Genomic DNA, 115,343 nt, shown 5'->3' on the forward strand with positions numbered 1-115,343 from the left:
TGCGTTTCCGACTCTATCAGACCGTTTCCCGATCCGATTTCCTCGGTGCTTTCCAGGTTCCCGCTCTCGCGTTTCCCTTTCCGGCGGTTCCGACTCTATCAGATCCTTTCGGGCCTGATTCCCAGTCAGTGGGGCTTGTCTTCCCAGCCCTTGGGCCGTTCCGACATCCCAAACTTTAGCGGATCCTCTCGGCAGTTCCTAATCGGACCGCCGCGCCCCAATCGAATTGAATTCGGGCACACCGAATTCACCCGTTTGGGAGATCGTGCTGGTGGTTTGGGTGCCGCTACTGCGGCGGAGGTGCTACCGCAGAACCGTTACGGCCCGGTGGCAACTCGAAGAACCTTACGGATCCAGCAGGGTGATGTCAACCATCCCTGTCAAGATCTTTTATTCGAGGTCGCTGAGCCGGCCGCCCGCGTCCGGCTGGGCGTGCTCCACGCGTCGTAGAAGACGCGTCAGAACCTCACCGAGGACACCGCGCTCGTCGGCGGACAGGTCCTGGAGGAGGTCCTCCTCGAAGACCGTGGCGAGGCGCATGGCCTCCAGCCACTTCTCGCGCCCCTTTTCCGTGAGCTCCACGATCACGCGGACACGGTTCGACTCGTCGCGCTCCCGGGTGACCAGACCCTCCGCGACCATCCGGTCGATCCGGTGGGTCATCGCGGCCGGGGTCAGGCCGAGCCGCTTGGCGAGGTCGCTGGGACCCATCCGGTAGGGCTCGCCGGACAGGACGAGGGCCTTGAGGACCTCCCACTCGGCGTTGCTGATGCCGAGGGTGGCGGTCTGGCGGCCGTAGGCGACGTTCATACGGCGGTTGAGGCGGCCGAGCGCCGACACGATCTTCTCGACCTGGGGGTCGAGGTCCCGGAACTCGCGCTGGTAGGCGGCGATCTGTTCGTCGAGTGTCGGCTCGGTTGTCGGCGCAGTGACGCCGGGGGTGTCGCCCATGTCCGAAGTATCGCACGGGCTCGCTTGGCATTGAAGTCCTTCGAGCTGTACAGTTCAATATCTAACTTTAGCTTCGAAGTCTTCAGGGCTGCATCCATGCATGCCGAAGCTTCACTACCAAGGCAGGTGAAAGTGACCAGGGCGATGGGCGCAGCGATGCGCCGGATCCACGTGGGCAACGCACTCGGAGCGTTCGGGCTCGGCTTTACCGTCCCCTTCCTCTACGTCTATGTGGCGCAGGTACGGGGACTCGGCTCCATGACGGCGGGCCTCGTGCTCGCCGTCTTCGCCGTGGCCGCTCTCGTGGTGCTGCCGTTCGCCGGGCGGGCCATCGTCCTGCGCGGCCCGCTGCCGGTCCTGCTCACCGCCCTGGTCACCGCCGCCTTCGGGGCGCTGAGCCTGGGGCTCGCGAGCAACGCCACGGCCGTACTGCTGTCGGCGGCGGCGCTGGGTGCGGGACAAGCGGTCATGCAGCCGGCGCTGGCGACGATGATCGTGGACTGCTCGACGGCGGACACACGGTCGCGCGCCTTCGCGACGCAGTTCTTCCTGCAGAATCTCGGGCTCGGCGTGGGTGGTCTGATCGGCGGCCACATCGTCGACACGACCCGCGCGAGTTCGTTCACGCTGCTGTTCGCGATCGAAGCGGCGATGTTCCTGGTGCTGGTCGTGATCATGGCGACCGTACGGGTGCCGCACGCGCCGCGGATCAAGGGGGACGCGCCGCAGGCCGAGGGCGGCAGCTGGAAGCGGCTGCTGGGCAACCGGGCCATGGTGCAGTTGTCCGTACTGGGCTTCGTGCTGTTCTTCGCCTGCTACGGGCAGTTCGAGTCGGGGCTGTCCGCGTACGGCGTCGAGGCGGCCGGGATCTCGACCTCCGCGCTCGGTACGGCGATGGCGGCGAACACGGCGATGATCGTGGTGGCGCAGTTCGCGGTGCTGAAGTTCGTCGAACGCCGGAAGCGGTCGCGGGTGATCGCGGCGGTGGGCCTCATCTGGGCCGTGGCGTGGCTGACCGCCGGGTACGCGGGGCTCGGACACGGCAGCCAGACGATGGCCACGGCGGCGTTCGTCTCGACGTACGCGCTGTTCGGACTCGGCGAGGCGATGCTGTCGCCGACGGTCGCCCCGCTGGTCGCGGATCTCGCGCCGACGGGACTGGCAGGCCAGTACAACTCCGCCTTCGCCCTGGTGAAGCAGCTCGCGCTGGCCGTCGGTCCGGCTGTGGGCGGTCCGATGGGGGCCTCGCTGCACGGTCCGTACGTCGTGACGTTCCTGCTCTTCTCCCTCGGTATCACGTTCCTGGCGCTGCGGCTCGGGCGGCAGCTGAGCCCCGTACAGAACCAGCCGTGGCTGGCGAAGAGTCGGGTGGTGGCTCAGGGCGGGGCGGCACCCGCGGAGCCGGTGCGGGCAAACGCCTGACGGAGGTCTGTACGACGTTCGCACGACGGCTGCCACCACGTTTCACCGTGGTGGCAGCCGTTTCCTGTATTTCGAGGGACCCACCTGGGGGCAGGGGTCAGCCGGCGGTGCGGGGGAGGGCGAACTCGCACCAGACCGCCTTGCCTCCCCCGGGTGTACGCCGCGATCCCCAACCGGAAGCGATCGTCGCGACGATCGCGATACCGCGCCCGGCCTCGTCGGCGGGCTCGGCGCGACGCCGCCGCGGCAGATGGTCGTCGCCGTCGGTGACCTCGATGATGAGGCGGCGGTCGGTGCGGCGCAGCCGGAGGCGCATCGGCGGGGTGCCGTGCTGGAGGGAGTTGGCGACCAGTTCGCTGGTCGCGAGGACGCCGAGGTCATGGAGGTCGGACGGGAAACGCCAACTCGTCAGCACGCCGGAGGCGAAGGCACGCGCGCGGGGAGCCGCTTCCACCCCGCCCAGCAGCTCCAGGGCCGCGTTGCGGAAGAGCTCGCCGTCGGGGCCTGTACGGGCGGGGTGCTGGAGGACGAGGACGGCCACGTCGTCGTCGTGGTCGGCGGTGACGCCCGCGGAGCGGACGAGGCGGTCGCAGACGACCTGGGGAGTGCCCGTCGCCCCCGCGAGGGCGCGCTCCAGGGACGCGATCCCCTCGTCGAGGTCCTCGTCGCGGCGCTCGACCAGGCCGTCGGTGTAGAGGACGGCCGTGGAGCCGGGTCCCAGCGGGACCGAGCCGGAGGCGTGCATCCAGCCGCCGGTGCCGAGCGGCGGCCCGGTGGGTTCGTCGGCGCGGATCACGGTGCCGTGCTCGTCGCGGACGAGGATCGGGAGGTGGCCCGCGGAGGCGTAGACGAGCCTCCCCTCGTTGGGGTCGTGGACGGCGTACGCGCAGGTGGCGATCTGGTTGGCGTCGATCTCCGTGGCGAGTCCGTCGAGGAGTTGCAGGACCTCGTGCGGGGGCAGGTCGAGGCGGGCGTACGCGCGTACGGCGGTGCGCAGTTGCCCCATGACGGCCGCGGCCCGCACTCCGCGGCCCATCACGTCGCCGATGACAAGTGCGGTGCGGCCGCCGCCGAGGGTGATCACGTCGTACCAGTCGCCGCCGACCGCGGCCTCGGTGCCGCCGGGCTGGTAGGTGGCGGCGACGCGCAGGTCGTCGGGTTCTTCCAGCTCCTGAGGGAGCAGGGAGCGCTGGAGGGTGACGGCGGTCTCCCGCTGGCGGCGCTCGCTGGCGCGCAGTCGCTCGGCGGCCTCGGCGTGGTCGGTGACGTCGGTGGCGAAGACGAGTACGCCGCCGTCCTGGCCGTCCGGGGTGGCGTCGACGGGCGTGCAGGTGAAGGTGTACGAGCGGCCGCCGGGTGCTTTGCGGGACTTGACCGTGCGCGGCTTGGCGCTGCGCAGCACCTGGTCGAGGAGCGGGAGCAGGCCGATCTCCGCGAGCTCGGGCAGCGCCTCGCGTGCGGGTTCGCCGACGGGTCGGGCGCCGAAGGCCGCCACATAGGCGTCGTTGACGTACGCCAGGCGGTGGTCGTGGCCGTGCACGAGGGCGACGAGGGCCGGGACGCGGTCGAGGACCTCGCGCACGGGCAGGTCGTCGACGGCGGGGACGGGTGGCGCGTCGTCGGTCAGCTGCTCGGCGCGGGCCGCGGGCACGGAGCCCTCGCCTCGGCGGTCCGGGGAGGCCGTGTGTTCGGTTCGCGCCGCGGCGCGGCGCTGCGTTCCGGGGAGCCGGGCGCTCCAGCGGGTGAAGTTCACCGAATCCTTGCCTCGTGATCGTCGTCTCCGGTCGGCTCCGGATCCGGCCGGGGGTCCGGCCCGGGGCCGGAGCCACTGGAGCGCTGCCTCCCTGATCGGAACCCGGGAAATGCGGCGCTGGGGAAGAAGCCTGTGGGTGCGAAGAGCGAACCGTCGGCCCGCCCAAGGTCGGGACCAGTCTGGCCGACCGGACCGACATCCGTCAGACGCCTGCCTGATCGGTGGAGTTCCTGGGTCCGGTCAGGACGACCCCTTCGGGTCGAGCTTCGGGTCGATGGGATGCTTTCCACCGGCCGCGAGTTCGAACTCCGCTCGAGGATGTTCGAGCGATCCGAGGGACACGATCTCCCTCTTGAAGAGCCCCGCCAAGGTCCATTCGGCGAGCACGCGGGCCTTGCGGTTGAAGGTCGGGACCCTGCTCAGGTGGTAGACGCGGTGCATGAACCAGGCAGGATAGCCCTTCAGCTTGCGCCCGTAGACGTGTGCGACCCCCTTGTGCAGCCCGAGGGACGCGACCGAGCCGACGTACTTGTGGGAGTACGTCTCCAGGGGCTCGTCGCGCAGGGAGTGCGCGATGTTGTCGCCGAGGACCCTGGCCTGGCGCACCGCGTGCTGGGCGTTGGGCGCGGTCTCCTTGCCGGGCTCCTCGGCGGTGACGTCGGGGACGGCGGCGGCGTCTCCGGCGGCCCACGCGTGGGGGGCGCCTTCGACGGTCAGCTCGGGGGTGCACTTGAGGCGGCCGCGCTCGTTGAGGGGGAGGTCGCTGGCGGCCAGGATCGGGTGCGGTTTCACGCCGGCGGTCCACACGACCGTGCGCGTGGGGAAGCGGGCGCCGTCGCTGAGGACGGCGATCCGGTCCGCGCAGGAGTCGAGGCGGGTCTCGAGGCGTACGTCGATGTTGCGGCGGCGCAGCTGGGTGACCGTGTACTTGCCCATCTCCTCGCCGACCTCGGGGAGGATGCGGTTCGAGGCCTCGACGAGGATCCACTTCATGTCGTCGGCGTTGACGTTGTGGTAGTAGCGGGCGGCGTAGCGGGCCATGTCCTCGAGTTCGCCGAGCGCCTCCACGCCCGCGTAACCGCCTCCCACGAAGACGAAGGTCAGGGCGGCGTCGCGGATCGCGGGGTCCCGGGTGGAGGAGGCGATGTCCATCTGCTCGATGACGTGGTTGCGCAGCCCGATGGCTTCCTCGATGGTCTTGAAGCCGATGGCGTAGTCGGCGAGTCCGGGGATCGGGAGGGCGCGTGAGACCGAGCCGGGGGCGAGGACGAGTTCGTCGTACGTGATCTGTTCCGTGCCCGCGCCCTCCTCGGCGGTGGCGAGCGTGCTGAGCGTCGCGGTGCGCTTGGCGTGGTCGATGCTGTGGGCCTCGCCGATCAGGATCCGGCACCCGTCGAGGACCCTGCGCAGCGGGACCACCACGTGGCGCGGCGAGATCAGGCCCGCGGCGGCTTCGGGAAGGAACGGCTGATAAGTCATATAGGGGTCGGGGGAGACGACGGTGATCTCGACCTCGCCCCGATTCAGTTCCGGCTTCAACTTTCGTTGGAGGCGCAGGGCGGTGTACATCCCGACGTAGCCGCCGCCGACGATGAGAATGCGCACAGGTTCCTTCACCATCCCATGACGCACCCCGCTCTTGAGTTTGTCCACAGGCTCGACAATTTGTGTGACCGACGGCCGGGGGCCCGAGGGGTTGGCCGGTTTGCCGGAGTGCGGGAAGAGTGCGCAGGTCAGCGGGGGTGATCGGGGGGTTCGGAGGGGGCGCAATCGGGAGGTATCCGACCCGTACTCCGATCGGGGGGCGCTCCGTGCGGAACCTGCCCCTTCTGAATTGACCCCCACTCAACTATGTTCGTGTGTCGACGGGGTGTAGGGGGATGCGCTCGACGAGTCCGCACGACGGGTTCGTGAATCAAGCTTGTTCCGCACGCTCCGGCTTCCAATGGCGGGGAGAGTCTCCGGGGGGAGACGTCATTACCGGGGGAACGCTTATGCACATTCAGGACTCTCATTGGTCTTCCGCGTCTGCCATCGCGTCCGGTGGCACGATCGGCGCGGCAACGGGCGGCAATGGCCGCGGTCCGGTGGACGGATCGCGGACGACGCCGCTACGGGTGGACGCACAGCGCAATCTGGAGCACGTACTGCGCGCGGCGCGCGAGGTCTTCGGCGAGCTGGGGTACGGCGCGCCGATGGAGGACGTGGCGCGGCGCGCCCGGGTCGGCGTCGGCACGGTGTACCGGCGCTTCCCGAGCAAGGACGTCCTGGTCCGTCGGATAGCCGAGGAGGAGACCTCCCGGCTGACCGACCAGGCGCGCGCGGCGCTCGGTCAGGAGGACGAGCCGTGGTCGGCGCTCTCGCGCTTCCTGCGTACGTCGGTGGCCTCGGGTGCCGGGCGGCTGCTGCCGCCGCAGGTGCTGCGGGTCGGCGTCGCGGAGGAGGGGCCCTCGGCGGACGAGGCGCGGGTGCCGCAGCAGCGGTCCCAGCTCGCCCACGAGCTCCGGCTCGTCGAGCAGCGGTCGTCGCCCGAGGAGGAGGCCATGGCCGCGGTGGCCGACGACGCCGGTGCGGCCGCGCTGCTCGACGTGGTGGGCCGGCTGGTGGATCGGGCGCGCGCGGCGGGCGAGCTGCGGGCGGACGTGACCGTGGCGGACGTACTGCTGGTCATAGCCACGGCGGCGCCCTCGCTGCCGGATGCCGCTCAGCAGGCCGCGGCCTCGGCCCGGCTGCTGGACATCCTGCTGGAGGGGCTGCGCTCGCGGCCGGCGTGACGGTGGCCGGGGTGACGGAGTCCGAGGGGACGGAGCTCGGGGTCCGTACATTCCGGCCATAACGCAACTGCCTTATGGGGAGCGTTTATTGACTATTCCCCAAACGAGTGACCACTAGTGCTGTCGTGTGGCAAGTCCCCACGGACGAGTGGTTGGTCCGTGCGGTGGGGTCCCGCCCCTGAAGCGTGTGGCACTCTGTCCCGGTATTCGGGTCCGAGTGTGCAGGCGGGGGCTTTCCGCGATGAGCGTTGACGGGCGGGACGAGTCACTCGGTGACGGTGGCGCGGAGGCCGGCGGGTCGCCCTCGCGGCAGGTCCCGAGCCAGGGCGGCCCGTCGGGCATCACCTCGGAACCCTCGGGTACGCCGGGTGTTTCAGGCGCTTCGGGTGGTTCAGGCGCTTCGGGCGCTCCAAGGGACCCCAGCGTTCCGGCGCAGCGCGACCGGTTCGACCGGCGTGACGGCGGGAACGCCCTGCCGCCCCCGATCGAGCTGCCGCCCTCCGACGCCGATCTGATCGGGCGGATGCGCGCGGGCGACGACACGGCGTACGAGGAGTTGTACCGCCGTCACGCGGAAGCCGTCCGTCGCTATGCCCGCACCTGCTGCCGGGACGCGCACACCGCGGACGACCTCACCGCCGAGGTGTTCGCCCGCATGCTCCAGGCGGTCCGGCGCGGCCACGGCCCCGAGCACGCCGTACGCGCGTATCTGCTCACCACGGTCCGCCGCGTCGCCGCGAGCTGGACGAAGTCCGCGAAACGGGAGCAACTGGTCGACGACTTCGCGGTGTTCGCCGCGCAGTCCTCCCGCACCTCCGCGGTGTCCGACGACGACACGCTGGACCTGGGCGCCGACGTACGGGCGATGCACGAGGCCGAGCAGTCCATGGCCATGCAGGCGTTCCGGTCGCTGCCGGAGCGCTGGCAGGCCGTGCTGTGGCACACGGAGGTCGAGGACGAGTCCCCGAGCGAGGTCGCCACGCTCTTCGGGCTCGACGCCAACGGCACCCGTGTCCTGGCCAGCCGCGCCCGCGAGGGCCTCAAACAGGCCTACCTCCAGGCACACGTCAGCATCACGCTCACCATGGACGAGGAGTGCGCGCGCTACGCCGACCGGCTCGGCGCCTACGCCCGCGGCGGCCTGCGCACCCGGGCCGAGCGCGGACTGCGCAAGCACCTGGAGGAATGCGCCAAGTGCCGGCTGGCCGCGGGCCAGATCAAGGAAGTCGCCAGCGGGATCCCCGCGGTCGTGCCGGTCGCAGTCATCGGTTGGTTCGGTGCCGCCGGGTACGCGAAGGCCGTCGCGCTCATCGCCGGTGGCGCCGGAGCGGGCGCGGCCGGGGCGGCGGGTGCCGCGGCGGCGAGCGGCGGCTCGGGCGGGGCGAGCGCCGGGGGCGGCGCGGCCGCCTCGGAGGGGCTCGGCGCGCCGGTCAAGGCCGGTATCGCGGCGGGAGTCGTCGCGGTGGCCGCGGCGGCGGTGGCACTCGCCCTCGTCGGCAACGGCAGCCCGGTCAAGAAGCCCGAGGCCAAGCCGCCGGGGACCTCGCCGGTGGTCGAAGCGCCGCAGCCGACGCCGACTCCGACTCCGACTCCGTCGAAGAAGCCCGCGCCACAGCCCCCGGTGGTGGCCCCCGCACCGACGCCCAGCCCGACCCCGACTCCCACTCCCCGGCCCACCTCGAAGCCCACGCCCACGCCCTCGCCGTCCCCCACCCCGACGCGGGCGAATCCGAAGCCCACCCCCACTCCGACCCCCACGCCCACCCCGCCGCCTCCTCCCGCACCGGTCGTCTACCAGTGGAACGAGTTGAAGTACGACGTCACCGGTGACCACACCAAGCCCGAGATGCGGCTCGGCGAGAGCAGTTGGATGTGGCAGCGGTGGGGGGTGTCGATCGCGGGTCAGCGATACACCCACGGCGTGACCGTGCACGGCGAGTCCTCGGTCACCATCGACCTCAACCGCAGTTGCTCGGCGTACGACGCGCTGATCGGCGTGGACGACCTGACGCCGGGCCTCGGCCAGGTGAGCTTCTCCGTGTACGCCGACGGAGCTCGCCTGTGGCAGTCGCCACTGGTCAAGGGCGGCGACCCCGCGATCCCCGTGCATGTGAACCTCACCGGCCTCAAAACGATTCGGCTGGCCGTCGAACCGCACACGAGATTCGACGCGGTGGCCCTGGCGGACTGGGCGGAGTCCACGTTCCAGTGCCGGTGAGGTGCGTCGAAGCGAGGTGCGACATTCCCTCGCCGCCTACGCGTACTCCTTACGCGTAATCCTTACTCGTATTCCTTCAGCGCCTCCGCGAGCTCCCGCAGGGCGTCGGCCTGGGTGAAGCCCGCGCCCGTCGTCCGCTCGGACTCATGACGGACGGGACCGAGAGCGGCACGCGCGGCGGTCTCCGTGCGCTCGGCGCCGGTGCGCTCCTGGGTGGGACGGGGAAGACCGCCGCGCCAGGAAGTACCGGCGGCGAGCAGACGGGCCGCTCGGGGATGGTCGCCGAGCTCGGACAGCAGGCCCGCCGCACTCTCGACGAAGCTCGCCGTCACCACGTCGGCGCACCGCCCCGTCACCGCCGTGGCCAACGCGTCGACCATCTTGCGCAGGCCGGGCTCCAGACCGGACTCGGCGGCCGTCACGAGCGCCTCGACCCAGTTCAGCGCCGCCATGAACTGCGGCGGCGGGGTGCCGCGGGCGGTCATCTCGCACGCCTGCTCCCACTGTTCGCGCGCGAAGGCGACCTCTCCGTCGTCCAGGGCCAGCTGGGCGCGGAGCAGACGGACGAAGGCGCCGGAGTCCGTGATGCTGTACCGCTCGGCCGCGGCGTTGGCCTCGTCCAGGGCGGTCAGCGCCTGCGAGCGCTCGCCCGCGCGGTAGGCGAGCTCGGCCAGCCGCGCCATGAGGAAGGGCGTCTCGGCGTACGCGCCGACCTCGAAGGCCAGCCGCAGTGCCTCCTCGTACTCGCCCTTGGCCTCGTCGTAGAGACCGCGCGCCATGGCCGCCTCCCCCGCGGCGCTGCACACCTGGGCGCGCACCCAGCGGTCGCCCACGCGCCGGCTGAGCACCCGCAGCTCCGCGAGGTCGTCGTCCACGCCCTGCATGCCACCCGGGGCGTCGACGACCATGTGCGTACGGAACATCAGGGTGACGCCGATCTCCCACTCTCCGCCGTACGCTCGGCAGTTGGCGAGCGCCGCGTCCATCGACGGACGCACGTCGTGCCAACCGCTCAGGAAGAAGGCGGTCAACGGCCAGACGATGCCCGGCATGGTCGCCGCGTCCGGACCGCCCTTCTCGAAGAAGTCCCGCACCCGCACGATGTACTCCGCAATCCACGGATACGCCCCTGCGTCCAACGGATCGGTCTCCACCAGCATGAACAGGTGCAGCATGCGCGCCCGCATCCGCATGCCGTGCAGCGGATGGGACTCCTCGTGGTCCGGGGCGGCGAGGAAGGCTGCCAGCGGATCGAAACGGTCCAGGTCGGCGAAGAGGACACCACCGCCGCCACCGTCACGCCCCTCGCACCCGTCGTCACCCTCCCCGCCGTACGACCGGTTCGCCTCGGACACGACGCCCCTCGCGTCGAGCGCCGCGCCCAGCCGCAGCAGGCGGTCCGTCCATTCCCCGCCTTCGCGGCGGAAGTTGCGCAGCCACCAGAACCAACCCATGGCGAGGACGATCGCGCCGGCGTCCTCCTCCGCACCGGCGACGATCGCGCGGTGCAGGGCCGCCCGGATGTTGTCGAGCTCTGTCTCCAGGCGGTGGATCCAGGGCAGCTGCGCGGCGGAGCGCAGCAGTGGCTCGGCCTTCTCGACGAGGTCACGCGCCCACGCGCGGTGGCGCCGCTCGGCGGCGGCACGCAGCTCGGGGACTTCGGCGGCGCGCTCGGTGGCGTACTCGTGGATCGTCTCCAGCATGCGGTACCGCATGCCGCCGCCGACACCGTCCTCGTCGTAAGGGGCGGCGGACGGGGTCGCGACGATCAATGACTTGTCGACGAGCGCCCCGACGAGTTCGGCCACGCCACCGGCGACCGGACCGGTGATGGCACCGGTGCAGACGGCTTCGGCGGCCGTGAGGTCCCAGCCGCCCGCGAAGACGGACGCCTCGCACAGCACGGCCCGCTCCCGTTCGTCGAGCAGGTCCCAGGACCAGTCGACGACGGCGCGCAGGGTCTGCTGGCGGGGCAGCACCGTGCGGCTTCCGGAGGTGAGCAGCCGGAAGCGGTCGTCGAGCCGGTCGGCGATCTGGCGGGGTGTCAGCAGCCGCAGGCGCGCGGCGGCCAGCTCGATGGCCAGGGGCAGGCCGTCGAGCCGTCGGCAGATCTCGTCCACCGCCTCGGAGTCGTGGAGCGCGGCGTCGGCGTCGGGACGTACGGCCGCAGCGCGCTCCATGAACAGCCGGCGCGCGGGGTCGGGCGGCAGGGGCTCGACCGGGCGCACCAGCTCGCCGGGGACGCCGAGGGGTTCACGGCTGGTGGCGAGGATGGTGAGCCCCGGGCAGCGGGTGAGCAGGGTCTCGGCGAGTTCGGCGACCGCGCCGATGACGTGCTCGCAGTTGTCAAGGATCAGGAGCTGGCTGCGCGGGGCGCAGTACTCGACGAGCAGGCCGAGCGGGTCGTCCTGGCCGACCATCGCCATCTCGTGGGTCATCAACACGGTCTCGCGCAGACCGAGGGCGCTGACCACCGCGCCCGGGACCGCCTCGGGCCGGTCGAGCGGGGCCAGCTCGACCAGCCAGGCCTGCGGAAGCCCGGCGGCGGCTTCCTCGGCGAGGCGGGTCTTTCCCGAACCGCCCGGTCCGGTCAGCGTGACCAGGCGTGCCCTCTGCACATCCGAACGGATCGCGTCGAGTTCGGGTTCCCGGCCGACGAAGGAGTTCAGGCGGGGGCGGAGGTTGCCGGTGCGTTCGGGGTCGAGGCGTGGGTCGGGGCGGAGGTGTCCGTCCTCGGTCGGGTGCGGGGTCGGTCTCTCTTCGAAGGAGCCGGTGTCAACGCGCCGACCACCGGACGCGGCCGCCTCCGCCCCGTCCCCGTCCCCGTCCCGCCGTACGCGATGGTCGACACGTACGGGTATGGGCCCCGGCGCGCCCGATCCCGCCGGGGTGAGCAACTCCGCGTGCAGTCTCCGCAGTTCCCCGCCGGGATCCGCACCCAGGCCCTCCTGGAGGGCGCGGCGCACCCCTTCGTACGCGGCCAGCGCGTCCGCGCCGCGGCCCGCGTCGCGCAGGGCGCGGATGAGCAGGGCGTGCAGGGCCTCGTCGTACGGGTGGGCGGTTGTCAGCTCCTTCAACTCCGGTACGACGTCGGGGGCGCGGCCCAGTCGCAGGTCCGCGTCGATGCGGGTGCGCGTCGCCTCCAGGCGGAGCGCGTCCGGGCGGGTGGCGGCGTCCCGGTCGGGGAGGTCCGCGAGGGCCGGGCCGTGCCACAGGGCGAGGGCGTCGCGCAGGGTGTGGGCGGCGGTGGACGCGTCGCCGCGGTCGAGGGCGGCCCTGCCCTCTCGTACCTGCCGCTCGAAGACGAACAGGTCCACGTCGTCCTTGGTCGCCCGCAACCGGTAGCCGCCCGTCTCCGAGGCGACCGCGTCCTTGCCGATCGCCCGGCGCAGGCGGCCGACCAGGGCCTGCAACGCCGCCGGGGCGTCCAGTGGGGGGTCGTCCGCCCATACCTCGTCGATGAGGGTCTGGGGGGTGGTCGTGCGGTCCGTTCGTCGGGCGAGCGCCGTGAGCAAGGCGCGTACCCGGGGGCCGCCCAGCGCGACCGGGGCCCCCTGATCATCCTCCGCCTGGGCGACCCCCAGGATTCTGTACCGCACCCGCCTATTCTCACCTCGCCCGGTGCGCAGGGCCGAGGCTTTCCCCGGCGGGCCTACGCCCAGGTTCTCCGCCCCCGCCGCCCCTACCCGTCCCATCCTCAACCTGGGGGCTCCGCCCCCAGACCCCCGGGTGGGTTCGTCGGCTGCGGGCCGGTGGGGGCCGATCGCGCAGTTCCCCGTGCCCCTGGGCCGGGGCTGCGCCCCCGGCCCCCTATCGGCCTGAACGGCCTCGTCCTCAAACGCCGGACAGGCTGAAAGAAGCGCGCCAGCGCCCCTTCAGGGGCGCGGGGGATGCGGGGCGAAGCCCCGGCCAAGGGGCACGGGGAACTGCGCCGAACAACCCCCACCGGCCCGCAGCCAAACGAATCCGGGCGGGCGCCGGATGCGAGGGCGAAGCCCCGCCTTGGGGGCGCAGGGAACTGCGCGATCGACCCCACCGACCCCCATCGGCCCCCACCGCCCCCCACCGGCCCGCAGCCGCCCACGCGCCGAAGGGGCCGGGCCGGTGCGTCGCAAGCCCGTCGCTTACGTTCGGGTCTGGAAGCGGCTCCCTGTAGGGCAAGGCCTGATCCGGCGGCGACGGGCTCGACGTACCGGCACGGCCCCGACCCAACGACGGCCCAGCGACGAGCCAGGGGCGACCCGGCCGCGAGCCCCGCCCCCCCCCGACCGCTAGCCCCGCCCCCCGGCCCCCGCCCCCAACGCCCGCCCCTGTGGCACGATCCCCGCGGGTACGGCCCGTTGGCGGGCCGGTGTGCCCGTCCAGCATGTGCCGCGGCGGGCCAGCAGACGGCGCAGCCACAGTTCCAGGGAGACCAGATCCGCCAGCCCGTCCAGCGGCAGCGGCTCCCCCGCCGCGGCCGCCCGCAGGGCCTTGCGGACGACCCGTGCCTCCACGAGCCCCGCCTGCGCCAGCAGAGGAGTGTCGAACAAAGCGATCAGGGAATCCGCGGCCACCCGCAACCCCGTCCGCGCTGCCGCCGCCGAGGACGCGTGCGACGGCGCGCCCCAGCCTGGCGGCAGATCGGCCACCCCGGCGCCCTCCAGGACGGTCCGCAGGATCGCGGCGCGCGCCCCGGGCTGGACCCGCAGCGCCTCCGGCAACTCCCGGCACGCGCGGACGACCTGGTTGTCCAGGAACGGCGCGTGCAGCCGCTGGAAGCGGATCTCGGCGGCCTGCTCCAGGACGCGAAGATCGGCGGCGTGGCGCGCGAGCGCCGCCCGGGCGCGGAAGTCACCGGGCCGCTGCCCGGGACCGACCACCCCCGTCCGACCTGCGGCTCCTTGTAGGCGAACCGATACTTCAGCCAGCGCCTCACCGGTCAGCCAACGCGCCGCGGGACCAGGCCTGGCCCAGGTGAGCGCAGCCAGTGACGCACCCACCGCTCCTCCCGGTTCGTCGAAGCGCCGGTGCAGCAGCCGGTCGGCGAGGACGTCGACGCCGGTCCGGTACGGCGTACGGGCGAGCTTGCGCGCGGCGCCGTACACGCGCGCGGGAACCATGACGGAACCGTCCGCCTTCGCCAACGCGGCGACGGGCCGGACCAGATGGCGTCTCTTGCGGTCCATCAGCAGGTCGGCCAGCCGCGCGGGGTGCGCGTCCAGGACCTGCCGGGCGCCGTATCCCGTGAAGTGGTCCGCGCTGCCGGAGGACAGCCGCGCACGGTGCCGCGCCGCCGTCACCAGCGACGGCCCCGGCTCGTCCGTCAGCGGCCCCTCCAGGTCGGCGTACGGAAGCGTCTCTTCGCCCCCGGCGACGACCACATGGTGCAGCCGGGGGTTCGCGGCGAGCGTCCCGGCCCGCTCCACCTCGGCCTCCCGTCCGCGGACGGCGAGGTCGTTGAAGGTGACGGCGAGGAGCCGCTCACCGGCGCCCGTGCCGTGCCCGAGGACCGTGCCGGGCGCCCCCGGCAGCCCCGCCGCGAGCAGGGCCAATGTCCCGGAGGCGGGCCCTCCGGAGAGATCGGCCCCGATTCCCGGTACGGGCATCCCGCGCGCCGCGCGCCGCTCCGCGGGGCCCATCCCGGGCACGGGCCCGGGGTCGATGTCGGTCCCGGGTACGTGCCGGGGAGCGGCGAGGCGCGCGCGTACCGCCTCCACGAGGGCGTCCCGGACGCCGTCCACCGCGCTGTCGGGGTCCGCGGTGGGCGCGGCGACGGCGAGGGAGGCGACGGGCTCGTAGCCGGCGACCTCGCGGGCACCCGCGCGCAGGATCAGCGCGTGTCCCGGCGGAATGCGTCGTACGCCGTCGTACGGGGTCGAGTCGTGGACCGCGGCCGGTACGTCGGGGGCGGCGAGCAGGGCCGCCAGGTGCCCGAAGTCGAGGTTGGCCTCGATGAGGTCGGCCAGCGGCAGGGCGGCGGTCGCGTAGGCCGTACCGCCCGCCCAGGGAGTGTGGAAGACGGGCCGCGCGCCCGCGAGGTCGCCCGCGACGGTGGTGCGACGGCCGACCTGGACGACGGCGGTGTAACTGCCGGACCATGCGGTGAGGTGGCGCAGTGCGCCGCCGCGCGCGGCGAAGAGGCCGACCTTGAGTTCTTCGTCGCTCGCCCCGCAGGTGCCGAGGACGGCGATCCTGTTCTGCGCGTCGGCCTTGATGACGCGGACCTCGTCAGGGCGCCAGTCGCCGACCGCCCAGAGCGGATCGGGGTCGCCCCACAGGAGTTGGGAGCCCACCGGGTGCACGGTCTCGCCGTCGCTTCCGGTGGCGCCCGCCAAGCCGATCTCGGGCGCTCTGGCGGCGGTACTGCTCCACCCCACCAACCACCGCATCGACGCCTCCACAGGCTGTGGACAACCAGTGCACCGTACGAACTCGGCTCCATGCTGCCACGAAGACCGCGAACGGGAGGGCCCCTGCGGCGGCTTGCGCCCCCTGGAATGCGCCCCCGCGAATACGTTCGCGCCGTTGGGAGGCCGCTGCAAAGCCGATCCGAAGCAGATGCGAACACCCGCCCGAAGCAAGGCGATCACAAGAGATTCACTGGGAACGACGAGTGGGCGGGGGTGGATCGGCGACGCGAATGCGCCCCCGATACGCTCCCCGAAAGCACCTCATGCGCCCTCAAGTGGCGTGGTAGGAGGGCTATTTGCCCGCACAGGCCACCGTCGATTTTCGGCCAAATCGGCTGCGGGCGGACAGGCGCGCACACGCTCCGTACAGGACCTGCACACCGCTTGGACAACGCACAGTCCGGGAGGCGGAGTTCGCCTCCCGGACCGGTCCGCCGCCCGCGGGGATGTAGGCGGCGGTGTCCCCCAGCCCACTGGATCCAGTACAGCGGGCCGACCCACGCGTGATCCATGGAAGCGCTCCCCCGGTGGCCGGAGAAGAGCGCACGGACGGGCGCACAGCCACACAGCGGGAGCACGATGCAACCGTCCGTACTTCCGTACGGACCACAATCTCGCCATCCGGAACAACGCCCCTTAACGCTTGGGATGCGGCGAACTACGCTGGGTTTACGAATGCCGCATGGTTATGCCAGCGCGGCAGCCGTCTGTGTCGAGGGGTGGCGCATGTCCAGGGAGCAACGCGGGCCGAACGAAAAACTCGGCGCCGTTCTCGCCCTCGCGGGAATCAGCAACGCAGGACTCGCGCGGCGCGTCAACGATCTTGGCGCTCAACGCGGGTTGACTCTTCGCTACGACAAGACGTCGGTGGCGCGCTGGGTGTCGAAGGGAATGGTGCCGCAGGGTGCGGCGCCGCATCTCATCGCGGCCGCCATCGGTCAGAAGCTCGGCCGCCCGGTGCCGCTCCACGAGATCGGTCTGGCGGACGCGGACCCCGCGCCCGAAGTGGGCCTCGCCTTCCCCCGTGACGTCGGGCAGGCGGTGCGGTCGGCCACCGAGCTGTACCGTCTCGACCTCGCCGGCCGCCGGGCCGGCAGCGGCGGCATCTGGCAGTCCCTGGCGGGATCCTTCGCAGTGAGCGCTTACGCGACTCCCGCCTCACGGTGGCTGATAACCCCGGCCGACAGTTCGGTGGCGCGGGACGTGAACCCTTCCGAGGGCTCCGGAGCACCACTGAAAGTCGGCCACAGCGATGTGCAGAAGCTCCGCGAGGCAGCAGAGGACGCCAGGCGCTGGGACTCCAAGTACGGAGGTGGCGACTGGCGTTCGTCGATGGTGCCGGAATGTCTGCGGGTCGAGGCGGCACCGCTGCTGCTCGGCGCCTACTCCGACGAAGTGGGCAGAGCCCTGTTCGGGGCGAGTGCCGAGCTGACCCGCCTGGCGGGCTGGATGGCCTTCGACACGGGCCAGCAGGAAGCCGCCCAGCGCTACTACATCCAGGCCCTGCGTCTGGCCCGAGCCGCCGCCGACGTCCCCCTGGGGGGCTACGTACTGGCCTCCATGTCCCTCCAGGCGACCTACCGCGGCTTCGGCGACGAGGGCGTCGACCTCGCCCAGGCCGCTCTGGAGCGCAACCGGGGGCTCGCCACCGCCCGCACCATGAGCTTCTTCCGCCTCGTCGAGGCACGCGCCCACGCGCGCGCGGGTGACGCCCAGGCGGCCGGCGGGGCCCTGAAGGCGGCCGAGGGCTGGCTGGAGCGGGCCCGGGACGGCGACCACGACCCGAGCTGGCTCGGCTTCTACTCGTACGACCGTTTCGCGGCCGACGCGGCCGAGTGCTACCGCGACCTGAAGGCGCCGCGCCAGGTGCGCCGCTTCACCGAGCAGGCGCTGTCGAAGCCGACGGAGGAGTTCGTACGCTCCCACGGCCTGCGACTGGTGGTGTCGGCGGTCGCCGAGCTCGAGTCGGGCAATCTCGACGCGGCATGCGAGCAGGGCGTACGGGCGGTGGAGGTCGCCGGGCGGATTTCCTCCGCGCGCACGACGGAGTATGTGAAGGACCTTCTGCACCGTCTGGAGCCCTACGGCGACGAACCGCGTGTGGTGGAGCTGAGGGAGCGCGCACGGCCGCTGCTGATGGCTCCCGCGTAGGCGCTCCGCTGGGAAGGCCGTGGCCGGCTGCGGGCCGTGTGTGGCTGAGCGCGCAGTTCCCCGCGCCCCGACGGGAGCGCGGACGGCGCTGCTTCCGGCGCTTCGCGGGTTTGAGGGCGTTGTCAGTGGCGCAGTGCACTCTTGAAGCCGGGAGGTGGAACAGGTGCGGGTCGCTTACGACTGCGATGTGCTGGTGATCGGCGGCGGGATCGTCGGCCTGGCGACGGCGTATGCGATCACGCGCGCCGCGCCGGGCACACGGGTGACGGTGCTGGAGAAGGAGCGGGGCCCGGCCCGTCATCAGACGGGGCGCAACAGCGGGGTGATCCACAGCGGGATCTACTACCGGCCCGGCTCCCTGAAGGCCCGGTACGCCGTGCGGGGCGCCGCCGAGATGGTGAAGTTCTGCGCGGAGTACGACATCGCGCACGCCGTCACCGGAAAGCTGATCGTCGCCACGGAGAAGGCGGAGCTCCCCCGTCTGCACGGGCTCGTGCAGCGCGGCCGGGAGAACGGGATTCCGGTGCGGGAGCTGGGCCCCGCCCAGATAGCGGAGTACGAGCCGCAGGTGCGCGGGCTCGCCGCGATCCACGTCGGCACGACGGGGGTGTGCGACTTCGTCGCCGTGGCCCAGCAGCTCGCCGAGTCCTCCGGGGCGGAGATCCGGTACGGGGCGCGGGTCGTCCGCATCGACCGCCGGCCCGCACTCGGTGTCGCCGTCCGTACGGCGGACGGGGCGATCGTGCGCGGACGGGTGCTGGTCAACTGCGCCGGGCTGCACTGCGACGAGATCGCGCGCCTGGCCGGGGACGAACCCGGCATGCGGATCATCCCCTTCCGCGGCGAGTACTACTCCCTGGCTCGTCCCGAGCTGGTCCACGGCCTGGTCTACCCGGTCCCCGATCCCGCCTTCCCCTTCCTCGGTGTGCATCTCACCCGGGGGATCGACGGAGACGTCCACATCGGACCCAACGCGGTGCCCGCGCTCGCCCGGGAGGGGTACGGGTGGGGGGTCGTCCGGCCCCGCGAGGTGGGTACGGCCGTGGCGTGGCCCGGTTCCTGGCGGATGGCGCGGCGGCACTGGCGGTACGGGGCGGGGGAGCTGCGGCGGTCGGTGTCCAAGGCGGCGTTCACCGGCGCGGTGCGGCGGCTGCTGCCGGCGGTGACGCCGGACGACCTGATCCCGGCCTCGTCCGGTGTCCGGGCCCAGGCCGTCCTGAGGGACGGCACCCTGGTGGACGACTTCCTCATCAAGGAGGGCCCGCGGACCGTACACGTCCTGAACGCACCCTCGCCCGCCGCCACGGCGTCGCTCCCTATCGGGCGTGAGGTCGCGCGCAGGGCGCTGGGGGTGCTGGCGGGGACGTGACGGGGTGACGGGCCGGCGTGTTCTTTGTCTGCGGGCCGGTGGGGGCCGATCGCGCAGTTCCCCGCGCCCCCGAAAGCCTCGGCCGTCCGGCGTTCGGAAGTCCGGGGCGGAGCCTCTGGGACGGGTAGGGGCGGCAGGCTGCTCCCGGGGGCGCCGTAAAATCGGCTTCACTGTGTCTGACTCCATTGACTCCCCCGAAGAGCCCCGGCCCAGCTCCGTCGCCGGAGGTGAGCCCCATCGGCGTGCCCGGGCCAAGGGGGAGCCGCGGTTCCCCGATGGTCCGAAGGCCGACCCCGCCGGATCGCACTTCGAGCGGCGCATCCGGAGCTTCCAGCCGCGGCGCAGCCGGGTCACCACGGGCCAGGCGGACGCGCTGCAGCGGCTGTGGCCCAAGTGGGGGCTCGACATCGACGGGCAGCGCGTGATCGATCTCTCCGAGTTGTTCGGGGGCGAGCGGCCCGTCGTGCTGGAGATCGGGTTCGGGATGGGTGAGGCCACCGCGCGGATGGCGGCGGAGGACCCGAAGACGGGGATCCTGGCCGTCGACGTGCACACGCCGGGGCAGGGCAACCTGCTCAATCTCGCGGACCAGAACGGGCTCACCAATGTCCGCGTCGGCAACGGCGACGCGATCATTCTGCTCAGGGAGATGCTCATGCCGGATTCCCTGAGCGGGCTGCGCGTGTACTTTCCCGATCCCTGGCCCAAGAAGCGGCACCACAAGCGGCGGCTGATCCAGCCGGAGTTCCTCAGCCTCGCCGCGACCCGCCTCAGGCCCGGCGCCCTCGTGCACTGCGCGACCGACTGGGAGCCGTACGCCGAGCAGATGCTGGAAGTGCTGAGCGCACACCCGGACTTCGAGAACACCCAGCCGGACGGCGGTTACGCGCCTCGTCCGGACTTCCGGCCGCTGACCCGTTTCGAGGGTCAGGGACTGGAGAAGGGTCATGTGGTGAACGACCTCCTGTTCCGGCGCGTACAGCACCGAGACCAGGACACATCCGGCGACTGAAGACCCGCGGACGAACACCACCAGGCGCCGTCGCGGGCAGCGCCCCTCCCTCGTTAGGGTCAATGCCGTGGCCACCTTTCCCCCGTACCCGACGTATCCCGGCGGTCCCACCGGTGGGCCGGCCGACGGTGCGCTGCGGCACGCGCACTGGTGGCAGCGGAAGTGGGTGCGCTACGGCGCGCTGATCACCCTGCTCGCGCTCTCCGGCCTCGTCATCCTGGCCCTGGTCCGCCAACAGACCGGCACCGAGGGTTTCCTGGTCGGGCTCGGCCTCGCCGTGCTGCCCGTGCCGCTCCTCGTCGCCGCGTTCCGCTGGCTGGACCGGGTGGAACCCGGGCCCTGGCGCAACCTGCTCTTCGCCTTCGCGTGGGGCGCCTGCGCGGCGGCGCTGATAGCGATCGTCGCCAACAGTTTCGCGACCAAATGGATAGCGACCGCCACCGCCGACCCGACCAGCGCCGACACCCTCGGCGCGACCGTCATAGCGCCGATCGTGGAGGAGTCCGCGAAAGCCGCCGCTGTGCTCCTGGTGTTCCTCTTCCGCCGCCGGGACTTCACGGGGATCGTCGACGGGGTCGTCATAGCCGGAGTCACCGCAACCGGCTTCGCCTTCACCGAGAACATCCTCTATCTCGGCACCGCCTTCGGCACGGACCAGCTCAACGGTGACCGCGGTCTGACCTCCGTCACCGCCGCGACCTTCTTCGTCCGCGTCGTGATGTCGCCCTTCGCGCACCCCCTGTTCACCGTGCTCACCGGCATCGGCTTCGGCATCGCGGCGCTGTCCGCCGAGCGCCAGCACGTGCGCCGCGTCCTGCTGCCCCTGACCGGACTGCTGCTCGCGATGGGCATGCACTCCACGTGGAACGGCTCGTCGGACTTCGGGGAGTACGGCTTCTACGCGGTGTACGGGGCGTTCATGGTGCCCGCGTTCGGTCTGCTCACCTTCCTCGTCATCTGGACCCGGCAGCGGGAGCTGAAGACCGTACGGACCGAACTTCCGGCGTACGCGGCGGCCGGGTGGCTCACCCCGCCCGAGCCGTACGTGCTCGGCTCGATGCGGGCGCGGCGGCTGGCCCGCGAGTACGCCGCCCACCACTTCGGCAAGGCGGCGGCGCGCTCGGTCGCGCAGTACGAGGCCTACGCGACCTCGTTGGCGTTTCTGCGGCACCGGGGGCGCAGTGGCCGCGCCAACGCCGACTTCGTCGTACGGGAGCGGGAGTTGCTGCACGAGCTGTGGCGCCGCCGGGAGGTCGCCCGCCCGTCCCTCGCGTACGCGGCCCACACGGCGGCCCCGGCCGTACCCGTGCCGCCTCAGGTACCGCCGCCGTGGCCCGGGTACGGCTACGCGCCGGTGCCCGGCCAGGCGAACCCCACCGGTGCGCCCCCCTACCCCACGTACCCCGCACCGGCGACGCCGTACCCCGCGTACAACCCCTACCAGTCGTAGGCCTCAGGCGGACGCTTCCGTCAGCCTGGCCAGTTCCGCGTCCGTCAGGGTCAGGTCCGCGACCGCCAGCAGCGCCGGCAGCTGCTCGACCGTCCGGGCGGAGGCGATGGGCGCCGCGACCGTCGGCCGGGCGGCGAGCCAGGCGAGGGCGACCGTGGCGACCTCGGCGTCATGGGCCCCGGCGACCTCGTCGAGGGCGGCCAGGACGCGGATGCCGCGCTCGGTGCCGAGATGCTTGCCGGCGCCCTCGGCCCGCGCCGAGTCGACCGTCGTACCCGGGCGGTACTTGCCGGTGAGGAAGCCGGAGGCGAGCGCGAAGTAGGGGACGGCGGCCAGGCCGGTCCGGGAGGCGACCTCCTGGAGCGGGCCCTCGTAGGTGTCGCGCGAGACGAGGTTGTAGTGCGGCTGGAGGGCGACGTAACGCGCGAGGCCCTCGCGGTCGGAGAACTCCACGGACTCCGCGAGCCGCTCGGCGGAGATGTTGGAGGCGGCGATCTCCCGGACCTTGCCGGCCCGGACCAGTTCGTCCAGCGCGCCGATGATCTCCTCGACCGGCACCGAGGTGTCGTCGAAGTGGGTGTAGTAGAGGTCGATGTAGTCCGTGCCGAGGCGGCGCAGCGAGGCGTCGGCGGCGGCCCTGATGTTCGTCGCGGACAGGCCCTTGTACTCGGGGTGGGTGCTGACCTTGGTGGCGAGGACCACGTCGGAGCGGTTGCCGCGCGCGGCGAACCACTTGCCGATGATCGTCTCCGACTCACCGCCTGTGTGGCCGGCGATCCACGCGGAGTAGCCGTCGGCGGTGTCGACGAAGTTGCCGCCCCCGGCCGTGTACGCGTCGAGCACGGCGAAGGACTGCGCCTCGTCGGCTGTCCAGCCGAAGACGTTGCCGCCGAGGGAGAGCGGGAAGACCTCGAGGTCGGAGGAGCCGAGTTTGCGGAGAGAAGTCATGCTTTATTTCAACAGCCGTACCGGACTGCCGTATTCCGCACACGGCCCCCGGGAACGATCAGGGGTTGAGGCCCTTGCTCTGCAGCCACGCCATCGGGTCGATCGCGCTGCCGCCGCCCGGGTGAACCTCCAGGTGCAGATGCGGCCCGGTCACGTTGCCGGTCGCGCCCACACGCCCGATGACGTCGCCGGTGGCCACCTTCTGCCCGACGCTGACGCTGATGGACGACTGGTGGCAGAACCACAGCTCCGTGCCGTCGTCGAGGGTGAGGATGGTGCGGTAGCCGTACGAGCCGGCCCAGCCCGCCTCCGTGATCGTGCCGCTGTGGATGGCCTTGATCAGCGTGCCGGTGGGGGCCGCGAAGTCGAGGCCGGTGTGGTACCCGGAGGACCACATGGAACCGGCGTCGCCGAAGCGGGAGGTCAGGGTGTACGAGGAGGTGGGCAGCGAGTAGCTCTTGGCGAGCTCGGCGAGGCGCGCGGCCTCGGCCTTCTGCTTGGCGTCCTCGTCCGCCTTCTTCTTCGCGGCGGCGACCTTGGCCTCGGCGTCGTCCTTCTGCTTGGCGGCCAGGGCGACCGCCTTCTTCGCCGCGGCGGACTCGGCGGCGGCCTGGGCCGCCTTGTCGACCTGGTCCTGCTGCGACTCGGCCTGCAGGATGATGCGGGCGCGCAGTGCCTCGCCCGCGTCCTTGTTGCCCTGCGCGGCGTCGGCGCTGGTCACGCCGGCGCTGGTGAGCGGGGTGGCGGAGCCCTTCGGCGTGCTGGAACCGCCGTCGGATATCAGCGCCTTGGCGGACTGGGTGACCGAGGAGAGGTCGGGCAGCGAGATGGACACCGGCGGCTTGCCGGGCGCCGCGGTGGCCATGCCGCCCGCACCGACGGCGGCGATGACGCCGACGCCCAGGACCGTGGAGCTGCGGGCGAGTCCCCCGCCGCGCTGCTTGGAGACGCGGTGCCGGCCGCGGAGGGGGCGGATGGAATCCTCGGTGGGGTTCCACTCCTCCCAGGGGCCCTCGTCCTTGCCGTAGGCGTAGCCAAAAGTCTGGGTGTCGTTCGGCGGGAACGAAGTGGGCTGGGCGGGCCGGTTGGACGCCACGTGGGCGTGCTCCTTTCCTTCCTTCTCGCCTACCGGGTTAGCTGACGGGTTCGGAGCAGGAAGGTCTCCTACGCGCGTCAACCCACGGTGTCTCCACCGCGAAAGACGCTCGATTCACCCCAAGTTGGTGGTTCCCCGGTTCCCTTGCGGGATTCGGCGCGTGCGCACGGAGCCGACTCTTGTGACGGCTGGGACGACCGCGCTGCGTTATCGAACGTTAATAGACACGGGTACCGGATTCCAAGCTGTTCGTACTGATCATTAACCACTTTTGGCCAGGACTTACCGGCCATGAGCGGCGGAAATCGGGCGAGTTGACCGCACCCTCCTACCCGGCAGTTATTTGACGGTGCGTCAGTTGTTATGCGGAGGGACATCGACCGATCACCCCTCGTGACAACGATCAAGAACGCCCCTTCCCGTGACTACGGCCGCCGTACGGCGAGCAGTGCCATGTCGTCCGTCAGTGCGCCGCCCGTGTGCCGCCGGACCTCCTCCGAGAGCGTGGCCAGCAGGACGTCGGGGCCGGGGAAGGTCCGTCCGGCCAGACGCGCGGCCGGATCGTAGAAGCGCCCCTGCGCGTCGCGGGCCTCGGACAGTCCGTCCGTGTGGAAGAGGAGCGTGGCCCCGTGCGGGAAGCGCGCCTCCTGCGCACGGTCCGGCCAGCTGCCCAACTCGCCCATGCCGAGCGGCAGTGCGGGGTTCGCGGCGGCGAGCGTGACCAGCGTTCCGTCCGCGTGCAGGAGCAGCGGCGGCGGGTGGCCACGGTTGACGATCCGTACGAGGCCGCCCTCGTGCGTGATCTCCGCGAGGACGGCGGTGGTGAACCCCTCGAAGGCGTCGAGGCCCTTGCGCCGGGTGCCCTCGCGGACCAGCGCCCGCTCCAGCCGCTGCGCGACCGCCTCCGGCGTGGCCTCCTGCTCGGCCGCCTCCCGGAACGCCCCGATGAGCACCGCGACGGCGGCCACCGCTTCCATGCCCTTCCCGCGTACGTCGCCCACCGCCAGCCGTACACCGTGCGGGGAGTCCTGCACCGCGTACAGGTCGCCGCCGATGAACGCGCCCGCCTGCGCGGCCTCGTAGCGCGCCGCGACGTCGAGGCCGCCGATCCGCCGGTCGGGTTCCGGCAGGACGGCACGCTGGGCCGCCTCGGCGATCTGGTGGGCCGAGGCCAGTCGTTCGTCGGTGCGACGGACGAGGATGTTGATGAGCACGGCCAGCACGCCGACGGTCGCCACGGTGGCGACCTGCGTGAGCGCGTCCACCTTGAAGACGATGCCGAGCCGGATGTGGATCGTGAGCACCGCGACGAGCGCCGCGATGCCGGTGAGCACGGTGCCGCGCAGCGAGAAGAGCGGGGCGGCCACGAGCGGCGCGGCCGTGAAGAGGGGGCCCGCGGTGAAGGCCATCGGGGTGAAGTAGTCGTAGAACGCGCCGACCAGGATGAGCAGCGCGGGCAGCACCCGGGCGAGGTTTCGCGCGCAGGAGATCCGGCTCCGGTCCGCCTCGGCCGGGCGGGGCACCGGCTCGTCCCCCAGCCCCGGATCGGGCACGGGGACCCCGGGCGATCGCCCACCGGACCGGTCGTTCGGCTCGTCGTTCGGCTCCTCGGCCCGCTGCGCGCCTCCTCGCTGCTGCCCCACCCGTCCAGGCTTCCCGGCGCGGGGGCGGGGGGCGAGTGGTGAGGGGCCGACCGGGGGATGCGTCAGTCCGAGCCCGACCACCGGACGCCGCCGGCTCCGCCGCGCCCGTGGTGGTGCCCGGCCGGGGCGACGACGGTCCCGCCGTCCGGCACGAAGTCATGACCGCCGTGGCAGACCCCGAGGAACAGCGCGCACGCGGCGAGCAGCAGCGCGAGCGCCGGCGCGCGCCGGACCAGCCACCGAGGACAACTCATAGTGAGCGGAAGACTACAGAAAGTCGGGTCGGCAGGGAAAATCGGGGCGGGACGGCAAACAGGAAAGCCGGGCGGCGGGAAGCCCGGGACGGCAAGAAACCCGGGACGGCAAACGGGAAAAACCAAGGGCCGGAACTCGTTTCCGAGTTCCGGCCCTTGGCCTTCAGTAGCGGGGACAGGATTTGAACCTGCGACCTCTGGGTTATGAGCCCAGCGAGCTACCGAGCTGCTCCACCCCGCGTCGTTGAAATTAGTGTACGCCATCCGCGGGGCCCGATTCACCAGGCTTTTCGCGGACGACCGCGGGGCCGCCCCTACCCGGCCGCGAGAAGGTGCCGATTGGGCGCCACGGCCCGCTCCTCGAACTCCGGCAGTACGACGACATCCGCCCCCGCGGCCACGAGCAGACCGTTCCCGTCGGCCCCCGTCACGAACGTGTCGGGCTCGCGCCACGCGGTGACCACCCGCCGTACCCCCGCGTCGAGGATCAGCCGCGCACAGGGCGCGGGCCGGGACGCCCGCCGCGCGCACGGCTCCAGGCTGCTGTACACGGTGGCGGAGCGAAGGCGCGGATCCGCGGCATCGATCTTCGCGAGCGCCGCCTCCTCGGCGTGCACGACGGGGTCGTCGCCCTCCCGTGAGTGCCCGCGCGCCAGCTCGGTGCCGTCGGCCGCCACCACCACCGCCCCCACACTGAACGCCGTCTCCGAGGGCGGGCACAGCGCCGCCAGCTCGCAGGCGACGCCCAGCCAGTGCCGGTCCGCGGCGGAGGCGAGAGCGCCCGCCCCGGGTGCGGTGGGGACGTAGCGGATGAGGACGACGTCCCCGACCGGCCGTGTCTCCACCAGCCGCATCCGGCCCGGCGGATATCCCCCGGGTCCGAACAGCCGTGGCGCGTCCGGCTCCCCCACGAAGAGCGGCGCGACGGCGAGCTGCAGCTCGTCCGCCAGCCCCTGTGCCATCAGCTGGGTGTGCACGCGCCCCCCGCCCTCGACCATGAGCCGCCGCACCCCGCGTACGTCGTGGAGGTGTTCGAGCACGACGCGCCAGTCCAGCTCGGCGCCGATCGGGACCACGTCGACGTCCAGTCCGCGCAGGGCGTCGGTGGCGCGTTCGGCGCCCTTGTCCGTCGTGTAGACGACCTTCTCGCCGCCCGTGCGCCAGAACTGGGCGTCCGGGTCGAGGTCGCCGGAGCCGCTGACGGTGACTTTCAGCGGGTACTCCGGGCGTCCGGCGGCGGTCCGCGCCGCCCTGCGCTCGGCGGAGTTGACCAGCAGCCGGGGGTTGTCCGCGCGGATGGTGCCGGCGCCGATCAGGATCGCGTCGCTGGACGCCCGCACCTCGTCGACCCGGTCGAAGTCGGCCGGGCCCGAGAGCAGCAGGCGTTCGGGGCCGGTGTCGTCCAGGAAGCCGTCGAGGGAGACGGCGGCGGACAGCAGGACATAGGGATGGGGCATGGGGCGCACCCTCCAGCTCCGAGCGCAGGGCTCCTAGTGGTTCAAGTTTTAAACAATACCTAGACTGGCGGCATGACGACCCGCTGGCTCTCCCCCGCCGAGCAACGCGCCTGGCGCGCGTACAACGCCGCCACCTCGCTCCTGGAGGACACGATCGACCGGCAGCTCCAGGCCGAGACGGGCATGCCCCACCTTTACTACTCCATCCTGGCCATGCTGTCCGAGGCACCGGACCGGCGGCTGCGGATGACCGACCTCGCCGAGATCCTGAAGATCACCCGCAGTCGGCTGACGTACGGCGTCACCCGGCTGGCCAACGACGGCCTGGTGCGCCGGGAGGGCTGCCACAGCGACAAGCGCACCCAGGTCGCGGTCCTCACCGACGAGGGCATGGCCGTTCTGGAGCGGGCGGCGCCGGGTCACGCGGAGCAGGTCATGAGGGCGGTCTTCGACCAGCTGACCCCGGAGCAGGTGGGACAACTGGAGGAGATCTGCGGGGCCATCACCCGCGGCATCCAGGGGGAGAACCCCGGGGCCTGCGGGGAAGATCTGCCGTGGCGGCGGCGTTCTTCGTGAGTCGGCGACGACGTTCCTCGTGAGCCGTACGACAGCACTCTTCGTGAGCCGTACGACACAGAATCGAGCAAAGCCGTTGCTTGAACTTTAAAGCACCGTGTACTGTCTGTCTCCGAGGCAGTGCTTCAAAACTGAAGCACCAGCGGCACAACTCGCACCCCACCCGCTGGACTCGCACCACACCCGCTGGACCGGAGAGACAACATGCGCGATTTCCCCACCGCCACGGTGCGCACCCGCGTCACTGTGCCCCTGCGTTTCGGCGACGGCTACTCGGTCGCCGCGGAGTTGGTCACCTTCCACGGCCTCGCCGACGACAAGGAGCACCTCGCCGTCGTGCTCGGCAAGCCCGGCGCGACCCCGCTGGTGCGGCTCCACTCCGAATGCCTGACCGGTGACGTCTTCGGCTCGGCCCGCTGCGACTGCGGCCCGCAGCTGCGCGAGGCGGTGGAGCAGATCGCGGAGCGCGGCGGAGTGCTCCTGTACCTCCGTCAGGAGGGCCGCGGCATCGGCCTCTACAACAAGCTCGACGCGTACGCCCTCCAGGACCAGGGCCTCGACACCTACGCCGCCAACGCCGCGCTCGGCCTGCCCGAGGACGGCCGCGACTACACGGCGGCGGCCCAGATGCTCCAGGCCCTCGGCATCGACGACCTGGACCTGCTCTCCAACAACCCGGACAAGGCCGAGCAGCTGCGCGACCTCGGCGTCACGGTCTCCCACCGCGTCCCGACGGGCGTCTTCACCACCGCCCACAACGTGCGCTACCTGCGCGCCAAGGTCCTCCAGACCCAGCACACGCTCCCCCTGCCGGAACTCACGGCGGGCTGAGCCGTCGGGCCCCACGCTCCCCGAACACACCGAAGCCCCAGGTCAGATTCCCTCTGACCTGGGGCTTTTCGGTAGACCCTGTGGGACTCGAACCCACAACCAATGGATTAAAAGTCCACTGCTCTGCCAATTGAGCTAAGGGTCCACACGCCGGCCCGGATCGATCCCGTGCCGATGCATCCCCGAGCATAGCCGGACGAGGCCAGGACTCCGATCGGGTATCGGCGTCCCGGCCACGCCAACAGCGAACAGCCCTATGGATCAACCGGTTCGGGCGCGGCCTTGCGCGCCGCCACGCGGGCGACCGTGCGGGCGTGGTCGGGGTTGAGGAACCAGTGGCGGGCCGAGGCCAGCCACCAGGTCGCGGCGAAGCCGAGGACGACGAGGACCGCGGCCGGGGCATAGTTGAAGGTCTCCCAGGTGACCGGCGAGACCTGCGGCAGCATGAACAGGACCGTGATCACGACGACCCAGGCGACCGAGACCACGCCGATCGCGCGCGACCAGCGGCCCAGGTGCCACGGCCCCCGCTCGAACGCCTCCCCCTTGCGCAGCCGCAGCAGCGTCGGGATGACATACGCGATGTAGAGCCCGATCACGGCGATCGACGTCACGGCCGCGTACGCCGTGACATTGATCAGGTACGGCAGCCCCAGCACGAGCGCGCCCAGTGCCGCCAGCCACACCGCCGCGACCGGCGTGCGCGTGCGCGGGCTCACGGTGTGCCAGACGTGCGAGAACGGCAGCGCGCCGTCCCGTGAAAACGCGTAGATCATGCGGCTGTTGGCGGTGACGGACGCCATCCCGCAGAAGAGCTGCGCGCCGATCACGACCAGGAGCAGGAGCTTGCCCGCCGTCGCCCCCAGCGCGTCGAGCAGGATCTGCGCCGGCGGCGCGCCCGTCGCCGAGCCCAGTTCCTTGTCGTACGACTGGATGGCGAAGGTGAAGCCCAGCAGCAGCACGAATCCGGCTATCCACGAGGTCCAGATCGACTGCACGATGCCCTTCGGGCCCGCCGTCGACGCGTCGTGCGTCTCCTCCGTCATATGGGCGGAGGCGTCGTACCCGGTGAAGGTGTACTGCGCCATCAGCAGGCCGATGAGGACGACGTACACGCCGCTGCCCCAGCCCGTGTTGTTCACGAAGTGCGTGAACACGAAGGACGCCGACTGATGGTGGTCCGGTACGAAGGCCAGCGCGCCCACGATCACCCCGACACCCAGCACGTGCCACCACACGCTGATGTCGTTGAGGAGGGCGACGATCCGGACCCCGAAGGTGTTCAGCAGCCCGTGCAGGACGAGGATCCCGGCGAAGAGCAGGATCGTACGGCCCGGCGTGATCGTGAAGTCGAACTGCAGGTTCAGATACGCGCCCAGGAAGGACGCCGCGCCGAAGTCGATCCCGGCGGTCACCGCGACCTGCCCGAGAACGTTGAACCACCCCGTGAACCAGGCCCAGGCGGCGGCCGACCTCGCGGGCGCCAGCCGGTGGGCCCAGAAGTACAGCCCCGCCGAGGTCGGATAGGCCGAACAGATCTCGGCCATCGACAACCCGACGAACAGCGTCATCAGTCCGACCGCGACCCACCCCCACATGATCACGGCGGGGCCGCCGGTGTTCATGCCGAACAGATACAGCGTCAGGCACCCCGAGAGAACCGAGATGATCGTGAACGAGACCGCGTAGTTGGAGAACGCCGACATACGGCGGGCGAGAACCTGCGTGTAGCCGAGCTGGGCAAGCCGTTCTTCGTCCGACAGCCCACTCGCCTTGGCGTCATCTGTCATGCCCCCAGCGATTCCCTCGCTGGGGGATCGACATGCACCGATCAAGACGTGGGGTTGGCTAGAAAAGGCCCTTGTAGCCCTGCCAGCCGCTCCCGATCTTCACCCGCGTCGCGAACGACCCCTTGCCGGTGCCGTTCTGACGGTACAGATTGCCCGCGGTGTCCCGCGCGACCAGATCCGCCTTGCCGTCGCCCGTGATGTCCCCGGCGCCGACGACGACGTCGTACGACCCGCCCCAGCCCGCGAACACCTTCGTCCGCCCGCCGAACGACCCCGTGCCGGTGCCGTAGTAGCGGTACAGGGTGTTGGTCTTGTCCTGGGCGAGCAGGTCACCGATGCCGTCGCCGTTGAGGTCACCGACGCCGACGACCTTCTTGTACGTCTTCCAGTCGGCGTACAGCTTCACGCGCGCGGACAGCTTGCCCGTGCTCGTGCCCTTGTAGAGGTAGACCGTGCCGGTCGCCGCGTTGCGGGCGATCAGATCCGGGCGGCCGTCGCCGCTGATGTCACCGGGCGAGGTCAGGACGTCGTACTGGTTCCAGCCGCTGGTGCCGAGCGAGGTGTACGCAGTCGACGGCTTCAGCGTGCCGTAGCAGTCCGGCTTGTACGCACGCAGTGCCCCGCTGGTCAGCCGGACCAGGACGTCGTTGCAGCGGTCGCCGCTCAGGTCGCCGAACGGCACCACCTTGTTGGTCGTCGTCCAGCCGCTGCTGGTGCCGAGGTTCACGGAGAACGTGCCCTTGCCCGAGCCCTGCCGGAAGCCCAGCGTGCCCGAGGAGCTGAGGGTGAGCAGGTCGCCGACGGAGTCGCCGCCGCCGATGTAGTCGTGGCGGGCCGGCGCGGCGCCGAACAGGGAGACCGTGCCGCTCGCCGTCACCGGGGCGCCGACGCCGTCGGCCGGTGTGACGGACAGCGTCCAGTCGTACGACCCGTTCGTCAGGTACGCCCCCTTGGCGTCCGTCCCGAACCAGCCCACCTTCACCTCGCCGCGCGTCTCACCGCCGTCCCGCGTGTCCACGACCTTGCCGGTGACGCGACTGCGCACGGTCAGCCGCCAGCCCGCGGCCGGCTTCGACAGCAGCAGGGTGGTCAGCGTGGACGGCGTCGTGTCGATCTCCTGCGCGACGAGGGTGGACGCCGAGTCGACCGGGGCCAGCAGGCGCAGCGGCTGCTGGGTGACGCCGGTCGGCACGAGGTGCACGCGCTCCTGGTCGTCGACGTAGGCCACGTTCCCGGTCGACTCGTCGACCGTCCAGCGCACCTCGCGCTGGGAGATTCCGGTGTCGGGCAGTGCGCCGATCACGCGGCTCACGGGTGTGCCGTCCGCGACCGTCGTGAGGACCAGTTGCCCGGCCTGTCTGTCGTGCGTGACGACGAATCCGTCGCCGAGTTCCGCCTCGCCGGCCGGGACGGGCACGGACTTCTTCGCCGTACGGTCGTAGACGCCGGCCGTTCCGTCGGCGCAACTCCAGTACAGCCAACGGCCGTTGGCCCGCAGTTCGGTGGGGGCGCAGCCGGCGTCGGTGGTGAGGGTCTCGGTGGTCTTCTTCGTGGTGAGGTCGTACGCCGTGACGGTGCCGGGGGTGGTGCCCCGGGTCCACAGGGTGTCGCCGGAGAGGGCGGCGGCGCCGGGCGTGCGGGTGAGCGCCGGGGCGCCGTAGTTGCCGATCTTGTAGACGGTCTGCGCGGTGTCCGTCGTGTGGATCAGGTACTGGCCGGACACGTCGGTGATCCGGCCGCCGGCGGGGACCGTGCGCTCCCAGAAGGTGTACGGGGCCGGCCCGTTGACGCGAATGCGGTCGCTGGTCGCGGTGTCCTTCGTCACCCAGGCGGCGCGACCGTCGGCCGTGCCATGGAGCTGGGAGCAGCCGACCTCCGTCGCCGGGCAGGTGTCGAGGTTCAGGTCGGTGCCGTCGAACGACGAGCGTGCGCCGAACACGGGGGTGCCGGTCACGGCGACGGTCCGTACGTAGTCGTCGCGGTGTCCGCCCGGGCCGCCGGTGTCGGCGACGAGCAGCCGCCCCTGTTCCAGGGACAGTCCCTGGATCTTGACCGGCGGCTTGGGCAGAGCCCTGACCTGGGTGACGACCGGACTGCCGCCCGGGCCCGGCTGGATGCGCTGGACGCCCCAGTCGTCGGCGGTGGTGCGGCCGATCAGGACGGCGGTGCCGTCGGAGACGGCGGAGGAGTAGACACCCGACGAGGGCATCAGGGTGACCGTGGGGCCGCCCGCGATCGGTTTGGCGATCACCGCCGTACCGCCGCTGGGCCGGTGGACCAGCCAGTCGCCGACGACGGCGAGATCCTGCGCGGGGTTCACGCTGCCGCTGCCCGACAGCGTGACCTCGGTCGGGGCCGCCGACAGGTCGGAGCGGGAGAACACCTGCACGGCGGTCTCGTTGACGTTGAACAGGACCACGTGCTCGGCGGTGACCTGGGCCCTGAGGTAGACCTTGGAGCGCGGCGGGGTCCAGTCCCGCACCTGCCCCGTCCGCCGGTCGACCATGACCGACAGGTACTGCCCGTCCTTCGAGGCCTGGAACAGCAGCCCGTCGGCGTCACCGCCCAGGGGCTGCCCGAGGTTCACTCCCGCGGGCACTCCGCCGACCGGCACGTCACGCGTGCTGCCGTCGGGCTCCGGGAACAGCAGGTGCATCTCCCGCCAGGTCGTGCCGTTCTCGTCCTGCACGCCTCGGTAGGCGACCGCCAGGTCGCTGTACGCGGTGAGCAGCGTCAGGCCCGAGGGTGTCTGCAGGGTGCGGGTGGTCCCGTCGACCGCGTTCCACAGGTCGACCCGGCCCTCCGCGTAGCGGTACGCGAGAACGTCGCCGCCGGTCCCCCAGGTACTGGTGACCCCCGCCGGCCGCGTCACGGGCACCGACGTTCCGTCCGCGTACCGCGTCCAGACCAGCCCGGACCCCTCCAGCGTGTGGAAGACGCCCTGCTGTCCCGCGCCGTCGTGGCCGCCGGCCGTCGACCCGCTGTAGAGCTCGGCCGAGGTGTAGGTGCCGCGCAGTGTCGCCGGCACCACCGTCTCCTGCGGCGCGTCCGCGACCGCCGTCGGCGACGGCAGCAACGGGCTCAGGCCGGCCGCCAGCACCGCGGAGGCGGCGACGAGACGCAGGCGCACGAAGGCATGACGAGTCAAGAAGACCCTCCCCGAAAAACGAGACGGGACGCGCACCGCTTCTCGATGCCCCCGGCCCCCCGGCCGTCGCATCCGTCTCAGAAGTCGGCTGATCGTACAGCGAGTTCAAAGTCTCGGGAAAGTCTTTTCGAATGGTGCGGGGGCACGGGCGCGGGCACGGAAAACGCCGTGGCCCCCACCGGATCGGTGGGGGCCACGGCGTTCGGTCAGCGGTCGCGGACGTCAGCAGACGTCAGCGGACGTCAGCCGTTGCGCTTCCAGCGGGGCTTCTCGTCGCGGCGGCCGAAGGAACCGGTGCCGGTGCCAGTGCCGGTACCAGTGCCGGTGCCGCGGTGGTCGTCGCGACGGCCGTACGGACGGTCGTGGCTGCCGGCGCGGAAACCGCTGGAGGGACGGTTGTCCTGGCGGTCGCGGTTGAAGGGGCGGTCGCTGCCACGGTGGCCGCCACGGTCGTCGCGACGCTCGAAGGTACGGCCGGCGGCGCCACGGTCGTTGTCACGGCGGAAGCCGGAGGAACCGCGGTCGTCACGACGCTCGAACGAACGACCACCACGGTCGCCGTCCCGACGGTCACGGTCGAAGCCGCCACGGTCGTCACGACGGTCGTTGTCACGGCGGAAGCCGGAACCACCGCGGTCGTCACGACGCTCGAACGAACGACCACCACGGTCATCACGACGGTCGTTGTCCCGACGGAAGCCAGAGCCACCACGGTCATCACGACGCTCGAACGAACGACCACCACGGTCATCACGACGGTCGTTGTCCCGACGGAAGCCGGAACCACCACGGTCACCGCGGTCACCACGGTCGTTGTCGCGACGCTCGTAGTTGCCCCGCTCGTCACGGCGCTGACGCGGCTCGTAGGACGAACGCTCGGCGACAGGCTGCTCGGACACGGCCGGCGTCTCGGCCGGGGCCTCGGCCACCGCCTGCTCCGCCAGGGCTTCCGCGGCCGCGACGACCGCCGCCTCCGGGTCCTCGCCCCGCTCGCGCGCGGCACGGGCCACCAGACGGTCGGCCTCCCCACGCAGCTCGACCGCACGACGCTGCGCGCGCTCCAGCTCCTTGGTGAGCTGCGAGACCTCACGCTCGGCCTGCTGCGCGGCGTCGCCGGCCGACTGGGCCTGGACCTCGGTCATCGAGCGGGCGCCGGTGATCTCGGCGACCTCGGGCTCGAAGGCCGTACCGGAGTTGATGATGTGACGCGCGGCGTCGACGCCCGCGTCCTCCATCAGCCGGAAGATCTGACGGCGCTGGTGCGGCAGGGAGAGGGACACCACGGTGCCGCTGCGGCCCGCGCGGGCCGTACGGCCGGAGCGGTGCAGGTAGTCCTTGTGGTCACCGGCCGGGTCCACGTTCAGGACCAGGTCGATGCCGTCGACGTGAATACCGCGGGCGGCGACGTCGGTCGCGACGAGCGCGTTGACGTAACCGTCCTTGAAGTCGGCCAGCGTCCGGGTCCGCGCGCCCTGGGTCATGCCGCCGTGCAGCGCGTCGGCCTTCACACCGGCGTCGCGCAGCTGCTCGGCGATACGGTCGGCGCCCAGCTGGGTGCGGACGAAGATGATCGTGCGGCCCTTGCGGGAGGCGATCGCGGCGGTGACCGGCGCCTTGTCCTTGGGCTTCACGATGAGGATGTGGTGGGACATCGTCGTGACGTTGCCCTGGGCGCTGTCGACCTCGTGCGTGACCGGGTTGGTCAGGTAGCGCTTGACCAGCGTGGAGATCTCGTTCTCCATCGTGGCCGAGAACAGCATCCGCTGGCCGCCGGCCGGGATCTGGTCGAACAGCTCGGTGACCTCGGGCAGGAAGCCCAGGTCGGACATCTGGTCGGCCTCGTCGAGAACGGCCACCTGGACGTTCTCCAGCGAGCAGGCGCCACGGTTGATGATGTCGCGCAGACGGCCCGGGGTGGCGACGAGGACGTCGACGCCGCGCTCCAGGGCGTAGATCTGGTTGCCCATCGACGTACCGCCGCAGACGACCTTCATCTTCAGGCCGAGGACGTCGCCGTAGGGCTGCAGCGCGTCGGCGACCTGCATGGCCAGCTCACGGGTCGGCGTGAGGATGACGGCGCGCGGCTTCTTCTTCTCGGTGTGGCCGCCGGCGAGTCGCGCCAGGGTCGGCAGTCCGAAGGAGAGGGTCTTGCCGGAGCCGGTGCGGCCACGGCCGAGGATGTCCTTGCCGGCCAGGGCGTCCGGGATGGTCGCGGCCTGGATCGGGAACGGGGTGGTCACACCGTTCTGGGCGAGCTTGCGGACGACGCCCTCGGGGAGGCCGAGGGAGTCGAAGGTGATCTCGGGGGCGGCCTCGACGGCCTCGACGGTCTCGACCATCTCCACGGTCTCGACGGCGGCCTGGATGCCCTCGTTGTTGTCGTTCTCGTTGTTCTCGGGCACGACGACGTGATCAGTACTGGAAACAGACATGCGAAATGCGAACCTTCCGGAGTTCTTCGGCACGCGCCCAAACTCCGTGAAGTCGCAATCGACCGCCTCTATGCGGTCCGGCCACGGCAAGGGAGAGTACGCGCCACACGCGGCGCTCTCTGCAATGGCGCCGGGCAAATGGGATCAAACGATCTACCACCATACGCACCCCCAACCCCTGAAGGCAAACTGACCCTCAAAGGGGCAGGTCAGGCACGTAGGGGAGGTCTTACGTCTGCTGGCAGGGGTTCCAACACCAGCGGTGGCCGAGCATATTCCCGCCCCCTCCGCCGACTTTTCCGCCACCCCTCCAGTCGTCGGTCCTCCGCCCCTCCCCGCCGCCCCGTCCACCACCCCGCTCACGCCGGTTGGCCCGCCCGCGGTGCCGGCTCCCGATCCACCAGCTGCGTGGTCTGCTCATGCGCCGAGGACGAGGGCTCCGCCGTGGTCGGATCGGGCGTCGACGTCACGGGCGGTGGCGGGGGAGGGGGCGGCGGAGTCGGATCGGACGTGGCGTGCGTGGGACTCGGCACCCCGTTCGACGGTGGGGGCTGCTCCGGCTGCCCCTTGCCGTCCCCCTTGCCCGTCGCCCTGGCGGACGGCTTCGCACCCCCGGAGGCCGACGCGGACGCGGACGCCGACCCGGAGGACGACTCACCGGGCTTGGCGGAGGCACCGCCCTTCACACCCGTCCCCCCGTGGAACCCCCCACCGCCCCCGCCCCCCGCGGACCCCCCGTCGGGAGCCTGGCCGCCGTGCCGCCCGGCCGAGTGCGCGGGCCCGGGCCGGCCCGCGTCGTCACCCACGCTCATACATCCGGCGGCGGACGCGACGACGATGACCGTGGCGGCCAGACGGACGGGTACGTACAAGGCGCGCACGGGCAGCCACCTCCGGAGGGGGTCTCCCCTGCTCGGCGAGGCCGAGAGCCTGGGGATGGATCGGGGAGTCCCCCTGCCCAACTCCCGCCGCCCACAAGAGGACACGCGGGAACATGACACACGTCCCGAGCCCCCGGGGCGTCAGCCCCCGCCACCCACTCCCCGCTCGCTCACCCGTAGCCGAGCGCGTGCAGCCGTTCGTCATCGATCCCGAAGTGATGCGCGATCTCGTGCACCACGGTGACCTCGGTCTCCGCGACCACGTCCTCCCGCGTCTCGCACATCCGCAGGGTCGGCCCCCGGTAGATCGTGATCCGATCCGGCAGCACCCCCGCGTACCACTCCCCGCGATCGGTCAGGGGAGTTCCCTCGTAGAGCCCGAGCAGCTCGGGATCGGCGGGGTCGGGCTCGTCCTCGACGAACACCGCCACGTTGTCCATCAACCGCGTCAGCTCCGGCGGAATCCGGTCCAGCGCCTCGGCGACCAGTTCCTCGAACTCCTCGCGCGTCATCTCCAGCACACCGCCATTGTCCGGTACGACCGCCGCGCAGGAGAGTCGACGACAACCCCGTACGCCCCGCATACCCACCCCCGCACTTGGGCATACGGGACCAATGGCCCGCGTCCCCGCTGCCGTCACCACCGCCATATCCGCCGTCACCACCACCCTGACCCGCAAGCACCACACCCTCCGCTCCCGCCACCTCCGCCGCACCCGCCGCTTCCGCCCCGTCACCGAGCAACTCGTCCAGCAGCCGAACCCGTACACCCGGGCGCTCGGCCTGCTGGCGGTCGTCCTCCTCGGCGCCTGGCTGGGCCTGCTGATCGTGGGCAATGTGCGCGTCCCGGTCGGTCCCATGAACACCACGATGACCCTGCGCCCCTCGGTCACCGGCGGCACCAAGATCAACGTCTCCCCGCTCGGCGCCCTGGAGCTGAACAGCCACATCGCCCCGGTCCGCCTCGACGTGAACGTCGACCAGCTCGACCCGGTCCGCGCGCAGGCCCTGGTCGACCACCCCGAGCGGCTCTCGGGCCTGCAGGACGAGGTCGCGCACGACGTCGAGCACGGCACGCTCGACCTGGCCGTACGGTCCTGCGTCGCGGTCGTGTCGGGCGCCACGGCCCTCGGCCTCGCGGTCTACCGCCGCCCGCGCCGCGCCCTGGCCGCCGGCGGCCTCGCCCTGACCCTGCTCACCGCCTCGGGCGCGACGGCCTTCGCCACCTGGAACCCGAACTCGGTGCTGGAACCGAGGTTCTCCGGACTGCTCTCCTCCGCCCCCTCCCTCGTCGGCAACGCCCGCAACATCGTCAGCGAATTCAACGTCTACCAGGAGGAGTTGGCACGTCTGGTGACGAACGTGACGAAGCTCTACGACGTCACGTCCACGCTCCCGACGTACGAGCCGGACCCGTCCACGATCCGGGTCCTGCACGTCTCCGACATCCACCTCAACCCCGCGAGCTGGAAGATCATCGCGTCGCTGGTGAAGCAGTACTCGATCAATGTGATCGTCGACTCCGGCGACACCATGGACCACGGAACGTCGGCCGAGAACAGCTTCCTGGACCCCATCCCCGACCTGGGCGCGCCCTACATATGGGTGCGCGGCAACCACGACAGCCTCGTCACCCAGCGCTACCTGGAACGCATGAAGAACGTGCACGTCCTGGACGACGGCCGCGCGATCACGGTCGCGGGCCTGCGCTTCGCCGGCATCGGCGACCCCCAGTTCACTCCCGACCGCTCGGTCGTCCCGGGCGGCGACGCGGCGGAGGATCTGGCCGGCGCCCGCCTGGCCTCCGCCCTCCGCGACCAGCGCACGGCAGGCACCCCCGTCGACATCGCCATCGCCCACGAGCCGTCGGCGGCCCGCGGGACGGACGGCGAGGTGCCCCTCGTCCTGGCCGGTCACCTCCACCACGAACAGATGGAGGTCATGAAGTACGGAACCCGCCTGCGCGTCGAGGGCTCGACGGGCGGCAGCGGCCTGCGCGCGATCGAGGGCAAGTACCCGGACCCCATCGAGGCCTCGGTCCTCTACGTCGACCGCGACACCCGCCGCCTCCAGGCCTGGGACGAGATCAAACTGGGCGGCCTGGGCCTGACGACGGCCGAGGTCAGCCGCCACCTCCCGAAGGAGAACCAACCGGGCGCGCCCCGGTCCTCCTCCCCGTCGCCGACCACCCCCACGACCACCCCGTAAACCGTTTTGGCGATACCTCCCGCCATCCCATATGCTTCTCACGTCCCCGACGCGCTGAGAAGCGCCCAGGCGGGCCGATAGCCCTCATCGTCTAGCGGCCTAGGACGCCGCCCTTTCAAGGCGGTAGCACGGGTTCGAATCCCGTTGGGGGCACGCAACACCGTGTGCGACACTGTTTTACGCGTCGCACGCAACAGCTTGGTCCTGTGGAGCAGTTTGGAGTGCTCGCCACCCTGTCAAGGTGGAGGCCGCGGGTTCAAATCCCGTCAGGACCGCTGAGGTTTCACATGAAACCTCGTGGCTGGGTAGCTCAGTTGGTACGAGCGATCGCCTGAAAAGCGATAGGTCGCCGGTTCGACCCCGGCCCCAGCCACAAGAACGAGAACCCCCTCCGGGTCAACCGGAGGGGGTTTTCGTCGCTCGCGGAGCCTTAGGGGGGTTCTTGAGACATATCGCCAGAGGACTGGTGACGGCCGGCGCCGTCCTGGTCGGCACCTTCGCGATACCCGGCACGGCCCACGCCGCGGGGCCGAACGTCGAGCGTGCGTACAGCGACCAGGCCGACTGGTCGGTCCTCGACGTCCGCCTCAACTACAGCGGCTCGGTCGACAAGATCACGGCCAAGCTCCACCCGGCCGGCAGCGCCGAGTCGGACGCACCGGTGGCCACGATCACCGACTTCACGCGCACCTACGACTACAGCTCCTGGGACAGCATCTGGGCCTCCCAGCCCATCCACCTGGACACTCTGGGCGACTACACGATCGACATCGAGGCCACGGACTCCTCGGGCGAGACCACTGTCCAGCAGAACGCCGGCACTCTGCACTACCAGAAGCAGCCCGTCATCACCGGTTACTCGGTCACGCCGACCGAACCGGACATCGAGCACAAGACGGTCACAGCCGCCGGTGACATGGTCGTCCGCGACCCCAGCACCCGCGAGACGGTGCCTCTGCCCGGCGCCACCGTGGACCTCACGTTCGACGGGAACGACGAGACGACCGCTGTCACGGACGACGCCGGCCACTTCTCCGCCTCCCACGAGGTGGTGGACGGCGGCTGGACCTTCGCCCAGTACAAGGGCGACCTGGGCTTCGCCGCCGGCCCCTGGATCGAGGTCAGGCCGAAGACCGCGCCGACCCGGATCGTCCTGGACAAGAGCAGCCTCCACGTCACCGCGAACGACAAGTTCAACGTCACCGGAACGCTCCAGTACCAGAGCGGCACGGAGTGGAAGCCGCTGTCCGGCATCGCGCTGCAGATGGACTACAAGGACTGCACCACCTGCAGCCCCGTCCAGTCGACCACCGACGCGAACGGCCGCTTCTCCTTCTCGAAGTACGCGTACGGCAGCAAGGAGGTCTACGAGGTCGGCTTCCCGCCGTACCCGTACAACCCCTTCATCCAGCGCACCACGAAGGCCGACGTCACCGTCGCGGCCACCGCCACGACGAAGTTCACCGAGTTCACGGCGCGACTGGACGAGTACGCACAGCTGGACATCACCGGCATCGTCGACCTGGTCGGGCGGGACGGCAACGACCGGATCGCCGTCGACATCCAGTACTCGCCCGACGGCAGGACCGGCTGGAGCACCAAGAAGACGGTGCAGACCACCAACGGCTCGCAGTTCATCGTCGAGAAGCTGCCGGGTTACACGGACGGCTACTGGCGGCTGCACTACGCAGGCTCCACCGCCAAGGACATCAAGGGCGGCGTCAGCGGCAGCCTGCGCAGGAACCGCGCCCTCACCCGGATCAAGGACGCCAACGCGTCCCCCGAGCCCGTCTACAAGGGCCGGACGATCACCGTCAAGGGCGTGCTCCAGGAGCGCAAGGCCGGCACCACCTCCTGGAAGGCGTACGGCGCCAAGAAGGTGGAGATCCTCTTCCGGCCCAAGGGCAAGAAGACCTGGTACCTGATGTCCACCGTCACCACGAAGTCGAACGGATCCTTCAGCAAGGGCTTCAAGGCCCAGCAGGACGGCACCTGGGTACCCGTCTTCCTGTATCCCGACAGCAAGCACTTCGTGGGCGACGGCACGGAGGACTACGTCGACGTGCGATGACACCCGCGCGGACAGCTGAGGAGGGGCGGACCCGAAAGGGTTCGCCCCTCTCTTCGCGCCGGGACGGGCGCGACCGGTGACGGGCGGCTCACTTGGCAGCGGCGCTCGGCCGCCGCTATGTTCTGGCCGGTCCAGCAGGTTTCTTCGGGGCGGGGAAGACATGAGCCGGAACGTGGCCAGAGTGATTCAGGACACCGAACTGGAGAAGGACCGGGCCCGGTACGGGCTGTTGGCCGTGGTCGTCAGCATTCTCGCGATCTCGGGCGTCGCGATCTTCGGCGTCTGGCGGCTCGACGGCGACAAGGCCGTGATCGTCGGCGTGCTCACCGCCGCGTTCACCGCGGTGAGCAGCATGACCACCGCCTACCTGGGCATCAAGGCCGTCTCCAACACCGCCCAGTCCATGGCCCGGGGCGCCCCCCGTCACACCCCGACACCCCCCGAGACACCAACACAGCCGACCGAGCCCCCGACCCCCACACCCCCGTCCCCCCGCGCGCCCTGACCCGCCACCACAGACCGCTCGCCCCACGCACCCGCAGTCGCCGTACGACGCGAGGGGCCGTGGCGGTGCGTCGCAAGCCCGTCGCTTACGTTCGGATCGAGGAGCGGCTCCCTTGCCGGGCCCACGTCTGATCCAGCGGCGACGGGCTCGACGCACCGCCACGGCCCCGACCCACCACCGCCACCAGGCACCCCACGGGTCCCCAGATAAAGCACTCGCCAGTAATTTCGGCGAGATGAGATCCTGGACGGCGTATGTCTACGCATCCTGCCCCCGTCCTCGGCGACCTCGCCCCCCGCCTGGCCGAGCTGTCCCTGCGCGACGCGCACCGGCTCGGCCGCAGGCTCGAGGGCGCGCGCCGGATCCGCAAGCCCGAAGCCCGCGCCGCCGTGCTCGCCGAGATCGACGCGGAGGTCACCAAGGCCGAGGCCCGCATGGCCGAGCGCCGCACCCGCGTGCCCGCCGTCACCTACCCCGAGCAGCTCCCGGTCAGCCAGAAGAAGTCCGACATCGCCGACGCCATACGCGACCACCAGGTCGTCATCGTCGCGGGTGAGACCGGCTCCGGAAAGACCACCCAGATCCCCAAGATCTGTCTCGAACTGGGCCGCGGCGTCCGCGGCATGATCGGCCACACCCAGCCCCGCCGCATCGCCGCCCGCACGGTCGCCGAGCGCGTGGCGGAGGAGCTGGACACCCCCCTCGGCGAGGCCGTCGGCTGGAAGGTCCGCTTCACCGACCAGGTGAATCCGGACGGCACCTTCGTCAAGCTCATGACGGACGGCATCCTGCTCGCCGAGATCCAGACGGACCGCGAGCTGCGCGCGTACGACACGATCATCATCGACGAGGCCCACGAGCGCTCCCTCAACATCGACTTCCTGCTCGGCTACCTCGCCCAGCTGCTCCCCAAGCGCCCGGATCTCAAGGTCGTCATCACCTCGGCCACGATCGACCCGGAGCGCTTCTCCCGCCACTTCGGCGACGCCCCGATCGTCGAGGTCAGCGGCCGTACGTACCCCGTGGAGGTCCGCTACCGCCCGCTCCTCGAAGAGGAGGGCGACGACGCCGACCGCGACCAGATCACCGCGATCACGGACGCGGTCGAGGAACTGCAGGCCGAAGGCAAGGGCGACATCCTCGTCTTCCTCTCCGGCGAACGCGAGATCCGCGACACGGCGGACGCACTCACCAAGAAGCAGTACCGCTTCACCGAGGTCCTCCCCCTCTACGCCCGCCTCTCCCACGCGGAGCAGCACCGCGTCTTCCAGCCCCACACCGGCCGCAGGATCGTCCTGGCGACCAACGTCGCCGAGACCTCGCTCACCGTCCCGGGCATCAAGTACGTCATCGACCCGGGCAACGCCCGTATCTCCAGATACAGCCACCGCACCAAGGTCCAGCGCCTGCCCATCGAGCCGGTCTCGCAGGCCAGCGCCAACCAGCGCAAGGGCCGCTGCGGCCGTACGTCGGACGGCATCTGCATCCGCCTGTACTCCGAGGACGACTTCAAGTCCCGCCCGGAGTTCACGGACGCGGAGATCCTCCGTACGAACCTGGCGAGCGTCATCCTCCAGATGACGGCGGCCGGCCTCGGCGACATCGAGAAGTTCCCCTTCATCGACCCGCCGGACCACCGCAACATCCGAGACGGCGTCCAGCTCCTCCAGGAGCTGAACGCACTCGACCCGTCCGAAAAGGACGTACGCAAGCGCCTCACGGACACCGGCCGCAAGCTCGCCCAGCTCCCCGTCGACCCCCGGCTGGCCCGCATGGTCCTGGAGGCCGACAAGAACGGCTGTGCGCGCGAGGTCATGGTGATCGCCGCGGCGCTCTCCATCCAGGACCCGCGCGAGCGCCCCGCCGACAAGCAGACGCAGGCGGACCAGCAGCACGCCCGCTTCAGGGACGAGACGAGCGACTTCCTCGCCTTCCTCAACCTCTGGCGTTACGTCCGCGAACAACAGAAGGAGCGAGGCTCGTCGGCCTTCCGCCGCATGTGCAAGCAGGAGTACCTGAACTTCCTGCGCATCCGCGAGTGGCAGGACATCTACACCCAGCTGCGCACGGTCGCCAAGCAGATGGGCATCCACCTCAACGAGGACGACGCGGCGGAGCAGAGCGTCCATGTCTCCCTCCTCGCCGGCCTGCTCTCGCACGTCGGCATGAAGGACGTGAAGGAGACCGGGGGCGAGAGCGGCGGGCGCAGCACGGGCAAGAACGAGTACCTCGGCGCCCGCAACGCCAAGTTCGCGATCTTCCCCGGCTCGGCCCTCTTCAAGAAGCCCCCGCGTTTCGTGATGTCGGCCGAGCTGGTGGAGACCTCCCGTCTCTGGGCCCGGGTGAACGCCAGGATCGAGCCCGAGTGGGTCGAACCCCTGGCGGAACACCTCCTCAAGCGCACCTACAGCGAACCGCACTGGGAGAAGGACCAGGCGGCCGTGATGGCGTACGAGAAGGTCACCCTCTACGGCGTCCCGATCGTCGCCCAGCGCAAGGTCAACTACGGTCGTATCGACGCCGAGACGAGCCGCGACCTCTTCATCCGCAACGCCCTCGTGGAGGGCGACTGGCGCACGCACCACAAGTTCTTCGCCGACAACCGCAAGCTCCTGACCGAGGTCGAGGAGCTGGAGCACCGTGCCCGCCGCCGGGACATCCTGGTCGACGACGAGACGCTGTTCGACTTCTACGACCAGCGGGTGCCGGCCCACGTCGTGTCGGGCGCGCACTTCGACTCGTGGTGGAAGCACAAGCGCCATGACGAGCCGGAGCTCCTCGACTTCGAGCGCTCGATGCTCATCAACGAGCGAGCCGGTGACGTCAGCAAGGACGACTACCCCGACTCGTGGCGTCAGGGCCGCCTGAAGTTCCGGGTGACCTACCAGTTCGAGCCGGGCGCGGACGCCGACGGCGTCACGGTCCACATCCCGCTCCAGGTCCTGAACCAGGTCACGGACGAGGGCTTCGACTGGCAGATCCCGGGCCTGCGCGAGGAAGTGGTCACCGAGCTCATCCGCTCCCTCCCCAAGCCCATCCGTCGCAACTACGTCCCCGCCCCGAACTTCGCGAAGCGGTTCCTCGACCAGGCCGTGCCCCTTCAGGAGCCGCTGCCGACGACCCTCGCCCGCGAGCTCAAGCGGATGGTCGGTGTGCCGGTCGCTGCCGACGACTTCGACTGGTCCCGCGTCCCCGACCATCTGAAGATCACCTTCCGGATCGTCGACGAGCGGCGCCGCAAACTGGCCGAGGACAAGGACCTGGAGACCCTCCAGCTCCAGTTGAAGCCGAAGGCGCGCAAGGCGATCTCGCAGGCCGCGGCGGCGACGGCGGAGCGCGAGGGCGGCGAGTCCCTGGAACGTACGGGCCTCACGGACTGGACGATCGGCACGCTGACGCGCGTCTTCGAGACACGCCGGGCCGGCCAGCCGGTGAAGGCGTACCCGGCCCTGGTCGACGACGGCCCGACGGCGAACACCGTCTCCGTACGTCTCTTCGACACGGAGGCCGAGCAGGCGCAGGCCATGTGGAAGGGCACCCGGCGGCTGATCCTGCGCAACATCCCGGTGAACCCGGGCAAGTTCGCCTCGGACAAGCTCACCAACGCCCAGAAGCTCGCCCTGTCCGCCAACCCGCACGGCTCCGTGCAGGCCCTGTTCGACGACTGTGCGACGGCGGCGGCGGACAAGCTGATCGGAGACTTCGGGGGCCCGGCGTGGGACGAGGAGTCGTACCGGAAGCTGTATGACAAGGTACGCGCCGAGATCGTCGACACGACGGTCCGGACGGTGAGCCAGGTGCAGCAGGTCCTCGCCGCCTGGCAGGCCTGTGAGCGCCGTCTGAAGGCCACCAGCAGCCCCACGCTGCTGGCCAACCTCACGGACGTACGGACGCAGCTGAACGCCCTGGTGAAGCCCGGCTTCGTCACGGCGACCGGCCTGCGCCGCCTCCCGGACCTGATGCGCTATCTGGTCGCCGCCGACCGCCGCCTGCAGCAGATGCCGACCGGCGTCCAGCGGGACACCACCCGCATGGAGAAGGTCCACGAGATGCAGGACGAGTACGCGTGGCTCCTGGAGCAGTTGCCGCAGGGCCGGCCGGTCCCGCAGCAGGTCCTGGACATCCGCTGGATGATCGAGGAGCTCCGGGTCAGCTATTTCGCCCACGCGCTCGGCACGGCGTACCCGGTCTCCGACAAGCGCATCGTGAAGGCGATCGACGCGGCGGTGCCGTAACGGGACCTGCACGGTGGGTGAGTTCGACCCCGGGCTCACCCTCCTGTAGAGTCTCTTCTCGCAGCACAGCGCAGGAAAGTGACTGCGAAACCTGGTCCTGTGGAGCAGTTTGGAGTGCTCGCCACCCTGTCAAGGTGGAGGCCGCGGGTTCAAATCCCGTCAGGACCGCAGTAGATACGAGAGCCCGGGTCTTCGGACCCGGGCTCTCGTGCGTACGCACTCCGCGCAGCCGCACGAACTCACGGACCCCTCGCGCGGCCGGACTCCCGGACCACCCGCGTACGGACCACCCCGCGCGGCCCTAACCCCCGGCAGCGCACGTTCGGGCCCCGGAGCGCGTATCCACGGACTCCGGGCGCCGTACGCCCCTTCACGCGCCTCGTGCGCCCCCACCCCCCGCACGGCCGCTCCCAGGCCCTCCCACCGAACGCCGGACGCGGTCCCGCCCGACCGGCGAAGCCCCCCGCACCTTGACGCCGTCACATTCGGCGGGTACCCCGGAATCCAGGGCACTCGACCTCGTGGAGGTGGTCCATGGCGGCGTCCGCTCGGCACGAGACGCGCGCGCTGCTCCGCGCCCATCTGTCGGCCGCCTCCGGGTACCGCCATCTGACGCGGCACTGCCCGATCTGCCACCAGCTCCTGAGACTGGCCATGGAGCCCTCCGCGCACGGCGAGGAGGACGAGACAGCGGCCGAGGACGAAACCCCCGCCACGGCGTGACCCTCGCGCGGGAGGGCAGATCCGCCCCAACTCCTTTAGCGCAGAGGCGCCACGGGCAACAAGGACTCTGGCATGTGACGGGTGTCACCGCATAAGTTTTCAGAAGGGCGGAACTTACACCCCACCTACAACTTGTCAATTTAATATGTGCAATTGCACTACTCTCCGAGGACTCCCACAGGAGATCCGACACCCCTCCCCAGACTCCGACAAGGCCGCTCACAGGCCCACCGCGCGACCCACAGCCGCGCCCCTTCGGCGCCCGAACAGGGCACAAAAAAAATCGCGCTGGACCCGGCGGAGTCCAGCGCGATCGACGACGCACCCTTGTCGCATGTGTAACTGGGTCGGGCGTGAGCCCTGTTGGGGCAGGACCCGCGTCGCTTGGAGCTGTGGTTGGGCGTCTTGACAGGTTGGGGGACCTACCGAATTGCCCGGTTATGCAGTTGTTCAGGCCTCGCTGCGCTGCTGCGGGATACCCGCGAGTAGCGCGCGGACCTCAGCCTCGCGGTAGCGGCGGTGCCCGCCGAGCGTGCGGATGGATGTGAGCTTGCCGGCCTTCGCCCACCGCGTGACCGTCTTGGGGTCGACGCGGAACATCGTGGCGACCTCAGCCGGGGTCAGCAGCGGCTCGGCATCAGGGGTGCGAGCGGTCATGAGCGGCCTCCTCGGGAGAACCGAACCTTCTCGGTTCTTTCCTCTAAATTCTGCACCTTGACCCGCGTTGCCCGAAATGGCGGACGCGAGTCGAGTCGGTTATAGGACGAACGGCTTGTCCTCGGCACTACAACTACACCATCCGTCCAGCCGCGTCGGCCAAACCGATGGAATTGCCCTCCCAGGTGTTCATCAGCGACGGAAGCCGATGGACCATGCCATAGCGGACAGTCACGCCACTGTGACGATCAGTCACAGGACGATCAGGAGTCATCAGACCCCCCATAGCGCGCAATACCGAGATTCCCGCCCAAACATGGACGGATGGAGCCCTCCCCCGGGCTCCTTGTCCTATTTTGGCACGAGGAGGGGCAAGCGATGCAAGAGCCAGGTAAGTGCCATCCGTCACGCTTGACACATCGTCGACACAAAAGACCGGATCGGGACCTAGGTCCCGACCTGCGCGATCTTCTCCCGCAGTGAGGGTTCTTCAGCGTGCGAGGACCATACGTCAGTTCGGTCGAACACCAGTGAGAAGCACATCACACTTCTCGTGCGGCCGGCCCACCCCAGCCGTGCCCGGGACACTCAGACACCCCACAGGCACTCAGACACCCGACATGCCACCCAGGTCCCACAGGGCACACAGGACCCACGTGACACACAGAACCCACGCGCCCCACAGGCCCAAAGGCCCTGGACGCCCTCAGTTCGCCGAGCGCCGGTCCCGGACCGAGCGCCAGCGCTCCACGAGCCGCCCGTACGCCTCGCCCGCCGCCGCCCCGTCCCCATGACGCAGCGCCTCGATGCCCTCGGCCACGTCGGCCGCCGAGTGGTCGTCCTCGAGGTGCCCGGCCGGCAGGGCGTGCACGAGCCCGCCGTAGTCCAGCTCGACCAGCGAGCGCGGATGGAACTCCTCCAGCCAGCGCCCCACGTCCACCAGACCGTCGATGAGGGGCCCCTCGTCCAGGGTGTCCCGCAGGGTCTTCAGGGCGCGTGCCGTCCGCCGCCGCGCCTGCACCATCGGCGTCCGGTAACGCAGCACCGGCGCCGCTCCGTCACCGCCCGTCCCCTTCTCGTACCGCCGCTCCTCGTCGGTGACGAGCACGAACCAGTTCAGCGGCACCTGCCAGGTCGACGTGCGGATCCATGGGCGGGCGTCGGGGTTGCGGGCGAGCCAGCGCTCGTAGTCAAGGGCCGCCTGGCGGCGTACGAGCGGCGGCAGGACCGCGTCCAGGACGGACACGGGCAGTTCGTCGGCCAGTTCCTCCAGCGCCTGCCAGCCGCGCAGCCGGGTGCGCCAGGGACAGACACAGAGCACTCCGTCGACGCTCAGCACGAACGCGTCCGCGCTCTCGTGCACCGGCACGGGGATCGGCGGGGTGGGCAGCAGATCGGCCAGCGAGCGGCGCAACTCGTCCTGGTACGACGGGCGCCCGGCGCGCCGGGCGTAACGCGCCCAGTGGGTGCGCTCCGGCTCCGGGAAGGCGGCCAGCGGTTCGTACACGCGCAGATAGGACGCGTACGGGACGATCACCGAGGACACCTTGGGCACCCCTGCTCCCTCCCCAACGGACCGGACCCGAAACCCGGGCCGGAATCCCGGGCGAGCGGCGCGCGGGCGACCGGGAAATCACTCCAAATCGTCCCACGACCGTGCGGAAACGTACTCCGGGAGGAGGTGATCCTGAACACTGCGCGGATGGCGACCGGGCACAGGCTCTAATCTCATGCCCACGGAAGCCCGCCATCCGCACGGGCACCGTCCACAACCGCCGCTACTTACCTGGGAGTCACCACAGTGACCGACGTAACCGACGGCGTCCTGCACACCCTGTTCCACTCGGACCAGGGGGGTCATGAGCAAGTCGTGCTCTGCCAGGACCGGGCCAGCGGCCTCAAGGCCGTCATCGCCATCCACTCCACCGCTCTGGGCCCCGCCCTCGGCGGTACGCGCTTCTACCCGTACGCGAGTGACGAGGAGGCCGTCGCCGACGCGCTGAACCTCTCGCGCGGGATGTCGTACAAGAACGCCATGGCCGGTCTCGACCACGGCGGCGGCAAGGCCGTGATCATCGGGGACCCCGAGCAGATCAAGAGCGAGGCCCTGCTCCTCGCCTACGGCCGGTTCGTGGCCTCGCTCGGCGGGCGCTACGTCACCGCGTGCGACGTCGGTACGTACGTCGCCGACATGGACGTCGTGGCGCGCGAGTGCCGCTGGACGACGGGCCGCTCGCCCGAGAACGGCGGCGCCGGCGACTCCTCGGTCCTGACCGCCTACGGGGTCTTCCAGGGCATGCGGGCGAGCGCCCAGCACCTGTGGGGCGACCCGACCCTGCGCGGCCGCAGGGTCGGCATCGCGGGCGTCGGCAAGGTGGGCCGCCACCTGGTGGACCACCTGCGCGAGGACGGCGCGGAGGTCGTGATCACGGACGTACGCGAGGAGTCCGTACGGCAGATCCTGGACAAGCACCCGACGGGCGTCACGGCCGCCGCGGACACCGAGGCGCTGATCCGCACCGAGGGCCTGGACATCTACGCCCCCTGCGCGCTGGGCGGGGCTCTGAACGACGCGTCCGTGCCGGTGCTCACCGCGCGGATCGTGTGCGGCGCCGCCAACAACCAGCTCGCGCACCCGGGCGTCGAGAAGGACCTCGCGGACCGCGGGATCCTCTACGCGCCCGACTACGTGGTGAACGCGGGCGGTGTCATCCAGGTCGCCGACGAGCTGCACGGCTTCGACTTCGCCCGGTGCAAGGCGAAGGCCACGAAGATCTTCGACACCACGCTGGCCATATTCGCACGTGCGAAGGAGGACGGGATTCCGCCGGCTGCCGCGGCCGACCGGATCGCCGAGCAGCGGATGGCGGAGGCGCGCCACCGCGGATAGCGGAACCTTCCATTCCGTCGCATTCCACGCGTGTCTCGACGCTTGTCAGGGACCCGCCGAGGGGACACTTCGAGAGAACTCTCACTCCCGTCGGCGGGTCGTCCGCCAAGAAGAGGTTAAAATCGCGGTTGACCAGCGGGGACAGGGCACCTCGCAGGTTCTGGGCCTAGGCGCGTCCTGCGGGCGACGTACCGTATGGGCGCGGGCTCAGGTACCGTGGAAGCCCTACGGACCGGTCTCTCCACGGAGAGCCCGTTCCAGATCATGAACGCGTGTCAAGACTCTGGGGCCACCGAGCCCCGTATCCGAGGGGGTCGAGCCATGGGGCGCGGCCGGGCAAAGGCCAAGCAGACGAAGGTCGCCCGCCAGCTGAAGTACAGCAGCGGCGGGACTGACCTCTCGCGTCTGGCCAATGAGCTGGGCGCTTCGACTTCGAGCCAGCCGCCGAATGGCGAGCCGTTCGAGGACGACGACGAGGAAGACGACCCGTACGCCCAGTACGCGGATCTCTACAACGACGACGATGAGGATGAGGACGACCAGTCCGGTCCGCAGTCTCAACGTCGCGGCGCTTGACGCACCAGCGTCCCTCGCGGTTTCCGCGATCTCTCGTAGCAATAGCGGTGAGTAGATCTCAGTTGGCGGATTTCTCGTAGCAACCGCACTTCACCCGGTCCGGGGCCTCAACGCCGGACCGGGTTTCGTGCTGCCCCGAGGGCCTCAGTTCGCGTAGTCGCCGATCAGGGCCGCGCCCGTCGCGTGCTCGCCGCGCTCGGTGATCTCACCGGCGATCCAGGCGTCCACGCCGCGGTCCGCGAGGGTGGCCACCGCCACGTCCGCCGATTCCTCGGGGACGATCGCGATCATGCCCACGCCCATGTTCAGCGTCTTCTCCAGCTCCAGACGCTCGACATTGCCGGTCCTGCCGACGAGGTCGAAGACCGGGGCCGGGGTCCAGGTCTCGCGGTCCACGATCGCGTGCAGCCCGTCCGGGATCACCCGGGCCAGGTTGGCCGCGAGGCCGCCGCCGGTGATGTGGCTGAAGGCGTGCACCTCGGTGGTCTTCGTCAGCGCCAGGCAGTCCAGCGAGTAGATCTTGGTGGGCTCCAGGAGCTCCTCGCCGAGCGAGCGGCCGAACTCCTCGACGTGCTGGTCCAGGCTGAGGTTCGCCCGGTCGAAGAGGACATGCCGGACGAGCGAGTACCCGTTCGAGTGAAGACCGGAGGCCGCCATGGCGATCACCGCGTCACCCGTACGGATACGATCCGGGCCGAGCAGCCGGTCGGCCTCCACCACGCCCGTACCGGCGCCGGCGACGTCGAAGTCGTCCGGACCGAGCAGGCCCGGGTGTTCGGCCGTCTCGCCGCCCACCAGGGCGCAGCCCGCGAGCACACAGCCCTCGGCGATGCCCTTCACGATGGCCGCCACGCGCTCCGGGTGGACCTTGCCGACGCAGATGTAGTCGGTCATGAAGAGCGGCTCGGCACCGCACACCACGATGTCGTCCATGACCATCGCGACCAGGTCGTGGCCGATGGTGTCGTACACGCCGAGCTGCCGGGCGAGGTCGACCTTGGTGCCCACGCCGTCCGTGGCGGAGGCGAGCAGCGGACGCTCGTAGCGCTTGAGGGCGGAGGCGTCGAAGAGGCCGGCGAAGCCGCCGAGGCCGCCGAGGACCTCGGGGCGCTGCGTCTTCTTCACCCACTCCTTCATCAGCTCTACGGCGCGGTCGCCCGCTTCGATGTCGACGCCGGCAGCCGCGTAGGAAGCACCGGTAGTGGTCTCAGACATTGCCTGGGATCTTTCGGGTTGGTGATACGGGGCTCTGCGGCGCTTACGGGCGACGGATGGCGTCAGCCGCGGCCGTGGCTGCGGGACCCGCGGCCAGCTCGGTCTCCAGAAGCTGCTTGCCGAGCAGCTCGGGGTCGGGAAGCTCCATCGGGTACTCGCCGTCGAAGCAGGCGCGGCACAGGTTCGGCTTGGCGATGGTGGTCGCCTCGATCATGCCGTCGAGGGAGATGTACGAGAGGGAGTCGGCGCCGAGCGAGGTGCCGATCTCCTCGATGCTCATGCCGTTGGCGATCAGCTCGGCGCGGGTCGCGAAGTCGATGCCGAAGAAGCAGGGCCACTTCACGGGGGGAGAGGAGATCCGGATGTGGACTTCCGCCGCACCCGCCTCGCGGAGCATGCGCACCAGGGCCCGCTGGGTGTTGCCGCGCACGATCGAGTCGTCGACGACGACCAGGCGCTTGCCCTTGATGACTTCCTTCAAGGGGTTCAGCTTCAGACGGATGCCCAGCTGGCGGATGGTCTGTGAAGGCTGGATGAAGGTCCGGCCGACGTACGCGTTCTTCACCAGGCCGGCGCCGAACGGGATGCCGCTGGCCTCCGCGTAACCGATCGCGGCGGGCGTCCCGGACTCCGGGGTCGCTATCACCAGATCGGCCTCGACAGGGGCTTCCTTGGCGAGCTTGCGGCCCATCTCGACACGCGAGAGGTACACGTTCCGGCCGGCGATGTCCGTGTCCGGGCGGGCCAGGTACACGTACTCGAAGACACAGCCCTTGGGCTTCGCTTCCGCGAATCGGGACGTGCGCAGGCCGTTCTCGTCGATGGCGACGAACTCGCCCGGCTCGATCTCACGGACGTAGGCCGCGCCGCAGATGTCGAGGGCGGCGGACTCGGAGGCGACGACCCAGCCGCGCTCCAGGCGGCCGAGGACCAGCGGGCGGATGCCCTGCGGGTCGCGGGCCGCGTACAGGGTGTGCTCGTTCATGAAGACGAGGCTGAAGGCGCCCTTGACCTGCGGGAGGACCTTCGCGGAGGCCTCTTCGACGGTCAGCGGCTTGCCGTCGTCGTCGACCTGGGCCGCGAGGAGCGCGGTGAGCAGGTCGGTGTCGTTGGTGGCGGCCACGCGGGTGGTGCGGCCGTCCTGCTTGGGGAGGTCGGCGACCATCTCGGCGAGCTGCGCCGTGTTGACGAGGTTGCCGTTGTGGCCGAGCGCGATGGAGCCGTGCGCGGTGGCACGGAACGTCGGCTGGGCGTTTTCCCACACGGAGGCGCCGGTGGTCGAGTAGCGGGCGTGACCGACCGCGATGTGACCCTGGAGCGAACCGAGCGAGGCCTCGTCGAAGACCTGGGACACGAGGCCCATGTCCTTGAAGACGAGGATCTGGGAGCCGTTGCTTACCGCGATCCCCGCGGATTCCTGGCCCCGATGCTGGAGGGCGTAGAGCCCGAAGTAAGTGAGCTTGGCGACCTCTTCACCCGGGGCCCAGACTCCGAAGACGCCGCAAGCGTCCTGGGGGCCTTTCTCGCCGGGGAGCAGATCATGATTGAGTCGACCGTCACCACGTGGCACGCCACCGAGTGTAGGCGAGATCGACCACTGGTCCGAATTGGGGATACGGATCTTTGACGGATCACTCGTCGGCGACGGCTTGGAGGGTCTTGCCGTTTGTGCTGGTCAGCGCGATGGCTCGGTGGTTCAACTCGTATCCGACCGTGCTGTCGAAGAAACCCAGCAGGGTCCTCTCGGTGTCCATGAGTGAGCCGTCGCACATCATCCGGGTGGTCCTGGCAGTGCCGAGGGTGATATGTCCGTCGCGGACGGTGGCCTTGGCGGTGACCTGGTTGCAGCCGAGGCGGCCGGAAAGGGTGCCTTTCGCCTTGTCGAGGGTGAAGTGGGCGTCGGCCCCCTCGGGAAGGGACTGGGCCACGGCACCGTCCCCGAGGGACATGACCGTCCACTTCGTGCCGTACAGGGGCGCGTCCGGCTCCTTGGTCAGATCGACGCGGTCACCGCCGTCGGTGGTGAGCGTCAGCTTGTCGCCCTTGACCTCGCTGGTGAACGTGTCGTCGACGAAGGCGCGGCTGAGGCTCTGCTCGAAGCTCATGGGGTCCTTCTGGCAGCCCATGTCGGTCGCCTCGATCTTCCCGAAGTCGACACGATCACCCTTGAGGGTGACGGTCGAGCCGAAAGTGTTGCAGCCGAGGTTGCCGCTGACGCGACCGTCTTCGCCGATCCGCAGATACGCGCTGTCCGGCGCCTGCCGGGTCCGGCCGTGCGTGGTGAGGGTGTCGACACTCCAGTGAACGCCGGTGACCGGCGACGATCCGCTCCCCACGGAACCGCCGCCCGCCGTCTCGGTACCGCAGGCCACGGCGAGCGGAAGCAGGGTCAGGACGCTGAGGGTCAGTCGCTGCTTGTCCATGACGATGTGACGGGAGGGGTGGGGTGGCCGGTTCCCCTCCGATTCCCCTCCGAGACGGTGGGGGTGGGTTCAGCAGGTGGGGTTCCGCGAGTGGGTTCCGCGAGTGGGGTTCCGAGGGTGGGCTCAGCCCATCAGGGGCAGCAGTCCGCCGAGGTCGGCCCGCTCCCCGCTCGCGCTGACCTTCGCCTCGTCCAGCGCGGTCTTCCACTGCGTACGTCCCGTCGCCAGCCGGATCCAGGTCAGCGGGTCGGTCTCCACGACGTTCGGCGGTGTGCCCCGGGTGTGCCGGGGGCCCTCCACGCACTGCACGACGGCGTACGGCGGGATCCGCACCTCCGTCGACGCGCCGGGCGCCTTCACGGCGAGCGCGTCGGCGAGCAGCCGGGTGCACGCGGCGAGGGCCTGGCGGTCGAGGGGGATGTCGGTGCCGGCGGCGCGGTTCAGGTCGTCGGTGTGCACGACGAGTTCGACGGTGCGGGTGACGAGGTAGTCGGCGAGGGTCATCGCACCGGTGCGCGCGGCGAGCAGCCGGTCGTCGGAGGCCGTGGCCAGGCGCTCGGTGATCCGCTCTTCGACGCGCGCGTAGAGCGCGTCGAGGTCGGGGTTGTCTGCGGCGAGTTCGCGGGTGCCGTCGGCGATGTCCCCGGCGCGTGCCGCCGTCGCGAACGGCCACTCCAGCAGCGCGAGTTCCTTCGCGCCGGGCTCGGGCCGGTCGAGGTTGCGGCTCACGGTCTCGACGGCCATCGTGAGGTGCGCGGCCAGCTCCCGCACACTCCAGTCCCCGAGGTGCGTGGGCCGCGCCAACTGCTCCTCGGTCAGGGTGCGGACGCCCTGCCGCACGTTCCCGAACTGCGCGAGCACGGCCACGCGGATCTTGGCGGGGTCATAGGTACGGGTGCGTTTCCTGGCCGGCGGCATGTGGCGAGCCTAGGGCCTGTCCGGCGGATCAGGTCGGAGGGAATTGACGGCGCCGCATAAGCGCAGGTGAGCGGGGTCTGGTGCGTGCAGCTGCAAGGCGGAGGAGGGAGTCGACGCGATGGGGTCCCCCGCTGCTCGAGCGAAGCCGAGAGCTCGGGGGAGTCGGCGACCGACGACAACGCCGCTGGGGGCACCCCCTGCTCGTCCAGGACTCCGCCCCACGCCACCAGCTCGGCGTGGCCACCACGGCCGTCCGCTCCTTCCAGACCCTGGGCAACGCGCTCGGTACCGCCGTCTTCGGCAGCGCTCTGGCCCGCCTGTACGCCGCCCACGGCCCCCGGCGGCGACATCACCGCCCTCGCCCGGCTGACCGGACCGCCCCGCGCGGACGGCATCCATGCCTTCGCCGACGCGAGCCAGGTCGTGTTCTGGGGAGGAGCCGGACTGATGGCCCTCGCCGCGCTCCTCGCGCTGAGGCTGCCCAAGCGCGGTGACACGAAGGGCACCGCGACCCCGCCCCGGGAGACCGAGCCCGTCCCGGCATGACGACGGCCCCGCCCGTCGAACGGGCGGGGCCGTCGAAACGGGCGGGGCCGTCGGCGTCGTACGACCGCCTACGCGAGCAGCGCCGGGATCGTGCCCTCGTGGGCCGTGCGGAGCTCGTCCAGCGGGAGTGCGAACTCGCCCTGGACCTCGACCGCGGCTCCGTCCACGACACCGATACGGGTGACGGGCAGACCCCGTGCACCGCACATGTCGTTGAAACGGAGCTCCTCCGAGCGCGGGACGGCGACGACCGCGCGGCCCGCCGACTCCGAGAAGAGGAAGGTGAAGGCGTCGAGACCGTCGGGGACGACCAGCCGGGCGCCCTTGCCGCCGAGCAGCGCCGACTCGACCACGGCCTGGATCAGACCGCCGTCGGACAGGTCGTGCGCCGAGTCGATCATCCCGTCGCGGGAGGCGGAGATGAGGATCTCGCCGAGAAGGCGTTCGCGCTCCAGGTCGACCTTCGGGGGCAGCCCCCCGAGGTGGTCGTGGACGACCTGCGACCAGGCCGAACCGCCGAACTCCTCACGGGTGTCACCGAGCAGGTAGAGGAGCTGGCCCTCTTCCTGGAAGGCGACCGGCGTGCGGCGGGCGACGTCGTCGATGACGCCCAGCACGGCCACGACCGGGGTCGGGTGGATGGCGACCTCGCCCGTCTGGTTGTAGAGCGAGACGTTGCCGCCGGTCACCGGGGTGCCCAGCTGCTGGCAGGCGTCGGCGAGCCCGCGGATGGCCTCGGCGAACTGCCACATGACGGCCGGGTCCTCGGGCGAGCCGAAGTTCAGGCAGTCGGAGACGGCGAGCGGCTTGGCGCCGGTCGTCGCGACATTGCGGTAGGCCTCGGAGAGGGCGAGCTGTGCGCCGGCGTACGGGTCCAGCTTGGCGTAGCGGCCGTTGCCGTCCGTGGCGATGGCGACGCCGAGCCCGGTCTCCTCGTCGATGCGGATCATGCCCGAGTCCTCGGGCTGCGCCAGCACCGTGTTGCCCTGCACGAAGTGGTCGTACTGGGAGGTGATCCAGGACTTGGAGGCCTGGTTCGGCGAGCTCACGAGCTTGAGGACCTGGTCCTTGAGCTCCTCGCTGGTCGCCGGGCGCGGCAGCTTGTTCGCGTCGTCGGCCTGGAGGGCGTCCTGCCACTCGGGGCGGGCGTAGGGGCGCTCGTAGACCGGGCCGTCGTGGGCGACCGTGCGCGGGTCGACGTCGACGATCTTGCCGCCGTGCCAGTAGATCTCCAGCCGGTCGCCGTCGGTGACCTCACCGATGACGGTGGCGATGACGTCCCACTTGTCGCAGATCTCCAGGAACCGGTCGACCTTCTCCGGCTCGACGACCGCGCACATGCGTTCCTGCGACTCGCTCATGAGGATTTCCTCGGGAGAGAGAGTCGAGTCCCGCAGCGGTACGTCGTCCAGGGTGACGCGCATGCCGCCGGAGCCGTTGGAGGCCAGTTCGGAGGTGGCGCAGGACAGACCGGCCGCGCCGAGGTCCTGGATGCCGACGACCAGCTTCTCGGCGAAGGCCTCGAGCGTGCACTCGATGAGCAGCTTCTCCTGGAAGGGGTCGCCGACCTGGACCGCGGGGCGCTTCGACGGCTTGGCGTCGTCGAAGGTCTCACTCGCCAGGATGGAGGCGCCGCCGATGCCGTCGCCGCCCGTGCGGGCCCCGTACAGGATGACCTTGTTGCCCGTGCCGGACGCCTTCGCGAGGTGGATGTCCTCGTGCTTCATGACGCCGATGGCACCGGCGTTGACGAGGGGGTTGCCCTGGTAGCAGGCGTCGAAGACGACCTCGCCGCCGATGTTGGGCAGGCCGAGACAGTTGCCGTAGCCGCCGATGCCCGCGACGACGCCCGGCAGGACGCGCTTGGTGTCGGGGTGGTCGGCGGCGCCGAAGCGCAGCGGGTCGACGACGGCGACCGGGCGGGCGCCCATCGCGATGATGTCGCGCACGATGCCGCCGACGCCGGTGGCCGCTCCCTGGTAGGGCTCGACGTACGACGGGTGGTTGTGCGACTCGACCTTGAAGGTGACGGCGTAGCCCTGGCCGACGTCGACGACACCGGCGTTCTCGCCGATGCCGACGAGCAGGGCGTCGGACTGCGGAGCCTTCTCGCCGAACTGGCGGAGGTGGACCTTCGAGGACTTGTACGAGCAGTGCTCGGACCACATGACGGAGTACATGGCGAGTTCGGCGCCGGTCGGGCGGCGGCCGAGGATCTCGACGACCCGCTCGTACTCGTCCTTCTTCAGGCCCAGTTCGGCCCAGGGCAGCTCGACGTCGGGGGTCGCGGCCGCGTTCTCGACCGTGTCCAGAGGCGTGCGGCTCATGCGTTGACCAGCTTCTTGAGGATCGAGGTGAAGAAGGGGAGGCCGTCGGTACGGCCGGAGCCGACCAGGGTCTCGACGGCGTGCTCGGGGTGCGGCATGAGACCGACCACGTTCCCGGCCTCGTTCGTGATGCCCGCGATGTCCCGGAGGGAGCCGTTGGGGTTGAAGTCGACGTAACGGAAGACGACCCGGCCCTCCGCCTCCAGCATGTCGAGCGTGTGCTCGTCGGCGACGTACCGGCCGTCCATGTTCTTCAGCGGGATGTGGATCTCCTGGCCGGACTCGTAGTCGGCCGTCCAGGACGTCTCCGCGTTCTCCACCCGCAGCTTCTGGTCGCGGCAGATGAAGTGGAGGTGGTTGTTGCCGAGCATCGCGCCGGGGAGAAGGTGCGCCTCGGTGAGGACCTGGAAGCCGTTGCAGATGCCGAGGACGGGCATTCCGGACTTCGCCTGCTCGATCACGGTCTCCATCACGGGCGAGAAGCGCGAGATGGCACCGGCCCGGAGATAGTCGCCGTACGAGAAACCGCCGGGCAGCACCACGGCGTCGACCTGCTTGAGGTCCTTGTCCTTGTGCCAGAGGGCGACGGGTTCGGCACCGGCGAGCTTGATCGCACGCTGCGTGTCCCGGTCGTCGAGGCTGCCGGGAAAGGTGACGACTCCAATACGAGCGGTCACTTTCCTGCCTCCGCGACTTCCTCGACCTTGACGGTGAAGTCCTCGATCACGGTGTTGGCGAGGAAGGATTCCGCCAGTTCATGGATGCGGGCGAGCGCGGCGTCGTCCACCGGTCCGTCCACTTCCAGTTCGAATCGCTTTCCCTGACGTACGTCGGAGACACCTTCGAAACCGAGGCGCGGCAGTGCACGCTGCACCGCCTGGCCCTGGGGGTCGAGGATCTCCGGCTTGAGCATGACGTCGACTACGACGCGTGCCACTGGCACTCCCGGTGTGTGGTGCTGAGCAGGTCGCTTCAGACTACCCGCACAAAATTTCTACTCGCGTAGATTCGTAGAATCCTACGTGAGCCCGATCACGATCCCGCATCGACGCGGGGGCCTGCACGGAAAATCCTGGGAAAAATCGCAGAAGAGCGGCGGGGCCCCATTACCTTCGGACACGCGGAAGGTTTTAGTCGGGCTTCACAATGCAATGCTCGGCACTGTACAAAGGAATTGGCAATAGCCGATACTTTGCCCAATAACAGCCGGACAGTCGACATCTCCCCGACAACTCCGTGACGTCCACGCACGTCATGGGGTGTGATCGCAGAGGTGCCGCACGAAGGGACCGATATTCGTGGCGCAGCGTGTCGTGGTCACTCTCTTTGACGACATCGACGGCTCGGAAGCGGCGGAAACGATCGCCTTCGGACTCGACGGCAAGTCGTACGAGATCGACCTCAATCCAACCAATGCCAAGAAACTGCGTAAGGCCCTCGCGCCCTACCTCGAGGCCGGCCGCAAGCAGTCGAAGTCCGGGAAGGCGTACACGCACACCGCGTTGACCCCCGACCCGGCCGCCGTCCGCGCCTGGGCCCGCTCCAACAAGCTGGACGTCCCCCCGCGCGGCCGCATCCCCAAGAAGGTCTACGAGGCGTTCGCCGAGGCGCACTGAATCCGCGGCTCCGGCGGACGGCCCGCCGGGCTCCCGCTCCGGCCGGCCCGCCGGGGCCCCGCTCCGGCCGGCCATCCGCCCCCGCGCGCAACCGACTTGCGCTGACCCCCCGCTGATCAGCTAGAGTCTGGAGCACGCCGAGGGGCAAGGCCGAAAAAGCCGGACCCCGAGGAGTCACGCGGGTGTAGTTCAGTAGCAGAACATCCCCCTTCCAGGGGGAAGGCGCAGTGTGCAATTCCTGTCACCCGCTCTGCAGCCCTTACCGACCACTCTTGTGGATCAGGTAAGGTGGTGCTCGCACCGACCGGTGAAAGCTGGTCGGAGGCAATGCGGACGTAGCTCAGTTGGTAGAGCGCAACCTTGCCAAGGTTGAGGTCGCGAGTTCGAGCCTCGTCGTCCGCTCCAGGAAGCAAAGACCCCGGTCATCGACCGGGGTCTTTCTCGTGTGCGCGCACGACCGTCCCCTGACATTTGTCATGCGGAGTGATGACACCGCGCACTGCTGTCGGGTTCCGTCCGCGGGGACGCTGATTTCATGAACACGAACGAGCGAGATGACGTGATCGAGGTCACCGATCTGCGGCGCGTGTACGGGGGAGACCGGGGAACCGGCGGAGATTTCGAGGCCGTGCGCGGAATCACCTTCTCCGTGGGCCGCGGTGAGCTCTTCGCGCTGCTGGGGACCAACGGCGCGGGCAAGACCTCCACCGTCGAGCTGCTGGAGGGCCTCGCCCCTCCGGCGGCCGGCCGGGTGCGGGTCCTCGGACACGATCCGTACGAGGAGCGCGCGGCCGTCCGGCCCCGGATCGGCGTGATGCTGCAGGAGGGCGGCTTCCCCTCCGAGCTGACGGTCGCGGAGACCGTACGGATGTGGGCGGGCTGCACGAGCGGAGCCCGGCCCGCCGCTCAGGCCCTGGAGATGGTCGGGCTCACCCGGCGGTCCGGGGTACGGGTGAAGCAGCTGTCCGGAGGCGAGAAACGGCGCCTGGACCTGGCCCTCGCGCTCCTCGGCCGCCCCGAGGTCCTCTTCCTCGACGAGCCGACGACCGGCCTGGACGCCGAAGGACGCCGGGACACCTGGGAGTTGGTGCGCGAGCTGCGCGACGGCGGCACGACCGTGGTGCTGACCACGCACTACCTGCAAGAGGCGGAGGAGCTGGCCGACCGGCTCGCGGTCCTCCACGAAGGGCACATCGCGGCCTCCGGCACCCCCGCCGAAGTGACCGCGTCCTCACCGTCCCGGATCTCCTTCGAACTGCCCGACGGCTACTTCCTCGGAGACCTGCCCCCGCTCGCCGAGCTCGGCGTGACCGATCACGAGACGGCGGGCCGCGCCGTCAGACTGCGCACCGACGAGCTCCAGCGCACCGCCACCGCACTGCTCGTGTGGGCCCACCAGAAGCAGGTCGAGCTGCGGGGGCTCGATGTGCGGTCGGCCTCGCTGGAGGAGGCGTTCCTGCGGATAGCACGGGACGCTGCGGGCCGGGGCGCGGGTGTGCGGGAGCAGAAGAGGGGGACGGCGGCATGAGCGCGACAGTCCCGGCGACCGGGAAACCCGGTACGGACAAGGGTGCGGGTGCGGGTACGGGTATGACGACGGCCGCGGGGCGGATGGCCGCCCTGGCGCGCGCCGAACTGACCCTGCTGGGCCGCTCGAAGGCGACCCTCGCCGCCGCCGTGTTCATGCCGCTGCTCTTGCCGTTCAGCCTCCGCTCGACGGTCGACCAGATGGACCTGAAGGGCACCGGGCTCTCGGTCGGCTCGGTCGTCCTGCCGTCCTCCGTCGGCTTCTCCCTCCTCTTCGCGGTCTACAGCTCGCTGGTGAGCGTGTACGCGGCCCGCCGCGAGGAGCTCGTCCTCAAACGGCTGCGCACCGGGGAGCTGCGGGACGCGGAGATCCTCGCGGGTGCGGCCCTGCCCTCGGTCGCGATCGGCCTGGTGCAGTGCCTGGTCCTGACGGTCGCGTGCGCCGCGCTGCTGGACGTCGGCGCGCCCCGGGCACCCCATCTCGCCGTCCTGGGGCTGCTCCTGGGCCTGGCGATGTGGCCCCCGCTCGCGGCGATCACGGCGAACTTCAGCAAGAGCGTGGAGGGTGCCCAGGTCGCCACCATGCCCTTGATGCTGGTGTCGCTGTTCGGTTCCGGCACCTTCTTCCCCCTCCAGGTCATGCCGGACCAGCTGGCCTCGGCCTGCGAACTGCTGCCGCTGACCCCGGTGATCACGCTGATTCGCGGCGGCTGGACCGGCGGTCTCTCCGCGCACGACACCCTGGGCGCGCTCGGGACGGCGGTGGCCTGGATCGTCCTCGCGGTGTTTGCTGTACGGCGGTGGTTCCGCTGGGAGCCGCGGCGTTGACCAGGGACTTGGTGGTGGGCATGGGCGGGCGCGATGGCTGGTGGCGCGGCAAGAGCACGCCGGCGAAGGTCGAGACGTACACACGGTGGTCGTTCCACACCTTCCCGTTCGTCGAGGTCGCCACCTTCGCGCTGCCGGCCTTCGGATATGTGCCCGCCCCGGTGAACTGGATCCTGTTCCTGCTGGTGAGCGCACACGCCGCGCTCGCCGCGGTGACCGCCTCGCTGACCCTGGACTGGACCCGCGGCCGCCGCCCCCTGCCGGTACGGCTGCTCTGGACGCTGGGCACCGCCACCGTGGTGATCGCCGTCGTGAGCCTGGTGGTCGCGCTGCACGGCCCGCGCGGCGCGGACAACGGGGCGGCGGCGGGCACGGTGTTCGTCGGCGTCCTGTCGTTCGGGATCGGCACCCTGGCACTCGCGGTGCGCGAGACACGACGCATGGTGTACGGCGTGCTCGGCACCGCCCTGGGCGCCGGCGCCGTGGCCGTCCCGGCGGGTGTCCCCGTGACCGGCGCCGCCATCGCCGCCGGTGCGGTCGTCCTCGCCGCCGGTTTCTTCACCTTCACCTCCGCCTTCTCCGTCTGGCTGCTGAACGCCGTCTACGAACTCGACGAGGCCCGCGAGACCCGGGCCCGGCTCGCGGTCGCCGAGGAACGGCTGCGCTTCGGGCGCGATCTGCACGACGTGATGGGCCGCAACCTGGCGGTGGTCGCGCTGAAGAGCGAGCTCGCCGTGCAACTGGCCCGGCGCGGGCGGCCGGAGGCCGTGGAGCAGATGATCGAGGTCCAGCGGATAGCGCGGGAGACGCAGCGGGAGGTCCGCGAGGTCGTACGCGGCTACCGCGAGGCCGACCTCCGGACCGAACTCGCGGGCGCTCAGGGTGTGTTGACGGCCGCCGGCATCGACTGCGAGGTCAGCGGCCCGGTGACCGGACTGCCCGCGGAGATTCAGTCCGCGCTCGGCTGGGTCGTACGGGAGGCGACGACGAACGTGCTGCGGCACGGGGACGCCGGAAGGTGCGCGGTGTCCCTGCGGGTGGCGGAGGGCCGGGTGACCCTCACCGTCGAGAACGACGGGGCGCCCGGTACCGGCAGCGGCTCCGGTACCGGACCCGCTGCCGCCGAGCCGGGAAGGGGGTCCGGGCTCGCCGGGCTGCGGGAGCGGCTCGGGGAGGTGGACGGGGTGCTGCGGGCCGGGCCTGCCGGGGGTGACCTGTTCCGCCTGACCGCCGAGGTGCCGCTGCCCCCTGCCTCCGTCCCGGAACCGGCTTCGGCCCCGGAACCGGCCCCGGAACCGGGTGGCTCGCCCCCGCCCGTCCCCCACCCCGTGAGTGAGGTCATCTCATGACGTCCACCCCACCAGCCTCATCCACCCCACCTGTCCCGTCCGCACCGCCCGTGCGGCTGTTGCTCGCCGACGACGAGCACCTGATCAGGGGTGCGCTCGCCGCGCTGCTGGGACTGGAGGACGACCTCGTGGTGGTCGCCGAGGCCGCGACCGGGCCCGAGGCGCTGGCGATGGCGCTGGCGCACGAACCCGATGTCGCCGTCCTGGATCTTCAGATGCCGGGGGCGGACGGTGTGAGGGTGGCCACATCGCTACGGGCCGAACTGCCCGGCTGCCAGGTGCTGATCGTGACGAGTCATGGGCGGCCGGGGCATCTGAAGCGAGCGCTTGCGGCAGGTGTGCGCGGGTTCGTCCCGAAGACGGTCAGCGCACAGCGGCTCGCGGAGATCATTCGTACCGTCCATGCGGGAAACCGTTATGTGGACCCGGAATTGGCCGCGGACGCGATCTCCGCCGGGGACTCGCCGCTGACCGCGCGCGAGGCCGAGGTGCTCGAGTTCGCCGCCGACGGGGCGCCCGTCGCGGAGATCGCGGAGCGGGCGGCACTGTCCCAGGGGACGGTACGCAACTATCTTTCGTCGGCCGTCTCGAAGCTGGGGGCGGAGAACCGTCACGCGGCGGTGCGTCTCGCACGGGAGCGAGGTTGGGTATAGTTGGACTCGCACCACAGCGCATGCGGACGTAGCTCAGTTGGTAGAGCGCAACCTTGCCAAGGTTGAGGTCGCCAGTTCGAACCTGGTCGTCCGCTCAGAGAAAGAAGCCCCCGGCCCTTCAGGGTCGGGGGCTTCTTCGTGTGCTCCTTCGCGTCCTCAGCTCCAGCTGGTGCCGGTCAGGCGCTCGTACGCCTCGATGTACTTGGCGCTGGTCGCGTCCACGATGTGCTGCGGCAGCGGCGGCGGGGGCTGCTCGCTCTTGCGGTCCCAGCCCGACTCGGGAGACGTCAGCCAGTCGCGGACGAACTGCTTGTCGAAGGACGGCTGGGCGTGGCCCGGCTCCCACTCGTCGGCGGGCCAGAAGCGGGAGGAGTCCGGGGTCAGCACCTCGTCGGCGAGGACGAGCGTCTCGCCCTCGTAGCCGAACTCGAACTTGGTGTCCGCGAGGATGATCCCGCGCTCGCGCGCGATGTCACGGGCGCGGCCGTAGACGGCGAGGGTCGTCTGACGCAGCTGGGCCGCGGTCTCGGCGCCGACCTGGCGGGCGACCTCCTCGTACGACACGTTCTCGTCGTGCTCGCCGACCGCGGCCTTGGTGGCGGGGGTGAAGATCGGCGCGGGGAGTTCCGAGCCGTCGACGAGGCCCTCGGGGAGGGCGAGGCCGCAGACCGTGCGGGACTCGACGTACTCGACGAGGCCCGAGCCGGTGAGATAGCCGCGCGCGACACACTCGACCGGCGTCATCCGCAGGGACTTGCAGATGAGGGTGCGGCCCTCCCAGTCGGCGGGGGCGCTCGGCGGGAGCTCGGTGCTCAGCACATGGTTGGGGACCAGGTCGGCCAGCTTGTCGAACCACCACAGCGAGAGCTGGGTGAGGACCCGGCCCTTGTCGGGGATCTCGGTGGGCAGCACCCAGTCGTAGGCGGACATGCGGTCACTGGCGATCATCACGAGGTCGCCCGCCTCGTTCTGGTACAGGTCGCGCACCTTGCCGGTGTGCAGATGCACCAGACCCGGGACCTGGAGGGGCTCGGGCTTTTCGACGAATCCGGACACGGTTCCTCCCCGTGGTTCTGTCCAAGTGACTCGATTCTCCCGTATTCGGGGAGCGGCTTTGGCCAGGGGGGTGGGCGGGGGCCCGTGGTGGTCGTGCGGGGTGCGCGTTCTCAGTCGCGTTTGCAGATGCGGTCCAGGAGGTTCGCGGTGGCTCGCTGGATACGTGCGTCGACGTGGCCGGGGCGGTCCAGGGCCGGGGACCAGGCGAACGTCCCGGCCGCGAAGACCAGGGCGCCGGAGGGGGCTCGGTAGAGGGAGGTCTCCTGGTGGCGGGTGGCGCCCTCGCTGTCCTGGTACGGGGAGTGGGCGAGGAGGATGCGGCCCTGGTGCTCGGGCAGCGGGGTGCGCGGGAAGTAGCGGTCGGCCTCGCCCGCGACCATGCCGTCGAGTTCGTCGCCTTCCTGTGCGCCGGTCGCCTCCCACAGCCAGTGGTCGGCATTGCGCACGACCAGGGGGTGGGGTTCCGGGACCCTTCCCGCGTACTGGATGCCGATGAGCTGCTGCTCAGGACGGTCGATCTCGCGCCACAGCGCCGGCCTTCCCGGGCCTCTGCGTTTGCGGCAGGTCAGCAGACGGTCGGCGACGCCGGACGGGGACGGGGCCAACTCCACCTGCCAGTACATGGTGTTGGCGGAGAGGAAGACCAGGGAGGTGCCGCTTTCGCGGGCGAGTTCCACGGTGCGGCGCATGGCCGACGACCAGTACTCGTCGTGCCCCGGGAAGACCAGGCCGCGGTAACGGGTGGGGTCGACGCGGCCGGCGTGCAGGTCGCGGGCGTCGGCGTAGGCGATGTCGTAGCCGTAGCGCTCGGCCCAGCGGATGAAGTCGTAGGCGTGGCCGACGTGGAGGGGGAGGCCCGCACCGGCGTACGGGCGGTCGAAGGAGACCGTCGTCGCGGCCTCGGACTCGCCCAGCAGTCGGCCGTTCTCGTCCCAGGCGTGGTAGAGGCTGGCACCGGTGTGCCCGTCCTCCGGGTAGAGGTTGTACGCCTGCCAGGTGATGTCCGGGAGCAGGAGGAGAAGGTCCGCGGGGTGGTTGTCGCGGACGGTGAAGGGAACGTGGGAGCGGTAGCCGTCGGCGGTGGTGAGTACGGCCACGTACGCGCCGATGTTCCAGTAGCTCGGGATCTGCAGCCGCCAGGAGAGCCACCAGTGATGACAGGAGACGGTTCTGTCGGCGGTGAGGGGTGGCGGCTGGACGATGCCCGACAGGCGGGGGCTGGTGGTGATCTTGCTGGCCCCGTCGCCTCCGTAGTGCCCGATGCGGTAGATGTCGACGCTGAATTCCTGGGGCGGGTCGACGGTGACGTGGAAATCGATGGCCTCGCCCGGCGCGGCCGCTCCGTTGGAGGCGAAGCCCTTGATCTGGCGGTGCACGTCGTCGGCCGAGCGGGGACCGCCGGCGCGGGGGTGGGGGATGGGGGGCCTGCGGGAGCCCTGGAGGGTGGCGGAGCCACCGGGGCCCCCGGACTGACCCGCCTGACCGGCCCGACCTGTCTGATCGACATGATCAATGTGATCGATGTACCACGGGACGACATGGCCGGTGTCGTCGAAGTACTGCTCGTCGCCCCTGAGCCAGGGAACGGGGCCCTGGCCGAAGGGGTCCGTCACGGCGTGCGCGAGTGCGCCCGACTCCCAGCGGCGGATCTGCTCCGACCCCATGCCTGCTCCCCTCCCTCGTGCCCCCGTCGGTTCTGTAAGCCCCTGCCCTGCGCGCGATCGGTCCCAGCACATCACATTACGCACGCACTCCGTCACCGTTCGTCGCGAATTGACGTGAACGGAACGCGGTTCTCCGGTCCTGGAGGCGGTTCGGGCGGCTGGGAGCTGGGACGGTGGTGGTGGCGTCAGACCAGGCGGACCGGCTTCTCGGGACGGACGCCCAGGTGGCGGAGCCAGTCCCGGAGAGGCTCCGGGTCACCCTCCTCGACGAGGGTCAGGATGCGCGGCCCCAGATCCGCGGCCCGCACCCCGTCGACGAGAAGGGCGGGTCCGTCGAGCCAGTCGAGCCCCGGCGCCGCCCCGGCGGTGTCCATCGCCGCACAACAGACCATCGCGGTGACATGGTCGGCCAACAGCTCACGCCCACTGCGCGGCGGCTGGAGCGGAAAGAGCGGGAGCATCCCGTCGTCCCAGAACGACCAGTCGGGGCCCGGCTGCTCCGCGCCCCCGCTCGGCCCGGACGCGACGGCCGGCGCCGCCGCCTCCTCACGGGCCAGCTCCGCGCTGAGCCCGGCCGCGAGCGCCGCCGTCCGCTCGCTCCCGAGCACGGGCTCGCCGTCCTCCCCGACCTCCTCCTCGGCCTCGTTCAGTCTCACGCCCGTGCCCCTCTCCTCGTACGCCTCGCGCCGATCGATGGAGAGGCCGGCGTCGTCCGTGGCCGGCGCGGTCAGATGGTCGAGCACGCGTGCCAGCGTCGGACCGCCCTGGTCGGGCTGGGTCGGATCCGTGGGGTGGCGGACGCCCAGTGCGTCCAGCACCCGGTGCAGCCGGGCCGCTTCGGTGCGCCAGGTGCGGTCGACCACCTCGTCCGGATACTCCTGCCAGTCCACCGGCGCCCAGTCGGGCCCGGGCTCCGCGGGGCCGCCGTGGAAGAGGCGCGCGGCGAGGAGCGAGGCCGCCTCGTCCACCGAGCCGGGCTCTTCGAGCAGGTCGCAGGCGGGACGCTCGCCGAGGCGGGAGGCGAAGCCCTCGGCCAGCCGGTCGCGGCGCGACAGCTCGGTGAGGGCCGCGACGACACCCGCGTCCAGCCGGGAGGGCCAGCGGCCCATCCGCCAGGCGGGCAGTGCGACCCGGGTCAGCAGCCGGTCCCAGCCCGCGTACGCCAGGCCGACCTGTTCCTGGGCGACGATCCGCAGACCGTAGTCCACAGCCTGTGCACGCTCGGCCGCCGCTGCGGCCACTCCCCGTTCCATCTCGGCCGCATGGCCCCGACAGCTGCGCAGCAGCAGGCGGGTCACCCAGCCGACACCGGCGAGGACCGTGCGGACCAGGGGGCCGCGGGCGGGCTCGGAGGTCACGGCCACGGCCGCGTCCAGACCCCGTACGAAACGGCGGGCCGCGGCTATGTCGGGGTGGGCCGAAGGGCCCGTACCGGCGACGACCGGGGCGAGGACCGCGCGCAGCTCCCCGACCCGCATCCACCACAGGAAGGGCGAGCCGATGACGAGGACGGGAGCCGCGGGGGCCCGGCGGGAACGCCCGGCTCCGCCTCCTACCCCTCGTGCGCCCGCTATTTCGTCGCGGTGCTCGGGTGGCGGCGGCCCGTGCGCCGGGTGGGTGCGGTCCTCCAGCCAGCTGTCGCAGTCCGGGGTCAGCGCTATCGCCGAGGGCGGCGGGACGTCGAGGCGGTCGGCCAGGTCCCGCACCAGGCGGTAGAGGTCGGGAGCGGACGCCTCCGCGATCGGGACCGTGGGGCTCACGGCGGGCCGCGCGCGGGCGACGACGAGCGCGATGCCCGCGGCGGCGAGCAGCACGAGGGCGGCGAGGACCGTCACGATCCAGCGAGTGACGGGCCAGCTTCCGCCGGTGATGTGCCCGGTCGAGCCGCCGACGAGCAGCACGACGGCGACGGCCGCGGGCAGCAGGGCGACGGCCAGCGCCCTGCTGCGGATACGCAGCACGGCGAGCGCCCGGGAGCGCGCGGCCTGCGCGCCCACCTCCACACCCATACCGGTCACGACCGGATGTCACCCCCTGCTGTCGGCCCGGCCCGGGCTGTCTCGCAGCCCGCGCCGAAGGATGCCCTGGTGTTGCTCACTCCCCCACTGTGGCACCCACCACCGACATCGCAATGCCGGTGGGCCAAGTGCCGGAACGCTTTCGCCGCACCCTAGTTGGGGCCTCGGCCCCCGTCAGCCGGATGGGGCATCGCTCACTCGATGGAATGGCTTTGGGGAAAGGTGGATGACCGTGGGCAAGGATCAGGCCCCGGATTCCGTACAGAATCCGGGGCCTGGTGGTGCGTGCGGGGGTGGGGGCTACGCCTGGGTCAGGGGCTCTACGCCTCGGCCGTGGCGTCGGGCGTGGCGTCCGCCGCCGCCTTTGCCGCGATGTCCGTACGGTGCTGCGCACCGTCGAGACCGATGCGGGCGACCGCCGCGTACGCGCGGGCGCGGGCCTCGGTCAGGTCGGTGCCGGTCGCCGTGACGGAGAGCACCCGGCCGCCCGCGCTGACGACCGCGTCGCCGTCGTGCTTCGTCCCGGCGTGCAGGACGTACGCGTGCGGGGCGTCCAGCGCCGCCACCTCGTCGAGGCCGGTGATCGGGTCGCCGGTGCGCGGGGTGTCGGGGTAGTTGTGGGAGGCCACGACCACGGTGACCGCCGCGTCGTCGCTCCAGCGCAGCGGCGCCAGATCGGCGAGGGTGCCCTCGGCGGCGGCGAGCAGGACGCCCGCGAGCGGGGTCTTCAGCCGGGCCAGGACCACCTGGGTCTCCGGGTCGCCGAAACGGGCGTTGAACTCGATCACCCGTACACCGCGGCTCGTGATCGCCAGACCCGCGTAGAGAAGGCCGGAGAACGGGGTGCCGCGGCGGCGCAGCTCGTCGACGGTCGGCTGGAGGACGGTCTCCATGACCTCCTCGACCAGCTTCGGGTCCGCCCACGGGAGGGGCGAGTACGCGCCCATGCCGCCGGTGTTCGGGCCCTCGTCGCCGTCCAGCGCCCGCTTGAAGTCCTGGGCGGGCTGGAGCGGGACGACCGTCTCGCCGTCGGTGATCGCGAAGAGGGAGACCTCGGGGCCGTCGAGGTACTCCTCGATGACGACGCGGTCGCAGGCGACGGCGTGCGCGCGGGCCTTCTCGAGGTCGTCGGTCACGACGACACCCTTGCCGGCCGCGAGTCCGTCGTCCTTCACGACGTACGGGGCGCCGAAGGCGTCGAGCGCCTCGTCGACCTCCTCGGGCGTCGTGCAGACGTACGAACGTGCCGTGGGGACACCCGCCCCCGCCATCACATCCTTGGCGAAGGCCTTGGAGCCTTCCAGCTGCGCGGCCTCCTCGGAGGGGCCGAAGCAGGGGATGCCGGCCGCGCGCACGGCGTCGGCGACCCCGGCGACGAGCGGTGCCTCCGGGCCCACGATCACCAGCTCGGCGCCGAGCTCCGTGGCCAGCGCGGCCACGGCGGCGCCGTCGAGGGCGTCGACCGGGTGCAGCTCGGCCGTCTCCGCGATGCCTGCGTTCCCGGGGGCGCAGTGCAGGGCGGTGACGTCGGGGTCGAGGGACAGGGAACGGCACAGGGCGTGTTCGCGGGCGCCACTACCGATGACGAGGACCTTCACGGGGTCAGCCTAACCGTCGGGGCCGGGTGCCTTTGTGGGGGCTTCCGAAGCGGGGGGTGGGGAGAGTTGGTGCGATCCTCCGAGAGAGGCCCGGGTGTTCACTCGTTGGAGAACTCCTCCACCACCGTCGCGCCCAGTTCGCGGACGATCAGGTCGTGGCCCGAGAGGGCGGACTCGTCGAGGTCGGGGTCGTCGTCCTCGGGGATGTCGTCCTCGGGGGCCACCGGAGGCGGCTCGTAGGCGGCGGGGGGTGGTGGTGGGGCGGGCGTCGAGGCGGGCGCGGCCGAGGCCTGGCCCGCGGGCGGGCCCTGCGGCGCGGCGGGGCGCGAAGCCGGGGCCGGGGGCTGCTGGGCGGCGGGGCGCGAGCCGGCCGGAGCTCCGCCGTAACCGCCACCACCACCGGCGCCGTAGCCGCCACCGCTGCTGCCGCCTCCGAACCCGGGACCAGGGCCGGAGGCCGACATCGGTGGCGGTGCCGAGCCACCGGAGGTGTCGACGATCGCCTCGATCTTCCACTGCACGTTGAACTGTTCGGACAGCGCCTGCTTCAGGACTTCCTCGCTGCCGCTGCTCGCGAAGTTGTCGCGCGCACCCGCGTTGACGAAGCCGATCTGCAGGGTCGTGCCGTCGTAACCGGTGACCTGCGCGTTCTGGCTGAGCAGGATCCAGGTGAAGCGGCGGCGGTTCTTCACGGCCTCCAGGATGTTCGGCCAGAGCATGCGGGGGTCGACGCCACCGGCGGCGGGGGCCGGCGCGGAGGCGGGGCCGGGGCCCGGGCCCGATCCGGGGGCGGGAGCGGGAGCGGACGCCGTCGGCGCAGGCGCGGGTGCGCCGGCCGCGGCGGGGGCCTGTCCCCCGCCCGCGGGTGTCGCGGTCGGCCAGCCACCCGGACGCCGACCGCTGCCCACCGCCGTCGCGGTGGGCCAAGCGCCGGGCGCGGCTCCGGACGGGGACGCGGGCGGAGCCGTAGCGGCAGCCGGAGGGGCCGGAGCGGCAGCCGAGGGAGCCGCGGGAGCCGGAGCGGGCGCCGAGGCAGCCCCCGCACCCGCGCCCGGTGCCGCAGCAACCCCGCCGGCACCTCCCGCACCACCGGCCCCGTACCCCTCGTTCGCCGCTCCCTGCCCGCCGGGTCCCGTCCCCCGCACGGCGGCCCGGGCCGCGGCGACCCCGCCGCCCGGCGGAACCATCGGAGCGCCCGCCGGAGCCCCATGCACTTCGGGGCCGGGTACGTACCCCATGGCGGGGGTGCCCGCGCCGGCACCGGAGAAGTTCACCCCGCGCTCGATACGGTCCAGACGGGCCATGACGGATCGCTCGTCCCCGTACGCCGCGGGCAGGAGCACGCGCGCGCAGATGAGCTCGAGCTGGAGTCGCGGCGAGGTGGCGCCGCGCATCTCCGTCAGCCCCTCGTTGACGAGATCGGCGGCGCGGCTCAGCTCGGCGGCGCCGAAGACCCCGGCCTGGGCCTGCATGCGCTCGACGACATCCGACGGGGCGTCGATGAGCCCCTTCTCGGCGGCGTCGGGAACGGCGGCCAGGATCACCAGGTCGCGCAGCCGCTCCAGCAGGTCCGCGACGAACCTCCGGGGATCGTTGCCCCCCTCGATGACGCGGTCCACGATCTCGAAGGCCACGGCGCCGTCGCCCGCGGCGAACGCCTCGACCACGGAGTCGAGCAACGACGCGTCCGTGTACCCCAGCAGGGAGGTGGCCATGGCGTACGTCACACCGTCGGTGCTCGCCCCCGCGAGGAGCTGATCCATGACGGACATGGAGTCACGCACGGAGCCGGCGCCGGCCCGCACGACCAGCGGCAGCACGCCGTCCTCGACGGGAATGCCCTCATGCCCGCAGACCTCGCCCAGGTACCCCCGCAGGGTCCCCGGCGGCACGAGCCGGAACGGATAGTGGTGGGTCCGCGACCGAATCGTCCCGATGACCTTCTCGGGCTCGGTCGTGGCGAAGATGAACTTGAGGTGCTCGGGCGGCTCCTCGACCACCTTCAGCAGGGCGTTGAAGCCCGCCGGGGTGACCATGTGGGCCTCGTCGATGATGTAGATCTTGTACCGACTGCTCGCCGGCCCGAAGAAGGCCTTTTCCCGCAGGTCACGAGCGTCGTCGACACCACCGTGCGAGGCAGCGTCGATCTCGATGACGTCGATCGATCCCGGCCCGTTGCGCGCGAGGTCCCTACAGGACTGGCACTCCCCGCAAGGAGTCGGCGTCGGCCCCTGCTCGCAGTTCAGACACCGGGCCAGAATCCGCGCACTGGTCGTCTTCCCGCACCCGCGCGGACCGCTGAACAGGTACGCGTGATTGACCCGGTTGTTCCGCAGCGCCTGCTGCAACGGGTCGGTGACATGCTCCTGCCCGATGACCTCGGCGAACGACTCCGGGCGATAACGGCGGTACAGCGCGAGAGACGACACACATACGAGGTTATAGGCGCCCACTGACAACAAGGACCGCTCACCGAGCCCCGGGCCCCGGCGGCCGGACACCCGTGCCGCATACCGCCCCGCGAACGCAAGCGCCCCCCACGCACCCGCCAGAGCCAACCTACCCTTGCTGCCTTCCGGCCCTGGGGGAGTTCAGTCAGATAGCGCCACGTGAGGGGCTCCGCACAGAGTACCTGATCCGGGAGGGGGGAACGAGTTCGCGAGCACTCCTCAACGTCTTGTATTGTTTGCCGCGGAGGATTCGCCTAGAGGCCTAGGGCGCACGCTTGGAAAGCGTGTTGGGGGCAACCCCTCACGAGTTCGAATCTCGTATCCTCCGCCAGTGCCTCACCGGGCACGATGTCGAAGGGCCCCACCGTTCGCGGTGGGGCCCTTCGACGTTGTACGTCCCGGTTTCCGACTCGCTGCGCGACCTTCCGGAGCATCGGCCCCGTGACGTGCGTGTACCGAGCGCGCGTCCGGGCCGCTCCCCCGGGCTCCCATCCCATCCCATGATCGAGTCGACCACGACGTCCGGAACGCCGAGGATCAGCAGCACCCTCGCCGCCGTGTGACGGGCGTCACGAAGCCTCCCAGATCGTGCGGCGCACATGGTGAGCGGTGCCGACCGGGCTGCAGGACGCCGAAGTGGCTCACCTTGAGGCTCATGGCGCGAAGCGCGTTGATATTGGTCAGGGTGACCAGTCCTGGGTGAGAGCGCACGCGTCCGGCCTGGCGGGCTCGCAGTTCAGAGCCCGGGCCAAAGACGCAACGAGCTGGCCTCAGCGCCTGACACCGACACCGGCGCATAGGGGCCGGTGCCGGCGCGAGTCCGGGTCGCCGAAGAAGCGACGAACACCGCATGCCACCACCTGGCGAGGCCGGACTGTGCTGGGCCGCAGCCGCAGCAACCGCCCCCGACCGACTTACCTGGTCAGGAGCCGTTCATCTGCGGTGGGTGTGGGATTCGAACCCACGGCGACATCGCCGCCGCGACGGTTTTCGGCGTCGAGGCCGTAACGCTCCGCTGAGTGAAGGGCCACCCCTGCGGTTGGGTGCTTCGGTGCTCTTGGAGCCAGCGCACCGCGAAATCCACTGCCGGTGACAGGGGAAGGAGGCGGGCGGATGCCGAGCCGATCCTGCCGTGCCGTACCAGCGGCTGCCCGGAGCCGAGCGCCTGCCCCTCCAGCCAGGATCCCAACTCGGCGAAGTCGCCGTCGTCCAGTGCCACGTCCTCGAAGTCCGTCCAGGACCGGCCACGTTCGAGTCCGTCACCAGTGGTCAAGACGCAACTGTAGGTGCGGCGGGGCGGGTTGGGCAGACGGCATTCGGCGAGGTGCAGGGCCGTGCAACGCTCGAAGCCGACCCCCAGCAACAGCACCTGCGCACGGAGGCGGTAGAGGTGGCCGAGCGGGGAGGCCTCACCGAGGTGGCAGTCGAGAGGATGGTGCGCCGTGATGGCGTGCGCGAGTGGACCCGCGGCAGCCATGGAGGTCTGGGGATGGTCACTGCGCCGGGCGCCCGGCGTCGTGCGCAGGCGCTCGGCGACAGCCCCCATTCCGGTACTGGGGGTGGTGGCGGGATCGAAGGCCGGCATGGCAGCGCGAAACGCCACGACCTGCTCGTCCGTCATGCCACGGATCTGTTCCCGATGGGCACGCGAGGTGAGGGAGTTGGCCTCGGTGAAGGCCGGCACAACGATTGTGCCGGCGGGCCCCACGGCCCGCCGCAGCGCGTCGACGACGGTGGCGGCACCCTGCTCGGTCCTGCCGACGTTGCGCAGCGAAGCGTGGACCAGGACCACGTCTCCCTCTCGCAGCCCGAGCCCGCGCAGTGCGTCACCGAGTCCCTCGGCGCTGTGTGCCGACGTCATACGTGATCCCCGGCCGGCCAGGGCAGAGTACGCGCGGCAAGCCGGATTCCGGCGGCCAGACGGCGGCCTGGGTCGGACAGGACACGATCGCTTCCGGCAAGTGCGTCCAAGGCGTTCAAGGCGTCCAAGGCGTTCAGCAGGCTCGCGTGCGTTCGCGCAGACCCTGCGTCGGGGCCGGGGGCCCGGCATGAGGCATCGGCAACAGCAAGCCGCACGTAGGCGTGTCGCAGGGCCGCCTCGCCGGGTCCGGCCAGGTCGTACATGTCGCACAACGCCGCGAACTTCGCGTACTGGAATTCCCTGATCAGCGAGATCGCCGAGGCCTCGGGTGATTCCCCGAGGTGCAGGGCAACCGCGCCGAACGGCGGCCGGGACGCATCTTCGGGCAAGTCGGCCTCCAGGGGGATCACTGTGCGCAGACCCGCGGCCAAGCCGTCCGCGCGATGAACGTGCGCGCCGGCCACGACACTCCAGGCCGCCGCGAAGTGCGCCTGCCAGGTGACGGTGTCGGGCTGGGGGTACTGCAGGGCATCCCCGCCGAAGTGGGCGGCCTCGCCCGTCGTGGGCCGGCCAGGTTGCGGCGGACGGCCCGGGTAGAAGTCGCCGTACGCGAACTGGACGCGCAGGGCGTCCACTTCGAGACGGGGTATCGGCTGCCACTGAACCGACGCGCCGTCGACGCGATGCACTCGGCCACCGTCGGTGATCAGCCTCACCGGGCGTCCCCTGTCGGAAGGCGGCAGCAGCAGTCTGCCGAGCGTGGGCAACAGGATGGAGCCCGTGACCGGACGGATCGTCAGCTCGAGGGCCCGTCGGGCGCGGAGTGCCGTCGCCAGCGCTATGCCGTCGACTCCGCCTGCTTCGGGCGGCACCAGGCCTCGGGCATGCGCGGCGCAGGCGTTCACCGCCCAGGTGTGTACGGCCGGGTCTTCGAGGACCGTGTCCAGGGCTGGGCCGTCCAGGGCGAACACCGCCTGCCAGGCGGCCGGGGAACCGACCCCGGCACGATGCAGGTAGGCCAGCATCGAGCGCCGCAGGCTCAACTGGGCTGCGCCCAGGTCCCGCACCGCCGCGCCGTCGCCTGCCGCCAGCGCGTCGAAATCCGCCTCTGCCAGCCCGTGTCGGGACGGCGTGTTCGCGCTCTGTACATGGCGGATGAGTGCGAACAGGTCGTCGCAGTAGACAGAGGGGTTGTCGAAGCCGCTGCCGGCGCGGTGCCGGTGCCCGTAGAGACCTCCGCCGCAGACCTGGACCACCGGACAGCTGCGGCACTGCTCACACAGACCTTCCAGACCCAGTCGACCGGCCTGGAAGCCGGGATGGGCGGCTGCCTCGTCGAAGCTGCTGGTCAGGACGTGGAAGCCCGTCTCCGGCGCCCCCTGCGCCACTGTTTTGAGCCAGTCGGCCTGCTCGATCGCACCGTCGGTCTCCACCACGGCGAGGTCTGGGCTTGCCAACCCCAGTGCCTCGGTGAACGTGCTGTCGCCCGCGGCCGCTGCTTCCACCGACTCGAAAAGACGGATACTGAAAGGTCTGCCCTCCGCGTTCCAGCGCTCGTAGACAGTGATCAGCCAGTCGGCGAAGTCGCCGGTGCCGTGCGGACGAACCGGCGGACGGTCCCAGGTGGCATGGGGCAGCAGGAAATCGATCCGAGGTGGCCGCAGTCCGGCCAGCGCGCCATAGACCGCATCCGGGTCGTTGGCCACGTCCACCGTGCACAGCAGCCCGGCGAACACGGGCCGGTGGGCGGGCTCGTTCAGCAGCCGTACCGCCCGTACCGCGGCGTCGTAACTGCCCGAGCCGTCCGCCCGTACTCGGTGCCGGTCGTGGGAGGCCCGGTCCCCGTCGAGAGACACGCCCGTGAGGATGCGTTCCCGCACGAGCATGGCGCACAACTCAGCATCGAGCAGTAGCCCATTGGTCTGCATCCGCAGATCCAGGACGGCCACACCCTCGAGGGCCCCACGCAGTTGACGAGCGACCCACTGGAGACGCTCCCGTCCCATGAGCAGTGGTTCACCACCGTGCAGCACCACACTGACCTGCTTCAGTTGGTGCACAGCCGCATGTTCGGCGATGCGCGCGACGGTGGCCCTCACTGTTGACTGCGTCATGATCCGCGGCCGTCGGCGCCAGCTCTGGTCGGCGTGGCGGTAGACGTAGCAGTGGTCGCAGGCCAGATCGCAGCGGCTGTGCACCTTCAACACGAACTGCTGGAAGGACCGCGCCGTGGCAGACACCCGTGTCCTCCCTGTCCGAGCTTCACAGACGGGAGTCGAACGCGGGTTTACCGGGTCCACCGATGGACGCCGCCTGGTGCACTACGAACTCGTCCTGCAACGTGCACCGATCGAGCGGTACCCGTCTGCGGTCCATCAGTCGGCTTGCGATGAAGGGGCCGGGCGCTGGGGCCTCGGCCGCCGTGTGCCGGGCGGGATGGTTCGGTATGTCGCCGTCCATGACACCTCCATCGGGTGTGCCCCCGGAACGCCGGTGCCCTGCTGTGCCGACTCGTAGTGTGCAGTCTTGCGGCGGACGATGCGTCAGCGGTTCGGGGAGCTCGACACGTCCATGGTGCATGCCCGGCGACACCCCGACAAGACGGCTCCCGGCCTATGTCCGGTCTTGTCTCCCGCACGGCGGCGGTTCTCCCGGCTCGTCGCCTTCCAGCTCCGCCAGATACGCGGAAGCGGCCTCGGCTTCAGCGGCGCCGATACGCCGAAGAATGCCGATCCCCAACCGCAGGCCTTCCACGGCTGCCGCACGCTCACCCAGGAGTGTTCGGCAGCGTGCCGCACCGATGAGCGCACGCGCCTCGTCCAGGTGACTGTGCACCTCACGCGCGAGGTGCAACGCCCGGCGGTAGACGGCGAGTCCCTCACCGGGTCCGGCGGTGGAGGCCAGCAGGGACCCCCTGTTGTTGAGGACCTCGGCCTGCCCCTGGGAGTCCCCAAGGTCCTCGAACAGGGCCAACGCCTCCTCGAACAGTCCGGCCGCCTTTTCGAACTCGCTTGTTGCCAGGCACACTTCGCCCAAGTAGTTGAGGACGTTGGCCTGGCCGCTGCGGTTGCCGAGCTCCTCGAACAGGGCCAGGGCACGGCGGTGCAGTGCGGTCGCTTCGTCGAACTCGCGTGTCAACCTGCGTACAGTGCCGAGCCAGGTGAGCACATTGGCCCGCCCCAGTACAGCGCCAATCTCGTCGTAAAGGGCCAGGGCGTCCCGCAGCAGCCGGTCCGCCCTTTCCATGTCCCCGGTTCCCACCGCCACACGTGCCAGACCCATTGAAGCGGCGGATTCTCCCAGAGAGTCGCGGCACTCCCGGTACAGCACCAGAGCCTCCTCGATCAGCGAGGACGCTTTACGGAAGTCCCCGGTCGTCAGGCAGACCTCGCCGAGGCGATAGAGCGCCCCGGCCTGTCCGCTGAGACTGCCCACCTCTTGGTACAGCGCCAGGGCCCTTTCGAAGGCCTCGGTTGCCCCTTCGAACTTCCCGGTTGCCAGCAGCACCCGGCCGTGGTTGAAGACCGCATTGGCCTCCCCGAGGCGGTTTCCCAGGCCCTGGTACAGCGCCAGGGCCCGTTCGTGGGCACGGACGGCCTGCGCGTACTGGCCGGTCTGGTACCGCACGCTGGACAGGTCGTTGAGGGCACTGGCCTCGCCGATCCGGTCGTTGCTGCCGTGAGCCGCGCCGGCCGCCTGCTGGTGGAGGGTGGCGGCCTGCGCCCACGGACCCTCTTGGAGCAGGAAAGTGGCCATGGCGGCGATGAGGCGAACCACGCGGGGCGCGTCCTGACCAGAGATGTTCAGGCAAGAAAAGAGGTTGGCCCGTTCGGTGCGCATCCAGGCCAGGGCGGCGGCCCGGTGGGGCAGGAGCGGCGCCGCGGCCGGAGGCACGCCCGCAGGCGAGAGCGGGGACCGGGTGGCGGGGGCCAGGTACTGGTCGGCGGCGTGGGCGGTGTGCTCGTAGTACGCCAGAAGACGTTCAGTGGCCTGCGCCCGCTCGTGTGCGGGGTCGTTCCGCCGGGTGAGTTCGCGGGCGTAGGCGCGCAGCAGATCATGGGGGCGATAGCGTCCTGGAGCCGTCTCGTCCAGAAGGTGGTCGGTGTAGAGCTCTTCGAGTTCCTGGCGGGCGCGCTCGAGAGGAATGGCGTTGAGGGCGGCGGCGGCGTAGGCGTCGCTGTCCAGCCCAGGGTGCAGACCCAGCAACCGAAAGACGCGCTGTCGTTCGACAGACAGTCCCTGGTACGACATGGCGAAGGCGGCCTGGACAGCGATGTCGCCGGGGCGGCCGCCGGCGCGTAGCTCGCCGAGACGGTCCTGCGCTGCGGCAAAGTCGGCGGCGAACCAGGGCAGCGTCCACGACGGGTGGCGGGCGAAGCGGCCGGCGAGCAGCACGATGGCCAGCGGCAGACGGCCGCACAGTTCCACGATGTCGGACAGGGCCGCCGAGTCGGACGCATTCACGGCACGGCGGGCCAGCCGGCAGAACATCGCCTCGGCCTCTTGGACGGGCAACGTGTCCAGAGACAGGGCGAGGGCGCCGCTCAGCCCGCTGAGCCGACGGCGACTGGTGATGAGCGTGAGGCAGCCGGGTCCGCTGGGAATGAGCGGAACGACTTGGGCGTGGTCCAGGGCGTCGTCCAGGAACAGCAGCAGCTGCCTGTCGGCGGTCTGGTCCCGCCACAGTGCCTGACGGCCTTCCAGGGTCGCGGGCAGGTGCTGGGCGGTGATGCCGAGCCGGATGAGGAGGTCGGCCAGCACATCGACCGGGCGGGCGGGCTGCTGGCCGGGAGTGTGGGCATGCAAGGGTTCGAAGAGCTGGCCGTCGGGGTAGTGCTCGGCAAGCCGGTGAGCGGCGTGAGTGGCCAGAGCGGTCTTGCCGATGCCCGGCATGCCGTCGACCGTGTGGACGGACAGGACACGACCGGGTCCCGCCGCGTCCAGCAGGTGGCGCAGCGCCCCGGCGCGTCCGGTGAAGTCGGCCACGTCGGGGGGCAGGCTGCGCAGGGCTGTGGGGGCGGCCGGTGCCGGGCCGGCGTAGGTGGTCGTGTTGATGGTCTGGATGGCGTCGCGTCCGGCCGCGAGCGCGGTGCTCTGCTGCTCCGCATGGACCCGCTGCTGGATGCGGCGGGGTGCGGGGTCGTCGCCGGTCATGGGCGGCGCGTCTGCGTCACATGGGCGTCGCGTCCGGCCACGATGGACTGGCTGTGATCGCGGGTGTCCACGTGCTGTACGACCGCTCTGACGGAAGTCTGCTCGGTTGGTGGCAGCAGAGGAAGAAGACACTCGTCCACGAGTCGCCGGACGTCACTCGCCAGGCCCGCGTCCTGATCCAGGAGATCTTGCACATGCAGGCGCCAGCTGGTCACCAAGGCCTGTTCGCGGTCGTCCTCTCCTCGCTGACGAGCAGTGAGGACGCGAGGGCGGGTCAGCTCCAGATCTCCCGCGATCGCCTCGGCCCGCTCGGGCCTGACCCTGCGCCACAACGCCACTGTGGCATCGCGTGCTTGCTGCCACCCGTCAGTGGCCATCGCCCCTACCAAGGCGGTCGCCGCCGCCAGCGTGACCGGATCCACCACGCACCACCCGCCAATCGTGAACTGGGCCAGGCTGTCAGCTTGAGGGCTTCCCAGCAGAGCGGGCCATAGCCCGAATGGCATCGAACAGAACCCGAACTGTTGTGTATCCAACTGTCCGGAAAACGCCCTGGGTTGCTTGGTTCCCTTCACATTCTGGCGACACGCTGAGACCTGCCACCGGCAGGGAAACGGAACGGCGAAGTCGTACAGAGTTGCGGACTTCGTCGGCTCAGTACGCCGTCGTCCGGGACCGGAGGTCCAGGCGTACGCGGCGTCCGATGAGGCGGCCGACGCGGGGGCGGTCTCCGCCGCGCCGAGCAGCGCCGCGCCGACGGCGGCACCGGCCGCACGGCCGAGGAAGCCGCGACGGGCGAGGGACGTGGGGGTTGGGTCGGAGGGAAGGACGTCGTGTAAGGACACGGGAGCTCCCGAATGGGGGTGGGGATGGAGGAACAGAGGGATCTCGCCCACTCTGTGCCCGGCCCCGGGAGGCGGCAAAGAGCTCAGCCGTGACTCACAGTGTTCGGCCTGGGAACTTAGGTTGCGCGCCGGGCGGGTTGGCTGCCGCGTCCGGACGGGTCGCCGGTAGCTCGCCCCCGGGGCGGGGTACAGCTGGCTACACCCCCGGTTCGGGAGTGCACCTCATCGTTTCGGCGCGCGGACGACGGCATCGTTGAACCCAGCTGGTCCCAGAGGTTCACAGCTCCCCCGTCCGGAAGGAAAGCCCCATGAACGCGCTGCTCTCGTCGAAGCCGGAGACGGAGACGGGCACGGAGACGGGCACGAAGACGGGCACGAAGACGGGTACGGACATGGGGGTGGAGACGGGGGTGAAGACGGCGTCCGCGATGCGGAGTGCGGAGCCGAACGGGACCGTCGCCTACGAAGCCCGCCGGATACCGGCGACCCCGGCAGCCCCTGGTCCGCTCGCCTCCTTCGCCCGGTTCGTCCTCTGCGGCGGCGGCATCGGCGTCCTCTCCAGCTTCGCCGTCCCCCTCGTCGCCGGACTGATGCCCTGGGCGGTGGCCAACGCGGTCGTCACGGTCGCGTCGACCGTCCTCTGCACCGAGCTGCACGCACGCTTCACCTTCGGAAGCGGGAAGCACGCCGGATGGCGCCAGCACTGGCAGTCCGCAGGATCAGCCGCGGCCGCCTACGCCGTCACCTCCGTCGCCATCCTCGTCCTGCACACCCTCCAGACCTCCCCGAGCATGCTCTCCGAACAGATCGTCTACCTCAGCGCCTCCGGCCTCGCCGGCATCGGACGCTTCCTCCTCCTGCGCCTCTACGTCTTCGCCGGCGGACGGACCAGGGCCACGGAACCGGTACGGGTGAAGATCCCGGCACGCCGGCCGCACCGAGCCCTGGCCTGGGCGGCCTAGGCCGCGCCGCCCCGGGGAGTCAGAGAGTGACCGCGACCGCGTTGGGCGCACCCGTACGATCACCCGTCATGGAGGACTGGCTGGAGCGCGCCGCGAAGCTGAGGCAGTGGACCGGCAACGGGGTCCGCGCCCCGCACAAGCCCCTGCTCCTCCTCTACGCCCTCGGCCGGTTCCAGCGGGACGCCGACGGCGAGTTGCGCTACAGCGCGGTCGAGGAAGACCTGAAGCGGCTGCTGGCCGAGTTCGGTCCCGCCAACCGGACGACACCGGCGTACCCCTTCCACCACCTGGTCGGCGACGGGGTGTGGGAGGTGCGGACCGACCGCGGGCCCGGCAGCCCCGGCAGCGGGGTGCGGGAACTGCGGTCGACGGGCGCGGCGGGACGGCTGGCGCCGGAACTGCGGGCGGCGCTGCGACGCGAGCCCGCGCTCCTCGGCCGGATGGCCCGGATCCTGCTCGACCTGCACTTCCCGCCCTCGCTCCACGACGAACTGTGCGAGGCCGTGGGCCTGGAGTGGGAGCCGGAGGGGTCGGCGCCCCTGCCGGGCGCGGGGCCTCGGGACCGGCGCCGGCGCGACCCGCGGATGCGGGAGCTGGTCCTGACGGCGTACGAGTACCAGTGCGCGTTCTGTGGGTACGACGGCCGGATCGGGGCGGTGCCGGTCGGGCTGGAGGCCGCGCATGTGCGCTGGTGGGCGTTCGACGGGCCGGACGACATCGACAACGGTCTGTGCCTGTGCTCGCTGCACCACAAGCTGTTCGACAAGGGCGTCCTCGGCATCGGGGACGGGCACCGCATCCTGGTGTCGCAGCGCTTCGTCGGACGGAGCCCGGCGGCCCGCGACCATGTCATCGCGCTGGCGGGCCGTCCGCTGACCGGCCCCCAGCCGGGCACCGCGCCCGTCGCCGCGCACCACCGGACCTGGCACACCCAACAGGTGTTCCACGGAGCTCCGCGCCTTGCCGCGCCGGCCTGAACCGCACACGACGGGATGTGACGCAGGTCACGGGAAGTCGGTGTGGGGTGCCGGACAGCTCATAGGGGTGAGCATTGATATGCGTACCCGGGTACGGGCCGGGGAATCGAGCGCCTTCGCGGAGCTCTTCGACAGTTATGCGCGCGCGGTCTACAACCACGCCTTCCGGCTGACCGCCGACTGGTCGACGGCCGAGGACGTGATGGCCGCGACCTTCCTGGAGGCATGGCGGCTGCGCGACCGGGTCGACCCCGAGGGCGGCTCGCTGCGCCCCTGGCTGCTGGGCATCGCCACCAACACCGCGCGCAACCAGTACCGGAGCAACCGGCGTTACCGGCGGGCGGCCCAGGCCGCCGCCGCGGCCGAGCTGTCGGTGCCCGACCACGCCGAGGACGTGGCCGGGCAGGTCGACGACCGGCGTCGTCTCGCGACCGCCCTCGCCGCCCTCGCGACGCTGCGGCCCCCGGAGCGCGAGGTCATCGCGCTCTGCCTGGGGGAGGGCCTGGACTACGAGGCCGCGGCGGAGGCGCTGGGGATCGCGGTCGGCACGGTCGCCTCCCGGCTCTCCCGCGCCCGCAAGAAGCTGCGCACCCTCACCGATCCCGGACCGGCGCGCCAAGAACCCGGACCGCCGCTGAAAAAAGTTCGCGGAAGACGGGAAGGCAGCCGCCTCGACCGACAGATAACAGGCGATCGCACCCAAGTGATCCGGCCCGCACAGGAAGGAAACCGATGAACGAGAACACGCCCCGGCAGAGTCCGGCCGAGCGGGACGAGCGCGCCCAGCAGCTCCTGTCCCACGCGGCGCGCGACCTCCCGGCGGGCCGTCACCAGTTCCACAAGGAGCGCCTGATGGCCCAGATTCACCAGATCCAGCAGGAAGAGCGCACGGCGGCCGCCGAGGCGGTGGCCCCGGCGCGGACCTGGCGGCCCAGGCTGCCGCGTCCGGCGATCACGCTGCCCGTGCTGGCCGCCGCGCTGGCCGGGACGGTCGTCGCCGGAGTGGTGATGAACGACGGCGGCGGGGTCAGGGACGGCGGTGTCGCCACCGGACCCGCCCTCACCACCCACATCGGTGCCGCGACCACCAAGGGCGTCCCCCAGCTGCTGGGCCAGATCTCACTGGCGGCGGCCGAGACCGGGGGGAGCCACCCGGCCGTCAAGCCCGGCCAGTACGTCTACATAGAGTCCAAGACGGCCGACTCGTTCGTGAAGACCGTCGACGACAAGAGCAGCCTCGCCAGTCACGCGCTGCACCGCCGTCAGGTCTGGATGTCCTCCGACGGCACCAAGGGCTGGCTGATCGACCCGGCCGTCAACGAAAGCTCCGAGGGCGAGACCCTGAGCCTGCCCGACGAACAGGGCAACACCCCGGTCGGCAGCCTGAACCACCCCACGTACGACTACCTGGCCAAGCTGACCACCGACCCCGACAAGATCCTGGCCAAGATCTACAAGGAGACCAAGGGCCAGGGCAACACCCCCGACCAGCAGGCGTTCACCACCATCGGAGACCTGCTCATCGAGAGCTACCCGCCGGCGGAGCTGTACTCGGCCCTGTTCAAGGCCGCCGCAAAGATCCCCGGAGTCGTCGTGGTGAACGACGCGGTGGACGCGGTGGGCCGGCACGGGATCGCGGTGGCCCGGCTGGACGAGACCAGCGGCGAACGCGAAGAGTGGATCTTCGACAAGAAGACCCATGTCTTCCTGGGCGACCGCTCGGTCAAGGTGACCGCGAGCACCGGCGAGGACGCCCTGATCAAGCCCGGCACGGTGACCTTCACCAACGCCATCGTCACCCGGGCCGTCGTCGACGCCGTGAAGCAGACCCCGTGAGCCGACGCGGTGGTCCCGTCAGCCGATCTTCACGGTCTTCGACACCGTGACCTGGTCGATGTCGGTGGTGCGGACGGTGACCTTCATGGTCCAGGTGCCGGCCACCGGGAGGGTGACGCCGTCCGCGGCCCAGTAGCCGCCCTTGTCCGCCAGCTCGGCGTCGATCGGGCCGATCCGCTGGGATTCCAGGGTGAAGGTGAGGCGCAGCTCGGGCACGGTGGCGAAGCCGCCGTCGGGGCCGTAGATCACGGCCTGCACGGAGTTCTCGCCGACCCGGCTCGGTGTCAGTTCGATCTGCACCTTGCCGTGTCCGCCCTTCGTGCCCACGTCGAACGGGATCGTCGTCGTCGAGGCCGTGGTCTCCCCGGCGGCCGCGATCGCTGAGGCCGCCGCGGCCTCGGTGGCCGCGCGGCCCGGCTGGGTGCCGGTGAGCAGGGTGGTGATCACCAGCACGACGACGCCGACGACGACCTCGACCAGCACCGAACGCCGCAACGCCCGCCGGTACCGGTCGGTCTCGTCCGAGGCCTTGTCAGAAGCCTGACCCGAGGCCTCGTCGGAAGCCTTGCCCGGGCTCTTGTCGGAAGTCCTGTCCAAGGGCTCGTGATCCGGATCCGGTGCGCCGTCGTCCGATGCACCGCCGTCCGACAGGCCGGCCGCCCCCTCGACCCGTACGTCGGCGGGGGCGGCCGAGGCCCCCACCGTCTGCGGCACCCGTTCCTCCACCAGCACCGCCGCCGCTGTCCGTGCCTCCTCCGCCACGAGCATCAGCCGCCCGGTCCAGCGCCGCGAGGCCCCCGCCCCCGCCAGCAGCACCAGCACCGCCACCAGCTTGGCGACGAGAAGTCGGCCGTACGAGGTGGAGGTGAGCGCGTCCCAGGAGCCGAGGCCGCGCCAGGACTGGTAGACGCCGGTGACGACCAGGACGGTGACCGAGGCGAGGGCGAGGCGGGAGAAGCGGTTGACGACGGCCGCGGGGAGCGGCTCGGCCGACCGGTACAGGGCGGTGAGAAGGGCCGCGAGGCCGCCCAGCCAGACCGCCATGGACAACAGATGCAGTACGGAGGAGACCATCGCCACGGGGACCTGGATCCCGGCGGACGCGTGCTCGGCGACGGCCCAGGTGACGGCGAGGGAGACGGTGAGCAGCCCGCCGAGCGCGAGGACGGCCCGCCCCCGCGCCTGCTCGCGCACCGGGTAGAACACCGCCGCCCCGAGCAGCACCAGCCGCGCCAGCAGGGCCAGTCCCGGCCTGCTGGTCAGGGTCTCGCTGAGGACGGACGGGTCGAAGGCGTCCGCCGGGCCGCTGCCGCGCTCGTAGGGGCCGCGCAGGAGCAGCAGCGCGACGGTGGACCCGGCCAGGATCCACCATCCGGTGAGGAGCAGTCGCCGCACCGGGCCCGGGAACCCGCAGACCAGGACGAAGGTGGCGGCGCCGATGAGGAGGGCCAGACCGCCGTACGCGAAGTAGCGGGCGGTGTCGTAGAGCGTGCCCGCGACGGTGTTCCCGGAGGCGTCGACGGGGACGGGCGGGGCGGTCGCGGAGGGTTTGCCGATGGAGAAGGTGAAGGCGCCGGAGACCGGATGGCTGTCGGCCGAGACGACTCGCCACGCCACCGTGAAGGTGCCGGTGCCCAGGCCCTTCGGCAGGGTCACACGGGCGGTGTCGGAACGGTCGCCCGCGTGCCCCGGATCGCCGGTGTGCACGCGCCGGTTGTCCGGGTCGAGCACACGGAAGGAGTCGTCCAGGAGCCCGATGGACTCGCTGAAGGACAGCGTCACCTCGGTGGGTGCCGTCTTCAGCACGCTGCCGTCCTGCGGATCGGTGCCGGTCAGCGCGGCGTGGGCGGACGCGCCGCCGACACCGCCGAAGAGCAGCAGGACCAGCACCGTGCCCAGCAGCGCGAGCCCTTGGGCGATCCGCCGTCGGCCGCGCCGTCGGTCCCGCTGTCCGCCTCCGCGTACGCTCACACGCCGTCTCCGTCGTCTCCGCGGCGTCCGCACAGGCCTGAGCGGGCTCCGCTTTTCCAGAGTCACGGATACGTACGGACGAATCCGGCGCCGTGCTCACTCTCCCGGCGAGGAGCCCACCGGGGAACCCGCCGACGAGCCCAGCGGGAAAGCCCCTGCGAGGACCGCCTCCCGCGTCAGGAAGGCCAGCCGGGCCCGCTTCTCGGGCAAGTAGACCTCGGGAAGGTCGATTTCGGGAAGCACGATCTCCGGGCCGGGTACGAAGCCCTGCCGGACCAGGCGCGTGATCGCCTTCTCGTTGCGCGCGTCGGGTTCGACCACGACCCGCTGCCGGTCGAGGCCGACCAGCGCGTACACGGTGAACGCGGTCAGCAGCGCGGACGACCAGCCCGCCCGGCCACCGCCGGACCCCGCGGGGCCGATCAGCAGGTGGACCCCGATGTCGCCGGGCTCGACGGCGTAGCACTCGCTGACCCGGTCGGCCTCGGGCTCGTACGTCTGGAAGAGCGCGGCGGGCTCGCCGTCCTTGACCGCGAGGAAGGCGTGGTGGGTGTCGAGCGAGTCCAGGTGGACGTACGTCTCCAGCACCTGCTGCTTCGTGAGCCCGTTCATGCCCCAGAACACGGCACGCTCCTCGCTCACCCAGCGGTGGATGACGTCCAGGTCGGCGTGCGGGTCGACGGGCAGGACGCGCACGGTCCCGAAGCCGTCGATCTTGTGCTCGTGCACGGCCTCGCGGTCGGCGGCGTACGGCTCACTGCTCATGGTTGTCCTCAACCTTCTGTGTCTCCTGCTCCTGTGTCAGCCGGCTCCAGTCGGTGACGACCGGGGCCAGTTCTCCCTTGAGCCACAAGGGGAGTTGGTCGCGGTGGTGGGCCGAGCCCGGGACCCCCGAGGCGCCGAAGGGGACCACCCAGAGGCTCTGGCGGCGGTCGGCGAGGTCCCAGACGTAACGGGCCGCCGGGCCGCGCGCGCTCAGGTCGGTCAGGCCGGGGACCGTCGAGGTGCACAGCACGCAGTCGTGGTCTCCGGAGAGCCCCGGTTCGTCGTACGAGGTGGTCGTGAGCGCGCGCCAGGGCGCGAGGCGGTGGGTGTCGCCCCAGACGCCGAGCGGTTGCGCGGCCGCCTCCTCGACGGCCTCGCGGACGAGGGCGGCGCGGTCGATGCCGTACAACTCCTCGGCCTTCAGCAGGTGTTCGAGGGCGAAGCCGACGCGGGGGAGGAGAGCGAGCCAGGGGCGGAAGACCTCGGGGTACGCGGGCGGGGCGGCCAGCGCGGCGAAGGCGGGGTGCGCGGCGAGCCGCCGTACGACCGCGCCGCGCACCGCGGAGTAGGCGGCCGCCGCCCTGCTGTCGGCCGTCATCCGGCGGTCCCAGCCGAGCAGCCAGTCGCGCAGGGCGGTCGCCTTGATGCCGAGTCCGTCGAGGGCGGCGAGGTGGTCCATCAGAGGTGCGGCGGAGGCCAGATGGGTGTCCATGTGGATGTCCGCCATGTCCTGGGCCGACCACTTCGGCCGCTCGTCGAGGAGCTGCCGGATCCGGGCGGCACGGTGGAACGGGGCGAACTCGACACCGAGCGGGCCGGCGGGACCGCGCTGGTTCGCCATCACGGCGACGCCGTCCTCGACCGTCCCGTACGGCATCTCGTGCCAGCCCCGCCATTCGTGCCCGGGCTCCCAGGCCGCGACGATCCGGGTGCGGTTGTCCGCGCCGCGGAGCGGGACCCGGCCGGCGACCCGGTGCAGTGCGCCGCCCTCGGTGTCGGCGGCCTGGACGACGTTCACGGGCTCGGCCCAGTGGTCGAACGCCCGGTCGACGTCGGCGACTTCGCGAGCCCGCAGGAGGGGGAGGAGCGCGCTGAAGCCGAGGTCTTCGGTGACGCGGGGCGGGTAGCGGAGACTGATGGGTTCGACGCCCTCGGTCGTCTCCGCTCCCCCGATGACGACCGGTCCGCGCGGGGTCTCGACGACCTCGACCTCGACGGGTTCACCGCCCGCCACCTCGACCGTCTCCATGTGCCGGGCGACGGCCCGCCACTCCCCGTCGGGGTCGAGCGCCTCCCATCTGTCCGTTCCCTCCGGTCCCTGGGGTCCGACGCGTCGCAGTCGTTCCCGGTACAGGTCCTGGTAGTCGGCCATCGCGTTGGTGATGGCCCAGGCGACCGTGCCCGTGTGGGCGAAGTGGGCGATGCCCGGGACCCCGGGGACGGCGAGGCCGACGACGTCGAACTCGGGGCAGGAGAGGTGGATCTGCTGGTAGACGCCGGGGTCCTCGATGAAGCGGTGGGGGTCGCCCGCGATGACCGGCTGCCCGGTGCCGGTCCGCTCGCCCGTGACGAGCCAGCCGTTGCTGCCGGAGGTGCCGGGACCGTCGGCGGCGAAGAGGTCCACGGCCTCCGGTCCGATCCGGCGGACGACCTCCTCCCTCCACAGCTTGGCGGGGAAACCGGCGAAGAGGATGTGCGCGCCGAGCCAGACGCCGAGCGGGGTCCAGGGCTCCCAGCGCCCCGGGGCGAGCCCGGTCTCCGCGAACTCCGGTGCGCGCCTGGCGCCTTCGGCCAGTGCCTCGTTGACCCCGTCGACGTACGCGACGACCCAGTCGGCGGTCTCCGGATCCCGTCTCTCCAGCGCCGCGAAGCAACGTCTCGCGGTGTCGTCGAGCCGGGCCCGGCGTGCGAACCGGTCCCAGCCGACGGCCTCGGCGCCGAGGAACGCGGCGGACGTGCCCTGCGAGCGGTGCCGTTCGACCTCCAGTTGCCAGGCACGGTCGAGGGCGGTGACACGACCCTGGGCACGGGCGAGGGCGCGGGCGCCGGTGGCGCGCAGGTGGGGGATCCCCCAAGGGTCACGGTAGAGCTCGGCGGTCACAATCCATCCCCACTTTCATCAGGTTAGGCTAACCTAACTTCCATTGGGGTGAAATCGTACGCTCGGGGTGGAGGACCGGACACCATCGAGGCCACGGTCCACGGCACCGCGTTCACGAAGCCGGACCCGGCCCCGTCCCACGTCTTCGCCGTCGCCGACTCGGCCTCCCTCCCCGCCCTCAACTCCCTCCTGGAGGCGGTGGGTACGGTCGTACGTCCGCAAGGAACTCTCCGTCCCGAGGCAACGGGTGAACGCCATGGGCTACTGGCGCACGGAGGCCTGAGAGGCGTTCCGCACCCTGACGCGGGATCATCGAGGCATGGACGTCAGCCTTCACATCGCCCAGGATCCCGAAGCGGACGCGCTGCTCAGCCGCAGCCCCCTCGCCGCCCTGACCGGGATGCTGCTGGACCAGCAGGTGCCGATGGAGTGGGCGTTCAAGGGGCCGCGCACGATCGCCTCGCGCATGGGTGCGGACGAGTTGGACGCGCACGAGATCGCCGCGTACGACCCGGAGAAGTTCGCCGCGCTGCTCACCGCGAAGCCGGCCGTGCATCGCTATCCCGGGTCCATGGCCAAGCGGATCCAGCAGCTGTGCCAGTACCTCGTGGAGCACTACGACGGCGACGCGGCCAAGGTCTGGGAGGGCGTCAAGACCGGCGACGAGCTGCTGCGGCGGCTCAAGGAACTGCCCGGCTTCGGCGCCCAGAAGGCCCAGATCTTCCTGGCCCTCCTCGGCAAGCAGTTCGGTGTGCGGCCCAAGGGCTGGCGCGAGGCGGCGGGGGCGTACGGCGAGCCGAACTCCTTCCGCTCGGTCGCCGACATCACCGACCCGGACTCCCTGGCGAAGGTCCGCGCCCACAAACAGGAAATGAAGGCCCAGACGAAGGCCTCCGGCAAGTAGCCCCGTTCCCTCGCCCCTCGAACACCGGACAACCCGGAGGCTTTCAGGGGCGCGGGGAACTGCGCGACCTGCCCCCGGCCCCCCACCCGCAACCGACGAACTCACCACAGCGGGGGTGCGGGCCGCAGGTCCGTCGGATGGGTCACCGCGGTGGCAGGACGGCCCAGCCCGGCCAGAGCATGGAGCATGAGTGAGGTACCGAACGCTCCCCGACACGGCCCGCAGTACGACGACCGCCACATCCACGACCGAGAGCCACACGTCACCCCCGAAGGCCCCCTGCACCTCATCGCCCGCAGCGCCTGGCAAGCCGTCCTGCTCGCCGGCATCGCGGCCTTCGTCCTGGGCGTGCTGGTGCTGGTCTGGCCGGGCGCCTCCCTGCTCGCCGCGGGCGTGCTCTTCGGCCTCTACCTGCTCTTCAGCGGCGTACTCCAGCTCGTCGCCGCGTTCGGCACCCACGTCGCGACCTCGCTGCGCGTCATGGCCTTCATCAGCGGTGCCCTCTCGATCCTGCTCGGCCTGTTCTGCTTCCGGGGCCCGATGCAGTCGACCCTCCTGCTCGCCCTGTGGATCGGCATCGGCTGGCTGTTCCGCGGCATCACCCAGACCCTGGCCGCCGCGTCCGACCCGACCGTGCCCGCCCGCGGCTGGCAGATCTTCCTCGGGATCGTCAGCTTCCTCGCGGGGATCGTCCTGATCGTGTCCCCGTTCACCTCGGTCGCCGTCCTCACCCTCGTCGGCGGCTGCTGGCTCATCGCGGTGGGCGTCACGGAAATCATCACCGCGTTCGTGATCCGCGGCCGCGCCCAGCACATCCCGGCCGTCGTCTGACCGCACGACGAGTCCACGCCGTACGTCAACTCCGCGCCTCACCCGTAGCCCATGAGGGCGGATCTCGCCGCCGACCCGATGAACCACCCACTCCGGATGGGGACACGACCTCCTATGAGCCCCTCTCCGCACCGCCGGCCGCGCCCGCCGCACCGGCACGCGTGGATGCGGGTTCTGACGCTCCTCGTCGTCACGATCCTCGCGGCGGGCGCCCACGTCGACGCCCTCGCCCCGACCCCCGTCGTGGCCTCCGCCGAAACGGACTGCGGCGCCGAACACGACGTACTCGACACGGCCCTTCGCCCGCCCACCCGGCAGGACCACCGCCCCCTCAACCCGCTGCGCCCCGCACCGACCGCTCCCGACGGCCCGGAGCCGGCGCCCCGCCCCCGTCGCGTACCGCCGTCGCACTCCCGCACGCTGCACGCCCTGCGCTCAGTGGTCCTGCGCTGCTGACAGGCCCGGCCCGGCCTCCGGACCGTCCCCACCAGCCAGTCAGTGAACCAGCGAACGCAAGGACACAGTCATGACCACCGACCCGTACGCGGTCCTGCGCGCCCTCCTGCGCGCGGAAGCCGTCCGCAACACGCCCAAGCCGCAGCCCGAGTCCAGGCCCGCGCCGGACGCCCGGCAGGTGCGGACGCCCTCGCCCAAGGAGCACGGAAACAGCTAGGCACAACGGCCAGGCACTACCGAGGGAACACCGAGGCGAGCGCCCCGACCACGTGCGGGGCGCTCGCCTCACCTCCTGTCATCTGTCATCTGTCATCTGTCAGCTGACAAACACCGACTACCAACTACCGGCTCGCGGCTACCGTCTGCGCCGAGCCGTTCCGAAGAGGGAGCGGGTGATCTCCCTGCCGATCTGCGTGCCCATCGACCGCGCCAGGGACTTGAAAATGCCGCTGCCGACGACCTGTTCGACGACCGAGGGTTCCTCCTTCGTCCGGCCACCGCCCTTCGCGGGCGCCCGCCCGGCCTCCGGAGCCGCCTCGGCGGCGGCCTGCGCGGCTGCCGCGTCCCGCGCCGCGAGCTTCTCGTACGCGGACTCGCGGTCGACCGCCTGCGCGTAGCGCCCGTACAGCGGGGACGCCTGCACCGCCCGGTCCAGCGCGGCCGGATCGACGGGGCCCATCAGGGACTGCGGGGCCCGCAGCCGGGTCGCCGCGACCGGCGTCGGCGCGCCCTTCTCGCTCAGCACGGTCACCACGGCCTCGCCGGTGCCGATGCCGGTGAGGACCTCCTCCAGGTCGTACGCGGAGTTGGGGAAGGTCTTCACCGTGGCCTTCAGCGCCTTCTGGTCGTCCGGTGTGAAAGCACGCAACGCGTGCTGGACACGGTTGCCGAGCTGGGCGAGGACGTCGGACGGCACGTCCTTCGAGGTCTGCGTCACGAAGAAGACGCCGACCCCCTTCGAACGAATGAGCCGCACGGTCTGGGTGATCGACTCCAGGAAGGCCTTCGACGCGTCGGTGAAGAGCAGGTGCGCCTCGTCGAAGAAGAAGACCAGTTTCGGCTTGTCGATGTCGCCGACCTCCGGGAGGTCGTGGAAGAGATCGGCGAGCATCCACATCAGGAAGGTCGAGAAGAGCTGCGGTTTGTCCTGGACCTCGGGGAGTTCGAGGACGGACACCGTCCCGCGCCCGTCCGAAGCCGTCCGCAGCAGCTCACTCGTGTCGAACTCCGGCTCCCCGAAGAACGGGCTCATGCCCTGCGCCTCGAAGGCGGTCAGGGAGCGCAGGATCACGCCCGCCGTCGCGGGCGACAGGCCACCGATGCCCTTCAGTTCCGCCTTGCCCTCGTCCGAGGTCAGGAAGGTGACGACGGCCCGCAGGTCCTTGAGGTCGAACAGTTCCAGACCCTTCTGGTCGGCGTAGTGGAAGATCAGGCCGAGCGACTGCTCCTGGGTCTGGTTGAGCTGGAGCACCTTGGACAACAGGACCGGGCCGAAGCTGGTGACCGTCGCCCGTACGGGGATGCCCTTGCCCATGCCGCCGAGCGCGTAGAACTCGGCCGGGCAGGCGGTCGGCGTCCACTCCTGGTGGACCTCCTGGGCACGCGCCAGCACCCTGTCGTTCGACACGCCCGGCGCCGAGATCCCGGAGACATCACCCTTGATGTCGGCGAGGAACACCGGCACGCCCTGCGCGGACAACTGCTCGGCGATCAGCTGCAGCGTCTTGGTCTTGCCGGTGCCGGTGGCTCCGGCGACCAGCCCGTGCCGGTTGAGCACGGGCAGCGGAATGCGGATCCGGGCGTCCGGCAGACACCGCCCGTCCCAGAGCAGTGCGCCCAGGTCGAGCGCGGGTCCGAAGAACGCGTAACCGGAAGCGATCTCCAGGGCCTCCTGAGGGAGCCCGCGGGCGCCGCTCACACCTTCGGGTGCCACCGCGGGAGGTGCTTCGCTGTCGCTCATATCAGGCCCCTGTTCCCGGTTTGCACTGATTTACGGCGTCTTTTCCAGCGTCGCACTACGTCGCCATGGCTGCGCCCGGAAGGTCTGGGCCGGTAGGCTTTCCGTGTGATCTTCAAGCGCATCGGAAACGGACGGCCGTACCCCGACCACGGCCGGGAAAGCACCCGGCAGTGGGCGGACGTCGCGCCGCGCCCGGTCCGCCTCGATCAGCTCGTGACGACCAAGGGCCAGCTGGACCTGGAGACCCTCCTCGCCGAGGACTCCACGTTTTACGGCGACCTGTTCGCACACGTAGTGAAGTGGCAGGGCGACCTGTACCTCGAGGACGGCCTCCACCGCGCCGTACGCGCCGCGCTGCAACAGCGCCAGGTGCTCCACGCGCGTGTGCTCGAACTCGACTGAGACGACTTCGGCCGAGACGATCTCGACTGAGACGGACTCGGCCGAGACCGGGCGCAGGGCCGCGAGGGCCTCTTCGAGGCCCGGGATCCCCGCTCGTTGACCCTTTTGGGTTGGACTGAGCCCCGAACGATGATCATTTAGTAGGAATCACCGTCGCGGCGCACTACGCTGCGCCCATGAGCATGCTCACTCCCCCTGGCATGGGCGGCCAGTACCGGATCACGGGGGACAAATACCCACGGATGCGCCGACCCCGGGGGCGTCGCAGGCTCGTGTTCCTGGTCGTCGCCTCCGTCACCGCGCTAGGGCTGATCGGGTGGGGAACCCTGCAGCTCATCGATGTCTTCACGGGCAAGGGCGACAAGGCCACGGCGGCCGGTGCGAAGGACGACTGCACGTCCAAGGCCGACCCGTCGGCCAAAGCGACCACCGCGTCCACGGCGTCCACGACGTCCACCGCCGCCGGGACGCTTCCCAGGCCCGGACAGATCACCGTCAACGTCCTCAACGCCACCCCGCGCAGCGGGCTCGCCAAGCAGACCGCGGACGAGCTGAAGAAGCGCGGGTTCCGCATCGGTGACGTGGGCAACGCGACGGCCACGTACGACAAGAAGGTCAACGGCGCCGGGATACTGCTCGGCGCCAAGGGGGCCGCACAGGCCGCGCTGCCGGTACTGGGCACGCAGTTGTCCGGCGCCGAGGTGAAGACGGACGGCCGCGCCCAGGCCGACCAGGTCGACCTGATCATCGGCACCAGCTTCAAGAGCCTCACGAAGAAGGAGGACGCCGACAAGGCCCTGGCCACCCTGTCCGGGCCCCAGCCGGCCGCGTCCGCCTCTCCGAAGAACTGCTGAACAGCCGAGAACAGCGAGGGCTGTCGGCAGCCCCGTAGGGCCGCCGACAGCCCTCGTGAGACCGCTGAGGGCCCTCGTGAGACCGCTGAGGACCCAAGGGGCGACTCAGGGCCCCGTAGGGCCGCGACGGTCCCGCGTAGGCCCGTCGCAGGTCCCCCTGAGGTGCGGGAACCTACTCGGCCGCCCCGTACATCCGGTCCCCCGCGTCGCCCAGCCCCGGCACGATGTAACCGTGCTCGTTGAGCCGTTCGTCGACCGACGCGGTCACGACCGTCACCGGCGTGCCCGCGAGCTCGCGCTCCATGACCTCGACGCCCTCCGGGGCGGCGAGCAGCACCACGGCGGTGACGTCGTCGGCGCCGCGCTTGATCAGCTCCTGGATCGCCGCGACGAGCGTGCCGCCGGTGGCCAGCATCGGGTCGAGGACGTACACCTGGCGCCCGGAGAGGTCGTCCGGCATGCGGGTCGCGTACGTGGACGCCTGGAGCGTCTCCTCGTCGCGCACCATGCCCAGGAAGCCCACCTCGGCGGTCGGCAGCAGCCGCACCATGCCGTCGAGCATGCCGAGGCCCGCACGCAGGATCGGCACGACCAGCGGGCGCGGGTAGGACAGCTTGACGCCCGTGGTGGAGGCGACCGGGGTCACGATGTCGACCTGCTCGGTGCGCACGTCCCGGGTGGCCTCGTAGGCGAGCAGGGTGACCAGCTCGTCGGCGAGCCGCCGGAAGGTCGCGGAGTCGGTGCGCCGGTCGCGCAGGGTGGTGAGCTTATGGGCGACCAGGGGGTGGTCGACGACGTGGAGACGCATGCCCATAACAGTAGCCGTGCCCCCGTGTCCCTCGCGCTGGCATCAAACCGCCCGTTAGAGGGAAGGCGGTAGGGACGGACCTGGGGTGGTGGGCCTATGCCGGACCGGGAAAAGGAGTCCCCGGAGCAGCTGGAGCGACTCGGACGAGCCGAGGCGGCCGAACCCGCCCAACGGCCCGGACGACTTCGCCGCGTCGAACAATCCGAACGGTCCAAGCAGGCCGAACGGGCCGAACGGGCCGAACGTGCAGAGCGGGCCGAACGTGCAGAGCGGGCCGAACGGTCCGAGCGGGCCGAACGGATCGGGCAGCCGGAGACGGACGCCGAGCGCCGGCGGCGCCGGGCCCAGTTCCTCCGGGACCTGACCGAGGCGCGCGAGCTGCGCGACCGCGTCCAGCCGCGCCGTGCCAAGGTCGCCCGCCTCCGTCACGCCATGCGCATGCGCACCTTCCGTTGGTAGCTCCGTTGGTAGCTCCTTTTGCAGCTCCTTGGTGATCCGCCCACGCCGTGAGGGCGGGGACATGCACACACGACGCCGAGGGCCGCGTACGATCCGCTGTTAGCGATCAAAAGAGGCAGACACAGCAGGCCGAAGACGTCCCCTGAACGCTCTGTTTCTGCCACGATTCCGAGTGGGTGGGGTCTCGGAGCAGCACTCCCCGCCCAATCGACCTCCGCCGGGGGGACCCCCAACCGGCACGCCTATGACCAGTGGGAGAGTCACGGTGTACTTCGCCGCACTGCTCGCGCGCACCGAAGACGGGTGGGAAGCGAGCGACACAGAGCTCGACGATGTGGAGACCCTGTCGGATCTGACCGATCTGGCCCGTGAAGCCTCGGAGGAGGACACGGTGCTCGTACTCATCGAGCAGGAGGACGCGTGGTTCGGCGTCGTCCGCGTGGACGGTGAGGAGGACCCTCGCATCTACGTCTCGGACGCCGCAGCCGCTGCCCGCAGCTCGTACGGCGAGATCCTGCTCACGGACGAACTACTAGGACGGGAGCCCGGCGACGACGACACCGACCTGGACTCCCTCGACCTGGACGGCACCGAGGACGGTGAACCCGACGACGCAGACGACTCCGAGGACGACGAGGAGGAGAGCGTCTCCGGCGAGATCGTCTCGCACAGCCCCGTCGGGGACCGCGAGATCCTCGCCGACCTCGGTGTGAGCGAGAAGGAACTGCTCGCCCTGGACGAAGGCGACGCGCTCAGCACGATCGCCGAAGCCCTGGGAGCGGCGGAGGTCCTGGAGACCGTCCGCTAGGGCCTGATCCGCCGGACAGGTCCTGGGACCCGATCCGGAAGGCAGGTCCCGGCTCCCGCGGTTTCCGGGAGAGGCGGTTTTCCGGGCGAGCCCGATAGATTTCCCGGGTGAGCCCGACAAAAGAGACCTTTCCAGCAGATCCGGCAGATCCGGTACGCGACCGCTGGCGGGCCGCGATGCGGCTCGCCCTGGACGAGGCCCACCGGGCCGTCCAGGGCGGGGATGTTCCCGTCGGCGCCGTCGTGCTGTCCACGGACGGTACGACGGTGCTCGCGACCGGACACAACGAACGCGAGGCCACGGGCGATCCGACGGCGCACGCCGAGGTGCTCGCGATCCGCGGGGCCGCCCAGCGGCTCGGCGAGTGGCGGCTGGCCGGCTGCACGCTCGTCGTCACCCTGGAGCCCTGCACGATGTGCGCGGGCGCACTCGTCCAGTCCCGGGTCGACCGGGTCGTCTACGGCGCCCGCGACGAGAAAGCGGGCGCGGCCGGTTCCGTCTGGGACCTCGTACGCGACCGCCGGCTCAACCACCGCCCCGAGGTGATCGGGGGCGTACTCGAGGACGAGTGCGCGAGTCTGCTCACCCGTTTCTTCCGCGACCGCTGACTCCACGGGGCGGCGGGACCGGCGGCGGAAACGGATTTCAGACCATGGCCCACCTTGGGGTAGGGTCTCCCTCGGTAGCGTGTCCGAGCGGCCGAAGGAGCTCGCCTCGAAAGCGAGTGTGGCGCAAGTCACCGAGGGTTCAAATCCCTCCGCTACCGCTTGAGAAGGGCCTCGTCGCAAGACGGGGCCCTTCCTGCGTACGGCAAAGGACCTCGGCCAGCGGGCCGTTGGTCCAAAAAAAGTGGGGTGGAGGTTACACTCGCCGCCGGCACAGGGGGCCCAGTGGGCGCAGCAGTCACAGGGAGGCCGCGATGGCGGTGAATTCGAAGAAGATCGCCGTCTACATACTCGTGGTCTTCGCGCTGTACGTGATCATCACGGATCCGGCGAAGGCGGCCGGCTACGTCCAGATAGGGTTCGAGGGCATTTCGACCGCCGCCCGGTCCATCGGCGACTTCATGACGTGGATCGCCGACGGGGCCAAGAACTGATCGGCCGCCCCCCGCACGGCCCGTACCACCAGGGAGTACCCGTGATCCGCCATCTGGTCCTCTTCAAGCTCAACGAAGGCGTCGAGCGTGACGACCCCCGCGTCGTCGAGGGCGCGGCCGCCTTCCGCCCGCTCGGCGACCAGATCCCCGAGCTGCGGTTCTGGGAGTGCGGCTGGAACATCACCGACCGGCCCGTCGCGTACGACTTCGCGATCAACTCCGCGGTCGACGACTCCGACGCCCTGAAGCGGTACTTGGAGCATCCCGCACACCAGGCGGGCGTCGCGCTGTGGCGCGAGTTCGCGACCTGGGTGATCGCCGACTATCCGTTCTGAACCGATCCGAGCCGACGCGCTCTGGGCCCCTCACCGGAAACCGGTGGGGGGCTTTTCCGCTTCTTATGCCCCAACTCTCCCTAAATCCTGTTCAACACGGGGTTATCCGGTGCTTGCACACAGTGCACATGTCTTGTGATGCTATGACCGCTTTTGACGGATGAGTTGATGGATCTGACGGATCATGGAGGTGGAGTTGACCGTGCCGGCCAGTACTGCGCCTCAAGCACCGCCACAGGAAATCCCCAAGGAACACATCACCACGGAACCCATCGCCCAGGAACGCGTCACCCCCGAGCAGATCGCCCCCGAGCACATCGCCCCTGAGCACATCGCCCACGAACGCGTCACCCCTGAGCGACGCCGCGGCGCCGACACCCGGGCCCTCACCCAGCTGCTCTTCGGCCAGCTCAAGACGCTGGAGCCGGGCACCACGGAGCACGACCGCGTACGCGGGGCGCTCATCGAGGCGAACCTGCCGCTCGTGCGGTACGCGGCCGCCCGCTTCCGCTCCCGCAACGAACCGATGGAGGACGTGGTCCAGGTCGGCACCATCGGCCTGATCAACGCGATCGACCGCTTCGACCCCGACCGGGGCGTGCAGTTCCCGACCTTCGCGATGCCGACCGTCGTCGGCGAGATCAAACGGTACTTCCGCGACAACGTCCGCACCGTCCACGTACCCCGCCGACTGCACGAGCTGTGGGTACAGGTGAACAGCGCGACGGAGGACCTGACGACGGCCTTCGGGCGCTCCCCCTCGACCGCCGAGATCGCCGAGCGGCTGCGCATCACCGAGGAGGAGGTGCTGTCCTGCATCGAGGCCGGACGCTCCTACCACGCGACCTCCCTCGAAGCCGCCCAGGAGGGTGACGGGCTGCCCGGACTGCTCGACCGGCTCGGCTACGAGGACCCGGCCCTCGACGGAGTCGAACACCGCGACCTCGTCCGCCACCTCCTCGTACAACTGCCCGAGCGCGAGCAGCGGATCCTTCTCCTGCGCTACTACAGCAATCTGACGCAGTCACAGATCAGTGCCGAGCTGGGAGTCTCCCAGATGCACGTGTCAAGGCTGCTCGCCCGGAGCTTCGCACGGCTGCGATCCGCAAACAGGATCGAGGCGTAACCGACAAGAGCGAATCGCTCAAGGACTCCTTTCCCGACAGTTCAGCGTCGAAAAACCGCCAGACCCTCCTTTTCCAGGGCTGATTCACCCCTTCCATGTCGACATGTCACTACAGCGTGTTGCCGACATGTGACATTCTCCCCGAAGAGCGTTTGCCGCGGCCCCGCCGCCGGTATTCAGGTGGAGGCTGCGTTCCTCCGACGGGAGCGTCCGCCGCGACCGTCCGCGACCCAAAGGGGGTGGCATGTCCGCAGACCAGGGCAGCTCGAAGGTGCTCACGCTCACGAAGAGCGAACCGGCGCCCGACGCGCTTCACGATGTCCCGGCCCTTCCGGCCCCCGATGCCGCTCCGGCCCTCGAAGCCGTCCCGGCGGCCCCCGAGACCTCGGGAGCCATCGACACCCGCACCCTGTCCCGCTCCCTGTTCCTGCGGCTCGCCGCACTCGGCGAGAACAGCCCCGAGCGTGCCTACGTCCGGGACACCCTCATCGAGCTCAACCTCCCGCTCGTGCGGTACGCGGCGGCCCGCTTCCGCTCCCGCAACGAGCCGATGGAGGACATCGTCCAGGTCGGCACCATCGGCCTGATCAAGGCGATCGACCGCTTCGACTGCGAACGCGGCGTGGAGTTCCCGACGTTCGCGATGCCGACCGTCGTCGGCGAGATCAAGCGGTTCTTCCGTGACACCTCGTGGTCCGTCCGCGTCCCGCGGCGCCTCCAGGAGCTGCGCCTGGCCCTCACCAAGGCCAGCGACGAACTGTCCCAGAAGCTCGACCGCTCCCCGACCGTCGCCGAACTCGCCGCGGTCCTGGGCGTGTCGGAGGAGGACGTCGTCGACGGCCTCGCGGTCGGCAACGCCTACACGGCCTCCTCCCTCGACTCCCCGGCCCCCGAGGACGACGGCGGCGAGGGCTCCCTCGCGGACCGCCTCGGCTACGAGGACACCGCCCTGGAAGGCGTCGAGTACCGCGAGTCGCTGAAGCCGCTGCTCGCCAAACTCCCGCCCCGCGAGCGCCGGATCATCATGCTGCGCTTCTTCGCCAACATGACCCAGTCGCAGATCGGCGAGGAGGTCGGCATCTCACAGATGCACGTCTCCCGCCTCCTCACCCGCACCCTGGCCCAGCTCCGCGAGGGCCTGATCTCCGACTGAGACCCCTGCTCGACCCTTCATAATTGACGGATCGTCAGCCACACTGGCGCGATGCGTCGAGCGACTTGGCTCCGTGGCCGTCGAGGCGCCCTGGTGGGCGCCTCGACGGCTGTTGTCTGCCTGGGTGCCGTACTGGCCGCGTGCGGGGACGGTGGGGGCGGCGGCGGATACGTGGCGGTGGGAGCGCCGGCCGACTCGGGACCCGTCGTAGCTCCGACCGGAAACGTCTCGCTGACCCCGCTGCCCGGGTCCACGCCACCCACGCAACCCGCGCAAGCCGCCAAAGGGGCCCCTCAGCAGGGCAGTTCACCCCCGCAGTCCCCACTTTCCGCTTCGCCCGGTGCGGCAACGAACCGCGGCGACGACAACTCGTCCCGTACGAGCGCCGGTTCGGGCACCGCGTCGGCGCCCCCCGCTCGGCCGACCCCGGGTTCCACGGCAAGCACCAGTCCCCCTGGTACCCCCGGTGCTCCCGGTCCCGTCGGCCCCGCCGTTCTCGACGTGGGCGAGCCCACGCGGGAGGCCACCGACAGGCGCTGGTGCGAGAAGGTGACCGTCTCCTTCCGCAACACCGGTGGCAGCGCCGTGCGTTCGGGCACGGTGACCCTCGGGACGCACATCATCGGGGCGCTCGGCATCGACTGGGCGACGATCGACTCGACGCGGGATCTGCCGGCGCCGATCGCGGCCGGAGCGGGCAGCACGAAGACCTGGACGGTGTGCGTCGACGACTGGCGCGTGCCGCTCGGCATGCACATCGAGACGCGGGACGTGTCCGTCCAGTGGAAGTGACCCGCCTCCACCGGCCCGGCCGGCGGGGCGGGCGGGTTGCCCTTACGCCAGCGCGAGCCAGGCCACGGCGGCCACGACCGCCACGGCGACGACGATGCCGATGATCAAACCGATGCGGGGGCCCGCCGGGGCGGCCGCCTGCTGCTGCCGGGCCTGGGGGCCCTCGTCGACGAAAGCGCGGAACATCTGGGTGCTACCCGCGGGGTCGTAGTTGCCCTCGGGGCCCTGGGTGTTTGCCATGGCCCAGGACCCTAGCGAATACACGCCACCTACCCAAGCGCCGGGTTCCCCTCACCCCCCATTCCCGGTTCCGGATGGCGTGGGCGGCGAGCTGGATGCCCCCGGCAGGCAGCGCCCCGCCAGGGGCGCGGGCAACCGCGCGCCCAACCCCCGCCGGCGGTCGGACGAAAAGCTCCGGATGAACGGTTCGCGCACATGGAGGCCCCGCCGGCGGCGCAAGCGAGGGTGCGGGAACAGCCCTCGGCGGAGCCCAGGGCCAGGCGTCCAGTCCCCGCGGAGGCAGGGCGGAGCCCTTCGTGGGGCAGGCCGGAGCCCGGGAACGGGTTGGGCCCGGGTGTGGGGGTTCCGCCGGTCCACAGCGGATTCAAAGCCGTGCGCGCCGCCCACCAGCAGGTTTACGTTCGCCAATACGTGCCTTTGCTATCTTTTTAGCCCAGCGGCAGCGATTTCGTTTGCCTGCAGCAACCAACTGGATTTATGGTTGCCCCAAGCAACGAATACGGGAGGTGTGATGGCCGAGCAGGCGCAGTACGAGGAATTGGCTCGTCAGCTCAGTGCCATCGGCGCCGTGAAGCGGGAGCTCGGGCGGATCCTGCCGCACGACTGCCCCGCGGGCTCCGCCGCCGTACTGACCCTCCTCGGCCGGCACGGCGACATGCGGATGAGCAAGCTCGCCGAGCTGCTCGCCGTGGACATGTCGGTGACCAGCCGCCACGTTGCCCACGTCGCCGACCGGGGCTGGATCGAACGCCTCCCCGACCCCGCCGACAAACGCTCCCGCATCCTGCGTCTGACCGACGCGGGACGCGAGCAGCTCACCGAACTCTCCCGCCGCTCCTCTCGGCTGTTCGCCGACCGGCTGAGCGACTGGTCCGACCACGAGGTCGGCCTGCTCATCCACCTGATGGGCCGGCTGCGCGAGAGCTTCGGCGACTGCCGTGCCGTACCCCGGCCGCCCTACGTGCCGGAAGCAACCGAACTGACCACCCGTACACCCGCATAAGACAAGAGAAGGAAGCCCATGGCAACGACCACACCAGCCGGTGTGCGGGCTCACGCCAAGCACGGAGGTGGACCCTCCGGCGGCACTCCGATGACACACCGCCAGATCATGGAGGCGCTCTCCGGCCTGCTGCTCGGCATGTTCGTCGCGATCCTGTCGTCGACGATCGTCACCAACGCACTCCCCGAGATCATCGGCGACCTGGGCGGCGGCCAGTCGGCCTACACCTGGGTCGTCACGGCCTCGCTGCTGGCCATGACCGCGACCACGCCTCTGTGGGGCAAGCTCTCCGACCTGTACAGCAAGAAGGCGCTCGTACAGATAGCCCTCGTCATCTACGTGCTGGGATCGGCCGCCGCCGGTCTGTCCCAGAACCCCGGCATGCTCATCGCATGCCGTGTGGTCCAGGGCGTCGGCGTCGGCGGTCTGTCCGCCCTCGCCCAGATCGTCATGGCGGCGATGATCTCCCCGCGTGAGCGCGGGCGTTACTCCGGCTACCTCGGCGCGACCTTCGCTGTCGCAACGGTCGGCGGCCCGCTGCTCGGAGGTGTCATCACCGACACCTCGTGGCTCGGCTGGCGCTGGTGCTTCTACGTCGGCGTGCCGTTCGCGATCATCGCGCTGATCGTGCTGCAGAAGACCCTGCACCTGCCCACCGTGAAGCGGGACGTGAAGGTCGACTGGGGCGGCGCGTTCTTCATCTCCGCCGCGGTCTCGCTGCTGCTGGTCTGGGTCACCTTCGCCGGTGACAAGTACGACTGGGTGTCGGGGCAGACGTACGCGATGGTCGGAGGCGCGATCGTCCTCGGCCTGCTGTTCGTGCTCGTCGAGTCCAAGGCGAGCGAGCCGATCATCCCGCTGCGCCTGTTCCGCAACCGCACCATCACCCTCTCCTCCCTCGCCTCGCTCTTCGTGGGCGTCGCGATGTTCACCGGCACCGTCTTCTTCAGCCAGTACTTCCAGCTGGCCCGGGACAAGTCCCCGACGATGTCGGGCGTCATGACCATCCCGATGATCGGCGGCCTGTTCATCGCCTCCACGGTCTCCGGCCAGATCATCACCAAGACCGGTCGGTGGAAGTACTGGCTGGTCAGCGGTACCGTCCTGATCACCGCGGGCCTGGGCCTGCTGGGCACCATCCGCTACGACACGACCTACTGGCACGTCGCGATCTTCATGGCGCTGCTCGGTCTCGGCGTCGGCATGACGATGCAGAACCTGGTGCTGTCCACGCAGAACCAGGTGGCCCCGTCCGACCTCGGCTCGGCCAGCTCCACGGTGACGTTCTTCCGCTCCCTCGGCGGTGCGATCGGCGTCTCCGCGCTCGGCGCGATCATGTCCACCCGGATCACCGACTACGTCAAGGACGGCCTGGCCGGCATCGACCCCAAGTACGCGGCCGCCGCGTCCGGTTCCGGCTCCGGCACCATCCCGAACATGGACTCGCTGCCCGCCCCGCTGCGCACGGTCCTCGAGAGCGCGTACGGCCACGGCATAGCCGACGTCTTCATGATCGGCTCCGCCCTGGCGCTGCTCGCCTTCTTCATCGTCCTCTTCATCAAGGAGGTCCCGCTGCGGACCTCGGGCGCGCTGGCCCAGGCCGCGGAGGCGAAGGCGGAGGCCATCGCGCCGGAGGCTTCGGCCACCGCCGAGGCACCCGCCGCCGACGAGAGGATCCCGAGCTGGGCGGCCGTCGCCGAGACGAGCCTCGCCGCCGGACCCGAGGGCACGCAGCGGCTCGCCGCCGTCGCCACCGCGACACGGGAGAGCGCCCCGCTGCCCGCCTCCGGCGGCATCCCGGTCCGCGGTCACGTCCGCGGCGCCGAGAGCGCCCCCGTCCCGCAGGCCGCGGTCACGCTGATCTCGCTCGCGGGACGGCAGCTGGGCCGGTCGGTCGCGCAGGCCGACGGCTTCTACACGGTGGACGCGCCCGGCACGGGCTCGTACGTCCTGATCGCCTCCGCCGACGGTTTCCAGCCGCAGGCCTCGACGATCATCGTGAACGACGAGCCGGTGGCGTACGACATCCTGCTGAGCGGCACGAGCGGCCTGAGCGGATTCGTCCGGGCCGCCGGGACCGGTACCCCGGTCAAGGACGCCATGGTCATCGTGACCGACGTCCGCGGTGACGTGCTGGCCACCGGGACCACCGGTGAGCAGGGCCAGTTCGCCTTCGCCGAACTGGTCCCGGGTCCGGTGACCATCGCGGTGAACGCGGCCGGCCACCGCCCGCAGGCCCTCCCCGTCGAGGTCGGCGGCGCCGGGGTCACCCGGGTCGAGGTCGAGCTCAGCGCGGGCGCCCAGCTCCAGGGTGTCGTACGGGCTCCCGGCGGTCCCCTGGGCGACGCCCGGGTCACGCTGGTCGACGCGGCCGGCAACGTGATCGGCACCGCCAGGACCGGCACGGACGGCGCGTACGCCTTCACCGACCTGGACGGCGGCGAGTACACCGTCATCGCGACGGGTTACCCCCCGGTGGCGACGGCTCTCACGGTCTCCGGCCGTGGCGTCGACGACCACGACATCACCCTCGCCCACCCCGGCGAGTAGTCGATACCCCGGCCCGTGGGGACGCGCGCACTCTGAGCGGAGGTGCGCCCCCCACGGGCCGGTCTCATTGCGACCAATTTTTAGTGCTTTGCAGGGAGAAAACGGGATGGGACTGACCGCACGGATTCGCACGCGGGACGGATGGGCCGTGTCGCACGCGGTCGTCACGGTGACCGACATGACCGGGGCGCAGGTGCTGCGCGCCGAGGCGGACACCGAAGGAGCCGTGCACGACCCGACCCCCCTCACACCCGGCGCGTACACCGTGATCGTGACCGCGGTCGGGTACGCGCCCGCCGCGTCCAGCGCGATCGTCACGGCGAGCGGCCGGGCCGAGATCGGCCATGTGACCCTCGCCCGCCAGGGCGGCAACGAACTGCCGCCGCCCGGCCCCTGGACCGTCGACCCGGCGCACTCCTCCGTCGGCGCCGTCGCCCAGCACCTGGGCATCTCCAGCGTGCACGGCCGTTTCACGGACTTCTGGGCGACGATCGAGATCGCCCCGGACGACGTGTCCAAGTCCCGCGTCGAGGCCGTGATCTCCGCCGCCTCGATCGACACCGGCAACGGCATGCGCGACGGCCACCTGAAGTCCCCCGACTTCCTCGACGTCGAGACGTACCCGCAGATCACCTACCGCTCGACCGGCCTGACCCCGGCCGGCTCCGACCGCTGGACCGTCCACGGCGAACTCACCATGCGCGGCATCGCCCGCCCGGTCGACCTGGACCTCGCCTACCTGGGCACGGGCGCGGACCCCTGGGGCGGCACGCGGGCCGCCTTCCGGGCGACGGCCGAACTCCACCGCGAGGACTTCGCCATGAACTACAACCAGGTCATCCAGGCAGGCATCTCGGCGATCGGCACCACGCTGAAGGTGGAGCTGGACGTCCAGGCGGTACAAGGGGAGTCCCTCCCACAGGCGTGAGTCGAGCGCACGTTCCCGGCGGGCAGCCTAGGCTGACTCACATGGCACCGAACATCGCTACGAACACCGCCGTGTCCCTGGACGAACTGCTCGACTTCGTACGCCCCCGCCACCGCGCCATCCTCCTCACCCGCCGTACCGACGGCAGCCCCCAGGGCTCCCCCCTGACCTGCGGGGTCGACGACGCCGGGCGGATCGTCGTCTCGACCTACCCCGAACGCGCGAAGACCCGTAACGCCAAGCGGGACGAGCGTGTCAGCCTGATCGTGCTGAGCGACGAGTGGAACGGACCCTGGGTCCAGATCGACGGCACGGCCGAAGTCATCGACTCCCCCGAATCCGTCGAGCCGCTCGTCGAGTACTACCGGAACATCGCGGGCGAACACCCGGACTGGGACGAGTACCGGGAGGCCATGCTCAAGCAGGGCAAGTCGATCATCCGGGTCACGCCGGTGAAGTGGGGCCCGGTCGCGACGGGCGGCTTCCCGGCCCGACTGACACCCCAGGAATGACCCGGGAGTGACCCGGGAGTGACCCAGGAAGCCGGGGAGGAGCGGACAGGTCCTAGGGCCTGTCCGGCGGATCAAGTCGGAGGCTAGCAACGGTGCCTCACTAGCCCAGGTGAGCGGGGCTTGGTGCGTCCAGCTGCAAGGCGGAGGAGGGAGTCGACGCGGAGCGTCGGCGAGTGACGACAACGCCGCAGATGGGCGTGCCAAGCCCCGCGTCTCCGGCATGATCCGCCGGACAGGCCCTAAGCCCGGGCGACCATCGTCTCGATCCCCGCGATCAGCGTCTCCAGCGCGAACGTGAAGTCCCGCTCCCGCATCTCCTCGACCGTGTCACCGCCGCGGGCCTCCATGAGGTCCGCGGCGTTCTCGAAATTGGCGGAGAACTGCGGCTGTTCGCCGATCGTGCTCATCGCCTGACGGAAGTACTCGTCCTGGGTCATCCCCGCCGAGGCGCAGCGCTGCACGAAGTGGCCCTCGATGGTGCCGAACCCGTACACGAACTGGAAGACCGCCGAGAGCGCGCCCATCTGGCCGTGCCGGGGCAGGCCGGTGTTGCGGATCACCTGCTGGACGCAGAGCGAGAAGGCCATGGAGTGCGGGCCGATGTTCAGGAAGGTCCCGATCAGCGGGGACACCCAGGGGTGGCGGACCAGCAGCGCACGGTAGCCGGTGGCGAGGGAGCGGAGCTGGTCGCGCCAGTCCTCACCCGACTCCGCGTCGGGCAGTTCCAGTTCGCCGAAGACCGCGTCGAGGGCGAGCTCGAGCAGGTCGTCCTTGGTGTCGACGTACCAGTACACGGACATCGCGGTGACGTTCAGCTCGGCGGCCAGCCGGCGCATGGAGAACCTCGCCATGCCCTCGGCATCCAACAGCCGTACGGTGACCTCGGTGATCCGGTCCCGGTCGAGCCCCGACGGCTGCCCGCCCCCGCGCGCCGCAGCGCCCCGGGGAGTCTTGCCCTCCAGCCAGACACTGGTCCGCGCCGGACGCTCGGCACGGTCGGCTGCCCTCACCATGGCGCACCTTTCTCGGAACTCGAAACTCGCAACTCATCACTCGCAACTCATCACTCATGACTCATCACTCATGACTCGGAACCCTGATGCTAAGCGGGCGCTACGCCGATACCGCCACCGCGGAGTCTGCCCTCTCCGCACGTCGTAGCAACGCCGCGGCCAGCAGTCCACCGAGAAGGACGGCCGCCGCGCCCACCAGTTGGCTGGTCTCCAGGCCCGACGCGAACGCGTCCGTGATCCGCCCGCGCTCCTCCTCCGAGCCCGCTGAGGCCAGTGCCGCCGGGAGCGAGGCCGCCGCCACCGGAATCAGCGCCGCGAACCGGGAGTTGAGGATCGCCCCGAGCACCGCCACGCCGAGGCCGTTGCCGAACTCGGCGAGCGTGCCGTTGACGCCCGCGCCCACGCCCGCCTTCTCCGGCGGAATCGCGCTCATGATGGCGTGTGCCATGGCCGGGTTGGCCACGGCGGCGCCCGCGCCGATCAGCAGCAGCCCGAGCAGTGTGCCGCCGTACCCGTGCGCGGCGAGCGTGGCGATCGACACCAGCCCGGCCGACATCAGCGTCATGCCGACCGCGATCGACACCGGTGTGCCGAGTCTCGCCGTCCACTTCGCCGAGAGGCCGGAGAAGTTCAGCGCCACGACCGCGAGCGCGAGCGGCGCCGTACGCAGTCCGGCTTCCAGGGGGCCGTATCCCAGGACGAATTGGAGGTGCTGGGTGAGGAGGAAGAGGGCCCCGCCCATACCGAAGGCGATGAGGACGGCTCCCGCGACGGCTCCGGTGAAGCGCCGGTCGCGGAAGAAGTGCAGGTCGAGCATGGGGTACGGGATCCGGCTCTCCCAGTACGCGAAGGCGGCCAGCACCAGCACGGCGACCGCGTCCGTGGCCAGCACCCGGCCCGACGTCCAGCCGTGTTCGGGCCCGGAGATGATCGCGTACACGAGTGCGGTCATGCCGATCGTGGAAAGCAGCGCTCCCAAGAGGTCGGGGCGGTCCCCGCGGCCCTGGGGTCCGGGGGTTGTCCCCCGGAACGACGCGGCCTTCGACTCCGGTACGAGGGCCACCACCGCGGCGAGGCCCAGGGCCACCACCGGCAGGTTGATCAGGAAGATCGCGCCCCACCAGAAGTGGTCCAGTACGAAGCCGCCGAGGAGCGGTCCGGCCGCGAAGCCGAGGGCGTTGACGGCGCTCCAGATGCCGATGGCCTTCGGGTGCTCCGCGGGCGTGAAGATCTGCATGGCGACGGCGAGCGTGGTGGTCAGCAGGAGCGCGCCGCCGACGCCCATTCCGGCCCGTGCGGCGATCAACTGGCCGGTGGAGTCGGCGAGTCCGGCCACCACCGAGCCGATCCCGAAGAAGACGAGCCCCGTGATCAGCATCTTCTTGCGGCCGTAGCGGTCGGCCGCGCTGCCCGCCGTGAGCAGCAGCCCGGACTGCACCAGCGAGTAGGCGTTGATCATCCACTGAATGTCGGAGGTGGCCGCGCCCAGCTCCCGGGTGAGGGAGGGGATCGCGACGTTCAGGACGGTGTTGTCGAGCAGCACGGTCAGTTGGGCGAGGCAGATGACGCCGAGGATCAGCCAGCGTCGGGGGTGGCCTTGTGCCTGATCCTCGGGGTGCCCTGGGGGAGTCGTGGACATGTTGTACACCGTAGAACAGTTCCCATACGGCGTACAACGCGAATCTCCTGGCGTAGGAAAAGGGCGGTGGCCCGGAGCTGGATCGCTCCGGGCCACCGCCCTGCGTACAAGACCTGCCGTCAGCTGCTGGTCGGCTGCGTCAGGTCGTAGAAGGTGGCCGAACCGACCGTCACCTTCTTGAAGTTGGCCGTGACCCACGAGCTGATCTGGGAGGAGGTGGAGGTGGTGGAGGAGGAGGAATTGCCGCCGCCCATGCCACCGCCCATGCTGCCGCCCGAGATGAAGTAGTGGATCTTGCCGTCCGTCACGTACTTCTTGAACTGGGCCAGCGTCGGGGACGGGTCGGTGCCGTTGAAGCCGCCGATCGCCATCACCGGCTTGCCGGTGGCGAGTTGGTAGCTCGCGGAGTTCTGGGAACCGATGGCCGCGGCCGCCCAGGTGTAGTCGCCCGCGTTGGTCTCCAGCAGCTTCTTGGCCGCGGAGCCGACGGTCGCGCCGTTGAGCAGACCGCCCACGCCGCCACCGCCCATGCCGCCCTCGCCCGTCGCGCCACCGCCGGGCATGCCGCCCTGCTGGTTCTGGCCCTGGGTATTGCCGTTGCCCTGCTGGTTCTGACCGGGGAAGCCGCCGGTGCCACCGGTGCCGCCCGTCGGGGGCTGGCCCATGCCGCCGCCCTGCTGGGTGGTGCCGTTACCGCCCTGCTGGTTCTGGCCCTGCGTGTTGCCACCACCGGGGAAGCCGCCCCGCATGCCACCGCCGCCACCGGGGCCACCCCGGCCGCCCATCATGCTGGCGCCCGCCGGACCGGCCGTGACGATCGAACCGGTGTGCCCGGTGTTCACCGTGGACAGCGTGTACGCCGTCGGGCCCGCGACCGAGGCCACGAAGCTCAGCCCGACCGCCGCGAGGGCCAGTTGACGGCCCAGCCTGGCCGCGAAGATCAGGCCGAGCGCGCCGACCAGACCGCCGATGAGGACCAGCCACTTCAGCCACGGCAGGTAGGTGGGGGTGCGGTTGAGGAGGACGTATCCCCAGGCGGCGCTCGCGGTGACCGCGCCGGCGAGGGTGAGCGAGGCCCAGACCTTGCTCCGCTCCTCCCACAGCACCGTCGCGCCCATGCCGACGACAGCCGCGATGTAGGGGGCCAGGGCCACCGTGTAGTACTGGTGGAAGATGCCGGCCATGTAGCTGAAGATGATCGCCGTCATCAGCAGCGCGCCGCCCCAGGCGAGGAACGAGCTGCGCGTCAGGTCGGTCCTCTTGGCCTTGCGGGTGAGCACGATCCCCGCGACGAACAGGATCAGCGCGGCGGGCAGCAGCCACGAGATCTGGCTGCCGATCTCCGAGTTGAACATCCGGTTCCAGCCGGTCTCGCCCCACTGGCCGGTGCCACCGCCGCCGCCACCGCCGCCGACACTGCCGGTCTCGTCGCCGTTGATGCGGCCGAGGCCGTTGTAGCCGAAGGTCAGCTCGAGGAAGGAGTTGTTCTGCGAGCCGCCGATGTACGGGCGGGAGGACGCGGGCCACAGCTCCACGATCGCCACCCACCAGCCGCCGGCGACGACCATCGCCACCGCCGAAAGACCCAGCTGGGCGAACCGCTTCTTGAGCTGCACCGGCGCGCAGACCGCGTACACGACCGCGAGCGGCGGCAGGATCAGGAAGGCCTGCAGGGTCTTCGCGAGGAACGCGAAGCCGACCGCGACACCCGCCCAGACCAGCCACTTCGTCCGGCCGTCCTCCAGAGCGCGGACCACGCAGTAGATCGTGACGGTCATCAGCAGCGCGAGCATCGCGTCCGGGTTGTTGAACCGGAACATCAGCGCGGCGACGGGAGTGAGCGCGAGCACCGCGCCCGCGATCAGACCGGCCGCTGGGCTGAAGCGACGGCGCAGTGCCCCGTACAGGACGCCGACCGTGGCGACGCCCATCAGCACCTCGGGGACGAGGATCGCCCACGAGTTGAGACCGAAGATCCGTACCGACAGGGCCATCGGCCACAGCGAGGCCGGGGGCTTGTCGACGGTGATGGCGTTGGCCGAGTCGAGCGAGCCGAAGAAGAGCGCCTTCCAGCTCTGGCTGCCGGCCTGGACGGCCGCGGAGTAGAAGGAGTTGGCGTACCCGGAGGCGCTCAGGTCGTAGAGGTAGAGCAGGCCGGTGGCGACGAGCAGGGCGAGGAAGGCGGGGCGCACCCAGCGCGGGTCCTCGGGCCGGCCGCGCCAGGCGCGTCGGAAGAACGGCTGCTTGGGGTCACCGGACCGGGGGGCCGCGGTGGGCGGCGCCACGGGCTCCTGCAGAGCCGTCGAGCTCGGCGGTCCCCAGGAGGGCTCGGTGCCTCCGGAGGGGCTCGCGCCCCCCTGGTGGCTCGTATCGGACTGAGTCGTCATCGTGCGTCCCTCGTGTCCCTCGGGTCGTGATCGTGCGGGCGCACCGCTTGCAGCTGCATGGTTGCGTCCCCCCAGGTGCGGTCCGCGGCTTCACCGGCGCGGAACTCGTTGGTCTGGTTGTGGTCGTAGTCGATGTACGGAGCTTGGGGCGCCGTCGCGTTCGGGCGCTGGGGCGCCGTCGCGTTCGGGCGCTGGGGCAGCGGCTTGTGCGGGTGCTGCTGGTGCGAGTGCGAGTGCTGCTGGTGCGCCGCCGTCGTCGTGCCGTAGGTGGGCGAGGCCGGGTTGTGCGAGGCCGGGTTGTGCGAGGCGACGACCGTCGAGGCCGCCGTCTCGTCACGCCGGTCCGGGAAGACCCAGGCGCGAAAGAGCAGGAACCGCAGCACGGTCGCCGCGAGGTTGGCGGCGATGAGCACCGCGAGTTCGGTGGAGTGCGCCGGACTGCTCGTCGCCGCGTTCAGGGCGGCGAGCGAGCCGCTGGTGAGGGCGAGGCCGATACCGAAGACGACCAGGCCCTGCGCCTGGTGCCGGACCGCGCTGCCGCGGCCGCGGACGCCGAAGGTCAGACGGCGGTTGGCCGCGGTGTTGGCGACGGCCGAGACGAGCAGGGCGAGCGCGTTGGCGATCTGCGAGCCCGAGAACGAACGGAAGGCGCTGTACAGGAGCAGGTAGAAGAGGGTAGACAGGGCGCCCACCACGCAGAAGCCGACGAGCTGGCGGGCCAGGCCCTTGGGTACGTCCGTCAGGTCGCGGTCGCGCGGATCGTCCCCGAAGGGGCGCGCGAGCCGGTCGAGCGGGAGCGAACCGGTGGCAAGGGCGCGCCCCACGCGCCACACGCCCTTCAGGTCGTCGGTCGCGGTCTTCGCGATGTGCACGGTCGAGTTCGGGTCGTCGACCCAGTCGACCGGCACCTCGTGGATGCGCAGTCCGGCGCGCTCGGCGAGCACCAGCATCTCGGTGTCGAAGAACCAGCCGGTGTCCTCGATCAGCGGCAGCAGTACCTGGGCGACATCGCGGCGGATCGCCTTGAAGCCGCACTGCGCGTCCGAGAAGCGGGCCTGCAGCGAGCCACGCAGGATCAGGTTGTAGGTGCGGCTGATGAACTCCCGCTTGGCACCGCGCACCACGCGCGAGCTGCGGGCGAGCCGGGAGCCGATCGCGAGGTCCGAGTGGCCCGAGATCAGCGGGGCCACCAGCGGGAGGAGGGCGTTGAGGTCGGTGGACAGGTCCACGTCCATGTAGGCGAGGATCGGAGCGTCCGAGGCCGACCACACGGTGCGCAGCGCGCGCCCGCGGCCCTTCTGCTCAAGCCGGAAGGACCTGACTTCCGGTATCTCCGACTCCAGCCGTGCGGCCACCTGAGGGGTGGCGTCCGTAGAGGCGTTGTCCGCGACCGTGATGCGGAACGCGTACGGGAAGGTGCGCTTGAGATGCTCGTGCAGTCTCACCACACACGGCTGGAGATCCTTCTCCTCGTTGTAAACGGGGATCACTACGTCCAGGACAGGCGTACCGGCGGACCCGGCCGGGAGGTGCTCCCGCGCCGGCAGGTTGCCGGGAGAAGAGTCGGTTCGCATGCGAACGACTCTCGTCACACGCCCTGTTGCACCCATGTGGTGGCGCTGTGCTGTGCCTGTGAGAACAGTTGCGCCTTTGTTTCCACGAACGGATCGACGGCGATCGCGGGCAGATGAAGGGTGAACACGGTTCGTCCGGGCATGCTGTCCACGGTGACGGCACCTCCGTGCGCGGCCGCGACGGCCTGCACGATGGCCAGTCCCAGACCCGTCGAGCCGGAGGACCGGGAACGCGAGGAATCACCGCGTGCGAAGCGTTCGAAGACGCGCGGAAGCAGGTCGGGCGGGATGCCGGGCCCGTCGTCCTGGACGTCCACGCACAGCCACGGCCCGTGCCGGTGCACGCGTGCGGTGACGGTCGTACCGGGCGGGGTGTGCGTTCTGGCGTTCGCGAAGAGATTGACCATGACCTGTTGCAGCCGTGCGGCGTCCGCGAGGACGAGCGCGGGCTCCTCCGGCAGTTCGAGCCGCCAGTTGTGGTCACGTCCGGCCGCCCGGGCGTCGCTCACGGCGTCGATGACGAGCGGTACGAGATCGGTCTGGTCGTACTGGAGCGGGCGTCCGGCGTCCAGCCGCGCGAGCAGCAGCAGGTCCTCCACCAGTCCGGTCATCCGGCTGGCCTCGGACTCGATCCGGCCGAGGGCGTGCCGGGTGTCGGGCCCGGTCTCCTCGCGGCCGCGTCTGGTCAGCTCGGCATAGCCCCGGATCGACGCCAGCGGTGTACGCAGCTCATGACTCGCGTCCGCGACGAACTGCCGTACGCGCATCTCGCTCTGCTGGCGTGCGTGCAGGGCGCTGTGGATGTGGTCGAGCATGCGGTTGAGCGCGGCGCCGACCTGACCGACCTCGGTGTGCGGGTCGGCCTCGGACTCCGGAACCCGCTCGTAGAGGGTGACCTCGCCGGTGTGCAGGGGGAGTTCGGAGACGCGGGTGGCGGTGGAGGCGACCTTGCGCAGGGGGCGCAGGGCCATACCGACGATGGTCGCACCCGCGAGGGATGCCGCGATGAGACCGGCGGCGGTGACGCTGACCTCGACGAGGATCAGGGTGTCGATGGTGCTGTTGACGTCCGAGGCCGGTACGGCGCCGTAGTAGTTGCCGTTGTCGCCGGTCTTGTACTCGACGCGATACTCACCCTCGCCGGGGATGTCCACGGTGTGCGGCTTGCCGTCCTGAGAAACGGAGCCGAGGGCCGCGAGCTGCGCCTTGGTGAGAGTCTTTGCGTTCATCTCGAGGTCGCTCGTGGACTTCTCACCGCGCTGGGCATCGGTGATGGAACCATTCACCACCTTGGCCGCGATGGTGCCTGGGGGCTGCGGACCCTTGGTGACGAAATCTTTGAGTTCGGGCGGGCGCGACTGCACCCTTTGCCCACCGGGCGCGCCGATGCCGTTCTTGGGCTGCGCGCCGGGCGGACCGAACGAGCCGGACGCGCGCGAGGCGACCTCGTTCAGCTGCCTGTCCAACTGCTCGTAAAGGTGCGAACGCAACGCGAGCGTCGTCACCGTGCTGATCACCGCGCAGACCACGGCGATCAGCACCACGGACGCGACGACGAGCCGCGTCCGCAGCGTGCGCGGCTGTCGTCCTCGCCCCTGCTTACGCGGCCGTCGTCGCCCGCTCATGACGCCGCGGGCTTGATCAGGTAACCGGCCCCACGCCTGGTGTGGATCATCGGCTCACGTCCGGCGTCGATCTTGCGGCGCAGGTACGAGATGTAGAGCTCGACGACGTTGGCCTGGCCGCCGAAGTCGTACGACCACACGCGGTCGAGTATCTGTGCCTTGCTGAGCACACGCCGGGGATTACGCATCAGGAACCGCAGGAGTTCGAACTCCGTCGCGGTGAGGTGGATGTTCTCCCCGGCACGCGAGACCTCGTGGCTGTCCTCGTCAAGGGTGAGGTCGCCGACGACGAGCACGGAGTCGGAACGCCGGTCGGCGGCACCGGAACGGCGGATCAGTCCGCGCAGCCGGGCCACGACCTCTTCCAGGCTGAAGGGCTTGGTGACGTAGTCGTCGCCGCCGGCCGTCAGCCCCGCGATGCGGTCCTCGACGGCGTCCTTGGCCGTGAGGAAGAGGACGGGCACGTCGGGCAGATCGCGGCGCAGGCGCCCCAAAACCGCGAGGCCGTCCATGTCCGGCAGCATCATGTCGAGGACAACGGCGTCGGGCCGAAACTCGCGCGCGGTCTGCACCGCACCCTGTCCGTCACCCGCGCTGCGGATCTGCCAGCCTTCGTAGCGAAGGGCCATGGAGAGCAGCTCGGTGATCGACAGCTCGTCGTCCACTACCAGCACTCGGACGGGGCTCCCGTCCGGCCTCAGCAGTTCGGTGCGCCCCTGGGGCGAGGTCGTGGTCATAGCGGACACCTTGTCGGGGTCCTCTGAGAGCACGCTTTCGGGAACCTGTGATTTCCCTGAGAAACACACAGGTGC

88 protein-coding genes, 11 tRNA genes, 1 other RNA gene, 3 pseudogenes and 1 riboswitch are annotated in these 115,343 nt (G+C 70.7%); of the genes and pseudogenes, 54 read left to right on the forward strand and 49 right to left on the reverse strand.

Translation table 11 applies throughout. The annotated features are described in order from the left end of the window. Positions 1-390: 390 nt before the first annotated feature. Positions 391-951 carry a MarR family winged helix-turn-helix transcriptional regulator gene (locus ACFZDJ_RS45090; protein WP_385389079.1) on the reverse strand — a complete coding sequence of 187 codons (561 nt, stop codon included), beginning with the start codon at positions 949-951 and terminating at the stop codon, positions 391-393. Between the two features lie 144 nt (positions 952-1,095). On the opposite strand from ACFZDJ_RS45090, the gene ACFZDJ_RS45095 reads away from it, so the two are divergent. Beyond that, positions 1,096-2,373, forward strand: a complete 1,278-nt coding sequence (locus tag ACFZDJ_RS45095) for an MFS transporter (protein WP_391068339.1) — start codon at positions 1,096-1,098, stop codon at positions 2,371-2,373. Between the two features lie 97 nt (positions 2,374-2,470). On the opposite strand, the gene ACFZDJ_RS45100 is transcribed toward ACFZDJ_RS45095, so the two are convergent. Further along, positions 2,471-4,126 carry a SpoIIE family protein phosphatase gene (locus ACFZDJ_RS45100; protein WP_168509476.1) on the reverse strand — a complete coding sequence of 552 codons (1,656 nt, stop codon included), beginning with the start codon at positions 4,124-4,126 and terminating at the stop codon, positions 2,471-2,473. Between the two features lie 240 nt (positions 4,127-4,366). Then, on the reverse strand, positions 4,367-5,746 hold the full coding sequence (locus ACFZDJ_RS45105; protein ID WP_390937988.1) for an FAD-dependent oxidoreductase: 1,380 nt from the start codon (positions 5,744-5,746) through the stop codon (positions 4,367-4,369). A 374-nt stretch (positions 5,747-6,120) separates the two neighbouring features. Between ACFZDJ_RS45105 and ACFZDJ_RS45110 the strand changes: the two genes are divergently transcribed. Continuing rightward, on the forward strand, positions 6,121-6,900 hold the full coding sequence (locus ACFZDJ_RS45110) for a TetR/AcrR family transcriptional regulator (protein ID WP_168509478.1): 780 nt from the start codon (positions 6,121-6,123) through the stop codon (positions 6,898-6,900). A 241-nt stretch (positions 6,901-7,141) separates the two neighbouring features. Beyond that, positions 7,142-9,118, forward strand: a complete 1,977-nt coding sequence (locus tag ACFZDJ_RS45115; protein WP_391068156.1) for a sigma-70 family RNA polymerase sigma factor — start codon at positions 7,142-7,144, stop codon at positions 9,116-9,118. A 62-nt stretch (positions 9,119-9,180) separates the two neighbouring features. On the opposite strand, the gene ACFZDJ_RS45120 is transcribed toward ACFZDJ_RS45115, so the two are convergent. Together ACFZDJ_RS45120 and ACFZDJ_RS45125 are read right to left on the reverse strand one after the other, a co-directional pair. Continuing rightward, positions 9,181-12,717, reverse strand: coding sequence for a BTAD domain-containing putative transcriptional regulator (locus ACFZDJ_RS45120; RefSeq protein ID WP_391068159.1), 3,537 nt, complete (start codon positions 12,715-12,717; stop codon positions 9,181-9,183). Positions 12,718-13,389: 672 nt separating this feature from the next. Continuing rightward, positions 13,390-15,489: an asparagine synthase-related protein gene (locus ACFZDJ_RS45125; RefSeq protein WP_101404222.1), complete on the reverse strand. Its 2,100-nt coding sequence runs from the start codon at positions 15,487-15,489 to the stop codon at positions 13,390-13,392. A 747-nt stretch (positions 15,490-16,236) separates the two neighbouring features. Here ACFZDJ_RS45125 and ACFZDJ_RS45130 point away from each other — a divergent pair. The 4 genes from ACFZDJ_RS45130 to ACFZDJ_RS45145 all read left to right on the forward strand — a co-directional run bounded on the left by ACFZDJ_RS45130 (position 16,237) and on the right by ACFZDJ_RS45145 (position 21,492). Then, the gene (locus ACFZDJ_RS45130) at positions 16,237-17,661 is read left to right on the forward strand and encodes an MFS transporter (protein WP_099921857.1); all 1,425 of its coding nucleotides are present in this window, start codon (positions 16,237-16,239) and stop codon (positions 17,659-17,661) included. Positions 17,662-17,824: 163 nt separating this feature from the next. After that, positions 17,825-19,030, forward strand: a complete 1,206-nt coding sequence (gene lhgO, locus ACFZDJ_RS45135) for an L-2-hydroxyglutarate oxidase (protein WP_391068162.1) — start codon at positions 17,825-17,827, stop codon at positions 19,028-19,030. A gap of 172 nt (positions 19,031-19,202) precedes the next feature. After that, a complete protein-coding gene (gene trmB, locus ACFZDJ_RS45140) occupies positions 19,203-20,042 on the forward strand; it encodes a tRNA (guanosine(46)-N7)-methyltransferase TrmB (protein WP_391068165.1) in 840 nt (279 codons plus the stop codon). Positions 20,043-20,109: 67 nt separating this feature from the next. Continuing rightward, positions 20,110-21,492, forward strand: coding sequence for a PrsW family glutamic-type intramembrane protease (locus ACFZDJ_RS45145; protein ID WP_391068168.1), 1,383 nt, complete (start codon positions 20,110-20,112; stop codon positions 21,490-21,492). Between the two features lie 3 nt (positions 21,493-21,495). On the opposite strand, the gene ACFZDJ_RS45150 is transcribed toward ACFZDJ_RS45145, so the two are convergent. The 6 genes from ACFZDJ_RS45150 to ACFZDJ_RS45175 all read right to left on the reverse strand — a co-directional run bounded on the left by ACFZDJ_RS45150 (position 21,496) and on the right by ACFZDJ_RS45175 (position 26,890). Next, positions 21,496-22,440 (reverse strand): aldo/keto reductase, encoded by a 945-nt coding sequence (locus tag ACFZDJ_RS45150; RefSeq protein WP_168509484.1) that lies wholly within the window; start codon positions 22,438-22,440, stop codon positions 21,496-21,498. Between the two features lie 58 nt (positions 22,441-22,498). After that, entirely contained in the window at positions 22,499-23,536 is a 1,038-nt protein-coding gene (locus ACFZDJ_RS45155; RefSeq protein ID WP_168509485.1) for a M23 family metallopeptidase, read from the reverse strand. Between the two features lie 11 nt (positions 23,537-23,547). Then, a riboswitch (cyclic di-AMP (ydaO/yuaA leader) is annotated at positions 23,548-23,705 on the reverse strand. Between the two features lie 256 nt (positions 23,706-23,961). Continuing rightward, positions 23,962-25,179 (reverse strand): SpoIIE family protein phosphatase, encoded by a 1,218-nt coding sequence (locus ACFZDJ_RS45160; RefSeq protein ID WP_391068171.1) that lies wholly within the window; start codon positions 25,177-25,179, stop codon positions 23,962-23,964. Between the two features lie 62 nt (positions 25,180-25,241). Next, the gene (locus tag ACFZDJ_RS45165; RefSeq protein WP_390938001.1) at positions 25,242-25,433 is read right to left on the reverse strand and encodes a hypothetical protein; all 192 of its coding nucleotides are present in this window, start codon (positions 25,431-25,433) and stop codon (positions 25,242-25,244) included. A 167-nt stretch (positions 25,434-25,600) separates the two neighbouring features. Then, positions 25,601-25,674: transfer RNA gene (locus ACFZDJ_RS45170), tRNA-Met, on the reverse strand. A 73-nt stretch (positions 25,675-25,747) separates the two neighbouring features. After that, positions 25,748-26,890, reverse strand: a complete 1,143-nt coding sequence (locus ACFZDJ_RS45175; RefSeq protein ID WP_385386773.1) for a dihydrofolate reductase family protein — start codon at positions 26,888-26,890, stop codon at positions 25,748-25,750. A gap of 72 nt (positions 26,891-26,962) precedes the next feature. On the opposite strand from ACFZDJ_RS45175, the gene ACFZDJ_RS45180 reads away from it, so the two are divergent. Together ACFZDJ_RS45180 and ribA are read left to right on the forward strand one after the other, a co-directional pair. After that, a complete protein-coding gene (locus ACFZDJ_RS45180; protein ID WP_385386771.1) occupies positions 26,963-27,466 on the forward strand; it encodes a MarR family winged helix-turn-helix transcriptional regulator in 504 nt (167 codons plus the stop codon). A 204-nt stretch (positions 27,467-27,670) separates the two neighbouring features. Next, positions 27,671-28,297, forward strand: a complete 627-nt coding sequence (gene ribA / locus ACFZDJ_RS45185) for a GTP cyclohydrolase II RibA (protein ID WP_390938004.1) — start codon at positions 27,671-27,673, stop codon at positions 28,295-28,297. 72 nt (positions 28,298-28,369) lie between these two features. Here the strand turns inward: ribA and ACFZDJ_RS45190 are convergent. The 5 genes from ACFZDJ_RS45190 to ACFZDJ_RS45210 form a co-directional block, all read right to left on the reverse strand. Then, positions 28,370-28,442 (reverse strand) — tRNA-Lys (locus ACFZDJ_RS45190). Positions 28,443-28,551: 109 nt separating this feature from the next. Then, the gene (locus ACFZDJ_RS45195) at positions 28,552-30,087 is read right to left on the reverse strand and encodes an amino acid permease (protein WP_384923841.1); all 1,536 of its coding nucleotides are present in this window, start codon (positions 30,085-30,087) and stop codon (positions 28,552-28,554) included. Between the two features lie 58 nt (positions 30,088-30,145). After that, a complete protein-coding gene (locus ACFZDJ_RS45200; RefSeq protein ID WP_391068174.1) occupies positions 30,146-33,235 on the reverse strand; it encodes an FG-GAP-like repeat-containing protein in 3,090 nt (1,029 codons plus the stop codon). A gap of 242 nt (positions 33,236-33,477) precedes the next feature. After that, the gene (locus ACFZDJ_RS45205; protein ID WP_391068177.1) at positions 33,478-35,667 is read right to left on the reverse strand and encodes a DEAD/DEAH box helicase; all 2,190 of its coding nucleotides are present in this window, start codon (positions 35,665-35,667) and stop codon (positions 33,478-33,480) included. A gap of 1,051 nt (positions 35,668-36,718) precedes the next feature. Next, positions 36,719-37,069 (reverse strand): metallopeptidase family protein, encoded by a 351-nt coding sequence (locus ACFZDJ_RS45210; RefSeq protein WP_067377126.1) that lies wholly within the window; start codon positions 37,067-37,069, stop codon positions 36,719-36,721. Positions 37,070-37,163: 94 nt separating this feature from the next. On the opposite strand from ACFZDJ_RS45210, the gene ACFZDJ_RS45215 reads away from it, so the two are divergent. The 9 genes from ACFZDJ_RS45215 to ACFZDJ_RS45255 all read left to right on the forward strand — a co-directional run bounded on the left by ACFZDJ_RS45215 (position 37,164) and on the right by ACFZDJ_RS45255 (position 46,290). Beyond that, the gene (locus ACFZDJ_RS45215; RefSeq protein ID WP_391068180.1) at positions 37,164-38,756 is read left to right on the forward strand and encodes a metallophosphoesterase; all 1,593 of its coding nucleotides are present in this window, start codon (positions 37,164-37,166) and stop codon (positions 38,754-38,756) included. 80 nt (positions 38,757-38,836) lie between these two features. Continuing rightward, a tRNA-Glu gene (locus ACFZDJ_RS45220) sits at positions 38,837-38,909 on the forward strand. Between the two features lie 47 nt (positions 38,910-38,956). Then, positions 38,957-39,031: transfer RNA gene (locus tag ACFZDJ_RS45225), tRNA-Asp, on the forward strand. Between the two features lie 24 nt (positions 39,032-39,055). Then, positions 39,056-39,129, forward strand: a tRNA-Phe gene (locus ACFZDJ_RS45230). Between the two features lie 69 nt (positions 39,130-39,198). Next, positions 39,199-40,827 (forward strand): hypothetical protein, encoded by a 1,629-nt coding sequence (locus ACFZDJ_RS45235; RefSeq protein ID WP_390938016.1) that lies wholly within the window; start codon positions 39,199-39,201, stop codon positions 40,825-40,827. A 160-nt stretch (positions 40,828-40,987) separates the two neighbouring features. After that, positions 40,988-41,332 carry a hypothetical protein gene (locus ACFZDJ_RS45240; protein ID WP_384923851.1) on the forward strand — a complete coding sequence of 115 codons (345 nt, stop codon included), beginning with the start codon at positions 40,988-40,990 and terminating at the stop codon, positions 41,330-41,332. Positions 41,333-41,586: 254 nt separating this feature from the next. After that, complete coding sequence (hrpA, locus tag ACFZDJ_RS45245; RefSeq protein ID WP_391068183.1) at positions 41,587-45,567, forward strand: ATP-dependent RNA helicase HrpA; 3,981 nt, start codon at positions 41,587-41,589, stop codon at positions 45,565-45,567. Positions 45,568-45,660: 93 nt separating this feature from the next. Next, positions 45,661-45,735 (forward strand) — tRNA-Asp (locus tag ACFZDJ_RS45250). A gap of 366 nt (positions 45,736-46,101) precedes the next feature. Next, entirely contained in the window at positions 46,102-46,290 is a 189-nt protein-coding gene (locus ACFZDJ_RS45255) for a DUF6274 family protein (RefSeq protein ID WP_384920445.1), read from the forward strand. Between the two features lie 450 nt (positions 46,291-46,740). Here the strand turns inward: ACFZDJ_RS45255 and bldC are convergent, their stop codons facing one another. Together bldC and ACFZDJ_RS45265 are read right to left on the reverse strand one after the other, a co-directional pair. Next, positions 46,741-46,947, reverse strand: coding sequence for a developmental transcriptional regulator BldC (bldC, locus tag ACFZDJ_RS45260; RefSeq protein ID WP_003949541.1), 207 nt, complete (start codon positions 46,945-46,947; stop codon positions 46,741-46,743). 706 nt (positions 46,948-47,653) lie between these two features. After that, positions 47,654-48,502, reverse strand: a complete 849-nt coding sequence (locus ACFZDJ_RS45265) for a hypothetical protein (protein ID WP_168509497.1) — start codon at positions 48,500-48,502, stop codon at positions 47,654-47,656. Positions 48,503-48,748: 246 nt separating this feature from the next. Between ACFZDJ_RS45265 and ACFZDJ_RS45270 the strand changes: the two genes are divergently transcribed. Both ACFZDJ_RS45270 and ACFZDJ_RS45275 read left to right on the forward strand, forming a co-directional pair. Then, positions 48,749-49,837, forward strand: a complete 1,089-nt coding sequence (locus ACFZDJ_RS45270; RefSeq protein WP_391068186.1) for a Glu/Leu/Phe/Val dehydrogenase dimerization domain-containing protein — start codon at positions 48,749-48,751, stop codon at positions 49,835-49,837. Between the two features lie 321 nt (positions 49,838-50,158). Then, the gene (locus tag ACFZDJ_RS45275) at positions 50,159-50,413 is read left to right on the forward strand and encodes a DUF3073 domain-containing protein (RefSeq protein WP_037615441.1); all 255 of its coding nucleotides are present in this window, start codon (positions 50,159-50,161) and stop codon (positions 50,411-50,413) included. A 144-nt stretch (positions 50,414-50,557) separates the two neighbouring features. On the opposite strand, the gene purM is transcribed toward ACFZDJ_RS45275, so the two are convergent. From purM to purS, 7 genes are all read right to left on the reverse strand, one after another. Next, positions 50,558-51,628, reverse strand: a complete 1,071-nt coding sequence (gene purM, locus ACFZDJ_RS45280) for a phosphoribosylformylglycinamidine cyclo-ligase (protein ID WP_391068189.1) — start codon at positions 51,626-51,628, stop codon at positions 50,558-50,560. Between the two features lie 43 nt (positions 51,629-51,671). Beyond that, the gene (purF, locus tag ACFZDJ_RS45285; RefSeq protein ID WP_168509499.1) at positions 51,672-53,198 is read right to left on the reverse strand and encodes an amidophosphoribosyltransferase; all 1,527 of its coding nucleotides are present in this window, start codon (positions 53,196-53,198) and stop codon (positions 51,672-51,674) included. A gap of 61 nt (positions 53,199-53,259) precedes the next feature. Beyond that, positions 53,260-54,051, reverse strand: a complete 792-nt coding sequence (locus ACFZDJ_RS45290) for an META domain-containing protein (protein ID WP_391068192.1) — start codon at positions 54,049-54,051, stop codon at positions 53,260-53,262. 123 nt (positions 54,052-54,174) lie between these two features. Beyond that, positions 54,175-54,969, reverse strand: coding sequence for a sterol carrier family protein (locus tag ACFZDJ_RS45295; protein WP_391068196.1), 795 nt, complete (start codon positions 54,967-54,969; stop codon positions 54,175-54,177). Between the two features lie 614 nt (positions 54,970-55,583). Continuing rightward, positions 55,584-57,842 (reverse strand): phosphoribosylformylglycinamidine synthase subunit PurL, encoded by a 2,259-nt coding sequence (gene purL, locus ACFZDJ_RS45300; protein WP_391068199.1) that lies wholly within the window; start codon positions 57,840-57,842, stop codon positions 55,584-55,586. Next, entirely contained in the window at positions 57,839-58,519 is a 681-nt protein-coding gene (gene purQ, locus ACFZDJ_RS45305; protein WP_101404194.1) for a phosphoribosylformylglycinamidine synthase subunit PurQ, read from the reverse strand. The genes purL and purQ overlap by 4 nt, the downstream gene beginning before the upstream one ends. Next, positions 58,516-58,779 carry a phosphoribosylformylglycinamidine synthase subunit PurS gene (purS, locus tag ACFZDJ_RS45310; protein ID WP_005482678.1) on the reverse strand — a complete coding sequence of 88 codons (264 nt, stop codon included), beginning with the start codon at positions 58,777-58,779 and terminating at the stop codon, positions 58,516-58,518. The genes purQ and purS overlap by 4 nt, the downstream gene beginning before the upstream one ends. Positions 58,780-59,140: 361 nt before the next feature. Here purS and ACFZDJ_RS45315 point away from each other — a divergent pair, with 361 nt between their 5' ends. The 8 genes from ACFZDJ_RS45315 (at position 59,141) to ACFZDJ_RS45350 (ending at position 63,910) form a co-directional block, all read left to right on the forward strand. Beyond that, positions 59,141-59,458 carry an Lsr2 family protein gene (locus ACFZDJ_RS45315; protein WP_101404193.1) on the forward strand — a complete coding sequence of 106 codons (318 nt, stop codon included), beginning with the start codon at positions 59,141-59,143 and terminating at the stop codon, positions 59,456-59,458. Between the two features lie 178 nt (positions 59,459-59,636). Beyond that, positions 59,637-59,708, forward strand: a tRNA-Gly gene (locus ACFZDJ_RS45320). A gap of 79 nt (positions 59,709-59,787) precedes the next feature. Further along, positions 59,788-59,863: transfer RNA gene (locus tag ACFZDJ_RS45325), tRNA-Gly, on the forward strand. Positions 59,864-59,993: 130 nt separating this feature from the next. Further along, a complete protein-coding gene (locus ACFZDJ_RS45330) occupies positions 59,994-60,986 on the forward strand; it encodes an ATP-binding cassette domain-containing protein (protein ID WP_391068202.1) in 993 nt (330 codons plus the stop codon). Further along, the gene (locus tag ACFZDJ_RS45335; RefSeq protein WP_390938037.1) at positions 60,983-61,813 is read left to right on the forward strand and encodes an ABC transporter permease; all 831 of its coding nucleotides are present in this window, start codon (positions 60,983-60,985) and stop codon (positions 61,811-61,813) included. Before ACFZDJ_RS45330 ends, ACFZDJ_RS45335 begins: the two co-directional genes overlap by 4 nt. Before the next feature lie 20 nt (positions 61,814-61,833). Then, entirely contained in the window at positions 61,834-63,162 is a 1,329-nt protein-coding gene (locus ACFZDJ_RS45340) for a histidine kinase (protein WP_391068342.1), read from the forward strand. Beyond that, positions 63,159-63,815 carry a response regulator gene (locus tag ACFZDJ_RS45345; protein ID WP_390938038.1) on the forward strand — a complete coding sequence of 219 codons (657 nt, stop codon included), beginning with the start codon at positions 63,159-63,161 and terminating at the stop codon, positions 63,813-63,815. Before ACFZDJ_RS45340 ends, ACFZDJ_RS45345 begins: the two co-directional genes overlap by 4 nt. A gap of 22 nt (positions 63,816-63,837) precedes the next feature. After that, positions 63,838-63,910 (forward strand) — tRNA-Gly (locus ACFZDJ_RS45350). 61 nt (positions 63,911-63,971) lie between these two features. Here ACFZDJ_RS45350 and ACFZDJ_RS45355 read toward each other — a convergent pair. From ACFZDJ_RS45355 to ffs, 6 genes are all read right to left on the reverse strand, one after another. Next, positions 63,972-64,871: a phosphoribosylaminoimidazolesuccinocarboxamide synthase gene (locus ACFZDJ_RS45355; RefSeq protein WP_391068204.1), complete on the reverse strand. Its 900-nt coding sequence runs from the start codon at positions 64,869-64,871 to the stop codon at positions 63,972-63,974. A 110-nt stretch (positions 64,872-64,981) separates the two neighbouring features. After that, on the reverse strand, positions 64,982-66,535 hold the full coding sequence (locus ACFZDJ_RS45360; RefSeq protein WP_391068207.1) for a N,N-dimethylformamidase beta subunit family domain-containing protein: 1,554 nt from the start codon (positions 66,533-66,535) through the stop codon (positions 64,982-64,984). 185 nt (positions 66,536-66,720) lie between these two features. Then, positions 66,721-68,544 carry a hypothetical protein gene (locus ACFZDJ_RS45365; RefSeq protein ID WP_390938185.1) on the reverse strand — a complete coding sequence of 608 codons (1,824 nt, stop codon included), beginning with the start codon at positions 68,542-68,544 and terminating at the stop codon, positions 66,721-66,723. Positions 68,545-68,873: 329 nt separating this feature from the next. Next, positions 68,874-70,151, reverse strand: coding sequence for a phosphoribosylamine--glycine ligase (gene purD, locus ACFZDJ_RS45370; RefSeq protein ID WP_391068209.1), 1,278 nt, complete (start codon positions 70,149-70,151; stop codon positions 68,874-68,876). Positions 70,152-70,249: 98 nt separating this feature from the next. After that, positions 70,250-72,580, reverse strand: coding sequence for a DNA polymerase III subunit gamma and tau (locus ACFZDJ_RS45375; protein ID WP_391068212.1), 2,331 nt, complete (start codon positions 72,578-72,580; stop codon positions 70,250-70,252). 94 nt (positions 72,581-72,674) lie between these two features. Continuing rightward, an RNA gene (gene ffs, locus ACFZDJ_RS45380) (signal recognition particle sRNA small type) lies at positions 72,675-72,773 on the reverse strand. Positions 72,774-72,844: 71 nt separating this feature from the next. Between ffs and ACFZDJ_RS45385 the strand changes: the two genes are divergently transcribed. Next, a tRNA-Ser gene (locus ACFZDJ_RS45385) sits at positions 72,845-72,932 on the forward strand. Positions 72,933-73,005: 73 nt separating this feature from the next. Here ACFZDJ_RS45385 and ACFZDJ_RS45390 read toward each other — a convergent pair. After that, positions 73,006-73,190 (reverse strand): annotated as a pseudogene (locus tag ACFZDJ_RS45390) (site-specific integrase); the annotation flags it as partial. 35 nt (positions 73,191-73,225) lie between these two features. Between ACFZDJ_RS45390 and ACFZDJ_RS45395 the strand changes: the two are divergent. After that, positions 73,226-73,303: pseudogene (locus ACFZDJ_RS45395) on the forward strand (VOC family protein); the annotation flags it as partial. A 220-nt stretch (positions 73,304-73,523) separates the two neighbouring features. Here the strand turns inward: ACFZDJ_RS45395 and ACFZDJ_RS45400 are convergent. The 5 genes from ACFZDJ_RS45400 to ACFZDJ_RS45420 all read right to left on the reverse strand — a co-directional run bounded on the left by ACFZDJ_RS45400 (position 73,524) and on the right by ACFZDJ_RS45420 (position 80,191). Continuing rightward, a complete protein-coding gene (locus ACFZDJ_RS45400) occupies positions 73,524-74,462 on the reverse strand; it encodes an AAC(3) family N-acetyltransferase (RefSeq protein WP_391068215.1) in 939 nt (312 codons plus the stop codon). Beyond that, entirely contained in the window at positions 74,459-76,702 is a 2,244-nt protein-coding gene (locus tag ACFZDJ_RS45405) for an FxsB family cyclophane-forming radical SAM/SPASM peptide maturase (protein WP_391068217.1), read from the reverse strand. The genes ACFZDJ_RS45400 and ACFZDJ_RS45405 overlap by 4 nt, the downstream gene beginning before the upstream one ends. 22 nt (positions 76,703-76,724) lie before the next feature. Continuing rightward, positions 76,725-76,922, reverse strand: a complete 198-nt coding sequence (locus ACFZDJ_RS45410) for a hypothetical protein (protein WP_391068220.1) — start codon at positions 76,920-76,922, stop codon at positions 76,725-76,727. Positions 76,923-77,075: 153 nt separating this feature from the next. Then, positions 77,076-79,616: a tetratricopeptide repeat protein gene (locus tag ACFZDJ_RS45415; RefSeq protein WP_391068223.1), complete on the reverse strand. Its 2,541-nt coding sequence runs from the start codon at positions 79,614-79,616 to the stop codon at positions 77,076-77,078. Then, on the reverse strand, positions 79,613-80,191 hold the full coding sequence (locus ACFZDJ_RS45420) for a hypothetical protein (RefSeq protein WP_390938053.1): 579 nt from the start codon (positions 80,189-80,191) through the stop codon (positions 79,613-79,615). Before ACFZDJ_RS45420 ends, ACFZDJ_RS45415 begins: the two co-directional genes overlap by 4 nt. Before the next feature lie 698 nt (positions 80,192-80,889). Between ACFZDJ_RS45420 and ACFZDJ_RS45425 the strand changes: the two genes are divergently transcribed. The 4 genes from ACFZDJ_RS45425 (at position 80,890) to ACFZDJ_RS45440 (ending at position 84,236) form a co-directional block, all read left to right on the forward strand. After that, a complete protein-coding gene (locus tag ACFZDJ_RS45425; RefSeq protein WP_391068345.1) occupies positions 80,890-81,423 on the forward strand; it encodes a GtrA family protein in 534 nt (177 codons plus the stop codon). Between the two features lie 68 nt (positions 81,424-81,491). Next, entirely contained in the window at positions 81,492-82,400 is a 909-nt protein-coding gene (locus tag ACFZDJ_RS45430) for a phosphorothioated DNA-binding restriction endonuclease (RefSeq protein ID WP_391068225.1), read from the forward strand. A gap of 79 nt (positions 82,401-82,479) precedes the next feature. Continuing rightward, the gene (locus ACFZDJ_RS45435; protein ID WP_390938057.1) at positions 82,480-83,136 is read left to right on the forward strand and encodes a sigma-70 family RNA polymerase sigma factor; all 657 of its coding nucleotides are present in this window, start codon (positions 82,480-82,482) and stop codon (positions 83,134-83,136) included. Then, positions 83,133-84,236: a CU044_5270 family protein gene (locus ACFZDJ_RS45440; protein WP_390938059.1), complete on the forward strand. Its 1,104-nt coding sequence runs from the start codon at positions 83,133-83,135 to the stop codon at positions 84,234-84,236. The genes ACFZDJ_RS45435 and ACFZDJ_RS45440 overlap by 4 nt, the downstream gene beginning before the upstream one ends. An 18-nt stretch (positions 84,237-84,254) precedes the next feature. Here the strand turns inward: ACFZDJ_RS45440 and ACFZDJ_RS45445 are convergent, their stop codons facing one another. The 3 genes from ACFZDJ_RS45445 to ACFZDJ_RS45455 form a co-directional block, all read right to left on the reverse strand. Next, complete coding sequence (locus ACFZDJ_RS45445) at positions 84,255-86,207, reverse strand: copper resistance protein CopC (protein WP_391068228.1); 1,953 nt, start codon at positions 86,205-86,207, stop codon at positions 84,255-84,257. A 96-nt stretch (positions 86,208-86,303) separates the two neighbouring features. Beyond that, positions 86,304-86,972 (reverse strand): GNAT family N-acetyltransferase, encoded by a 669-nt coding sequence (locus tag ACFZDJ_RS45450; protein WP_390938063.1) that lies wholly within the window; start codon positions 86,970-86,972, stop codon positions 86,304-86,306. Beyond that, positions 86,962-89,073, reverse strand: a complete 2,112-nt coding sequence (locus ACFZDJ_RS45455) for a penicillin acylase family protein (protein WP_391068231.1) — start codon at positions 89,071-89,073, stop codon at positions 86,962-86,964. The genes ACFZDJ_RS45450 and ACFZDJ_RS45455 overlap by 11 nt, the downstream gene beginning before the upstream one ends. Before the next feature lie 57 nt (positions 89,074-89,130). On the opposite strand from ACFZDJ_RS45455, the pseudogene ACFZDJ_RS45460 reads away from it, so the two are divergent. The 5 genes and pseudogenes from ACFZDJ_RS45460 to ACFZDJ_RS45480 form a co-directional block, all read left to right on the forward strand. Continuing rightward, positions 89,131-89,272, forward strand: a pseudogene (locus tag ACFZDJ_RS45460) (siderophore-interacting protein); the annotation flags it as partial. A 120-nt stretch (positions 89,273-89,392) separates the two neighbouring features. Beyond that, entirely contained in the window at positions 89,393-89,977 is a 585-nt protein-coding gene (locus tag ACFZDJ_RS45465) for an HhH-GPD-type base excision DNA repair protein (protein WP_391068234.1), read from the forward strand. Between the two features lie 186 nt (positions 89,978-90,163). Further along, positions 90,164-90,808 carry a DUF308 domain-containing protein gene (locus tag ACFZDJ_RS45470; protein WP_390938068.1) on the forward strand — a complete coding sequence of 215 codons (645 nt, stop codon included), beginning with the start codon at positions 90,164-90,166 and terminating at the stop codon, positions 90,806-90,808. Between the two features lie 114 nt (positions 90,809-90,922). Beyond that, positions 90,923-91,264 (forward strand): hypothetical protein, encoded by a 342-nt coding sequence (locus ACFZDJ_RS45475; RefSeq protein ID WP_391068237.1) that lies wholly within the window; start codon positions 90,923-90,925, stop codon positions 91,262-91,264. A gap of 70 nt (positions 91,265-91,334) precedes the next feature. Then, positions 91,335-91,481 carry a hypothetical protein gene (locus ACFZDJ_RS45480; protein WP_168509520.1) on the forward strand — a complete coding sequence of 49 codons (147 nt, stop codon included), beginning with the start codon at positions 91,335-91,337 and terminating at the stop codon, positions 91,479-91,481. 138 nt (positions 91,482-91,619) lie between these two features. Here ACFZDJ_RS45480 and ACFZDJ_RS45485 read toward each other — a convergent pair whose 3' ends face one another. Further along, on the reverse strand, positions 91,620-93,224 hold the full coding sequence (locus tag ACFZDJ_RS45485) for a helicase HerA-like domain-containing protein (protein WP_391068240.1): 1,605 nt from the start codon (positions 93,222-93,224) through the stop codon (positions 91,620-91,622). 105 nt (positions 93,225-93,329) lie between these two features. On the opposite strand from ACFZDJ_RS45485, the gene ACFZDJ_RS45490 reads away from it, so the two are divergent. Together ACFZDJ_RS45490 and ACFZDJ_RS45495 are read left to right on the forward strand one after the other, a co-directional pair. Beyond that, entirely contained in the window at positions 93,330-93,626 is a 297-nt protein-coding gene (locus ACFZDJ_RS45490; protein WP_003999914.1) for a type II toxin-antitoxin system VapB family antitoxin, read from the forward strand. A 200-nt stretch (positions 93,627-93,826) separates the two neighbouring features. After that, positions 93,827-94,480 (forward strand): LytR C-terminal domain-containing protein, encoded by a 654-nt coding sequence (locus tag ACFZDJ_RS45495; RefSeq protein ID WP_390938190.1) that lies wholly within the window; start codon positions 93,827-93,829, stop codon positions 94,478-94,480. A 172-nt stretch (positions 94,481-94,652) separates the two neighbouring features. On the opposite strand, the gene upp is transcribed toward ACFZDJ_RS45495, so the two are convergent. Continuing rightward, the gene (gene upp, locus ACFZDJ_RS45500) at positions 94,653-95,288 is read right to left on the reverse strand and encodes a uracil phosphoribosyltransferase (RefSeq protein ID WP_101403573.1); all 636 of its coding nucleotides are present in this window, start codon (positions 95,286-95,288) and stop codon (positions 94,653-94,655) included. A gap of 96 nt (positions 95,289-95,384) precedes the next feature. On the opposite strand from upp, the gene ACFZDJ_RS45505 reads away from it, so the two are divergent. From ACFZDJ_RS45505 to ACFZDJ_RS45545, 9 genes are all read left to right on the forward strand, one after another. Then, positions 95,385-95,747, forward strand: a complete 363-nt coding sequence (locus tag ACFZDJ_RS45505) for a hypothetical protein (RefSeq protein WP_390938076.1) — start codon at positions 95,385-95,387, stop codon at positions 95,745-95,747. 265 nt (positions 95,748-96,012) lie between these two features. Beyond that, the gene (locus ACFZDJ_RS45510) at positions 96,013-96,555 is read left to right on the forward strand and encodes a hypothetical protein (protein WP_168517517.1); all 543 of its coding nucleotides are present in this window, start codon (positions 96,013-96,015) and stop codon (positions 96,553-96,555) included. Positions 96,556-96,731: 176 nt separating this feature from the next. Then, a complete protein-coding gene (gene tadA, locus ACFZDJ_RS45515) occupies positions 96,732-97,163 on the forward strand; it encodes a tRNA adenosine(34) deaminase TadA (protein WP_168517518.1) in 432 nt (143 codons plus the stop codon). Positions 97,164-97,236: 73 nt separating this feature from the next. Then, positions 97,237-97,321 (forward strand) — tRNA-Ser (locus ACFZDJ_RS45520). A gap of 153 nt (positions 97,322-97,474) precedes the next feature. Next, entirely contained in the window at positions 97,475-97,654 is a 180-nt protein-coding gene (locus ACFZDJ_RS45525; RefSeq protein ID WP_054235066.1) for a hypothetical protein, read from the forward strand. Positions 97,655-97,695: 41 nt separating this feature from the next. Further along, positions 97,696-97,989, forward strand: coding sequence for a Dabb family protein (locus tag ACFZDJ_RS45530; RefSeq protein WP_168493263.1), 294 nt, complete (start codon positions 97,696-97,698; stop codon positions 97,987-97,989). A 184-nt stretch (positions 97,990-98,173) separates the two neighbouring features. Further along, entirely contained in the window at positions 98,174-99,115 is a 942-nt protein-coding gene (locus tag ACFZDJ_RS45535; RefSeq protein ID WP_168509523.1) for an RNA polymerase sigma factor SigF, read from the forward strand. 244 nt (positions 99,116-99,359) lie between these two features. After that, complete coding sequence (locus ACFZDJ_RS45540) at positions 99,360-100,268, forward strand: RNA polymerase sigma factor SigF (protein ID WP_168493265.1); 909 nt, start codon at positions 99,360-99,362, stop codon at positions 100,266-100,268. Between the two features lie 501 nt (positions 100,269-100,769). Continuing rightward, on the forward strand, positions 100,770-101,060 hold the full coding sequence (locus ACFZDJ_RS45545; protein WP_384920307.1) for a hypothetical protein: 291 nt from the start codon (positions 100,770-100,772) through the stop codon (positions 101,058-101,060). Positions 101,061-101,102: 42 nt separating this feature from the next. Here ACFZDJ_RS45545 and ACFZDJ_RS45550 read toward each other — a convergent pair whose 3' ends face one another. Then, positions 101,103-101,300, reverse strand: a complete 198-nt coding sequence (locus ACFZDJ_RS45550; RefSeq protein ID WP_054235117.1) for a hypothetical protein — start codon at positions 101,298-101,300, stop codon at positions 101,103-101,105. Between the two features lie 511 nt (positions 101,301-101,811). On the opposite strand from ACFZDJ_RS45550, the gene ACFZDJ_RS45555 reads away from it, so the two are divergent. From ACFZDJ_RS45555 to ACFZDJ_RS45570, 4 genes are all read left to right on the forward strand, one after another. Next, positions 101,812-102,303 carry a MarR family winged helix-turn-helix transcriptional regulator gene (locus tag ACFZDJ_RS45555; protein ID WP_067377003.1) on the forward strand — a complete coding sequence of 164 codons (492 nt, stop codon included), beginning with the start codon at positions 101,812-101,814 and terminating at the stop codon, positions 102,301-102,303. 18 nt (positions 102,304-102,321) lie between these two features. Next, positions 102,322-104,853, forward strand: a complete 2,532-nt coding sequence (locus tag ACFZDJ_RS45560) for an MFS transporter (protein ID WP_390938082.1) — start codon at positions 102,322-102,324, stop codon at positions 104,851-104,853. A 106-nt stretch (positions 104,854-104,959) separates the two neighbouring features. Next, on the forward strand, positions 104,960-105,781 hold the full coding sequence (locus tag ACFZDJ_RS45565) for a YceI family protein (protein ID WP_384920300.1): 822 nt from the start codon (positions 104,960-104,962) through the stop codon (positions 105,779-105,781). Positions 105,782-105,822: 41 nt separating this feature from the next. Beyond that, complete coding sequence (locus ACFZDJ_RS45570; RefSeq protein ID WP_168493274.1) at positions 105,823-106,293, forward strand: PPOX class F420-dependent oxidoreductase; 471 nt, start codon at positions 105,823-105,825, stop codon at positions 106,291-106,293. A gap of 239 nt (positions 106,294-106,532) precedes the next feature. On the opposite strand, the gene ACFZDJ_RS45575 is transcribed toward ACFZDJ_RS45570, so the two are convergent. From ACFZDJ_RS45575 to ACFZDJ_RS45600, 6 genes are all read right to left on the reverse strand, one after another. Continuing rightward, positions 106,533-107,306 (reverse strand): TetR/AcrR family transcriptional regulator, encoded by a 774-nt coding sequence (locus ACFZDJ_RS45575; protein ID WP_384920296.1) that lies wholly within the window; start codon positions 107,304-107,306, stop codon positions 106,533-106,535. Positions 107,307-107,406: 100 nt separating this feature from the next. Continuing rightward, positions 107,407-108,945 carry an MFS transporter gene (locus ACFZDJ_RS45580; protein WP_391068246.1) on the reverse strand — a complete coding sequence of 513 codons (1,539 nt, stop codon included), beginning with the start codon at positions 108,943-108,945 and terminating at the stop codon, positions 107,407-107,409. A gap of 119 nt (positions 108,946-109,064) precedes the next feature. Next, entirely contained in the window at positions 109,065-111,332 is a 2,268-nt protein-coding gene (locus ACFZDJ_RS45585) for a glycosyltransferase family 39 protein (RefSeq protein ID WP_391068249.1), read from the reverse strand. Continuing rightward, positions 111,329-112,906: a glycosyltransferase gene (locus ACFZDJ_RS45590; protein ID WP_391068251.1), complete on the reverse strand. Its 1,578-nt coding sequence runs from the start codon at positions 112,904-112,906 to the stop codon at positions 111,329-111,331. The genes ACFZDJ_RS45585 and ACFZDJ_RS45590 overlap by 4 nt, the downstream gene beginning before the upstream one ends. A gap of 14 nt (positions 112,907-112,920) precedes the next feature. Next, entirely contained in the window at positions 112,921-114,531 is a 1,611-nt protein-coding gene (locus tag ACFZDJ_RS45595) for an ATP-binding protein (RefSeq protein WP_390938095.1), read from the reverse strand. After that, entirely contained in the window at positions 114,528-115,268 is a 741-nt protein-coding gene (locus ACFZDJ_RS45600; RefSeq protein WP_054235077.1) for a response regulator transcription factor, read from the reverse strand. Before ACFZDJ_RS45600 ends, ACFZDJ_RS45595 begins: the two co-directional genes overlap by 4 nt. Positions 115,269-115,343 lie beyond the last annotated feature (75 nt).

This window comes from Streptomyces sp. NPDC007896, from assembly GCF_042959425.1.
GTDB lineage: Bacteria > Actinomycetota > Actinomycetes > Streptomycetales > Streptomycetaceae > Streptomyces.

What these genes read in the sequence shown, in the direction of transcription:
- ACFZDJ_RS45090 (WP_385389079.1), bottom strand. Translation starts at nt 951, where the DNA reads ATGGGCGACACCCCCGGCGTCACTGCGCCGACAACCGAGCCGACACTC.
- ACFZDJ_RS45095 (WP_391068339.1), top strand. Translation starts at nt 1,096, where the DNA reads ATGGGCGCAGCGATGCGCCGGATCCACGTGGGCAACGCACTCGGAGCG.
- ACFZDJ_RS45105 (WP_390937988.1), bottom strand. Translation starts at nt 5,746, where the DNA reads ATGGTGAAGGAACCTGTGCGCATTCTCATCGTCGGCGGCGGCTACGTC.
- ACFZDJ_RS45110 (WP_168509478.1), top strand. Translation starts at nt 6,121, where the DNA reads ATGCACATTCAGGACTCTCATTGGTCTTCCGCGTCTGCCATCGCGTCC.
- ACFZDJ_RS45115 (WP_391068156.1), top strand. Translation starts at nt 7,142, where the DNA reads ATGAGCGTTGACGGGCGGGACGAGTCACTCGGTGACGGTGGCGCGGAG.
- ACFZDJ_RS45125 (WP_101404222.1), bottom strand. Translation starts at nt 15,489, where the DNA reads ATGCGGTGGTTGGTGGGGTGGAGCAGTACCGCCGCCAGAGCGCCCGAG.
- ACFZDJ_RS45130 (WP_099921857.1), top strand. Translation starts at nt 16,237, where the DNA reads ATGTCCAGGGAGCAACGCGGGCCGAACGAAAAACTCGGCGCCGTTCTC.
- ACFZDJ_RS45150 (WP_168509484.1), bottom strand. Translation starts at nt 22,440, where the DNA reads ATGACTTCTCTCCGCAAACTCGGCTCCTCCGACCTCGAGGTCTTCCCG.
- ACFZDJ_RS45165 (WP_390938001.1), bottom strand. Translation starts at nt 25,433, where the DNA reads ATGAGTTGTCCTCGGTGGCTGGTCCGGCGCGCGCCGGCGCTCGCGCTG.
- ACFZDJ_RS45175 (WP_385386773.1), bottom strand. Translation starts at nt 26,890, where the DNA reads ATGCCCCATCCCTATGTCCTGCTGTCCGCCGCCGTCTCCCTCGACGGC.
- ACFZDJ_RS45180 (WP_385386771.1), top strand. Translation starts at nt 26,963, where the DNA reads ATGACGACCCGCTGGCTCTCCCCCGCCGAGCAACGCGCCTGGCGCGCG.
- ribA (WP_390938004.1), top strand. Translation starts at nt 27,671, where the DNA reads ATGCGCGATTTCCCCACCGCCACGGTGCGCACCCGCGTCACTGTGCCC.
- ACFZDJ_RS45195 (WP_384923841.1), bottom strand. Translation starts at nt 30,087, where the DNA reads ATGACAGATGACGCCAAGGCGAGTGGGCTGTCGGACGAAGAACGGCTT.
- ACFZDJ_RS45205 (WP_391068177.1), bottom strand. Translation starts at nt 35,667, where the DNA reads ATGTCTGTTTCCAGTACTGATCACGTCGTCGTGCCCGAGAACAACGAG.
- ACFZDJ_RS45215 (WP_391068180.1), top strand. Translation starts at nt 37,164, where the DNA reads ATGGCCCGCGTCCCCGCTGCCGTCACCACCGCCATATCCGCCGTCACC.
- ACFZDJ_RS45240 (WP_384923851.1), top strand. Translation starts at nt 40,988, where the DNA reads ATGAGCCGGAACGTGGCCAGAGTGATTCAGGACACCGAACTGGAGAAG.
- hrpA (WP_391068183.1), top strand. Translation starts at nt 41,587, where the DNA reads ATGTCTACGCATCCTGCCCCCGTCCTCGGCGACCTCGCCCCCCGCCTG.
- ACFZDJ_RS45255 (WP_384920445.1), top strand. Translation starts at nt 46,102, where the DNA reads ATGGCGGCGTCCGCTCGGCACGAGACGCGCGCGCTGCTCCGCGCCCAT.
- bldC (WP_003949541.1), bottom strand. Translation starts at nt 46,947, where the DNA reads ATGACCGCTCGCACCCCTGATGCCGAGCCGCTGCTGACCCCGGCTGAG.
- ACFZDJ_RS45275 (WP_037615441.1), top strand. Translation starts at nt 50,159, where the DNA reads ATGGGGCGCGGCCGGGCAAAGGCCAAGCAGACGAAGGTCGCCCGCCAG.
- purM (WP_391068189.1), bottom strand. Translation starts at nt 51,628, where the DNA reads ATGTCTGAGACCACTACCGGTGCTTCCTACGCGGCTGCCGGCGTCGAC.
- ACFZDJ_RS45290 (WP_391068192.1), bottom strand. Translation starts at nt 54,051, where the DNA reads ATGGACAAGCAGCGACTGACCCTCAGCGTCCTGACCCTGCTTCCGCTC.
- ACFZDJ_RS45295 (WP_391068196.1), bottom strand. Translation starts at nt 54,969, where the DNA reads ATGCCGCCGGCCAGGAAACGCACCCGTACCTATGACCCCGCCAAGATC.
- purL (WP_391068199.1), bottom strand. Translation starts at nt 57,842, where the DNA reads ATGAGCCGCACGCCTCTGGACACGGTCGAGAACGCGGCCGCGACCCCC.
- ACFZDJ_RS45330 (WP_391068202.1), top strand. Translation starts at nt 59,994, where the DNA reads ATGAACACGAACGAGCGAGATGACGTGATCGAGGTCACCGATCTGCGG.
- ACFZDJ_RS45335 (WP_390938037.1), top strand. Translation starts at nt 60,983, where the DNA reads ATGAGCGCGACAGTCCCGGCGACCGGGAAACCCGGTACGGACAAGGGT.
- ACFZDJ_RS45340 (WP_391068342.1), top strand. Translation starts at nt 61,834, where the DNA reads ATGGGCGGGCGCGATGGCTGGTGGCGCGGCAAGAGCACGCCGGCGAAG.
- ACFZDJ_RS45345 (WP_390938038.1), top strand. Translation starts at nt 63,159, where the DNA reads ATGACGTCCACCCCACCAGCCTCATCCACCCCACCTGTCCCGTCCGCA.
- ACFZDJ_RS45360 (WP_391068207.1), bottom strand. Translation starts at nt 66,535, where the DNA reads ATGGGGTCGGAGCAGATCCGCCGCTGGGAGTCGGGCGCACTCGCGCAC.
- ACFZDJ_RS45365 (WP_390938185.1), bottom strand. Translation starts at nt 68,544, where the DNA reads ATGGGTGTGGAGGTGGGCGCGCAGGCCGCGCGCTCCCGGGCGCTCGCC.
- ACFZDJ_RS45400 (WP_391068215.1), bottom strand. Translation starts at nt 74,462, where the DNA reads ATGACGTCGGCACACAGCGCCGAGGGACTCGGTGACGCACTGCGCGGG.
- ACFZDJ_RS45410 (WP_391068220.1), bottom strand. Translation starts at nt 76,922, where the DNA reads ATGGACGGCGACATACCGAACCATCCCGCCCGGCACACGGCGGCCGAG.
- ACFZDJ_RS45415 (WP_391068223.1), bottom strand. Translation starts at nt 79,616, where the DNA reads ATGACCGGCGACGACCCCGCACCCCGCCGCATCCAGCAGCGGGTCCAT.
- ACFZDJ_RS45425 (WP_391068345.1), top strand. Translation starts at nt 80,890, where the DNA reads ATGCGGAGTGCGGAGCCGAACGGGACCGTCGCCTACGAAGCCCGCCGG.
- ACFZDJ_RS45430 (WP_391068225.1), top strand. Translation starts at nt 81,492, where the DNA reads ATGGAGGACTGGCTGGAGCGCGCCGCGAAGCTGAGGCAGTGGACCGGC.
- ACFZDJ_RS45435 (WP_390938057.1), top strand. Translation starts at nt 82,480, where the DNA reads ATGCGTACCCGGGTACGGGCCGGGGAATCGAGCGCCTTCGCGGAGCTC.
- ACFZDJ_RS45440 (WP_390938059.1), top strand. Translation starts at nt 83,133, where the DNA reads ATGAACGAGAACACGCCCCGGCAGAGTCCGGCCGAGCGGGACGAGCGC.
- ACFZDJ_RS45450 (WP_390938063.1), bottom strand. Translation starts at nt 86,972, where the DNA reads ATGAGCAGTGAGCCGTACGCCGCCGACCGCGAGGCCGTGCACGAGCAC.
- ACFZDJ_RS45465 (WP_391068234.1), top strand. Translation starts at nt 89,393, where the DNA reads ATGGACGTCAGCCTTCACATCGCCCAGGATCCCGAAGCGGACGCGCTG.
- ACFZDJ_RS45470 (WP_390938068.1), top strand. Translation starts at nt 90,164, where the DNA reads ATGAGTGAGGTACCGAACGCTCCCCGACACGGCCCGCAGTACGACGAC.
- ACFZDJ_RS45475 (WP_391068237.1), top strand. Translation starts at nt 90,923, where the DNA reads ATGAGCCCCTCTCCGCACCGCCGGCCGCGCCCGCCGCACCGGCACGCG.
- ACFZDJ_RS45480 (WP_168509520.1), top strand. Translation starts at nt 91,335, where the DNA reads ATGACCACCGACCCGTACGCGGTCCTGCGCGCCCTCCTGCGCGCGGAA.
- ACFZDJ_RS45485 (WP_391068240.1), bottom strand. Translation starts at nt 93,224, where the DNA reads ATGAGCGACAGCGAAGCACCTCCCGCGGTGGCACCCGAAGGTGTGAGC.
- ACFZDJ_RS45495 (WP_390938190.1), top strand. Translation starts at nt 93,827, where the DNA reads ATGGGCGGCCAGTACCGGATCACGGGGGACAAATACCCACGGATGCGC.
- upp (WP_101403573.1), bottom strand. Translation starts at nt 95,288, where the DNA reads ATGCGTCTCCACGTCGTCGACCACCCCCTGGTCGCCCATAAGCTCACC.
- ACFZDJ_RS45505 (WP_390938076.1), top strand. Translation starts at nt 95,385, where the DNA reads ATGCCGGACCGGGAAAAGGAGTCCCCGGAGCAGCTGGAGCGACTCGGA.
- tadA (WP_168517518.1), top strand. Translation starts at nt 96,732, where the DNA reads ATGCGGCTCGCCCTGGACGAGGCCCACCGGGCCGTCCAGGGCGGGGAT.
- ACFZDJ_RS45525 (WP_054235066.1), top strand. Translation starts at nt 97,475, where the DNA reads ATGGCGGTGAATTCGAAGAAGATCGCCGTCTACATACTCGTGGTCTTC.
- ACFZDJ_RS45535 (WP_168509523.1), top strand. Translation starts at nt 98,174, where the DNA reads ATGGAGGTGGAGTTGACCGTGCCGGCCAGTACTGCGCCTCAAGCACCG.
- ACFZDJ_RS45540 (WP_168493265.1), top strand. Translation starts at nt 99,360, where the DNA reads ATGTCCGCAGACCAGGGCAGCTCGAAGGTGCTCACGCTCACGAAGAGC.
- ACFZDJ_RS45550 (WP_054235117.1), bottom strand. Translation starts at nt 101,300, where the DNA reads ATGGCAAACACCCAGGGCCCCGAGGGCAACTACGACCCCGCGGGTAGC.
- ACFZDJ_RS45555 (WP_067377003.1), top strand. Translation starts at nt 101,812, where the DNA reads ATGGCCGAGCAGGCGCAGTACGAGGAATTGGCTCGTCAGCTCAGTGCC.
- ACFZDJ_RS45560 (WP_390938082.1), top strand. Translation starts at nt 102,322, where the DNA reads ATGGCAACGACCACACCAGCCGGTGTGCGGGCTCACGCCAAGCACGGA.
- ACFZDJ_RS45565 (WP_384920300.1), top strand. Translation starts at nt 104,960, where the DNA reads ATGGGACTGACCGCACGGATTCGCACGCGGGACGGATGGGCCGTGTCG.
- ACFZDJ_RS45570 (WP_168493274.1), top strand. Translation starts at nt 105,823, where the DNA reads ATGGCACCGAACATCGCTACGAACACCGCCGTGTCCCTGGACGAACTG.
- ACFZDJ_RS45575 (WP_384920296.1), bottom strand. Translation starts at nt 107,306, where the DNA reads ATGGTGAGGGCAGCCGACCGTGCCGAGCGTCCGGCGCGGACCAGTGTC.
- ACFZDJ_RS45580 (WP_391068246.1), bottom strand. Translation starts at nt 108,945, where the DNA reads ATGTCCACGACTCCCCCAGGGCACCCCGAGGATCAGGCACAAGGCCAC.
- ACFZDJ_RS45585 (WP_391068249.1), bottom strand. Translation starts at nt 111,332, where the DNA reads ATGACGACTCAGTCCGATACGAGCCACCAGGGGGGCGCGAGCCCCTCC.
- ACFZDJ_RS45590 (WP_391068251.1), bottom strand. Translation starts at nt 112,906, where the DNA reads ATGCGAACCGACTCTTCTCCCGGCAACCTGCCGGCGCGGGAGCACCTC.
- ACFZDJ_RS45595 (WP_390938095.1), bottom strand. Translation starts at nt 114,531, where the DNA reads ATGAGCGGGCGACGACGGCCGCGTAAGCAGGGGCGAGGACGACAGCCG.
- ACFZDJ_RS45600 (WP_054235077.1), bottom strand. Translation starts at nt 115,268, where the DNA reads ATGACCACGACCTCGCCCCAGGGGCGCACCGAACTGCTGAGGCCGGAC.